This is a genomic window from Segatella copri (genome assembly GCF_019127135.1).
Lineage (GTDB): Bacteria > Bacteroidota > Bacteroidia > Bacteroidales > Bacteroidaceae > Prevotella.
Genome location: NZ_JAHOEA010000007.1, coordinates 1 through 95,514, shown reverse-complemented (window position 1 = coordinate 95,514; position 95,514 = coordinate 1). Strand labels below are relative to the sequence as shown.

Annotated in this window: 72 protein-coding genes and 3 tRNA genes; 33 read left to right on the top strand and 42 right to left on the bottom strand. The window is 45.6% G+C overall.

Going from position 1 to position 95,514, the window contains the following annotated elements; translation table 11 throughout:
• Nucleotides 1-275: 275 nt before the first annotated feature.
• Nucleotides 276-566, top strand: a complete 291-nt coding sequence (locus KSW37_RS03485; protein WP_217313270.1) for a DUF721 domain-containing protein — start codon at nucleotides 276-278, stop codon at nucleotides 564-566.
• Between the two features lie 334 nt (nucleotides 567-900).
• On the opposite strand, the gene KSW37_RS03480 is transcribed toward KSW37_RS03485, so the two are convergent.
• The 17 genes from KSW37_RS03480 to KSW37_RS03400 form a co-directional block, all read right to left on the bottom strand.
• Nucleotides 901-1,446, bottom strand: a complete 546-nt coding sequence (locus KSW37_RS03480) for a 5-formyltetrahydrofolate cyclo-ligase (protein ID WP_217313271.1) — start codon at nucleotides 1,444-1,446, stop codon at nucleotides 901-903.
• A 3-nt stretch (nucleotides 1,447-1,449) separates the two neighbouring features.
• The gene (locus tag KSW37_RS03475) at nucleotides 1,450-3,177 is read right to left on the bottom strand and encodes a S41 family peptidase (RefSeq protein WP_217313272.1); all 1,728 of its coding nucleotides are present in this window, start codon (nucleotides 3,175-3,177) and stop codon (nucleotides 1,450-1,452) included.
• A gap of 45 nt (nucleotides 3,178-3,222) precedes the next feature.
• Complete coding sequence (locus KSW37_RS03470) at nucleotides 3,223-3,675, bottom strand: deoxycytidylate deaminase (RefSeq protein WP_217313273.1); 453 nt, start codon at nucleotides 3,673-3,675, stop codon at nucleotides 3,223-3,225.
• Nucleotides 3,676-3,679: 4 nt separating this feature from the next.
• Entirely contained in the window at nucleotides 3,680-5,767 is a 2,088-nt protein-coding gene (locus tag KSW37_RS03465) for a M3 family metallopeptidase (RefSeq protein ID WP_217313274.1), read from the bottom strand.
• 379 nt (nucleotides 5,768-6,146) lie between these two features.
• Nucleotides 6,147-6,821, bottom strand: a complete 675-nt coding sequence (locus KSW37_RS03460; RefSeq protein ID WP_117727733.1) for a Crp/Fnr family transcriptional regulator — start codon at nucleotides 6,819-6,821, stop codon at nucleotides 6,147-6,149.
• Between the two features lie 6 nt (nucleotides 6,822-6,827).
• Nucleotides 6,828-7,847, bottom strand: coding sequence for an FAD:protein FMN transferase (locus KSW37_RS03455; protein ID WP_217313275.1), 1,020 nt, complete (start codon nucleotides 7,845-7,847; stop codon nucleotides 6,828-6,830).
• A 21-nt stretch (nucleotides 7,848-7,868) separates the two neighbouring features.
• Nucleotides 7,869-8,513, bottom strand: a complete 645-nt coding sequence (locus tag KSW37_RS03450) for a DUF6048 family protein (protein ID WP_118140433.1) — start codon at nucleotides 8,511-8,513, stop codon at nucleotides 7,869-7,871.
• A gap of 1 nt (nucleotide 8,514) precedes the next feature.
• The gene (locus tag KSW37_RS03445) at nucleotides 8,515-8,994 is read right to left on the bottom strand and encodes a DUF6452 family protein (RefSeq protein WP_217313276.1); all 480 of its coding nucleotides are present in this window, start codon (nucleotides 8,992-8,994) and stop codon (nucleotides 8,515-8,517) included.
• Nucleotides 8,982-9,953, bottom strand: a complete 972-nt coding sequence (locus KSW37_RS03440; RefSeq protein WP_217313277.1) for a glycosyltransferase family 2 protein — start codon at nucleotides 9,951-9,953, stop codon at nucleotides 8,982-8,984. The genes KSW37_RS03445 and KSW37_RS03440 overlap by 13 nt, the downstream gene beginning before the upstream one ends.
• Before the next feature lie 35 nt (nucleotides 9,954-9,988).
• Nucleotides 9,989-10,603, bottom strand: a complete 615-nt coding sequence (locus tag KSW37_RS03435; RefSeq protein WP_217313278.1) for a DUF4199 domain-containing protein — start codon at nucleotides 10,601-10,603, stop codon at nucleotides 9,989-9,991.
• A gap of 208 nt (nucleotides 10,604-10,811) precedes the next feature.
• Nucleotides 10,812-10,885, bottom strand: a tRNA-Thr gene (locus KSW37_RS03430).
• 192 nt (nucleotides 10,886-11,077) lie between these two features.
• Entirely contained in the window at nucleotides 11,078-13,651 is a 2,574-nt protein-coding gene (locus KSW37_RS03425) for an endonuclease MutS2 (protein ID WP_217313279.1), read from the bottom strand.
• A 108-nt stretch (nucleotides 13,652-13,759) separates the two neighbouring features.
• Nucleotides 13,760-14,440 (bottom strand): thiamine phosphate synthase, encoded by a 681-nt coding sequence (locus KSW37_RS03420; protein WP_217313280.1) that lies wholly within the window; start codon nucleotides 14,438-14,440, stop codon nucleotides 13,760-13,762.
• 41 nt (nucleotides 14,441-14,481) lie between these two features.
• Complete coding sequence (gene thiD / locus KSW37_RS03415) at nucleotides 14,482-15,303, bottom strand: bifunctional hydroxymethylpyrimidine kinase/phosphomethylpyrimidine kinase (RefSeq protein ID WP_217313281.1); 822 nt, start codon at nucleotides 15,301-15,303, stop codon at nucleotides 14,482-14,484.
• 8 nt (nucleotides 15,304-15,311) lie between these two features.
• The gene (locus tag KSW37_RS03410) at nucleotides 15,312-16,208 is read right to left on the bottom strand and encodes a radical SAM/SPASM domain-containing protein (RefSeq protein ID WP_254368536.1); all 897 of its coding nucleotides are present in this window, start codon (nucleotides 16,206-16,208) and stop codon (nucleotides 15,312-15,314) included.
• A gap of 190 nt (nucleotides 16,209-16,398) precedes the next feature.
• Nucleotides 16,399-16,483 (bottom strand) — tRNA-Ser (locus KSW37_RS03405).
• 333 nt (nucleotides 16,484-16,816) lie between these two features.
• Nucleotides 16,817-17,692 carry an FAD-dependent thymidylate synthase gene (locus KSW37_RS03400; RefSeq protein WP_217313283.1) on the bottom strand — a complete coding sequence of 292 codons (876 nt, stop codon included), beginning with the start codon at nucleotides 17,690-17,692 and terminating at the stop codon, nucleotides 16,817-16,819.
• Nucleotides 17,693-17,803: 111 nt separating this feature from the next.
• On the opposite strand from KSW37_RS03400, the gene tsaA reads away from it, so the two are divergent.
• On the top strand, nucleotides 17,804-18,484 hold the full coding sequence (gene tsaA / locus KSW37_RS03395; protein ID WP_217313284.1) for a tRNA (N6-threonylcarbamoyladenosine(37)-N6)-methyltransferase TrmO: 681 nt from the start codon (nucleotides 17,804-17,806) through the stop codon (nucleotides 18,482-18,484).
• A gap of 25 nt (nucleotides 18,485-18,509) precedes the next feature.
• Here the strand turns inward: tsaA and KSW37_RS03390 are convergent, their stop codons facing one another.
• The 6 genes from KSW37_RS03390 to sppA all read right to left on the bottom strand — a co-directional run bounded on the left by KSW37_RS03390 (nucleotide 18,510) and on the right by sppA (nucleotide 25,089).
• Nucleotides 18,510-19,913, bottom strand: a complete 1,404-nt coding sequence (locus tag KSW37_RS03390; protein WP_217313285.1) for a glycoside hydrolase family 28 protein — start codon at nucleotides 19,911-19,913, stop codon at nucleotides 18,510-18,512.
• A 138-nt stretch (nucleotides 19,914-20,051) separates the two neighbouring features.
• Nucleotides 20,052-20,124 (bottom strand) — tRNA-Phe (locus tag KSW37_RS03385).
• Between the two features lie 110 nt (nucleotides 20,125-20,234).
• Nucleotides 20,235-21,347, bottom strand: a complete 1,113-nt coding sequence (gene thiL, locus KSW37_RS03380; RefSeq protein WP_217313328.1) for a thiamine-phosphate kinase — start codon at nucleotides 21,345-21,347, stop codon at nucleotides 20,235-20,237.
• 23 nt (nucleotides 21,348-21,370) lie between these two features.
• Nucleotides 21,371-22,180 carry a purine-nucleoside phosphorylase gene (locus KSW37_RS03375; RefSeq protein ID WP_217313286.1) on the bottom strand — a complete coding sequence of 270 codons (810 nt, stop codon included), beginning with the start codon at nucleotides 22,178-22,180 and terminating at the stop codon, nucleotides 21,371-21,373.
• Nucleotides 22,065-23,240, bottom strand: a complete 1,176-nt coding sequence (gene lpxK / locus KSW37_RS03370) for a tetraacyldisaccharide 4'-kinase (RefSeq protein WP_217313287.1) — start codon at nucleotides 23,238-23,240, stop codon at nucleotides 22,065-22,067. Before lpxK ends, KSW37_RS03375 begins: the two co-directional genes overlap by 116 nt.
• A gap of 64 nt (nucleotides 23,241-23,304) precedes the next feature.
• Complete coding sequence (gene sppA / locus KSW37_RS03365) at nucleotides 23,305-25,089, bottom strand: signal peptide peptidase SppA (protein WP_217313288.1); 1,785 nt, start codon at nucleotides 25,087-25,089, stop codon at nucleotides 23,305-23,307.
• 251 nt (nucleotides 25,090-25,340) lie between these two features.
• Between sppA and KSW37_RS03360 the strand changes: the two genes are divergently transcribed.
• Complete coding sequence (locus KSW37_RS03360) at nucleotides 25,341-26,165, top strand: alpha/beta hydrolase (protein WP_217313289.1); 825 nt, start codon at nucleotides 25,341-25,343, stop codon at nucleotides 26,163-26,165.
• A gap of 269 nt (nucleotides 26,166-26,434) precedes the next feature.
• Here the strand turns inward: KSW37_RS03360 and KSW37_RS03355 are convergent, their stop codons facing one another.
• The gene (locus tag KSW37_RS03355) at nucleotides 26,435-27,868 is read right to left on the bottom strand and encodes an undecaprenyl-phosphate glucose phosphotransferase (RefSeq protein WP_254368538.1); all 1,434 of its coding nucleotides are present in this window, start codon (nucleotides 27,866-27,868) and stop codon (nucleotides 26,435-26,437) included.
• A gap of 358 nt (nucleotides 27,869-28,226) precedes the next feature.
• Here KSW37_RS03355 and KSW37_RS03350 point away from each other — a divergent pair, with 358 nt between their 5' ends.
• From KSW37_RS03350 to guaA, 7 genes are all read left to right on the top strand, one after another.
• Nucleotides 28,227-29,570, top strand: coding sequence for a sugar phosphate nucleotidyltransferase (locus KSW37_RS03350; RefSeq protein ID WP_217313290.1), 1,344 nt, complete (start codon nucleotides 28,227-28,229; stop codon nucleotides 29,568-29,570).
• Between the two features lie 149 nt (nucleotides 29,571-29,719).
• Nucleotides 29,720-29,992: a co-chaperone GroES gene (locus KSW37_RS03345; protein ID WP_006846288.1), complete on the top strand. Its 273-nt coding sequence runs from the start codon at nucleotides 29,720-29,722 to the stop codon at nucleotides 29,990-29,992.
• Between the two features lie 76 nt (nucleotides 29,993-30,068).
• The gene (gene groL, locus KSW37_RS03340) at nucleotides 30,069-31,697 is read left to right on the top strand and encodes a chaperonin GroEL (RefSeq protein WP_217313291.1); all 1,629 of its coding nucleotides are present in this window, start codon (nucleotides 30,069-30,071) and stop codon (nucleotides 31,695-31,697) included.
• Nucleotides 31,698-32,063: 366 nt separating this feature from the next.
• Nucleotides 32,064-32,279: a transporter gene (locus tag KSW37_RS03335; RefSeq protein WP_217313292.1), complete on the top strand. Its 216-nt coding sequence runs from the start codon at nucleotides 32,064-32,066 to the stop codon at nucleotides 32,277-32,279.
• Complete coding sequence (locus KSW37_RS03330; protein WP_217313293.1) at nucleotides 32,263-33,807, top strand: RapZ C-terminal domain-containing protein; 1,545 nt, start codon at nucleotides 32,263-32,265, stop codon at nucleotides 33,805-33,807. The genes KSW37_RS03335 and KSW37_RS03330 overlap by 17 nt, the downstream gene beginning before the upstream one ends.
• A 76-nt stretch (nucleotides 33,808-33,883) precedes the next feature.
• A complete protein-coding gene (locus tag KSW37_RS03325) occupies nucleotides 33,884-34,630 on the top strand; it encodes a nucleotidyltransferase family protein (RefSeq protein ID WP_217313294.1) in 747 nt (248 codons plus the stop codon).
• A 77-nt stretch (nucleotides 34,631-34,707) separates the two neighbouring features.
• Nucleotides 34,708-36,318, top strand: coding sequence for a glutamine-hydrolyzing GMP synthase (gene guaA / locus KSW37_RS03320; protein ID WP_217313295.1), 1,611 nt, complete (start codon nucleotides 34,708-34,710; stop codon nucleotides 36,316-36,318).
• 73 nt (nucleotides 36,319-36,391) lie between these two features.
• On the opposite strand, the gene mscL is transcribed toward guaA, so the two are convergent.
• Nucleotides 36,392-36,823, bottom strand: coding sequence for a large-conductance mechanosensitive channel protein MscL (mscL, locus tag KSW37_RS03315; RefSeq protein WP_217313296.1), 432 nt, complete (start codon nucleotides 36,821-36,823; stop codon nucleotides 36,392-36,394).
• 379 nt (nucleotides 36,824-37,202) lie between these two features.
• Here mscL and gap point away from each other — a divergent pair, with 379 nt between their 5' ends.
• From gap to KSW37_RS03300, 3 genes are all read left to right on the top strand, one after another.
• Entirely contained in the window at nucleotides 37,203-38,234 is a 1,032-nt protein-coding gene (gene gap, locus KSW37_RS03310; protein WP_006846296.1) for a type I glyceraldehyde-3-phosphate dehydrogenase, read from the top strand.
• A gap of 134 nt (nucleotides 38,235-38,368) precedes the next feature.
• Nucleotides 38,369-39,337 (top strand): tRNA (adenosine(37)-N6)-dimethylallyltransferase MiaA, encoded by a 969-nt coding sequence (gene miaA, locus KSW37_RS03305; RefSeq protein WP_217313297.1) that lies wholly within the window; start codon nucleotides 38,369-38,371, stop codon nucleotides 39,335-39,337.
• A 107-nt stretch (nucleotides 39,338-39,444) separates the two neighbouring features.
• Nucleotides 39,445-40,374, top strand: a complete 930-nt coding sequence (locus tag KSW37_RS03300; protein WP_217313298.1) for a diacylglycerol/lipid kinase family protein — start codon at nucleotides 39,445-39,447, stop codon at nucleotides 40,372-40,374.
• 50 nt (nucleotides 40,375-40,424) lie between these two features.
• On the opposite strand, the gene KSW37_RS03295 is transcribed toward KSW37_RS03300, so the two are convergent.
• Complete coding sequence (locus KSW37_RS03295; RefSeq protein ID WP_217313299.1) at nucleotides 40,425-41,129, bottom strand: Crp/Fnr family transcriptional regulator; 705 nt, start codon at nucleotides 41,127-41,129, stop codon at nucleotides 40,425-40,427.
• 213 nt (nucleotides 41,130-41,342) lie between these two features.
• On the opposite strand from KSW37_RS03295, the gene KSW37_RS03290 reads away from it, so the two are divergent.
• Genes KSW37_RS03290 through KSW37_RS03280 form a run of 3 tightly spaced genes read left to right on the top strand, consistent with a single transcriptional unit; the run spans nucleotide 41,343 to nucleotide 46,041 of the window.
• A complete protein-coding gene (locus tag KSW37_RS03290) occupies nucleotides 41,343-43,286 on the top strand; it encodes a glycogen debranching enzyme N-terminal domain-containing protein (RefSeq protein WP_217313300.1) in 1,944 nt (647 codons plus the stop codon).
• Between the two features lie 18 nt (nucleotides 43,287-43,304).
• On the top strand, nucleotides 43,305-44,573 hold the full coding sequence (locus KSW37_RS03285; RefSeq protein ID WP_217313301.1) for a glycosyltransferase family 4 protein: 1,269 nt from the start codon (nucleotides 43,305-43,307) through the stop codon (nucleotides 44,571-44,573).
• Nucleotides 44,574-44,610: 37 nt separating this feature from the next.
• Nucleotides 44,611-46,041 (top strand): glycoside hydrolase family 57 protein, encoded by a 1,431-nt coding sequence (locus KSW37_RS03280; protein WP_217313302.1) that lies wholly within the window; start codon nucleotides 44,611-44,613, stop codon nucleotides 46,039-46,041.
• A 109-nt stretch (nucleotides 46,042-46,150) separates the two neighbouring features.
• Here KSW37_RS03280 and KSW37_RS03275 read toward each other — a convergent pair whose 3' ends face one another.
• The 9 genes from KSW37_RS03275 to KSW37_RS03235 all read right to left on the bottom strand — a co-directional run bounded on the left by KSW37_RS03275 (nucleotide 46,151) and on the right by KSW37_RS03235 (nucleotide 67,930).
• The gene (locus KSW37_RS03275) at nucleotides 46,151-47,941 is read right to left on the bottom strand and encodes a glycoside hydrolase family 43 protein (protein WP_217313303.1); all 1,791 of its coding nucleotides are present in this window, start codon (nucleotides 47,939-47,941) and stop codon (nucleotides 46,151-46,153) included.
• A gap of 21 nt (nucleotides 47,942-47,962) precedes the next feature.
• Nucleotides 47,963-49,993, bottom strand: a complete 2,031-nt coding sequence (locus tag KSW37_RS03270) for a glycoside hydrolase family 28 protein (protein ID WP_217313304.1) — start codon at nucleotides 49,991-49,993, stop codon at nucleotides 47,963-47,965.
• 233 nt (nucleotides 49,994-50,226) lie between these two features.
• Nucleotides 50,227-51,936, bottom strand: coding sequence for a RagB/SusD family nutrient uptake outer membrane protein (locus KSW37_RS03265; RefSeq protein WP_217313305.1), 1,710 nt, complete (start codon nucleotides 51,934-51,936; stop codon nucleotides 50,227-50,229).
• A 24-nt stretch (nucleotides 51,937-51,960) separates the two neighbouring features.
• Nucleotides 51,961-55,236 carry a SusC/RagA family TonB-linked outer membrane protein gene (locus KSW37_RS03260; protein WP_217313306.1) on the bottom strand — a complete coding sequence of 1,092 codons (3,276 nt, stop codon included), beginning with the start codon at nucleotides 55,234-55,236 and terminating at the stop codon, nucleotides 51,961-51,963.
• A 1,009-nt stretch (nucleotides 55,237-56,245) separates the two neighbouring features.
• On the bottom strand, nucleotides 56,246-57,199 hold the full coding sequence (locus tag KSW37_RS03255; protein ID WP_217313307.1) for an Rpn family recombination-promoting nuclease/putative transposase: 954 nt from the start codon (nucleotides 57,197-57,199) through the stop codon (nucleotides 56,246-56,248).
• A 170-nt stretch (nucleotides 57,200-57,369) separates the two neighbouring features.
• Nucleotides 57,370-59,082: a DUF5123 domain-containing protein gene (locus KSW37_RS03250; protein WP_217313308.1), complete on the bottom strand. Its 1,713-nt coding sequence runs from the start codon at nucleotides 59,080-59,082 to the stop codon at nucleotides 57,370-57,372.
• A gap of 26 nt (nucleotides 59,083-59,108) precedes the next feature.
• A complete protein-coding gene (locus KSW37_RS03245; protein WP_217313309.1) occupies nucleotides 59,109-61,043 on the bottom strand; it encodes a RagB/SusD family nutrient uptake outer membrane protein in 1,935 nt (644 codons plus the stop codon).
• 16 nt (nucleotides 61,044-61,059) lie between these two features.
• Nucleotides 61,060-64,305, bottom strand: coding sequence for a SusC/RagA family TonB-linked outer membrane protein (locus KSW37_RS03240; protein ID WP_217313310.1), 3,246 nt, complete (start codon nucleotides 64,303-64,305; stop codon nucleotides 61,060-61,062).
• A gap of 433 nt (nucleotides 64,306-64,738) precedes the next feature.
• Nucleotides 64,739-67,930 carry a pectinesterase family protein gene (locus KSW37_RS03235; RefSeq protein WP_217313311.1) on the bottom strand — a complete coding sequence of 1,064 codons (3,192 nt, stop codon included), beginning with the start codon at nucleotides 67,928-67,930 and terminating at the stop codon, nucleotides 64,739-64,741.
• A gap of 284 nt (nucleotides 67,931-68,214) precedes the next feature.
• Between KSW37_RS03235 and KSW37_RS03230 the strand changes: the two genes are divergently transcribed.
• Nucleotides 68,215-68,916, top strand: coding sequence for a hypothetical protein (locus KSW37_RS03230; protein ID WP_217313312.1), 702 nt, complete (start codon nucleotides 68,215-68,217; stop codon nucleotides 68,914-68,916).
• Between the two features lie 78 nt (nucleotides 68,917-68,994).
• On the opposite strand, the gene KSW37_RS03225 is transcribed toward KSW37_RS03230, so the two are convergent.
• Together KSW37_RS03225 and KSW37_RS03220 are read right to left on the bottom strand one after the other, a co-directional pair.
• On the bottom strand, nucleotides 68,995-70,812 hold the full coding sequence (locus tag KSW37_RS03225) for a pectate lyase family protein (protein WP_217313313.1): 1,818 nt from the start codon (nucleotides 70,810-70,812) through the stop codon (nucleotides 68,995-68,997).
• Between the two features lie 130 nt (nucleotides 70,813-70,942).
• Nucleotides 70,943-73,567: a glycoside hydrolase family 88 protein gene (locus KSW37_RS03220; protein WP_217313314.1), complete on the bottom strand. Its 2,625-nt coding sequence runs from the start codon at nucleotides 73,565-73,567 to the stop codon at nucleotides 70,943-70,945.
• Nucleotides 73,568-73,846: 279 nt separating this feature from the next.
• On the opposite strand from KSW37_RS03220, the gene KSW37_RS03215 reads away from it, so the two are divergent.
• Entirely contained in the window at nucleotides 73,847-74,443 is a 597-nt protein-coding gene (locus KSW37_RS03215; protein WP_217313315.1) for a sigma-70 family RNA polymerase sigma factor, read from the top strand.
• Here the strand turns inward: KSW37_RS03215 and rpe are convergent.
• Both rpe and KSW37_RS16105 read right to left on the bottom strand, forming a co-directional pair.
• A complete protein-coding gene (rpe, locus tag KSW37_RS03210; RefSeq protein WP_217313316.1) occupies nucleotides 74,440-75,093 on the bottom strand; it encodes a ribulose-phosphate 3-epimerase in 654 nt (217 codons plus the stop codon). The genes KSW37_RS03215 and rpe overlap by 4 nt on opposite strands.
• Nucleotides 75,094-75,106: 13 nt before the next feature.
• The gene (locus KSW37_RS16105) at nucleotides 75,107-75,235 is read right to left on the bottom strand and encodes a hypothetical protein (protein ID WP_022120798.1); all 129 of its coding nucleotides are present in this window, start codon (nucleotides 75,233-75,235) and stop codon (nucleotides 75,107-75,109) included.
• Nucleotides 75,236-75,837: 602 nt separating this feature from the next.
• On the opposite strand from KSW37_RS16105, the gene trpD reads away from it, so the two are divergent.
• The 7 genes from trpD (at nucleotide 75,838) to KSW37_RS03175 (ending at nucleotide 83,013) form a co-directional block, all read left to right on the top strand.
• Nucleotides 75,838-76,842 (top strand): anthranilate phosphoribosyltransferase, encoded by a 1,005-nt coding sequence (gene trpD, locus KSW37_RS03205; RefSeq protein WP_217313317.1) that lies wholly within the window; start codon nucleotides 75,838-75,840, stop codon nucleotides 76,840-76,842.
• Nucleotides 76,843-77,045: 203 nt separating this feature from the next.
• Entirely contained in the window at nucleotides 77,046-77,852 is an 807-nt protein-coding gene (trpC, locus tag KSW37_RS03200; protein ID WP_217743424.1) for an indole-3-glycerol phosphate synthase TrpC, read from the top strand.
• A 298-nt stretch (nucleotides 77,853-78,150) separates the two neighbouring features.
• A complete protein-coding gene (locus KSW37_RS03195; RefSeq protein ID WP_217743423.1) occupies nucleotides 78,151-78,771 on the top strand; it encodes a phosphoribosylanthranilate isomerase in 621 nt (206 codons plus the stop codon).
• Between the two features lie 36 nt (nucleotides 78,772-78,807).
• Complete coding sequence (gene trpA / locus KSW37_RS03190; RefSeq protein ID WP_217743422.1) at nucleotides 78,808-79,584, top strand: tryptophan synthase subunit alpha; 777 nt, start codon at nucleotides 78,808-78,810, stop codon at nucleotides 79,582-79,584.
• An 84-nt stretch (nucleotides 79,585-79,668) separates the two neighbouring features.
• Nucleotides 79,669-80,868 (top strand): tryptophan synthase subunit beta, encoded by a 1,200-nt coding sequence (trpB, locus tag KSW37_RS03185; RefSeq protein ID WP_217313321.1) that lies wholly within the window; start codon nucleotides 79,669-79,671, stop codon nucleotides 80,866-80,868.
• 103 nt (nucleotides 80,869-80,971) lie between these two features.
• A complete protein-coding gene (locus tag KSW37_RS03180) occupies nucleotides 80,972-82,420 on the top strand; it encodes an anthranilate synthase component I family protein (protein ID WP_217313322.1) in 1,449 nt (482 codons plus the stop codon).
• Nucleotides 82,421-82,446: 26 nt separating this feature from the next.
• Complete coding sequence (locus KSW37_RS03175) at nucleotides 82,447-83,013, top strand: anthranilate synthase component II (protein WP_118079021.1); 567 nt, start codon at nucleotides 82,447-82,449, stop codon at nucleotides 83,011-83,013.
• Nucleotides 83,014-83,240: 227 nt separating this feature from the next.
• Here KSW37_RS03175 and KSW37_RS03170 read toward each other — a convergent pair whose 3' ends face one another.
• Nucleotides 83,241-84,221, bottom strand: coding sequence for an ROK family protein (locus tag KSW37_RS03170; RefSeq protein ID WP_217313323.1), 981 nt, complete (start codon nucleotides 84,219-84,221; stop codon nucleotides 83,241-83,243).
• A 290-nt stretch (nucleotides 84,222-84,511) separates the two neighbouring features.
• On the opposite strand from KSW37_RS03170, the gene KSW37_RS03165 reads away from it, so the two are divergent.
• The 6 genes from KSW37_RS03165 to KSW37_RS03140 all read left to right on the top strand — a co-directional run bounded on the left by KSW37_RS03165 (nucleotide 84,512) and on the right by KSW37_RS03140 (nucleotide 91,176).
• Nucleotides 84,512-85,189: a LysE family translocator gene (locus KSW37_RS03165; protein WP_153085045.1), complete on the top strand. Its 678-nt coding sequence runs from the start codon at nucleotides 84,512-84,514 to the stop codon at nucleotides 85,187-85,189.
• A 57-nt stretch (nucleotides 85,190-85,246) separates the two neighbouring features.
• Nucleotides 85,247-85,801 (top strand): DUF4924 family protein, encoded by a 555-nt coding sequence (locus KSW37_RS03160; RefSeq protein ID WP_006846332.1) that lies wholly within the window; start codon nucleotides 85,247-85,249, stop codon nucleotides 85,799-85,801.
• 59 nt (nucleotides 85,802-85,860) lie between these two features.
• The gene (locus KSW37_RS03155) at nucleotides 85,861-87,447 is read left to right on the top strand and encodes a peptide chain release factor 3 (protein ID WP_217313324.1); all 1,587 of its coding nucleotides are present in this window, start codon (nucleotides 85,861-85,863) and stop codon (nucleotides 87,445-87,447) included.
• A 121-nt stretch (nucleotides 87,448-87,568) separates the two neighbouring features.
• Nucleotides 87,569-89,383, top strand: coding sequence for a chloride channel protein (locus KSW37_RS03150; protein WP_254368539.1), 1,815 nt, complete (start codon nucleotides 87,569-87,571; stop codon nucleotides 89,381-89,383).
• Nucleotides 89,384-89,454: 71 nt separating this feature from the next.
• Complete coding sequence (gene fmt / locus KSW37_RS03145) at nucleotides 89,455-90,573, top strand: methionyl-tRNA formyltransferase (protein ID WP_217313331.1); 1,119 nt, start codon at nucleotides 89,455-89,457, stop codon at nucleotides 90,571-90,573.
• Between the two features lie 30 nt (nucleotides 90,574-90,603).
• Nucleotides 90,604-91,176 carry an L-threonylcarbamoyladenylate synthase gene (locus tag KSW37_RS03140; protein ID WP_217313325.1) on the top strand — a complete coding sequence of 191 codons (573 nt, stop codon included), beginning with the start codon at nucleotides 90,604-90,606 and terminating at the stop codon, nucleotides 91,174-91,176.
• Nucleotides 91,177-91,372: 196 nt separating this feature from the next.
• Here KSW37_RS03140 and KSW37_RS03135 read toward each other — a convergent pair whose 3' ends face one another.
• Together KSW37_RS03135 and KSW37_RS03130 are read right to left on the bottom strand one after the other, a co-directional pair.
• Nucleotides 91,373-91,468 (bottom strand): smalltalk protein, encoded by a 96-nt coding sequence (locus KSW37_RS03135; protein WP_254368540.1) that lies wholly within the window; start codon nucleotides 91,466-91,468, stop codon nucleotides 91,373-91,375.
• A 129-nt stretch (nucleotides 91,469-91,597) separates the two neighbouring features.
• Nucleotides 91,598-92,176: a DNA-binding protein gene (locus tag KSW37_RS03130; RefSeq protein WP_217313326.1), complete on the bottom strand. Its 579-nt coding sequence runs from the start codon at nucleotides 92,174-92,176 to the stop codon at nucleotides 91,598-91,600.
• Between the two features lie 721 nt (nucleotides 92,177-92,897).
• Here KSW37_RS03130 and KSW37_RS03125 point away from each other — a divergent pair.
• Nucleotides 92,898-94,553: a hypothetical protein gene (locus KSW37_RS03125; RefSeq protein ID WP_217313327.1), complete on the top strand. Its 1,656-nt coding sequence runs from the start codon at nucleotides 92,898-92,900 to the stop codon at nucleotides 94,551-94,553.
• Between the two features lie 310 nt (nucleotides 94,554-94,863).
• The gene (locus KSW37_RS03120; RefSeq protein ID WP_367397544.1) at nucleotides 94,864-95,430 is read left to right on the top strand and encodes a DUF5675 family protein; all 567 of its coding nucleotides are present in this window, start codon (nucleotides 94,864-94,866) and stop codon (nucleotides 95,428-95,430) included.
• Nucleotides 95,431-95,514 lie beyond the last annotated feature (84 nt).

Genomic DNA, 95,514 nt, shown 5'->3' with positions numbered 1-95,514 from the left:
GTGGTTCAAGTACGGGCTGAAGGCCCAAAAGCTCCTAGCCCAGGGCATCGCCCTGGGTATAATGGCAATCAGCAAGGCGCCCTGTAAGGGCAAAAGCTTTGTATATTGCCAGGTATTTGAAAGCTTTTGCCCTTACAGGGCGACAGGTTTTCGTCCATAAACACCCAGGGCGATGCCCTGGGCTAGGAGCTTCTGCCCTTTCAGGGCGTGTGGGGCTTACTTGCGAAACTTCAGTAAAGTAGTAAACTAAAGGTTTCCCTTAAAATTTAGAGAATATGTTTAGAAGAAAAGTAAAATCTATAGCAGAACTCTTGCCTGAATTTCTGAGAAAGGAAGGGTTGGAGACTCCTTTACAGCAGAAACGCCTGATCATGAGTTGGGATTCTGTAGTAGGGGAAAATATTGCTGCATATTGTGGTGAGAAGTTTATCAAGAACCAGACTCTCTATGTAAAGATAGAAAATGCTGCATTGAGGGCTGATCTCACGATGAGCCGTGCTACTCTTGTAAACCGTTTGAATGAACAGGTTGGTGCACAGGTTATTGCGGATATACGCTTTTATTAATACTCCGTTCTGATATACTATACTGAACTTTCGTATGTGGTTCAAGAACGGGCTGAAGGCCCAAAAGCTCCAGAAGCAGCACGCCCTGAAAGGGCAGAAGCTCCTAGCCCAGGGCATCGCCCTGGGTATAGTAGCAGTCAGCAAGGCGCCCTGTAAGGGCAAAAGCTTTATAAATTGCCTGATATTTGAAAGCTTTTGCCCTTACAGGGCGACAGGTTTGCGCCCGTAATAACCCAGGGCGATGCCCTGGGCTAGGAGCTTCTGCCCTTTCAGGGCGTGTGGGGCAAAACATGCGAAACAGGGCGTGTGGGGCAAAACTTGCGAAACTTCAGTACTATATGATTTCGTCCATGCATATATCTGTAGGGGTAACAGGAAGGAATCCTTCCTCTGTTATCTTCTGGAAGTCGAAACAGATGCCTATTTTATATGCATGTGGAATCTGGGCAAGAAATCTGTCGTAATAGCCTTTTCCTCTTCCTAACCGGTTGCCTTTCATATCGAAACTCATACCTGGGATTACGGCAAGCTCTATCTCAGGATATTTTTCTTCCGGATAAATCTTGCCTTTCGGTTCAAGTATATGATAGGCTCCTTCCTTCAGGTCTTGAACTCCGGTATATTCTCTCAGTTCCATATTCGTATCGTCCAGCACAACGGGCAGTATTACTCGTTTCCCCCTGGAAACAAGTTGTTCTATATAATGATGGGTGTCCACTTCATCAGGAAGCGAATAGTACATCAGTATGGTTTGGGCTTTCTGAAGATGCGGGTTGGAATCTAAACGGGATAATACAGAAAGCGACAGTTCCTCAAGTTGTCTTGAGGAATACTGTCGCTTTCTGTCTTTTATGATTTTTCTTAATTCTTTCTTGTCCATGCCTTAAGCATTTGCTATCATACAATTATTATGGTGTAAGGAAGAATAGTTGTAGGGCGTATTCGCCATAGCTATCTTTTCTTTCTTCGCAGCGCCTTTTTTGGCAGGCTCTGGTTTCTTTGGAAATGCTGCATGGTTCTCAAATACATCCAGCGTCTTTTTGATGACAGGATCATCAAGATTGATGTACTGGGTCCATGCCTGCTCGTCCAACATATTGTAGATGATACGGCTGTCGATGACACGGTCTAATAGTTTGTGTGATTTCTTGATTAAAAGATTTCTACGTTTCAAACCACGTTTATCGGCATAGCTGACAAACTTTTCAACCATGTCCTGACTGTCAAGATAATCGGCAAGTTCCATCATCTCCTTGAAGTTGTTCAACTTCGGACGGTTATCGTCTGTATAAGTGAAGGCAAACTGCAAGATGAGACCACTCATACTAGCCTCCTTGAAATAGGATGTCATGCCGAGCGTATCTTCAGGAACAAAGATGTCTGGAGTGATGCCACCTCCGCCATAGACAATACGGCCGTTACCTGTATGATAAGCTGGTCCTGTATGCTTGATGCTATCCTGTGAGAAGAACTCTCCGTGCTGGTATCTGTCAAGCAAGTCTTGCTCATAATCCTTGTCATCGCCCAGCGTATATGGCTTCTGGATGCATCTTCCTGAAGGAGTATAGTAGCGCGCTATGGTCAGACGGATGAGGCTGTGGTCTGGGAATTCTATCTGTTGCTGAACCAGTCCCTTACCAAACGAGCGTCGTCCGATGATGGTAGCACGGTCGTTGTCTTGCATGGCACCCGCAAAGATTTCTGCAGATGATGCTGAACCTTCATTGATGAGAACTACCATCGGAATCTTCTGGTAGGCACCCTTACCGTCACTCGTATAGTTATGTCTAGGCGATTTGCGTCCCTGTGTGTAAACGATGAGTTTCTTGTCTGGCAAGAATTCGTTTGCCATGTTTACTGCAGCCGTCAGGTAACCACCTGAGTTATCCCGAAGGTCAATACAGAGGTTGGTGAATCCCTGCTGTGAGAGTTTGGCCAGAGCAATCAGCATTTCCGGATAGGTGTTCTCGCCAAAGTTCTTGATACGGATATAGCCAGTTTTGTCGTTAAGCATGTAAGCTGCAGTAACACTCTTTGTTGGTATTTCACCTCGGGTTACGTTAAAGGTCTGAACCTTCTTGCTTCCATATCGGATAACTCCGATTTTCACCTTGGTATCCTTTGGACCCTTCAGGCGATGCATAGCCTCCTGGTTGGTAACAATCTTTCCTACAAAAGGTTTGCCGTCTACGGCTACAATCTTATCTCCTGCCAAAAGTCCGGCTTTCTCGGCAGGTCCATTCTGTATCACATTCTGTATATGTATTGTATCTTGGCGGATGACAAACTCTACGCCTACACCCGAGAACGAGCCTTTCAGATCGTCGGTGGCTTGAGCTGCGTCTTTAGCACTGATATATACGGAATGTGGATCCAGTTCTGCTAAAATCTGTGGAATAGCCTTATCTACCAGCGAGTCGATGTTCACGGGATCTACATATTGGTCATCAATAAGATGGAGCAGGTTGTTCAGACGGTTGCTTCCACTATTGATAACGTTGAGGCGATTTCCAGAGAAATGGTTGGAAAAGAATGTTCCGATGATAATACCTATCACAACACAGAATGCCATGATGAATGGCATAAAGCGGTTGGTCTTATTCTTACTCATGTTCATAACAATTCTCTTTTTACTAACGTTTTATCTATCTTATCTCTAATCTTCTTCAGAAGCTGTTTTTTCATCAGGATTGAGGTATTCTACCTTGATTCCTGCTCGTTGCATCAGTTTGATACCATCGTCCAGACGGTATTTCTCTGCATATACAACACGCTTGATGCCCGACTGTATGATCAGTTTGGCACATTCTATACATGGAGAGGCGGTGACGTAAAGCGTACTTCCCTCACTGTTATTGCTGCTGCGAGCCAGTTTCGTGATAGCATTAGCCTCCGCATGGAGAACGTATGGCTTGGTTACGTTGTTATCCTCACAGACATTTTCAAATCCGCTCGGTGTACCATTGTAGCCATCGCTGATAATCATTTTATCTTTTACAACCAGTGCACCAACCTGTCGGCGTTTGCAATAGCTGTTTTCAGCCCATATACGTGCCATTCGCAAATAGCGAAGGTCGAGCTTGGTTTGTTTGGAAAGTTCGTTTGCCATCCTCTTATTTTTTATGTTGTACCTTGATTTCGTTACGTTCCAGCAGTGCATCGATGGTTGGCTCTTGTCCACGGAACCGTTTGTAGAGAACCATAGGATGCTCTGTTCCACCCTTAGAGAGTACGTTGTCACGGAAACTTTGAGCAGTCTTCTGGTCGAAGATTCCATTTTTCTTGAATACACTGAAAGCATCAGCATCCAATACTTCTGCCCATTTGTAGCTATAGTATCCTGCGGCATAACCTCCTGCCATGATGTGTGAGAACTGTACGGTCATACAGGTTTCCTGCAACTGTGGCAATATCATCGCCTTTTTCCAGGCTTCCTTTTCATAAGGCATGATGTCGGCAGTAAATTCTTTCTTTTGGGTGTAGTATGCCATGTCAAGCAATCCGAAACTTACCTGGCGCAGGCAACCGTAGGCTGCCATGAAGTTGCGACTCTTCATGATGCGCTCTATGAGCTCATCTGGCAATGGTTCACCAGTCTGATAGTGGAAGGCAAATGTACGGAGAAAATCTTTCTCTATTGCATAATTCTCCATAAACTGTGATGGCAATTCTACGAAGTCCCACCAAACGTTGGTTCCCGAAAGACTCTCGAAGCGGGTATTGGCAAACATGCCGTGAAGACTGTGACCAAACTCATGGAGGAAGGTTTCTACTTCTCCTAATGTCAAGAGAGCAGGCTTTTCTTCTGTTGGCTTGGTAAAGTTCATTACTACACTTACGTGAGGACGGATGTTGTTGCCCTTATGGTCTATCCACTGCCCCTGGAACTCTGTCATCCAGGCACCTCCTTGTTTGCCCTTGCGAGGGAAGAAGTCGGCATAGAATACTGCCAGATAGCTGCCGTCTTTATCAAATACTTCGTATGCCTTGACGTCTGGGTGGTATACCGGTATCTCTTTGTTCTCCTTAAAGGTGATGCCATACAGTTTGTTGGCGAGGCCAAACACACCGTCTATCACTTTGTCCAGCTGGAAATAAGGGCGAAGCATTTCTGCATCGAGATTATATTTCTCCATCTGGAGTTTATGAGAATAGAAGCCGAAATCCCATGGCTTCATTTCGAAATCTTTACCCTCCAGCTTCTTGGCAAGGGCTTCCACTTCTTTCACTTCCTTTTCTGCCGTTGGCTTATAAGCCTCTATCAGGTCGTTGAGAAGTTTATATACATGTTCTGTATTGCTTGCCATACGGTGGCGAAGAACATAGTCGGCATAGGTTTCGAAACCGAGCAACTGAGCGAGCTCTCTGCGCAGGTTTACCAATCGTTTGCAGATTTCCAGGTTGTTCTGCTCGTTATCATGGGTGCATATCGTATTGCGTGCCATATACATCTGTTTGCGGAGCTCACGCTGGGTAGAGTAGGTCATAAAAGGAGAATAACTTGGATAATCGAGTGTGAAGATCCAGCCTTCTTTTTCCTGTTCTTTAGCGGCATGTGCAGCGGCAGCTTTTGCTGTTTCTGGAAGTCCGTCAAGTTGTGCTTCGTCAGTGATATGGAGCGTAAATGCCTTGTTTTCTTTTAAGAGATTCTGTGAGAACTGCAGAGTGAGCATACTGGCTTCTTCTGTAAGTTCGCGAAGTTTCTCTTTACCTTCTTCATCTAAAAGTGCACCGCTGCGTACGAATCCGTCATAGCTGGTGTCCAGAAGCATCTTCTCTTCAGGAGTCAGTTCTCTGTTTGGATGATCGTGAACGAACTTGATGCGCTCGAAGAGTTTCTTGTTCAGCGTGATGTCATTTGCGTGCTTGGTGAGAATCGGACTCATCTTCTGCGCAATCTCTTCCATCTCATCGCAGGTTTCAGCACTCATCATGCAAGAGAAAACGTTAGATACCCGGCTTAAGAGGTCGTAATAGTGTTCGCCCTTTTCGGTATCAACTCTTGCAATGGTATTCTCAAAGGTTGGTTCTGCCGGATCGTTTACAATCTTGTCTGTAGCCTCGTCATCACGGCGGATTCCCTCCATGAATGCTGGCTCATAATCTTCGAGACGGATTCGTTCGAATGGTACTGTATCGTGCGGTGTATTGTAAGGCACGAAGAATGGGTTGGTTCTATTTTGTATTGTATTGTCTTGCATGTTGTTACTTTTTTTAGTTGCAAAGTTAGCAAAAAAATGCGTTATTGCCTTGATAATAAACGTTTTTAACTTATATTTATCGGTCGTTATACTTTCTTTACTCAAGTTTCGCAAGTTGGCTCCACACGCCCTGAAAGGGCAGAAGCTCCTAGCCCAGGGCAGCGCCCTGGGTTATTATGGGCGCAGAACTGTCGCCCTGTAAGGGCAAAAGCTTTCAAAAACCAAGAATTTATAAGGCTTTTGCCCTTACAGGGCGCCTTGCTGACTGCTATTATACCCAGGGCGATGCCCTGGGCTAGGAGCTTCTGCCCTTTCAGGGCGTGCTGCTTCTGGAGCTTTTGGACCGCCCGTACTTAAACCACATGCGAAAGTTCAGTCTTTAGCGTTTGATGAGATTTTCCAGTGCAGGGATATAGATTCTGCCTCGTTGCAGCTGGATAAGTCCTTCTGACTGTAATTCGTTGAGGGCCTTGGATACATAGATACGTTTTACATTCATCTCTTCAGCCAAACGGGTCATCTTGATATGAAAGATTTTCTCGCCAGCCGGGCGGACGCTGTGACTCTCGAAGAAACGGATCAGGCGCTCGCTCAGTGTCTTGGCAGGAACTCTGAACAGTCTGCGGTTGTTCTTTTGTGATTGGGTGCAGACCAAGTTCAGAAGATTAATGCGGAATATTTCATATTCATCGGATAACTTCATGATCTCTTGTTTGCTGACTGACATGATGCTGCAGCTGTTCTTTGCCACATAAGTGTGGGTGAAGCGCTGGGTAAGACCGAAAAGTCGTTCCAGCTGGAATGATTCCGGTGCCGAAATGTCTTCTTCTACCTGATAGCCGTAGTCGTCTGCCTGGGTTATCACCTTAATATCTCCACTGATTAAATAATATAGACGTGTACAACTGGTGCCTTCTTCAACTATAGTTTCACCCGCTTCCAGTTTTTGAAAGTCAAAACGGGTTTTACCTGCTACATTTTGGAAGTCATAGCGAGTCATTCCCAAGAATAATGGGAGTGATAATAAACTGTCGTATAGTCTATTGGTTGACATTTAAGTTTATTTATTTAATATCTTGTTTTTGAGAGATGGTGAATACCATATCTTGTTTTGTCCTTTCTCGTCAGCATAGATGAGATATGCACAGAGATCCGGATGCTTTTTCAGAATCTGTTTGGCGCCCTCCATTCCCATCACCATAAACGAGGTGGCATAGGCATCGGCTGTTGCACAGTTCTTGGCTAAAACCGTTGCAGATAAGATGTTATGCTGCACAGGATAGCCTGTCTTTGGGTCTATGGTATGTGCATACTTCTTGCCGTTTTTATAATAGAAGTTTCTGTAGTTACCACTCGTAGCCATGGCGATGTCGGTAATATCAAGTACATCCTGTATCTCCTGGCTTGTATTGGTAGAATCGTCAGTTGGCTTGTTGATACCAATATGCCAAGGCACTTGTTTCTCGCTAACACCGTTTACTACGATTTCTCCACCAATCTCAACCATAAAGTTGCTGATACCTTTCTTTTTCAGGAATCTGGCAACAATGTCGCTGCCATATCCTTTGGCGATAGCAGAACAGTCAAGCATAATCTTTGGATTTTGCTTGATGATGCGTCCCTTTTCCAGGGCTACTTTCTCATAACCTACCAGCGTTTTGATACTGTCTATCTTGGCTTTCGTAGGAGGTACCCCCTGCTTGAATCCAAAGCCCCAGAGGTTTACCATTGGGGCAACCGTGATATCAAAGGCTCCATCTGTTTCTTTTGAGATGCTTTCTGCCATGCGGAATACCTCGGTAAACATTTCGTCTACTTCGGTATCTTTACCTTGGTTTACCTGTGTGATGACAGAGGTCTTATTGAAAGGAGACAAGGATTGGTCTACCTTCTTGAGTTCTGTTTCTATCTCTTGCTGGTAGTTGGTATCACTCTGATAGGTGATGTGATAGATGGTGCCAAAGATAAAGCCGGTATCTTTCTGGTAGGGCGTATTATGCTGCTGACGTATGATAACGATGGTACCAATGATAAGTATCAACAGAAATGGAATTTGCCAGATAAGTTTCTTTTTTTTCATTCTTTACACATTATGATGTCTTTAAATCTCTAGGGTTACATTGAATGTTCCGCCAAGGCGTGAACCTCCCTGCTTACCGTAGCCTGGCACATACCAGGTGTTGCCTAATTCTCCATCGTTCTTGAAGAGGCGGCGTTTGTATCTGAAACTCCAGCCCATACGGACGGGACCCCAGATTTTAGCATCAATACCTATTACGCCTTCCAGCCAATGATAGTTACAGGAAATACCATTTCCGCCATAGGGCGTTTCACCGCCCCATACTGGGTCTGTAACGGGTGGAGCGCTCAGGTCATATTCATAATAGGTGCAGGCATAACGGAAACCACCAAACAGACGGTAGTCGTCGTGTTTGTTCTTCAGAAGATTCCAGTCTACACCTAATCTGAAATAGGGAGCGCTGGTCTTGTAGGTGATTTGGGTTGCCTCATCGCTGGCATCTGCCTTTCCATAACCCAATTCGAAAACAGGATAATACTTGTCTTTCAGATTGATACGGAGAGATGCTTCATACTGGCCATAGTCGCTAACCATCAACTGTACGGGACCTATCAGGTCAACCCCTACAGCCATGCCTCTAAAAAAAGGTATGGTATCTGGCTGCTGCTCTATGATCTTCTTCTTGCTTTGGGCCTGACAGGGGAGAACAGCAAATAAGGATAGCATACTAGTTGCGATTGCCAAAATATATGTAGAAATGTGCTTTGGATGCATCATAATTTACCTCTTTTTGATTGATGACTATTGAGTCAATATAATTGTGAGTAGTCTTTACATCGGTTATCGTATGGAAGAACGATGGACTGCAGTCTACCGACTCAAAATGAGAGCGGTTTTCCTTTGATACAGTCACGGTGTCCTTGAATACTTGCTTCGATAGGGTATGTATCTCGAAAAACAATACGTCTTCATTCTGGCTGTAACTCATAGGCAGACTGAAACTGTCTACTTTTACATCCTTATTAATCAGCACGCTATCTGTTCCTTCTATCTTTTTCGTAGAAATTGTTAGCGTGTCTTTTAGCGTCTTGTTGTCGCCCATCAACTTATATTTGGTATATACTGTATTGTTGAGTGGACAGTCGAGAGATGTACATCCCACCATGGCTAGAACCATGAAAACGACGAAAGGTATTATTTTCCGCATCTTATTTCTTTTTCTATTTGATAATCGTTACGGTTTGGGTTCTGGCGGCTGATAAGGTCGCCCAGGAATCCGGCAAGGAACAACTGACTACCCAAAACCATCGCTACAAGAGCAATGAAGAAGTAAGGTGAATCGGTAATGAGATGTCCGTAGATACCGTTGTGCAGATCGATGGCCTTGTCTATGCCTAAGCCGATGAGCGATAGGAAGGCAATGAAGAATACAACGCTGCCCAGGAATCCGAATACGTGCATTGGCTTTTTGCCAAAATTGCTCAGGAACCAGAGAGTCATCAGGTCAAGATAACCATTTACAAAGCGGTTCCAACCCATGAACTTTGATTTGCCGAACTTTCTTGCCTGATGATGAACAGGTTTTTCGCCAATTCTGGCAAAACCTGCATTCTTGGCTAGATATGGAATATAGCGATGCATCTCACCATATACCTCGATATTCTTAACTACGTCGAGGCGATAAGCCTTCAGACCGCAGTTGAAGTCGTGCAGATTGTGTATGCCGCTTACTTTGCGTGCAGTAGCATTGAAGAGTTTGGTAGGGATGGTCTTGCTCAGAGGGTCTCCTTCTTTACGGTTCTGTTTGTAACCGGACACGAGGTCATATCCCTCTTTCATAATCATCTGGTAGAGTCCCGGAATCTCATCTGGAGAATCCTGAAGATCGGCATCCATGGTGATGACAACATCGCCCTGCGCTTCTTTGAAACCACAGAAGAGTGCTGGGCTCTTTCCATAGTTTCTGCGGAATTTGATACCCTTTACTTGCTCATTCTTCTCGGCAAGTTCTTCAATGACGTTCCATGAACGGTCAGTAGAACCATCGTTCACAAAGATGACTTCATAAGTAAAATCGTTTGAGTCCATTACTCGCTTTATCCAGGCGAAGAGCTCTCGTAACGACTCTTCCTCATTAAAAAGAGGAATTATTACTGAAATATCCATTATCTTGTATTTATCTGTTTGTTTCTTATTTATTGTTATTTTGTATGCTGTTGTTTATTCTTCTTTACCATTACAGCAGCAATAATCGGGCTGAGTACTGCACCTGCTACCAGGTCGGTAATCATAAACATCGAAGCCCAGGCTATCGGTTTCATCATACAGACAGCATCAAGCAGGGCTTTAGATTCCTCTGCAGTTAACTGATACGCTTGTGCTACAATCTGATAGTTGGTTTGCAATTGGTTCAGGAATAGACCTGTATCCATAAAACGGAACCAAAGATATTGTACAAGGGTAAGCAGGATGGTTGCATTGAAGAATGTCTGGATGCAATAGTAGAAAGCGTGACGGAAAGATATATGCCCGTCTCTTGCATAGTCACGGAATGCCTTCAGTCGCTTGGCCACAACAAATGGGGTTGCTATGATGAGAATGTTGGAAATAAATCCCAGCATCTGATATTGCGGGTTTACTGCCAGCATGGTACATGCGAAACTGACAATCCAGACAACTCCGAGGATGGCGCCGTCTTGCCGAGCGAATGCTTTGGTCTGTTTTATCTTGCCAGTGTCAATGATAATCGTTTTAACCTTATGCATTTGTTGGCTTGATTTCTTTTCTTCTTGATTCTCGTTATTTTCTGTATTCATTTTTTTATTGTATTTCTACGGATGTGACATATCAATTTGCAAAAATACAACTTTTTTATTATATAAGGTGTAAAGGGTGATAATATTTATATATAATTAAAGATAGAACCTCGTAAAATTGAGGTTTCAGCTGTAATGTTATGAAATATAATAAGTAAAAGGGTATATAAACAAAAAAAGGAATCTTCTAAAAGAAGATTCCTTTTTGAGCCTCTTGTCGGATTCGAACCAACGACCCCGAGATTACAAATCACGTGCTCTGGCCAACTGAGCTAAAGAGGCGGGTGGACAAGCGATTCATATCGCACCGCTACAACCAAGTACCCTTGCTATGTTCCCATCCTGGGGGATTCCGAGGGAGCTGGTCGTATGAGACTTGTCCGTCTCAATTTTTAAGCGGGTGCAAAGGTACGGTTTTTCTTTGAACCCGCCAAACGTTTTACCAAAAAACTTTGGTTATTTAACGTTTGTTTGCTAAAAATCGACTACTGTAATGCCTGATCCACCAAATTGTACGTGTTCATCTGCATAATGGGTCACATTAGGCACACTACTCAGATATTGGCGAATGAGCTGTCTTAGGATACCATTTCCCTTTCCGTGAAGAATTCTGACTCGTGGCATTCCTACCAGGATAGCGTCATCGATGAAGTATTGTACCGCATTAAGTGCTTCGTCGCCTCGCATGCCGCGAACGTCCAAATCCTGGTGGAAGTTGGATTTATGTGAGTCTATGGTCTTTCTGGTTTCCTTACTGATACCGTATGAAGCCAGATTTTCCTTGCGTTCTTCCGTCTTGTCTGTATTTTCAATAGGGATTGTGGCAAGCTCCAGACGGTTCAGGCGCATCTTGGTTCTCATTCCTCCAAATACGGCAGTTGCTGTATCTCCAGTAATGTTTTCTATCTTTCCGACAGTAGTCAGTCCCTTGATGCGAACCGTATCACCAATCTGAATTTCACGTTTACTATCTGCTTGAGTCTTGTTCTGTGCATTCCTCAGTGCAGCTGCAGCCTTCTCCTGATTCTCTTTCTTTTCAGCTTGGCGCTTGGCATGGCGTTCTTTGCGTTGTTGGATCTGGGCTATCTTGCGGGCAATTTTGTCATCGGCCTCCTTAGAATCAATTTCTTGAACCTCTTGCTTGAAGGCATCAAGTTCCTGACGGATACGGCGGGTTTCTTCTTTTTCAGCCTGGCTTTCTTTGATTTCCCGGATGGCGTTCTCGATTCTCTTGTTACTTTCTTTTAAAAGTTCTGCAGCTTCTTCTTTTGCCTTTTTGAGAATTGCCTTTCTGCTTCGCTCAATATCCTCTATGTCGTTTTCGTACTTGGAGATTGTTTTCTCCATGTCTTTTTCACGCTGATGGATATTCTGTCGTTTGTTTTCCCAATATCGCTTGTCACGAACAATATCCTGCAGATACTTGTCGCTTTGAATGTATTCTGAACCAACGATATCTGATGCTTCCTTGATTACTTCTTCGGGTAATCCTATCTTTCTTGCAATTTCAATCGCAAAGGAAGAACCTGGTCTGCCGATAGCTAATTGGAAGAGGGCTTTCATCTCATGGCGGTCGTAGAGCATGGCGCCGTTAACCACTCCTTCATGGCTGTCGGCAAAATGCTTCAGGTTCTGATAGTGGGTGGTAATCACACCATAAGCTTGCTGCTTGCAGAACTTGTCGAGTACAGCTTCGGCGATAGCACCACCTATGCCTGGCTCTGTACCTGTACCAAACTCATCTATCAGAATGATGGTCTCGCCATTGGCTGCCTTCATCATATTCTTCATGTTCAGAAGATGAGATGAGTAGGTACTCAAGTCATTCTCCAGACTCTGTTCGTCACCGATATCAATCATGATGTTTTGGAAAACACCTGTCTTTGAACGCTCACTTACAGGGATGCTCAAACCGCATTGCAGCATGTACTGTAATAATCCGACGGTTTTCAGACAGACAGATTTGCCGCCTGCATTTGGACCGGAGATGATAAGAATGCGTTTGTCCTGTGTAAGCATGATATCCAACGGAACTACTTTCTCGTTTTTTTTCTGTAGAGATAGCTGCAATAATGGGTGTATCGCACGGGTCCAGTCTATGTGTGGATGGTTTTCTACCTCGGGTTCTATGGCTTTGAAGATTTCTGCCAGTTTTTGCTTGGCTTGTATCAGGTCAATGATGGCAAGAAAGCGGTAACTGTCCAGAATTTCTTTGGAGTATGGGCGTACCTTGTTGGTGAAGTCGGTGAGGATGCGGATAATTTCCTTTCTCTCTTCTCCTTCCAGTTCGCGTACACGGTTGTTTGCCTCTACCACCTCGGTAGGTTCTATGAAGACTGTTTTACCTGTAGCACTCTCATCGTGTACGATACCTTTGATTTTGCGCTTCAGAGTAGGGATGACGGGAATAACCAGTCTGCCGTCACGCAGGGTTGGGGTTACGTCTTTTTCTACGATGCCTTCACTTTGTGCCGAGCGCAATATACTATATAAGGTACGCGAGATGCTACCCTCTGTCTTTGCCAGTTCTCTGCGAATCTGAAGAAGTTCGGGGGTTGCGTTGTCTCTTATCTTTCCGAATTTGTCAAGTATCTGGTCGATGCGCTGAATCAGTTGTGGAAAAGTAACTACATCCTGTGAAAGGCGATGTAGGGCTGGGTAGGGATACTTTTTCTCTCTTTTCCATCCGTCTTCCGGCTCGTCATCGTCATCGCTGTGATTCAGTATCTTTACCATATCGGCTATGGTAGACAGTGAGCGTCTCAAGTCAAACAGTTCATCCTCTTCCAGGTGACTGTTTTCTACACGGATACGGAGGATGCTCTCCCTTACGTCATAGAAATATTGTAGGGGAAAGTCTTCTACTTCCTCCATCAGTCTGCGGAACTCACGTACCTGCATGAGCCATTCGTTAACTTGTTCTGCATCGCTACTGAATGCCATCTTGTCTACCTGTTCTTTGCCGAGTGGAGAGAGGCATCTTTCGCGTAACATCTTGCGGATTTCGTTGAATCCTATCTTGTTCTCAAAATTATCTGGATATATCATGGATGCAAAGGTAGTGTAAATCGAAGACAATACAAAATAAAAAAAGCATTTTTTTTATTTTTATTGTTGAGATTCGACCTGTCTTATTAGAAAGTAGTGTATTTTCCTCTACCAAATGTTTGAACTGTTAAGCGTATTCTTGACATTTCCGGGTGTAAGTTTCTGCTTAATTACGGCAAGATATTCCGTCCATTTTGCATCAGTTCTTCTGTTCCAGATGTCACCTAAGAATGCAGCTCCGCCAAAGTTCCATGCTCTCAATTGTGGAATATATTCAGGGGTGACACCTCCTAATGCGACTACTCGCTCATTGATGATTCCATTGATGCCTGCTTCCTCTAAGTCTTTGTTAGAGAAGAAATGCTTGTAGCCTTTCTTTGAAATACTGTCAAAGATTGGACTGAGGAAAACATATTGGCAGGCGGGTTTGAGAATCGTGCTCTTTTCGTCTTTGCTCTTGGATGATATAGGCTGGAGAACTTGTTCTACTTCCTTAAAACTATGGCAGGATTGTGAGATGCTTCCTTGAAAGCCTTCTGGAATCTCGTGGTTTCTTCTGTTAAGGTGAATACCATGAAGATGAAATTCCTGACAAAGTTCGAAGTGATCGTGTACTACGATCTTATTATGCCATTTCTCGTCGATTTCCTGTATCAGTTGTTTACACTCCTCTATATTTGATTCTGGTTTGCGCAGATGTAGCAGGTCTATACCTGCTTTGAAGAGTTGGTTGATATAGGTTGATTCCTTCTCGATAAAATCGGGAAGAGTGATTACTATCCATTTCATATTCGTTGTGATTTTGTTTGTTTATATAAGGGTGTTGGCTGTTATTTGATAAACAGTGCTTTGGGTTCATAAAAGTGATTCACCGGACCATGACCTTTTCCTATCTGCACATCTTTTCCTGCCAGAATGGCTCCGGAAAGATAGGTCTTTGCCATGGCGATGGCTGTATTCATGTCCATTTCTCTTGCCAGATACGAAGTGATGGCTGAGGATAGGGTACAACCTGTACCATGGGTATTACGGGTGTTTATGCTAATGCCTCGGAAACTGGTAATCGGTTTTCCGTCTTCGAAGAGGTAGTCTATCTTTTCGGTTCCCTGGAAATGACCGCCTTTGATGAGTACATGTTTGCAGCCTAACTTACTGATGGCTAAAGCTGCGTTCTGAATATCTTCCTTATTCTGTATCTTTGTTCCTGCCAGTATCTCTGCTTCCGGGATGTTAGGTGTTAACAGGGTAGCAAGTGGTAATAACTCCTGGATGAAGACGCTGAGTGCGTCCTCCTGCATGAGTCTGCAACCACTGGTGGAAACCATCACTGGGTCTATGATAAGATGCTGGTATTCTCCCTGGTATCTCTTCAGGGTTTCTGCGATTGCTTGGATGGTGGCACGGTCGTTCACCATACCTATTTTGATGGCATCGGGATGGATGTCCTCCATGACGGCTTCTATCTGTCCCTTTACGATTTCGGGGTTGATGTCTTGGATGGCATAAACTCCCAGGGTGTTCTGTACGGTGATGGCTGTAATGGCCGATGCTGCATATACGCCTAGTGCCGACATTGTCTTGATGTCAGCTTGCACACCGGCTCCTCCACAACTGTCAGAGCCGGCTATTGTCATTGCTGTATAATATCTCATAATTCTTATTAACTTCTTGCTTTTCCTCTAAAACTGTTTCTTACCAGGGCTGATTCACAGGTCTCACAGAGAGGTTCTGTGGCTTGATGGTGTTTGAAGCCTTCTATCATGGCTTGGGCGCGGGGTGAAGCCAGAATTTCTTCTAGCGATTGTTTGAGCAGGTTCCCCAGTGCCACATCTCCGTTGTGGTCCAGGCAGCAGGGTACCAATGTGCCGTCAGCCAATATGCCTATCTGTTTGAGTAGGGCTTTACAGAAAACTTCTCTTTTTCCTTCTCTGATACCTGATTCCGGGTTTCCTTTTACCATTTCATTTTCTTTGATATGGTTATCGAAGTTGGGCCATTCGAATTTCCTGTCAAACTCCAGATAGAGATTGTTGGCAAGTCTGTAACCGTCAGGTCGTTCTTTCCAGGGCTTGGGAACAAATTTTTCGATGTGCTCCATCACTTCTTCATTTTCCCGGTCTTTTCCTCCTTGGTTCCAGAGTCTGAGAACTATGCAGGTTCCTTTTTCTGCGGCTTGGGTTGAAAAAGTCATCACCTCGTTCATGTAACTGGTGAGTTCTCCCTTGGCATTACTCTCGTGCGAGTGGAGTGAGAGCTGCATCTTGTGGGGAAGTGTGTCAAGGAGGTCCATGGCTTTATGTAGCAGAGTGCCGTTGGATGTAAGTACGGTTTTGAAACCTTTCTCTCTTGATATGCTGATAAACTCGGGTAGAAGGGGGTGTAGTAGGGGTTCGCCCATAATGTGGAAATATAGGAAACAGACCTTCCCACGTATCTTGTCGGTGAGCAGGTCGAATTCCTCAGCACTCAACTGTCTTTTCTTTCTTGTATGTTTTGGACAGAAGTGGCAGTTGAGATTGCATGTATTGGTGATTTCTATGTAACAGCGATCTATCATTGTCTTGTCTTTTCTTGCATGTAGCTTACTTTCGAGCAAAGTTACATGTTTTCTTTGATATGACCAAATAATATAGCATAATTTTGCATTTGAAGTCTTCTTGTAATGGAGATGGTGAATGAATATGAAGGAAATATTCAGATATGAAAAATAAAAAAAGCCTTCTGAAATTTCTTTCAGAAGGCTCTTGCGGAGAGAGAGGGATTCGAACCCCCGGTACCTCTCGGTACGACGGTTTTCAAGACCGTTGTAATCGACCACTCTACCATCTCTCCATTGTTTTAGTCTGGATGACTATAGCTTGGTTTTCTTAAGCGGTTGCAAAGGTACGACTAATTTCTGGTTCCACCAAATTTTTCGCCAACTTTTTTTCATTTTTCTTCAAAAAAATGCATTTTTAGGCCAAATAAGTGTTTAAAACAGCAAAAAACAGGGAGGTGGGGCTGAAATAGATAACAAAAAAGGGCTACCGCTGTAGCCCCAATCTTGATAACCTTAAATCTAATACTATGAAAAACACACCGCAAAAATACGAAATAAATCTATTCGTTATGTCAAAAGAATAGAAAATCTGTATTTTGAAAGGGCGTTTTAATCTTTTTTAAGCCTTAGAGGTAACCTTTCTGCTTGAACTCTTCCATCAGTGGCAAGGCTAAAATCTTGGCATCTGGATGTGGTGCACCGGTAGTACCTAATGCGCGGAGGTCGAAGAAATGTTTCCAGTCACTCACGAAAGCGGTATGAACCAGTTCTGTGTTGCAGTCCAATGGTAGGATAGCACGTGCTTCCTGTGGTTTGCAACCTGCCTCTATCAGTTTCATATAGGCATATTCGGCAGCCTGATTGGCAAAAATCCAAGTTGTGAGCTTGTCCCATTCTGCTGTTCTTCCTTCTGCGATGTCAGCACACATATCTTCTATGCGGTAGTCGCTGGGATCTTGTGAACCATCGAAACCTTCAGTTTCTACCCATGTAGGCAGATTGATGGTAATTTCGTTATCAAACTTATTCTTCGAATAATTGCAGTAACGGGTACTCTGTTCTGCCATAGAGTTGGCGCGATGTCGGTTATATTCTCTAGTAATGGAAATCTGAGTAGTAAAATGAACGGTAATGCGGAGTTCGTGCTTACCTTCTTCATAGTTGCTGAGGTATTTCAAATCATCCATCGCCTTGTTTTCTGCCAATACACGGAGGTTGGTTGTAATATAGTCTTTGCCGTCTATGGTGTTTAGGCGTGAGAACTTGTTGTGGGTATAGAGTGGTAACTCTCCATGGTTGCATACCAGATACACGGTTCCATGCTCCAACATGGCAAAGTGTTCACTCTGCACCATACGCTCCACGAAAGGCTTGGCTGATTCCTCAGTGGTGTTGTTCTCACTTTTATAACATACTCTCCCTGCTCGTTCTATCTGCTGGTAGATACCGAGCTCGCCTGGTTTCTGTAACCAGATTTCATACGATGGTCTTTGTATTTTCATTTCTTTTTGTTTTTTTATTTTGTCTGCAAAGGTACATTATTTTGCGCATACAGCAAAATAATTCATGGCTTTTTTCGTCCTATATATAATAAGGTGTAATAATTAGTAAATATGGAGATAAAACCAATAGCATATTTTCGTTCTCCCTTCAGTAGCAAGTTTGGCATTCCCAAACAGGCTGGATTGGTAGCAGGATTGGAAGGACAGATTGTTTTTGAACCCGAATTCCGCAACCCTGATGCGTTGCGCGGTATGGAGGGATTTGATTTCCTTTGGCTGATTTGGGAATTTTCTGCCAACAGGCATAAGGCGAATAGTCCGGTTGTCCGTCCTCCTGTATTGGGAGGCAATGAGAAGGTTGGGGTCTTTGCTACCCGAAGTCCTTTCCGCCCCAATAACATAGGTCTTTCATCTGTAAGAATCTCTCATATCGATTGGGAGACTCCTCGTGGTCCTGTCATTTATGTAAAAGGAGCTGATCTCATGGATATGACTCCTATTTTTGATATTAAGCCTTATGTTGTTTATGCCGATTCTCATCCTGATGCCAGGAGCGGTTTCGTCGACAACCGAAAATGGAAAAAACTGGATGTTGAGATTTCGGAAGAAGTGGAAAGGTATTTGCTTCTGCAGGGATTGGCTGCAGAAAAAATAGAGGTTTTGAAAGATGTACTTGCTCAGGATCCGCGTCCGCATTACCAGAAAAAACCTCATAAGGTATATGGAATGCCTTATGAGGGGCTTGATATTCATTTCACAGTTTGTGATCAAACGCTTACTGTTGTCAAGTAGACTTCTTGAATATTGAGCTGCAAACTTACTTTGCGAAACTTTCGAAACGTACGTTTTCTAACTGAATCTTGCAGGTTGCATCAATATTCTTGGCTTCCTTGGTGTAGAAGATATTGGAGTTTTTGATAGTGATATCGTGTACCATACCTTCTGCACCATGTGCTTCTATACCTGTTTCGCAACCTCGTACGTAGATGTCGCTCATGTGGATGTCCTGAAAGTTTGGCAGGAATTCCTGTTTTACAGGAGCGGTCTGTTTCTTGGCACCTACGTGGTTATCAAAATAGGTGGTCTCGAAGGTTATGGCTGCATCCTTGATATCGGTCATATAAATATGGTCGATATAGATGTTTTCAGATGTACCGCCTCTCTTCACGGCACTCTTAAAACGTAAACCGGTATCTGTTCCCTGGAAAGTATTGTTGCGAACTACAATATTCTTCATGCCGCCAGAGAACTCGCTGCCGATAACAAAACCTCCATGTGCATGGTATACGGTGTTGTCTTGAATGTTGATGTTTTCGCAAGGACCTGCTGCCACACCTGCTGCGCCGGCACCACCCTTCATACAGATACCATCATCACCAGCATCTATCACATTGTTTACGATGAGTACATCCTTACAGCTGGAGATATCAATCGCATCACCGTTCTGGGCATTCCATGGACATTTTACGGTGATTCCGTCGATAGTCACATTCTTGCATCGGGTAGGGATGATGTGAAACTTAGGACTGTTCAGAAGTGTAACACCCTGTACGAGTACATTTTCGCAACTGGTGAATCTGATCATGTGTGTTCGGGTTTTCTCCTGTGCATCCATATTCTCTGCCACGTTAGGTTGATGTTTCAGATTGAATGGATACCAGATGTCACCTTTTTCATTGAGAGTTCCGCCCATAGCCTGGAATTCTTTCCATTCTACATCGCTAACCTTGCTCCGCTTTACTGGTCGCCACCATTCGCCGTTTCCGTCAATAGTGCCCTCGCCTGTGATGGAGATGTTCTTTCTCTTGCTGGCATTGATGGCTGGAGTTGCACGGTTTTCTTTCTTTCCCGTAGTCTCGTCTATCTTGAAGTGATCATTCTTGTCTTCAGAAAGAACGATGATGGCGTTCTTCTCCAGATGCAGGTCTATATTGTCCTTCAGTGAGATGAGACCTGTAAGATAGATACCTGCAGGCACATTAAGATGACCGCCACCCATTTTGTTCAGTTTACTGATGGCTTTGGCGAATGCCTGGGTATTCATGGTGAGTCCGTCACCATTACCGCCACATTCCAAGATGCTGACATGATTGGCTGGGATGCTAGGCAATGTAGGTTGCTGCATCTGAACTGGTAAGTTCTGATAATACTTACTGTAATCTTTGGCATTGGCTGTCACAAATGAGAAACAGACCAATAAAGCTATTAAAATCTTCTTCATAAGCTTTTTAAGTTTAGTTTGTTTGTTTATAATTACTATCCTTCATCTATTTTGTAATATCTGTTACCTTGAGGTATGGATATTAAAAAAAAGGCGACCCTAACCGCAGTTAGTAATCGCCTTTTATGAAAGGAGGAGTGGTACCACCAGGAATCGAACCGGGGACACAAGGATTTTCAGTCCTTTGCTCTACCAACTGAGCTATGGCACCATTTTGCTTTTGCGGTTGCAAAGGTACAATAAAAATTTTAATTGAGCAAGAGAAAACGAAATATTTTCTCTTGCTTAATGTTTATTAACTAAATACCGCGTTGTTTGAAATTAATCTTTCAGCGGATTCCAACCTTGTGCTTTCAGTTCAAATTCCTGTCCATCTCTGGTAATGAGGAACTTGCCCAGATTTTCTTTGGTGATGTAGCCAATCTGCCTTACACCCTCCATTGCCTCAATCTTTTCGTGGTCACCGATAGGTACGGTAAAGAGAAGTTCATAATCTTCGCCGCCGTTCATGGCGCAGGTGGTAAGATTCATGTTGAATTCTTCTGCCTGCACGGCTGTCTGGTAGTCGATAGGTATGTTCTTCTCATATACTCTGCATCCACAATGACTCTGTTCGCAGATGTGCATCAGTTCACTGCTCAGACCATCGCTTACATCCATCATGGCTGTAGGACGGATACCAGCCTCTCGCAGTTGAGCAATTACATCACCACGAGCTTCTGGTTGTAGCTGTCTTTCCAAGAGATATTCCTTACCGGCGAAATCTGGCTGGAAGTTACGCATATTCTCTAAGTCTTTGTTCAGGAGAGTCAGTTTCTCGTTGTCTCCGTTTGCCTTAGCTTCTGCCATCTTCTTTCGGATATCTTCTATCTGTCCGTAGTATACAGCCTTTTCGCGTTCCAGCAGCTGCAGGCCCATATAGGCGCCGCCCAGGTCGCCCGATACACAAATAAGATCTGTTTCCTTGGCTCCGTTGCGGTATACGATTTCTTCTTTTGCCGCTTCACCAATACAAGTGATGCTGATAGCAAGACCTGTGAGCGAAGATGTGGTGTCACCGCCCACGATATCTACACCCCATTTGTCGCATGCCATTCGTAAACCTTTATAGAATTCATCTATGTCTTCTACTTTGAATCGCTTGCTCAATGCGATGCTTACTACCATCTGTTGTGGGGTACCGTTCATGGCGAAGATATCACTGATGTTTACCATAGCACTCTTGTAACCCAAGTGAGCCATATCGATATAGGTAAGGTCGAAATGCACGCCCTCCATCAGCATGTCAGTAGTTATGAGCACCTCCTTGTCGGGATAATGCATCACGGCACAATCGTCGCCTACACCATAAACGGTAGACTCGTTTTTCTTTTCATAACCTTTTGTGAGACGGTCAATAAGACCAAACTCACCCAACTTTGAGATATCCAAAATAATTAATAGTTTATAATTTATAATTAAGATCTGCGAATAATTTCTCGCATAATCTCTGTCATCTTAGGCTGTGCAGCATTTGCGGCAACCTGAACCTCCTCATGACTGACCTCTACTGGTACATCGAAACCTCCAAGGTCGGTGATGATACTGATTCCGAAAACCTTGATTCCGCAATGGCGGGCAACAATCACCTCTGGTACGGTACTCATACCTACGGCGTCACCACCCAATACACGATACATGCGATACTCTGCCGGTGTTTCGAAAGTAGGTCCCTGAACGCCAACATATACACCATGCTTTGCATCAATTCCCTTCTCCTTAGCGATATCGTCGGCAAGGTCGCGGAGTTTCTTGTCGTATGCTTCGTGCATGTCAGGGAAACGCGGACCGGTAGGGAAGTTCTTGCCACGCAATGGATGCTCAGGGAAGAAGTTGATGTGATCATCGATAATCATCAGGTCGCCAATCTGGAATTCCGGATTCATACCGCCCGAAGCGTTGCTAACAAAGAGGGTTTCAATGCCCAACTCGTACATCACACGTTCTGGGAAGGTTACAGCCTTCATGTCATATCCCTCATAGTAATGGAATCTTCCTTCCATAGCCATGATGTCTTTACCTCCCAACTTACCGAAAATCAGTTTGCCGGCATGACCTTGAACGGTTGATACAGGGAAATTTGGTATTTCACTATATGGGAATTCGTAACTGTCAGTTATTTCTGAAGCTAATTGTCCGAGACCGGTTCCCAATATGATTGCCGTCTTCGGACTTGTTGTCATCCTTTCTTTTAGCCAGGATGCTGTTTCTTGAATTTTTTCGTACATAGCTAATGATTTTGTCGTTAAAATTATCTTGCTGTTCCTGCATGAAACTTACCTTAATAGGCAGTTCGTATATGCTTTTTTTAACCGTTTCATAGAGACCCTCCGTCTCCTTCAGTCTCACGGCATCCTTCTCTGTCGTGATAATCAGACGGGGTTCAGGCATCTGTTCAAACGTCTCATTGATGCGTGTGATGTCTTTGCTCTTGAAGCGATGGTGATCACCGAAACTCAGCGACTGCATACTCTTGACCATCGGCTTCAGGTCGTGTTCCATCTGCTTAGGCGATGCAATGCCAGTAACCAGCAGTACATGATAGTCCTTCAATTTTTCCTGTGCTATCTGCTGGTCTTCGAATACACCCTTTGGTGTATCATAGTTAATGCAGGTGAAGTAGAGCTTCTGGAAAGGGTAGAGGTCTATGGCCTTGGTGAGTACACGGAATTCCATAGGCTTCAGGTCCTTTGGACATTTGGTGATAATCACAATGTCGGCACGGTTCTTGCCGCTCAGAGGTTCTCTCAGTCTTCCGGCCGGCAACATCTTGTCATAGATAATCAGTCGGTGATAATCTACCAGCAGGATGTTGATGCCTGGCTTTACATAGCGATGCTGGAAGGCATCATCCAGTAATACTACGTCCACATCCTTGGTTGGCTCTTCGTTCTGCAACTTTTCGATTCCTCTTACGCGTTTGGCGTCTACAGCTACATAGATGTCGTCAAACTTGCTGTGCATCTGGAATGGTTCATCGCCAATTTCGGACATTGTCGTATTCTTGTCTGCCAGCACATAGCCACTGGTCTTCCTCTTGTAGCCACGTGACAGCACAGCTATCTTTACCTTGTCATGTAACAAGCGTATCAGATACTCCACATGGGGAGTCTTGCCCGATCCGCCTACTGTAATATTGCCTACAGAGATAATCGGGATTGAGAATGATTGACTCTTTTTCAGTCCTATATCGAAGAGCCAATTGCGAAATCTGACTATGCTGCCATAAATCCAACTTAGTGGTAGCAGCCAGTCGTTGATCTTGATAAGATCGCCTTCTGTTCTCATGTCTGTTTCCTTTCTCTTAATTCGTTATGCCTATATATAAGGTACGCATACCTTATTATAAATATTATTGAATGTTCAATACATAAGGAAGTGCTGCCTGTATAGGCTCTTTTTCCTTCATATTGCGTATCATGATGAATGGTTGGTATAGGTCCCCCAAAGCCAGACGCAACTGTTCGTCGAGGTAGGTTCCCTTATTTCCACCCGCCATATCCATTAACTGTTCCATCCATCCTGCCAATGCCGGATATTCTACAGCTTGATAACTGCTGAGATGAGCCAGCTCTGCAGCCTTGTCGATGGCATCGCTCAGTCCGCCGAATCCGTCAATCAACTTGATGTTCTTGGCGTCAGTTCCTAGCCAAACTCTTCCTTGAGCTATTTTTTCAACCTGTTCTGTGCTCATCTTTCTTCCTTCAGCTACACGTTTGCGGAAGAGGTTGTATCCACGATTCACATAGTTTTGCATGGTGGTAATCTCTTCTGCACTCCATGGGCGTGACATACCTGCCGAGGCATAGGCACTATTGCGGTTGGTTTTTACCTCATCATACTTGAAACCCAACTTTTTTGTCATCAGATCACTGAAGTCTGGAAGAGCTCCAAAGATACCGATGCTGCCGGTCAATGTTGTAGGTTGTGCCATTATATATTGGGCACCCATACTCATGTAATAAGCACCCGAGGCAGCCATACCACCCATAGAAACTACTACCGGCTTCTTTTTATTCAACTCTTTGACCGCTCTCCATATCTGTTCCGAAGCGTAGGCATCGCCACCACCCGAATTGATGCGCAGAACTACAGCCTTCACCTGACTGTTGTCGGCGAGTTCCTGCAAGTCCTTAATCACCTTGGTGCTTACAATCTGCTGCTCAGTGCCATAGATGCTAGGAGTCTCCATTCTCACGATGGAACCCTGGCAGTAGTAGACGGCAATTTCTTCTCCCATCAGGTTCGAGTCGTCTATTGCCATATCAACGTCGTTATAGTCTACCTGGTTGATGGTTTCGTCTGTCTTCAGACCTAACTGTCTCTTTACCACGTCTCTGATTTCGTCATAATAGCAGAATCCGTCTACCATCTTACGTGATTTCAGCAGTTGGGCATCATCAAAGACCATTAATCCGTCGGCATAGCGGTTCAGTGAATCCTTGCTAATGTTTCTGCTCTTGCTCACATCTGCCAGCATCTGTTGCCAGAGTCCGCCTATATACCGTGAAACCTGCTCTCTGTTTGCATCAGACATCTTGTCTTCTGTATACATTTCGGTATAACTCTTGTATTTACCTACCTTCACTACTGTAAAGTGGACGCCAAACTTAGCTGCCACATCTTTGATATATTGTGGTTGTGATGCAATACCATGCCAGTCAACATTGCCTTCAGGGTTTACGTATACCTTGTTGGCAACTGAAGCCAGATAATATCCACCCTGTGAGAGAGCATCACCGTATGCGATAATCCATTTGCCGCTCTTCTTGAAGTCGGCAAGTGCATTTCTGATTTCTTGCAAAGTTGCATAGTCGGATTCTAGGATACCTGTCTCCAAATAGATACCTTTCACCTTTTCCTCATCCTTAGCCTTGCGGATAGAAGAAAGAATCTTGTTCATGCCGAGGTTGTTGAACTGCTCGCCCGTCAGTTCGCCGAGCCAGTTGTCTTCCGAACGGTCTTCAATCTGCCCCTGTAGTTTCAGTACCATCACAGCATTGTCCTTCAATGTCGGTTTGCTGTTACTCGATGCGATCATTCCGATGATACAGATGAATCCCAGGATGGTCATGATAAGTCCGAAAGCAAACAGTCCTACGATCGTGGCTGCCACATTTTTGAAAAAATCCTTCATAATTCTATGTTAATATTATATGTGAGACTGCAAAATAAATGCTGGCTGCAGCAAAGAGATATTGTACTCTGACTGCTAAGTGCAGCAATTTTTCTGCAAATATAGTAAAAAAGAATCAATAATCAAAGCGATTGGAACAAAAACACCAAAAAAAGAAGAAAAAATAACATAGGATTAACGAAAAAAATGCTTATCTTTGCACTATCTTTGCAAAACTGAATAAAGATATAAACAACATAACAAAAAGAAAAATGAAAAAGACAATGATTTCTTTTCTTCTGATGCTGACAGCAATATCAGCATCAGCGCAATCCACAGCTCGCAAGTTCGTATTGAAGAACAGCAGCGATGGACAGAGTGAGCTTACCTGTTATCTTCCTAAGAATCCTTCAGGAAGAGCCGTAGTAGATTGTCCTGGAGGTGGCTATTCCCATCTTGCGATGGATCATGAGGGGCATCAGTGGGCCGAGTATTTCAATAAACAGGGTATCGCCTTCTTTGTTCTGAAATACAGAATGCCTTATGGAAATCGTAATATTCCGTTGAGTGATGCTTATCAGGCGATGCGTACCGTCCGTGACAGTTCTGCCGTATGGAAAATAAACAAGGAAGATGTCGGAATTATGGGATTTTCTGCCGGTGGTCATTTGGCTTCTTCCGTAAGTACCCATGCAGAGGCGGCTGTGCGACCTGATTTCTCTATTCTTTTCTATCCTGTGATTTCCATGGATGAGCGTATCTCTCATAAGGGATCATGCGTGAATTTCTTGGGTGAAGAGCGTAATACCAATAAAAAACTGGTCGAAGAGTGGTCTAATGATAAGGCTGTGCGTCCGGGCGCTACACCTCGTGCCATCATCCTAATGTCGTTTGACGATAAGGTTGTTCCTCCTGTAACCAATGGTGTAGCCTATTATTCTGCCATGAGTAAGGCGGGTAACGAGTGTACCATGCATATCTATCCGACTGCCGGACATGGATGGGGATTCCGAGATGCCGCCCATGGCTTCCCATATCATGACCAGATGTTGAATGACCTTACCTGTTGGCTCAACAGGCTTCCATCTAATAAATAAAGAGTATACCTATATACCTAAGAAGAGGGTGTATCATAAGTTAATGATACACCCTCTTCTTGTTCTTGGAAAAGCTAGGATATGTTCTTGGAAGAGATAGAATATGTTGTTGAGACAGTTAGTATCTCCGGTCGCACAACAGCTGTTGTGCGCTTGCATAACAGCTGATATGCGCATGCACAACAGGTGATGTGCGTGTGGCGGCCAACTGTTGTGCGCCAACTGTTATCCAAACTTATGGCACATCCTCTTTTTCTTTTTATAATCTCTTAATAAGCATTCTTGTCAGGACAGATGATGCTCTTGGCTGTCATGAAGATAATCTTGATATCGAGCCAGAACGACCAGTTCTCAATATACCAGATATCGCGGCGGATACGTTCCTCCATCTGCCAGAGTTCCTTAGTTTCACCACGGTAACCTGTAACCTGAGCCCAACCGGTGATGCCCGGCTTGGAAAAGTGGCGAACCATATATTTGTCAATCAGACTTCCATATACCTCAGTATGGTGCAGCATGTGAGGACGAGGTCCTACGATACTCATATCACCCTTCAGTACATTGATAAACTGAGGAAACTCATCTATATTGGTCTTTCTCATAAAATTGCCGAAAGCAAACTTGCGAGGGTCGTTCTTGGTAGCCTGAGCTTTGTCTGCATCCTTGTTTACATGCATGGAGCGGAACTTCAGACAATAGAATGTATCACCGTTCAGACCTGTTCTTGCCTGTTTGAAGAAAATAGGTCCCGGACTCTGAATCTTGATGATAAGGGCGATGATAGGGATGAATGGCAAGACGCACAGACATGCGAATCCGCTCACCACGATGTCGAAACTGCGTTTGATGAAACGGTTTGAAATACTTGACAGCGGTTCTATATGGTTCGAATATACTGTTCTGCCCATGAAGTTTTGAGCGTCAAGATGTAACTTGTACTCACCGAATACACGTGGCAGGTAGTAGAAGTGTATCACATTCTTGTCACAGAAGTGCATGATGTTGATAATCTCCGGAGATTTGTGTGACAGGCAGCAGAATGCCTCGTCAATGTTGGAAGGCGCACCGTTGATAGTATCATTCATGGTAGAAGAGATGATCTCCTGGAGCTGTTTCATCGTTCCAATTCTCTTCAGACCTTCTGGAGCTTTTGTAATATCTTCATCAGCATAATATCCTTTTACGATATAACCGGCAGAAGGATCCTCTGTCATCGTCTTGTACATCTCGCTCACGGCAGGGTCGTTACCTATAAAGACAACTGTGCGTGAGTTGCGGCCTTTTGAACGGAAGTATTTCAGTATGTTAAGTTCTAAGAGTCTGCTTATGATGAGTGACAGATAGTATGTAATACCGAAGATAATATAGAAGGAGAACATCTTATCATCATGACTGAGAAGTCTCACAAAAATAAAGAAACTCAAAGTCATAGTTCCTGCCAGGCATAAGGTTCGTTTTAATACTTGTAAGAAACCGATTTTTCTAACATGTATGATAGTGGAATAGAAGTATTCGCCTAAGAACAATGCTACATTTGCAACGAAAAAGGTAATCTTCGTTGCAGAGTCGAAATAGTCTGGTGTGAATTCTGGACCATATTCTTTATAGGCCAGCAATACGATGTTTAAGATAATGAAATCGGTACACATAACCAATCTCTTTATCGTTTCGTTTCCTTTGTAGTTCTTGTTTATCATTTGCATATTCTTATAAAATACTCCTAATTATGTTTGATATCTCCTTTTCAGAAGGTATGTTTAAGTTCTTTTTCGGTCGCAAAGTTAATAATAATTGTTGAAAATCGGAAATAAATTGGCAAAAAAATATCTAAATGGACCAACTTGAACCAATTTGAACCAATTTTCTAGTCCTGCCCTCTTTCAAAACGACGATTTTTCGCTCGTGCTTTTCTTTCATGTTCTTGCAAAATTGTCAGTGACTTTGCAGATTTTCATCGATTTGCTTGGTGGTTTCAAAGGAAAAGCGTACTTTTGCAAACGGATTTCACGGATAGGTGTGAATTTTAAATATGATTAATAAACTATTTAGATAACAAAAGGTATGCAATTGATTCTATTATCGGGTGGCTCAGGTAAAAGACTTTGGCCCCTTAGCAATAATGCTAGAAGCAAACAGTTCCTGCCATTGCTCGAGAAGGAGAATGGGGAAATGGAAAGTATGGTACAGCGCGTGGTACGCCAGGCGCAGGAGGCGAATCTGACCAACGATATAACACTGGCTACCAACGCCAGTCAACTGGATATTATCCAAAACCAGTTGGGAGAGCGTGTTTCTGTGGTTACCGAACCAGAGAGACGTGATACCTTCCCTGCCATTGCTTTGGCTGCAAGTTATCTGAAACTGAAGAAGGAATGCGAGGACGACGAGGTTGTGGTTATCATGCCTTGTGATCCTTATACTGAGTTGGAGTATTTCCATACCATCGCCCGTATGGTAGATTGTGTGGAGAAAAATGTAGCAGATCTCGTGCTGATGGGTATCAAACCTACTTATCCTAGTGCAAAGTATGGATATGTGGTGCCTTTCCCTGAAGAAAAGAAGTATCAGATGGTAAAGAGATTTACAGAGAAGCCAGATGTGCCTACTGCAGAGAAACTCCTGGAAGAGGGGGCTTACTGGAATGGTGGTGTCTTCGCCTTCCGCTTAGGCTATATGATGCAGATTGTACGAAAGTATATGCGGAGTGAAAGCTTTGAAGATACTCGTGCAAGATACGGCGAATTCCCAAAGATTTCCTTTGACTACGAGGTGGCGGAAAAGGCAGAATCTGTAGCTGTAGTGCCGTTCAATGGTGAATGGAAGGACCTGGGTACCTGGAATACGCTGACTGATGAGTTACATCATTCTATTATCGGTAATGCGGTGATGGGAAGCCACTGCGAGAATACGCATGTCATCAACGAACTTCAGTTGCCTCTTTATGTGGATGGTCTGAAGGATGCGGTCGTCGCAGCGAGTCCTGACGGCATCTTCGTGTGCTCTAAGAAATATTCTGAGGATATAAAGAAGGCGGTAGAACATCTTACTCCGCGTCCGATGTATGAGGAGAGAAGATGGGGTACTTATCGCGTGATAGACGATTCGAAGTATGCTGACGGCAATCATTCACTCACCAAGAGTATTACCTTGAAGCCAGGCAAGAATATCAGCTACCAGCTTCATCATCATCGTTCGGAGGTGTGGACTTTCGTGGAAGGTGAGGGAATCTTTGTGCTTGATGGTGAGGAGAAACATGTGAAAGCGGGGGATACCGTGGTGATACCTCTGGAGCACTATCATGCCATCAAGGCGATTACACAGTTGACTTTCATCGAAGTTCAGAATGGTAATCCGCTGGTTGAGGAGGATATCGAAAGATTCGATTATCAATGGAAAATGAAATAACCACAAGAAATTGTGATATTGTGTCAGTATAAGAACGTGCCAAAGTGTCAGTGTGGATGCTTTGGCACGTTTTTCGTATACTGGCGGAAAGATGGGTAGCAATATCTGTCGACAAAATAAATGTATAACAATTAAAATATTATAGAATCATGAACATTAAACCATTAGCAGACAGAGTGCTGGTACTTCCTGCACCAGCTGAAGAAAAAGTAGGTGGAATTATTATTCCTGATACAGCAAAAGAGAAACCACAGCGTGGTAAGGTTGTTGCTACAGGCAAGGGTACGAAAGACGAAGAGATGATTCTCAAAGAAGGTGATACAGTACTCTATGGTAAGTACGCTGGTACGGAACTCGAATTCGATGGCACTAAATATATCATGATGCGTCAGAGCGATGTACTCGCTGTAGTGGAAGAGTAATTCTTAAAGGTAAAAAGTAAAAAGGTAAAAAACTTTTTGCTGATATTTATTTAAACATTATTAGAAAGAATATATTATGGCTAAAGATATTAAATATAATATGGATGCCCGCGACCTCTTGAAAAAGGGTGTTGATCAGTTGGCAAATGCAGTAAAGGTAACTCTCGGTCCTAAGGGCCGTAACGTGGTAATCGAAAAGAAGTTTGGTGCTCCTCAGATTACTAAGGATGGTGTTACCGTTGCTAAGGAAGTAGAGTTGGAAAATAAATTCGAGAACACTGGTGCTCAGCTCGTTAAAAGCGTAGCCAGCAAGACTGGTGATGATGCCGGTGATGGTACAACAACTGCTACTATCCTGACTCAGGCTATCGTAACAGAGGGTTTGAAGAATGTAACTGCAGGTGCAAACCCAATGGACTTGAAGCGTGGTATCGACAAGGCTGTGGCTGCAGTCGTTGCCTTCATCAAGGATCATGCTGAGCAGGTAGATGACAACTACGATAAGATTGAGCAGGTGGCTACAGTTTCTGCCAACAACGATGCAGAGATTGGTAAGCTCTTGGCTGACGCTATGCGTAAGGTTTCTAAGGATGGTGTCATCACTATCGAGGAGAGCAAGAGCCGTGATACAAACATCGGCGTAGTAGAGGGTATGCAGTTTGATCGTGGTTACCTGAGCGGTTACTTCATGACAGACGCTGACAAGATGGAGTGTGTAATGGATAACCCATACATCCTTCTTTATGATAAGAAGATTTCTAACTTGAAGGAGTTCTTGCCAATTCTCCAGCCTGCTGCTGAGAGTGGTCGTCCTTTGTTGGTTATCGCAGAGGATGTTGATTCTGAGGCTTTGACTACATTGGTAGTTAACCGTTTGCGTGGCGGTTTGAAGATTTGTGCTGTGAAGGCTCCTGGCTTCGGTGACCGTCGCAAGGCTATGTTGGAGGATATCGCTGTATTGACTGGCGGTGTTGTTATCTCTGAGGAGAAGGGCTTGAAGTTGGAGCAGGCTACTTTGGAAATGTTGGGTTCAGCAGATAAGGTAACTGTTAACAAGGACAATACAACTATCGTTAATGGTCATGGCGAGAAAGCTAATATCCAGGATCGCGTAGCTCAGATCAAGAACGAGATTGAGAATACCAAGTCTTCATACGATAAGGAGAAACTTCAGGAGCGTTTGGCTAAGCTCGCCGGTGGTGTAGCTGTCCTCTATGTAGGTGCCAACTCAGAAGTTGAGATGAAGGAAAAGAAGGATCGTGTTGACGATGCTCTCTGCGCTACCCGTGCAGCTATCGAGGAAGGTATCGTTGCTGGTGGTGGTACTACTTATATCCGTGCTCTCGAGGCATTGAAGGATATGAAGGGTGATAACGCTGATGAGACAACAGGTATCCGCATCGTAGAGCGTGCTATCGAGGAGCCTTTGCGCCAGATTGTAGCCAATGCAGGTGGCGAGGGTTCTGTAGTTGTTAATAAGGTACGCGAGGGCGAGGGTGACTTTGGTTACAATGCCCGCAAGGATGTTTACGAGGATATGCGCAAGGCTGGTATCGTAGACCCTGCCAAGGTAGAGCGTGTAGCTTTGGAAAATGCAGCTTCTATTGCTGGTTTGTTCCTGACAACAGAGTGTGTATTGGTTGACAAGCCTGAGCCTGCACCTGCTGCTCCTGCTGCTGCGCCTGGAATGGGTGGAATGATGTAATCTAGTGAATGGCTTGCGCAAACAAAGCACATTCTAAGGGTGCGGGTTTGCAAAGTGAAAATATCAAATAGGGGTGATTCTCAGCGAATTACCCCTATTTTTTTGTTTTTTTAGTTATAAAGATGCAAAAAATAGCAAAATTATTTGGTTCGAATAATCTTTTTTTGTATCTTTGCATCGTAAATAAAAGAAAGTATCATCTGAAAGGATGACAAAGATATTTTTTTTGATTTGTTTTAGTAGATTAGTTTTTAAGTAGTTTGTTTTTGGAAATCGGTTGTCGTGAGACATCCGATTTTTTTTTGTTTTTATTTTGTTTTCTCGATATAATTGTGTAATTTTGCACCATATTAGAAATTTGATGGCATGAACAATATTGATTGGAAAAAAGCATTGGTCTTTCTGATTGTTATCGGAGGACTGATTTATATTACAAAAGCTGAGTTGAGGATGACGACTACAAACTCGTTCCTGACTACGCTAGGTATCTTATTGCTTCTCTTTATCGGAGATAACTTCGCACAGAAGATTGATGATGATCGGAAACGACGTAAACTGAATAATGATGGAAAAGCTGATTGAACTTTATAAAAAATGGGCGGGTGAAGAACCTGCTGATGTCATAAAGCTGGCAGGGCAGGGGAGTAACCGACAGTATTTCCGTATCATCAGGCAGGATGGTGATACTGTGATTGGCGTGATAGGAACCAGTCGTGACGAGGATCATGCCTTTATCTATCTGGATCGTCATTTCCAGCTCAGGCAGTTGCCTGTTCCACAGGTCCTGGCGGTGAGTGACGATGAACTTTGTTATCTTCAGACGGATCTTGGTGGTACTTCGCTTTTTGATGCAATCAGGGGCGGACGTGATGCTGGCGGACGTTATAATCAGAAAGAGAAGGAACTCCTGAAGAAAACCATTCGTGAACTACCGAATATCCAGATTCGCGGAGCTAGAGGCTTGGACTGGCAAAACTGTTATCCTCAGCCAGAATTCGATGTTGACAGTGTTCTCTTTGATCTCAACTATTTCAAATACTGTTTTCTGAAGCCTACCGATTTGGATTTTCACGAATTGAAACTTGAAGCCAACTTCCGGCTTTTTGCCAAGGATCTGACATCAGAGCCGATGGATTGTTTTCTGTATCGTGATTTCCAGGCGCGCAATGTCATGTTGGATGATAAGGGAAATCCACACTTTATCGATTTTCAGGGTGGCCGAAAGGGACCATTCTATTATGATCTGGCCTCATTCCTTTGGCAGGCATCTGCTAAGTATCCGTTCAAACTGCGCAGAGAATTGGTTTGGGAATACTACCAGTCATTGAAACATTATACCGAGGTACCTACGGTGCGACATTTTGTAAACCGGTTGAGTCTTTTTGTGCTCTTCCGTACCTTGCAAGTGTTGGGTGCCTATGGATTCCGTGGTTATTTCGAGCGCAAGAAGCATTTCATTGACAGCATTCCGCCGGCTATCCAGAATTTACGCGATCTTCTGAAAATGGGAGACAAGGTATTCCCTTATCCTTATATGATGGATATGCTGAGAAGACTTACTGAGCTGCCGCAGTTCAAGGTGATAGAGAGCGTGGCGCTGAGTCGTGCAGATGGCTATAAGACTACCGACAACAATATCTATCGTGCGCATCCGCAGGACGGACCAGCTACCTATTCTAAATATGATGGTAAGGGACCGCTGGTGGTAAGAGTGTTTAGTTTTTCTTATCGAAAGGGAATTCCTGAAGATCCGTCTGGCAATGGCGGAGGTTATGTCTTCGACTGTAGAAGTACCCATAACCCTGGCAGATACGAGCCTTATAAAAAACTGACGGGTCTGGATGAGCCTGTTATCCGATTCCTGGAGGATGATGGTGAGATATTGAAGTTCCTGGAGCATGTCTATGCACTTGCCGACCATCATGTAAACCGCTACATGCAGCGTGGCTTTACCTCTCTGATGTTCTGTTTCGGATGCACCGGCGGTCAGCATCGCAGTGTATATTCCGCCCAGCATCTTGCTGAACATATTCACCAGAAGTTTGGTGTAGAAGTGCATATTTGTCATCGTGAACAGCATATTGAACAGGTTTTACCTGCAAAACAATAGAAAATAGCGTGCAAATTTGGCTATCTCGCAAAAAGTTAGTAAATTTGCACGCACATTTAAAAATAGCTAATTAGCAATGATGCAAGCAATGATATTCGCAGCAGGTTTGGGCACTCGCCTTAAGCCACTTACCGACCGTATTCCGAAGGCTCTGGTAAGTGTCGGGGGAGAACCTTTGCTCAAACGTGTCATCTTTCAGTTGAAGGATGCCGGTTTCACTCGCATTGTAGTGAACGTGCATCATTTCTCCCAACAAATTATCGATTATCTCAGAGTACATGACAACTTCGGTATGGACATCCGTATCAGTGATGAGAGTGAAAAGCTGCTCGAAACGGGTGGAGGTATCCGGAAGGCATGGCCGCTCTTCAACCAGTCAGAGCCTATTCTTATCCACAACGTGGATATTCTGAGTAATGTGGATCTGAAGAAGTTCTACCAGATGGAGAGTCAGGATATGATAGCCGCCCGTCTGATGGTGAGCGAACGCAAAACCAAGCGTTATCTCCTCTTTGATGACAGTATGCGGCTGGTGGGATGGACGAATATAGAAACGGGTGAAGTGAAGAGCCCTTATCCTAACCTCAATCCCAAAGATTATAAGATGTATGCCTTCTCTGGCATTCACATGGTAGCCCCATCACTCTTCCCGCTGATGGAGGATGAGCCGGATAAGTTCCCTATCATGGACTTCTATCTGAAGCATTGTGACAAGGTGCGTATAGAGGGATATGTGAAGAACGATCTCAAACTGATGGATGTGGGAAAGCAGGAGACGCTGAAAGAGGCGGAAGCATTTCTAAAATCGTTAGTTAATAGTTAATAGCGGCTATGCCGTATAGCAAGAGTGCTATAAACTATAAGCTATAAATTGTAAACTGTAAATTAAAATTAGATATTATGCAACAGAAGATTATTATTTTGGATTTCGGTTCACAGACCACACAGCTGATCGGCCGTCGTGTTCGTGAACTCGATACCTTCTGCGAGATTATGCCTTACAACAAGTTTCCAAAGGATGACCCATCTGTCATTGGTGTCATCTTGAGCGGTAGCCCATACTCCGTTCATGATCCGGAAGCTTTCAAGGTAGATTTGAGCCAGTTCATTGGCCGTATTCCAGTGCTCGGCATCTGCTATGGTGCTCAGTTCCTCTCTTTTGCCCAGGGTGGAAAGGTGGAGGCTGCTGACAGCCGTGAGTATGGTCGTGCCAACTTGGAACATTTCGATGTTGAGAATCCTTTGTTCAAGGGCTTTGTTGAGAACTCGCAGGTGTGGATGAGTCATGGTGATACCATCACTGCCATCCCTGAGGATTATAAGTGCATCGCTTCTACTGCTAATGTGAAGTATGCTGCATATGCTTCAACCAAGCAGCCAGTTTGGGCTGTTCAGTTCCATCCAGAGGTATTCCACTCTTTGCAGGGTACACAGTTGCTGAAGAACTTCGTGGTTGATATCTGCGGTAGCAAGCAGGATTGGAGCGCTGACTCTTTTGTTGAGACTACTGTGGCTGAGTTGAAGGCGCAGTTGGGTGATGATAAGGTTATCCTGGGTCTTTCTGGTGGTGTTGACTCTAGTGTGGCTGCTGTTCTCTTGAACAAGGCTATCGGCAAGAACCTTACCTGTATCTTCGTAGATCATGGTATGTTGCGCAAGAATGAGTTCCGTGACGTGATGGAAGATTACAAGTGTTTGGGCTTGAATGTAATCGGTGTAGATGCATCAGAGAAGTTCTTTACCGACTTGGCTGGTGTTACCGATCCTGAGAAGAAGCGTAAGATTATCGGCCGCGACTTTGTTGAGGTGTTTAATGCTGAGGCTAAGAAGCAGACCGGTGCCAAGTGGTTGGCTCAGGGTACTATCTATCCAGACCGTATTGAGAGTTTGAATATTACAGGTAAGGTTATCAAGAGCCATCACAATGTAGGTGGTCTTCCTAAGGAGATGAACCTTCAGTTGTGTGAGCCTTTGAAGTGGTTGTTCAAGGATGAGGTTCGCCGTGTAGGTCGTTCTATGGGTATGCCAGAGCATCTGATTACCCGTCATCCATTCCCTGGTCCTGGTTTGGCAGTTCGAATCTTGGGCGATATCACTCCTGAGAAGGTACGTATCCTTCAGGATGCTGACGATATCTATATCCGTGGTTTGCGCGAGTATAAAGTGAAGTTGAGTGGTGAGGAAGCTCGCCGCGTCTTGGCTGCCGGTGTTCCTGCTGATATGCAGAATGGCGAGATAGAGGTATCTCTTTACGATCAGATTTGGCAGGCTGGTACCGTATTGCTCTCTACTGTCCGTTCAGTAGGCGTGATGGGCGATGAGCGTACCTATGAGCACCCTGTTGCATTGCGTGCCGTAACCAGTACTGATGCGATGACAGCCGACTGGGCACATCTTCCATACGACTTCATGGCAAAGGTAAGTAACGAGATTATCAACAAGGTAAAGGGTGTCAACCGCGTTTGCTATGACATCTCTTCAAAACCACCTTCGACAATCGAGTGGGAATAATCATATAAAAAAGACCACCATTTGAGTTTGATATTCAACTCAGATGGTGGTCTTTTGTTTGTAAAATACATTTTTATGCTTTTTTCTCTTTCAGCAAATCACGGATTTCCATGAGAAGCTTTTCTTCGTTGCTTGGCTCTGGAGCCTTCGGAGTTTCTGCCGGTTTCTCTTCTTCTTTCTTGGCTGTAATCTTGTTGACAACCTTGATGAGCATGAAGATACAGAAAGCAACGATGAGGAAGTTGAAGGTGGTCTGCAGGAAATTGCCATAGTTGATGGTAGCAGCCTTGAATTCCTCGCCCGCCACATTCACGGAAGGAAGGGTTACCTTGAGGTCGGCAAAGTTGACACCACCGATGAGCCATCCGATAGGTGGCATGATGATATCGTCAACAACAGAACTCACGATTTTGCCAAAGGCACCACCTATGATAACACCGACTGCCATGTCGAGAACGTTTCCACGCATGGCAAACTGTTTGAATTCATTTAAAAATTTACTCATAACTCTAAAATTTTAAAAGTTTATATTATAAAAAATCTTCTTCTATATATAATAAGGTGAGAAAAGCAAGCGCCTTCGACTTCTTTTATCTGTTACGCTACCCATCTTTCCGTCTGCAAAGAAACGAATTTTGCAATATGGAGTTGTCAGTATGGCATGTCTAATATTAAAAAACCGTTATTATTGGTGCTCTCTCATTCATTTTTAACTTATTTAATACTCATTCTGGTTGCAAAGTTAGAAATTTTTTTGTAACTTTGCGCTCGTAAAGAAGAAAAAGTGCTTGATAGGGATGAAAAAAGGTGTTATCAGCTCCTTCGGATTCACTTGATAGCTTAAAAGAAATAATTTTTAAACTATTAATTTAAATATTAGAACAATGATTAAGATTGGTATTAACGGATTTGGCCGTATCGGTCGTTTCGTATTCCGTTCTACAGTTGAGGCTGAGAACGCAAAGGAAGTACAGGTAGTAGCTATCAATGATTTGTGCCCAGTTGATTACATGGCTTACATGTTGAAGTATGATACAATGCACGGTCATTTCGACGGTACTATCGAGGCTGACGTTGAGAAGAGCGAGTTGATCGTAAACGGTAACCACATCCGTGTTACTGCTGAGCGTGACCCAGAGAACTTGAAGTGGGATGAGGTTGGTGCTGAGTACGTAGTTGAGTCTACAGGTCTCTTCCTCGCTTACGACAAGGCTGAGAAGCACTTGAAGGCTGGTGCTAAGTATGTAGTACTTTCTGCTCCTTCTAAGGCTGACGCTAACGGTAACCAGGCTGATATGTTCGTTTGCGGTGTTAACACTGACAAGTACAATGGTCAGAAGATCGTTTCTAACGCTTCTTGTACAACAAACTGCTTGGCTCCTATCGCTAAGGTATTGAACGATAACTTCGGTATCGAGACAGGTTTGATGACAACTGTTCACTCTACAACTGCTACACAGAAGACTGTTGATGGTCCATCTATGAAGGACTGGCGTGGTGGCCGTGCAGCTGCTGGCAACATCATCCCTTCTTCTACAGGTGCTGCTAAGGCTGTAGGTAAGGTTATCCCTGAGTTGAACGGTAAGTTGACAGGTATCTCTATGCGTGTTCCTACTTTGGACGTATCTGTTGTTGACTTGACAGTTAACTTGAAGAAGGCTGCTTCTAAGGAGGCTATCTGCGCTGCTATGAAGGCTGCTTCTGAGGGTGAGTTGAAGGGTGTACTCGGTTACACAGAGGATGCTGTTGTTTCTTCTGACTTCTTGGGTTGCGCTTTGACATCTATCTTCGACGCTAACGCAGGTGTTTACTTGACAGACAACTTCGTTAAGGTTGTTTCTTGGTATGACAACGAGATTGGTTACTCACACAAGGTTGTTGAGTTGATCAAGATCATGAAGAAGCACAACGGTTAATTCGTTGCCTCTTAACGATTAAGTATATGGCCGTCCAGCATTTTTTCAATGCTGGACGGCTTTTTTGTTTTTATAAGTGAGATTTTCTTTTCATTTTATTTTGTTTTCTCAATAATTTCATTTAACTTTGCGGCATGAAATATTCGATGATAACCATATTGGGACCTACAGCGAGTGGCAAGACAAGTCTTGCAGCAGCTCTTGCAGCCAGGATCAGCAGCTTGGATGCTGATTTGTCGGGTATCCCTGCCAAGGGTGCTGAAATCATTAGTGCAGACAGCCGGCAAGTGTATCGCGGCATGGATATAGGTACGGGTAAGGATTTGGCTGACTATACCATCCATGGTAAGCAGATACCTTATCACCTGATTGATATCTGTGAGCCCGGTACGAAATATAATCTTTTTGAATATCAGCAGGATTTTTATGATGCTTATCAGGATATTCAGAAAAGAGGGGCATTCCCGATATTATGTGGAGGTACAGGACTCTATATTGAGTCGGTGCTGAAAGGTTATCATCTCTCACCTGTTCCGCAGAATCCTGAACTCCGTGAGTCGTTGGCTCATAAGAGTTTAGATGAACTTACAGAAATGCTGAAAGAACTCAAGGCGAAAACAGGTTCTAATATGCACAATCGTACAGATGTAGATACTGCACAGCGTGCCATCCGGGCGATTGAGATAGAGAGCTATAATCTAGAGCATCCGATGCCGGAACGAGAACTCCCGCCGGTTGATTCGCTGATTATCGGTGTCAGTATTGACCGGGATTCAAGAAGAGAGAAAATCTCCCGAAGATTAAAACAACGATTGGATGATGGAATGGTGGATGAAATCAAGGGATTGTTAGACCTTGGTATTCCTGCCGAAAATCTCATCTATTATGGTTTGGAATATAAGTTTATTACAGAATATGTGATAGGTAAGACATCATACGATGAGATGTATCGCGGTTTGGAAATTGCTATCCATCAGTTTGCTAAACGGCAGATGACGTGGTTCAGAGGTATGGAACGCAGAGGCTTTACCATTCATTGGGTAGATGCTTTGATGCCGATGGAAGAAAAGGTGGAGACTGTCTTGGGGCTGATGAGGAGCTAGACTGCGGCCTGGAAGCTGGCTAGGGCTGGCATCCGATGGAATCGGATGTAACGGTGGCCGGGCGGAAGTGATATTTTATACAACTTTCAAATTACAAAGAAGAGACAATGGTAAACGAGAATAAATGGGGGCTTCTTTATTGCCCTAGAGGAGGCTGGCGAAGTAACAAGCGCTGGGAAAAGATTGAGAAGGTGCTCAAGCAGCAGGGTGTGGATTACGACTTTGTGCAGAGCGAAAATCAGAAGAGTGTAGAGCGACTGATCAGAATGTTTATCAACAATGGCTATAAGACAATTATCATTGTAGGAGGAGATTCTGCTCTTAATGATGCCGTAAATTGCCTGATGCAGATAGATCAGAAAGAAAGAGACGAGGTGGCGCTGGGAGTGATTCCTAATGGACTGATGAACGACTTTGCCCACTTCTGGGGATTCAGCGACAGTGATATCGAGAAAACGGTAGCTTCGCTGAAGAAACGTCGTGTCAGAAAGATTGACCTCGGTTGTATCCGCTATGTGAACAAGAAGGGGGAGAAATGCCGTCGCTATTTTCTCAACTGTATCAATATCGGACTCATTGCTGCAATCATGAACCTGAGAAGAAAAACCCATCATATCTTCGGTTCACGTACCCTGTCGTTTCTCTGTTCCTTTATCCTGATGATTTTCCAGCGTCTCGACTATAAGATGCATGTGAAAATCAATTCGGATGTAATCAGACATAGGGTGATGACGATGTGTATAGGTAACGGAACAGGTTATGGACAGACACCGAATGCTGTGCCATACAATGGATTGCTCGATGTGTCAGTGGTATCTCATCCTAAGATGACCCAACTCTTTGAGGGTATCTATCTCTTTGTGAAAGGCAAGTTCCTGAATCATAAGAGTGTGCACCCTTACCGTACCCGAGAGATTGAAGTACTCGAGGCCCAGTATGCTCTGATAGGTATCGATGGCCGATTGATGAATACACCCGTAGGTCCATTCCAAATAACAGTAATTCAGGAGGTTATCAACTTTCTGATACCGGCATAACTTGTATTTCGGTATAAAGAAAAAACATATAAAGAAAAAATAGCAGAACTTTATCCAAGTTCTGCTATTTTTATGATTTCTTCTTCCTGTAAGATTTTGATTTTTCTTCCTTCAGTCTTAATGAGTTCTTCTGCCGTAAAGGCTGAGAGCGTACGGATGGCATTGCTTGTTGTCATATTACAGAGGTTTGCCAAATCTTCACGACTCAAACGGATGTCAAGAGTTTTTCCGTCTTTTTCTACACCATAAGAGTCTTTCAGGAACATCAGTCCCTCGGCAAGTCGGGCTCGGATATGTTTTTGTGTGAGATTTACGGTACGGTCGTCCGATTTTCCTATCTCCACACTGAGATATTTGATAAAGAAGAAGCCTATGTTAAAACTTTTGGAGAGCAACTTCATGAGAACCGCCAATGGGAACTGGGCAATAACACAGTTTTCTAGCGACATGGCTGCCGTCTTGTATATCTCATCCGCAAAATAGGCTCTGAAGCCAAAGAATTCAATCGGTTTGATGACACGGATAATCTGGCTCTTGCCACCGATACCCTCTTTGTAAATCTTCACTTTTCCCGATATGAGACATAGAGCATGTTCAGGAGTGCCCTCGTTTTTATAGATGATTTCGTTCTTCTTATACTTCTTGATTTCGAGATGTTCTTTCAGTAATTCGAACTGGTCATCAGCGATGCCTCCCCATAGCTTAGCAATCAGCTTTGCTATATTTCCTTTATCGTATTTTCCTCTAGCTGCCATGTGTACAAATCTTTTAAACCGAAAACTATGTGCAAAAGTAATGCTTTTTCTTGAAATAATCAAGTATTTTAGTGTAAAAATATGTTTTATAACATAAAAAGGCATTTTTTTCTAAAAATGGCACACAAAAAACTTTGTTATACCACAAAAAAGTGTTACCTTTGAAAGCAATTAATATAGTCAACAAAAAATATAGAACCTTAATATAGATCTATGAGTTATCTAAAATTCGAAAAGGCCCTTATGACGAATCTTCAAGAATCGTTGCCTAAGGAGTTGTTGAGAACCAATCGGTCGGGTGCATATTCGTGCTCAACGATTGTAGACTGTAATACCCGCAAGTATCACGGATTACTTGTCGTTCCAGTTCCTGAACTGGACGATGACAATCACGTGCTCTTAAGTTCGCTGGATGTTACAGTAATTCAGCATGGCGCTGAGTTTAATCTCGGCTTGCACAAGTACCAGGGCAACAACTACAGTCCGATGGGCCACAAGTACATTCGTGAGTTTGATTGTGATAAAGTGCCAACTACCCTTTATCGCGTAGGTGGTGTTATCCTGAAAAAGGAAGTTGTATTCCAGCATTATGAGAATCGCATTCTGATTCGCTATACGCTGGTAGACGGCCATTCGGCTACAACCCTTCGTTTCCGTCCATTCCTGGCTTTCCGCAGTGTCCGTCAGTTTACTCATGAGAATGCTACTGCATCTCGTGATTATGCTGAGGTTGATCATGGCATAAAGACCTGTATGTATGCAGGTTATCCTGATCTCTACATGCAGTTCTCCAAGAAGAACGAGTTTAAATTCTGTCCAGACTGGTATCGTGGCGTGGAATATCCAAAGGAGCAGGAGAGAGGTTATGCTTCTAACGAAGACCTCTATGTTCCTGGCTATTTTGAAATGGATATCAAGAAAGGCGAAACCATCGTCTTTGCTGCTTCTACCTCAGAAATCAAGGCGGTAAGCCTGAAGAAACTCTTCGACAAAGAAGTGGATGAGCGTTCTCCTCGTGACAATTTCTTCCATTGTCTGGTCAATGCGGCACATCAGTTCCATCGTCGTGAAAAGAACGATGACCGATATATCCTGGCTGGTTACCCTTGGTTTAAGTGTAGAGCCCGCGATACATTTATCGCTCTGCCTGGTCTCACCCTTTCTATCGAGGAGGATGACTACTTCGAACTGGTGATGAAGACTGCGATGAAAGGTTACTACGAGTTTATGGAAGGTAAACCGGTCAGTGTTCATATTGCCGAGATTGAACAGCCTGACGTACCATTGTGGGCTGTCTGGGCTTTGCAGCAGTATGCTAAGGAAACCAGCAAGGAAGAATGCTTCAAGAAGTATGGACAGTTTATCAAGGATGTCATCTCCTTTATCCTGGATAACAAGCATCCGAACCTGAAGCTCGAAGAGAACGGATTGCTTTATACTGATGGTAAGGATAAGGCTGTTACTTGGATGAACTCTACAGCCAATGGCAGACCAGTGGTTCCACGTACAGGCTATATCGTAGAGTTTAATGCGCTGTGGTATAATGCCTTGTGTTTCTGTGCTTCTCTTGCAGCAACAGTAGGTGAAGAAGACAGCCAGCAGCAACTTCTGGCTCAGGCAGAGAAAACCAAGCAGGCGTTCCTCGATACCTTCCTCAATGAATATGGCTATCTCTACGACTATGTAGACGGCAATATGATGGATTGGAGCGTTCGTCCGAACATGATATTTGCAGTGGCTTTCGACTATTCTCCATTGTCGCAAGACCAGAAGAAACAGGTACTTGATATCTGTACACGCGAACTCCTTACTCCTAAGGGATTGCGTTCACTCTCGCCAAAGAGCGGAGGATATAATCCTGTTTATGTAGGTCCACAGACCCAGCGCGACTATGCTTACCATCAGGGTACAGCGTGGCCATGGCTCGGTGGCTTCTATATGGAGGCAAGTCTGAAACTCTATAAGCGTACCCGCTTGAGCTTTATCGAGCGTCAGATGGTAGGTTATGAGGACGAAATGTCTTCACATTGTCTTGGTACCATCAGCGAACTCTTCGATGGAAACCCTCCATTCGCAGGTCGTGGCGCCATCTCTTTCGCCATGAATGTGGCTGAGATTCTGCGTGCGCTTGAGTTACTTGAAAAATATCAATATTAATAATAGGAGGACTGCTATATGAAAGTTTTAATGTTTGGATGGGAGTATCCTCCTCACGTATTTGGTGGTTTGGCAACTGCCAACTTTGGTATCTCCCAAGGACTTCATGCCCAGGGCGATGTTGATATCACATTGTGTCTGCCTCATCCTTTCGGTGATGAGGACCGCAGTGCCTGCAGGATAGTGGCAATGAACAGTGTGCCTATTGCCTGGCGCGATGTAAATCACGACTATGTGCAGCAGCGGGTAGGCAATATCATGAATCCGGATGATTATTTCCGTTACCGTGACCACATCTATGCCGATTTTAATTATATGCATGTAAATGACCTCGGCTGTATGGACTTTGCCGGTGGTTATCCATCTAATCTTCATGACGAGATTAACAACTATAGCATCATTGCCGGAGTTGTAGCCCGTTCAGAGGAATTTGATATTATCCATGCTCACGACTGGCTGACATTCCCTGCTGGTATTCATGCCAAGCGAGTGAGCGGCAAGCCATTGTGCATCCACGTTCATGCTACCGATTTCGACCGTAGCCGTGGAAAGGTGAACCCTACCGTTTACGCTATAGAGAAGGACGGCATGGATAATGCCGACTGCATCATGTGTGTATCCGAGTTGACCCGTCAGACGGTAATTCACCAGTATCATCAGGATCCACGCAAGTGTTTCGCCATGCACAATGCCGTATATCCATTAAAGCAGGAGTGGCAGGATATTCCACGCCCAAATCATAAGGGCAAGGAGAAGGTAGTAACCTTCCTGGGACGTCTTACCATGCAGAAAGGACCTGAATATTTCGTAGAGGCTGCCAACATGGTATTGCATCGTACACGCAATGTGCGTTTCTGTATGGCAGGTTCAGGCGATATGATGGATCAGATGATTTATCTCGCAGCAGAAAGAGGCATTGCCGACCGATTCCACTTCCCTGGCTTTATGCGCGGCAAACAGGTTTATGAGTGCCTGAAAGACAGTGATGTCTACGTGATGCCATCTGTGAGCGAGCCGTTCGGTATCTCACCTTTGGAAGCTATGCAGTGCGGCACACCAACTATTATCTCCAAGCAGAGTGGATGTGGAGAAATCCTTTCCAACTGTATTAAGGTAGACTACTGGGATATCCATGCCCTTGCCGATGCAATCTACAGCATCTGTCACAACGAGAGTCTCTTCGAGTATCTCTCAGAGGAAGGCAAGAAAGAGGTTGACCAGATTACCTGGGAGAAAGTGGGAGCCCGCATCAAAGACCTGTACCTCAAAACCTTAGGGTGGAAGTAGTGGGCAATTAATAATTAAAAATTAATAATTAATAATTATGAAAACAATTTGTTTATATTTCGAGATACATCAGATTACCCATCTGAAACGCTACCGCTTCTTTGATATCGGTACCGACCATTACTATTATGATGACTATGAGAACGACCGTAGCATCAACGAGATCGCTGAGCGCTCTTATATGCCTGCCTTGAATGCCCTTCAGGAGATGATTGAAAAGAACGGCAAGTATTTCAAGGTTGCTTTCTCTCTTTCGGGAGTGGGTATGGAGCAGTTGGAACTTCATGCTCCTCAGGTATTGGAGAAACTGCAGCAGCTCAACAATACGGGTTGTGTAGAGTTCCTGGCTGAGCCTTACTCTCACGGACTTGCTTCTCTGGTTAATGAGGCAAGTTTCAAGGACGAGGTGATGCGCCAGTGCACCAAGATAGAGGAATATTTCGGAAAGAAACCTACCGTATTGCGTAACTCTTCGCTCATCTACAGCGATGATATCGGTAACGATGTTGCCAACATGGGATTCATCGGTATGCTTACCGAGGGTGCTAAGCACGTGCTCGGTTGGAAGTCTCCTCACTATGTTTACCATTGCGCATTGAACCATAAATTGAAACTTCTGTTGCGTGATGTGAACCTGAGCGATGATATCTCTCTGCGTTTCAGTAACAGCGATTGGGATGGTTATCCTCTCTTTGCAGACAACTATATGAACCAGATTGCTGCCTTCCCAGAGGAGGAGCAGGTTATCAATATCTTCATGGAACTTTCTGCTCTTGGTGTTGCCCAGCCTCTGTCAAGCAATATCCTCGAGTTTATGAAGGCTTTGCCTCAGTGTGCAAAAGACCGTGGCATCACCTTCTCTACACCTAGTGAAATCTGCAAGAAGATCAAGTCGGTCGGTGAGGTGAATGTGCCCGATACCTTGAGTTGGGTAGACGAGGAGCGTGATGTAAGTTCGTGGTTGGGTAACCCGATGCAGCGTGAGGCTTTCAATAAGCTTTACAGTGTGGCAGACCGTGTACGTATCGCCAACGATCCACGTATTAATCAGGACTGGGATTACCTGCAGGCAAGCAACAACTTCCGCTTCATGACTACCAAGCCAAGCAATGTGGGTCTTGACAGAGGTATCTATTCAAGTCCTTTCGATGCTTTTACCAACTATATGAACATTCTTGGTGACTTCATCAACCGTGTGAACGATCTCTATCCTGCTGATGTTGATAACGATCAGCTGGAGGGCTTGCTTACCACCATCAAGAATCAGGATGAAGAGATAGAGATGAAGGACAAGGAGATTGTCCGTCTCCAGGCTAAGATAGAAAAGATAGAGAAGGAAGTTGAGAAACTGCGTGGTGAAAAGGCTACTAAGGCTCCTGCAAAGAAGACCGCAGCAAAGCCTGCAGCCAAGAAGGCTCCAGCTAAGAAGACAACAAAGGCTGAGCCTACAGAAGAAAAGAAAGATTAGATTTTAGATTACTCATAAAGATTAATCCCCCTCGCTGCATTGATTTGCAATGAGGGGGATTTTTTTGTTTTCCAAACATTCTCTGAAATAACGCGTTAGCTGGAAAGCGTTATTTTTCGAAATGAATCCAGTCTACGTCGAAGAAGGCTGCATCGTTCTTCTTGGCTGTGCGGGTGTTGAAGAAACCGAGTTTTGCACCTATCCACTTGCCTTCACGCACAGTGAAAGGGGTGCCTATCTTAATAAACTTCTTACCATCCAGACTGTAGCTCCATTCAGCGATAGCCTGTATCTGGTTGGCGATGCCTTCGCTATGAACCTTCACGCGGAGCCATACATCCTGGGTAGCGATGCGGGAAGAAGGAATATCATCTACGGCATACTTCACGGTGTAAGGTTGAGGCTGCTTGCTGGTCTTGATGGCCACTTGCTTTACCACCTTCTCAGCCTGTCCCTTCTCAGCCTTCTCGCAGGTTACATATTGCAATACAACACCCTCTTCCTTGGTATCAACAAACTTGAGTGCCGCATAGTCCATGCCTTGCATAATCATGCCGGCGCTTTCGCCCAATACCTTATCTTTTTCCTTGTAAGCCTCGGTGCGGTTAGGTATGAACTTCACCTTGGCAGTAGCAGTAAAGTTCTCGGTAGGGAGTTTCTGGAGCAGGAGGTTTGGCAAATCATACAGGTTCTTTACATCTTCAGCCTGCTGCACACCATAGAGACGTAACTTGGAGTTCTTGGCATCACAGAAGTACCAGTACTGACTGTAAGGACCGTTCCACTGCCATTGCAGACCTAAATCTACGCTGTTGAAATCATCCGATTCCTTAGGCTGGAAGTTACCGCTTGATGGCAGGTTTGGCTTCTTCCATTGCTGAACAGGGTCACCGCAGCCATCGCCATCCTTGTCGTCACCGATGACGAGCCAGTCGTTTACCCATTTGGCTGGTTGCAGATGAACCACACGACCATAGGCGTGCTTATCCTGGAAGTGGAGGAACCAGTCTTCACCGTTCTGGGTATCTACCCATGCACCCTGGTGAGGGCCGTTTACCTTCTTGTTCTTTCCCTGTGCCATACCCACATACTCCTCGTAAGGACCGTATGGATTCTTGGAACGCAGTTCTACCTGCCAGCCATACTTCACTCCGCCCGCAGGACTCATGATATAATAATATCCGTTGCGCTTGTAGAATTTGGTACCCTCGATGGTAGGTTGGTCTTCATGACCGTCATATACGATGCGTGAAGGACCGATAACCTTGGTGCCGTCTGGTGACATTGGAGCTACGAAGAGCACCGACTTGATACCGGCTCTGGAACCGGCGCATCCATGTGAAAGATAAGCCTTGCCGTCTTCATCCCAGAGAGGGCAGCAGTCGATAAGACCTTTTCCCTTCATCACCCAGGTGATAGGCTCCCAAGGACCGCGTGGATCTTGTGTCTTGGTCATGAAGAGCCCCTGGTCTGGATCACCGCAGTAGATATAGAACCATCCATCATGGTAGCGGATAGATGGTGCCCATACGTAGTTACCATGCTGAACCTTCTTGCGCCAATCCAGTTCGGTGCCCAGGTATTCTGGCAAAACCGGATAATCATCGAGTAGGGCAGCACCGATAATCTCCCAGTTTACCAGGTCGGTGCTGTGCAGAATCTGCAAGCCAGGGAAACACTGGAAGGAAGAGGAAGTCATATAGTAGTCATTGCCCACACGGCATACGTCAGGGTCTGAGTAGTCGGCGTCAATAACCGGGTTGCGGTACATTCCGTTCTTCAGGTTCGGATTCCATGTCTTGGATACCGCTTTCTGGGCATTCACGCTCAGCGCAGAGAGCGGAGAACTCAATGCGATGGTGGCGAGAATGCACAGGAGTGAATGATATTTTATTTTCATTGTTACCGATGTTTAAATGAATTATTTAGCTACGTATTTCTTGTTGTTGTAGATATAGATACCTTTTTTGAGACCTTGCAGGTCTTCTGCCTTTGCATTGAGCTTTACCATGCGACCGCTGAGGTCGTAAATGTTGTTATTGTTTACCTTGGCGGTTAAAACAACATTGTTGATACCTGAACTTGTTACCTTTACACCTTTCAGTGTGATAACCCAAGCGGCTTGTGCATTTTGTGGTGTGAAGGTAAGAACGCCAGTAGCAGGAGTGTCAAGTGTAATATCAAACTTTGTGCTCGTATCCGTTTGGGTTAAACGGCTAGGGAATACGTATTTGTCGCTGGCAAAGGTTGTTCCGTTCAGCTCGCCGAGATAGCAGGTCTTGTTGTCTTCATTGGTATATCCTGCAAATGTAGCCGATGTAATGGTAATATTCTCAGGCAGGTTGATGGTAAACTGTATGCCCTTGCTATACTTGATGGTATTGTTTTTAGCTGTAGCGTAACCTTTGCTGCTCTCTATGCTGCAACCGTTATTGAACGTCCATGGAGATAGATCTGTGCTTGAAGAAGTGCTGGTTGATGCATCCAGAATATAGCTTACTTCTGTTGTCTCACCTGGATTGGGAGTGGGATTTGGATTTGTACCTGCCCCTGTAGCATCACACTGGTCGTCTACTGTAGAATCGTATTGGCGGATCCAGAGTTTGCCAGACTGGCATGTAATCTTAGAGTTGTTCTTGAATACGAGATTATCTACGAAGCGGATATCGATGCCCTTCTTGGCTGAAATCTGCACGTTGTCGAGAGTCACGTTCTTGATGTGGCTCTCAGGGCGGCCAATCAGGAAGATAGCGTTACCATCGCAAACATCTGTTGTCTTCACGTTCTGAAGCAGAATGCCGTTGTAGGTTGGGGTAGTACTATCAAGAGCTCTGGCATTTGCCTTGTCTACGGCAGGATCGCTGTTGTAGTTCTTGTCGTAGTAGCAATCGATAGAGAATGGGTTCTTCACCTTGGTCATGGTGAAGTTGGTGAACTTCCAGTCCTCCTCGCCACCGCCACGCAGCGTACCGCCACTGTTGATACCCGTCTTCATGCGGATACCGGCAGTTGTACCATTCATGGTGATGTTGTCGAACCATACATGCTTGATGTTTTTGGTGAAACTACCGATTGAAGCACCATGTCCTGTACCAAAGTCGCAGTTCCAAACATGGATATACTGTGCATTGTCATCGCAAACTACGTTATCATCACCTGTACTGATGTTGCAGTTATAGATGTTCATGTGGTGACCCCAGATAGAAATACCGTCTGTATTATGAGAAGGCTGTTCTGTCTTGGTTTCAGAAGAAGGGTTATAGATGATTACGTCATGAACAGTACCATTGTTCGCACCATTGCTGTTACTCAAGGTGATATTAACACCAGGACTATTCTGCACCTTGAGATTGCGAATCAGGAATCGGCTGCCTTTCTCGAATCTGATCATCGCTCCCGGATTGAATGTCTCCTTGTTGTCGCGAGCCTTCCACCAGCGTGTTCCCTGTCCGTCGATGATGGAAGTTTCACCTTCACCCTCTATGACAATGTCGCTCTGGTTCTTGTTCTTGCAACCGATAAAGAGCGTTTTGTTGTTAGGTGCCTTACCATATTCAACGAGTTTCAGAGTCGCTCCTGCGCAAAGGTGGAGCACAGTCTTTGACTTGATGCTGAGTACCTCGGTAGTGCTTGTCATCTGGTCGGTACTACCAAACATCCATGTACCGGCAGGAATCACGACCATACCACCGGTAGAAGGCACAGCATCAAGTGCTTTCTGGATAGCCTTGGTGTTGTCTTCTGCCGTAGTTGAAGCACCATAGTCCTTGATGTTGAAGGTGTTGGCTGATGTGATGGTTGGCAACTGTGGCAGAGAAACGGCAGTCCATCCTTCTGGAGTGTTCTGGGCCATCTGCTCGGCTGTGATACCTGCGAAAGTTTGTGCTTTAGTGAACATTGGCAGAGCCATGAGCGCAGCAAGCACGACTGTCTTAATGATTGATTTCTTCATTTCTTCTTAGGTTTATTTATTTTATTCTATAAGATTTTGTGCAAAGTTACGACATTTTTGCTTATCACATGCAGATAGTGAATGAAAAAGTACGAAAACGATTACGTATACCTTGCCGATAGAATAAAAAAGAAAGACCGCATCCACCGGGAATTATCTCCCAAGGATACGGTCTTAAACCTAATGATTAACGTATGTCCTGATAGGTTTTCTTATCAACATAATGACTTTGATTAGTAACCAGGATTCTGGTCGGCTAATGTCAGCTGGTCATTGGCATCAATTGCAGCCTGTGGGATAGGGCGAAGAAGCTTCTTGCCGATATACTGGGCAGCCTTGTCTCCCATCTCATGGTTATACTTGGTGCAACGTGTTACCAGGGTCTGTGTTCTGCGAAGATCCATCCAACGTGCCTCATTACCGAAGTTCTCGCATGCATTCTCATCAAGGATGTCATCGATTGTGACAGTTCCTGTAAGTGCAGGAAGGCCAGCGCGCTGGTGAACCTCGTTGAGTCTTGCCAATGCCTTAGGGTTATCGCCAGCCTTCAGATAAGCCTCAGCTGCTACGAGATACATCTCTGGCAAAGTGATGATATGGATGTCGCGATAGCAGGTGTTCTTTTCTGTCTTAGCAGTCTTGCTGTCGTCAAACTTTTTGCATGGACTGGAACCATATACCAGTTGCTGGTTATCGTAATATTCCATATCTCTGCCGTCCATATTCTGTGCTTCCTTGCTCTGTGAATCCATCGGAATGCGATAGGTGTTTGCTCTGTTTGCAGGATCTATAGCCTTCCATGCTTCAAAGTCGGCATCTGTTTCATACCATGCAGAATAGTATCGCGTTACTGGCTTACCTACCAGACTCTCACCATTCTTGTACCAGGTCCAGTAACCGGTACCTGCAGCATTTCCCTTGTTTATATCTGGCAATTCCTTCATGAAGGTAGCATCGTAACGCTGGTCACCCTTCTTGAAACAATGCAAGGCATAGAGGGTTGGTACATAGCTGGAGGTTGTAGCCTTGATGTTATCCTCGTTTCCACCCAGATAGTTGCAGTAGTAACCGCTCCATTCTGTACCACCTGATGTTGTATTGTTGGCTGTAGCCAAATCATATTCCACATCCCAAAGGAACTCTTCGTTGTCATCGCCCGATCCGTCTGCCTTCCAGAGCTTGGCAAATGGGGTAGTCAGTTTTCTGCCTGCAATCACCTCATCGGCAAGAGCTGCTGCCTTGGAGAAGTAGTCTTGTTTGTTGAGGTCCCATGCTGCAGAAAGGTAGGTTTTGGCTAGGATAGCCTTGGCTGTTTCCTGGCTGATTCTGCCGCCACCCTTGGTAGCTGTAGAAGCTTGGAGCACATTCTTACTGATAACATCTTCGAGCTCGCTGATGATATAGGCGTATACATCTTCAGGAGAAGACTTCGGATATCCTGTGTCTGCTGTGGTGAGGAAGTCCTTCATGATAGGTACACCACCGAAGTTGTTTACCAGAAGATAATACTCGTAGGCTGCCAATACACGGGCTTCGCCTATCAGCTGACTTTTCGTCTTTTCATCAACTTGGGCTGTCTGTGCATAATATGACACAGAGTTGGCTGCACGTATACCTGAATAGAGGTAAGTATAGAGATTCTTGATATCCGAATTTTCTGGAGTCAAGGTCTCGTAAGTGTTCAATGCCTCGTTCATCTTGTTACGGGCATCGGCATACATGTCTGTACCTGCTGAGAAACAGCTAGTGAACAGAGGAGCTGCATAAACGTTTTGCAGATGCTGATAGGCATCATTGACGAGGTTGTTTAATCCCTCTTTTGTCGCAAAACTCTGTTTAGCAGTTACATTCGACTTGTTGCTAGCATCCAGGAAGTCGCTGCAACTTGTCATGGTTCCCATGCAGCAGGCCGCCAATGCTACGCTATATAATATCTTTTTCATAATTGTTTACTTCATTTAATGAGATTAGAACTTAAGATTTACACCAAACTGGTAGGTTACAGATGATGGACCGCCATTCTGCAGATTCTGTGATGCCCACTCTGGGTCGAAGCCCTTGTAGTTGGTGAAGCAGAATGGGTTCAGAACGTTTACATAAACACGGAGATTTCTGATACCTGCCTTGTTTACTACGCTCTTAGGCAATGTGTAACCCAGGGTAATGTTCTTAACCTTGGTGAAAGAGGTCTTCTGATACTGGAAACCTTCTCCCTTGGCTGAACCCTTGTCACCGAAGTAACCACCCATCGAAGTATCGCTGTTGTTTGGATAAGGATACTTTCCGTAGTGGGTCTCTGTGGCGGTTGTAATCTCACCTGTTGCATGATCGATGATTGGTGCTCCCTTTGGTATGTAGTAATCCAGTTGCATGTGGGCATTACCACGGTCGCCATACTTCATATACTTCTCATGGAAGTAGCTGCGTGACCAGAATCCGCTCTTTGTATAGAACATGATAGAGAAGTCGAAGCCCTTGAAGTAAACATTGGTAGTGAAACTACCTGTCCAGCGAGGATCTGTGCAGCCATAAATCTGCTTATCGTTGTCGTCAATCTTACCGTCATCGTTCCAGTCGTTTACTGCCATCTGACCTTCATACCACTTATACTTAGTGCCATACTTCTCGTAGAATTCCTTCAGGGTATAATGCTTGTCACCATTCATGGTGTGCATGGTTACACCCTTGTCGGTGATGACATCGGTATGGGTATAGTCACGGAGTACATTCAGTGGTTCGCCGATAAACCAGTTGTTGGCTACCTCATCAACCTTACCATTACTCAACTCCTTAATCTTGTTCCAGTTGCGGGCGAAGTTTACATTCGCACTCCAGGAGAAGTCTTTCTTGTTGATGATGTTAAAGTTCAAACCGAGTTCAATACCTCTGTTCTGGACAGAACCTACATTGAAGGTTGAAGTCTTCTCACCAGTTTCGATAGGCACTGAACGTGACATAATCTGACCATCAGAAAGACGGTTGTAGAAGTCGGCTGTTACATTGATGCGGTTTTTCAGGAAACTCAGGTCGAGACCTACATCAAATTCCTTTACCTTCTCCCAGATGAGTTCTGTATTTACCAATCCGTTAGGATGATAACCCTGTACCTCTTTGCCATCTATGGTTACATAAGATGGACCTGTAGCAGAAGCGATAGTTACATAGTCACCCACATTGTTGTTACCGGTAACACCATATGACAGACGGAGTTTAGCATTGTCTAACCAGTTGTTGAACTGCTTCATCCAAGCTTCATCAGAGATACGCCATGCAGCAGCTACAGAAGGGAACCAGCCCCATCGGTTGCCGTCTGCGAAGCGTGAACTGCCATCGGTACGGAGTGTAGCTGTAGCCATGTAACGGCCCTTGTAGGAATAGTTGGCACGGAAAGCGAATGACTCCAGTGATGACTCAGTATAAGAAGAGGAAAGCGTCTTGTCGCCACTGGCTGTTCCCAGATTGTGGAATGTAGTATGGTCGCTGGCGATACCCTTGCCTTCTTCATACTGGTATTCTGTATTGCTCTTGTAGAGTGAGAACAGTGCCATGGCACCAATGGTGTGGTCGCCAAATGTGCGGTTGTAGTCAAACTGGTTGTCCCACGTCCAGTCTACACGGGTTGTATTGGCAACGGATCCGAAGTTGGTCTTGTTCTTCTGGTAGTAAGTTGAACCTACGTCGTTACCCTCGTTCAGACCTGTAGCATAGAAGATGCCCTGGCGCTTGTGAGAGTAGTTAGGAGAGAAGGTGGTTGTAAACTTCAATCCCTTGATGATGTTGGCACGCAGGTAGAAGTTACCCATCAGTCGGTACATTTTGGTCTCGTTGGTGTAGTTGCCGTCATTCAAATCGATGAGCGGGTTATATGTAGATGTAAACTGTGCATCTGAACCAAAGGCTGCCTTTGCTCCCGGGTTAGGAATCAGGTTGCCATCTGCATCTGTTGGAGATACGAATGGGTTAAAATAGAATGCATTCACGTATGGAGAATAAGTTCCATCAGTACATATGTCCTGGGTGCGGCTCATTGACATGTTGGTAGAGAAACCTGCCTCGAATATCTTGGAGAGCTTGGCATCCATTGCTCCCTTGAAGTTGAAACGCTCATAGTCGTTGCCTTTGAATACGTTCTCTTCTCCCTGATAACCCATACCTACACGGTAGTTTACCTTTTCTGTAGCACCGGCAGCACTGATGAAGTGGTTTTGCTGGGCGGCAGTGCGGGTAACCATCTTCTTCCAGTCGTAACCGTCGAAACTTGGATCCATCATCAGCTCATAAAGTTTGGAGTCTTTGTAGCTGGTTGCTCCCTTGCGGGCAAGGAAGGCAGAATTCAAATCGGTATTCTTGATGATGTAATGTGGATGTCCTTCAGCATCCACACCCTTGCGGCTTGAGCCATCGTAGTTCTTTCCATCAAGCGTGGTATATCTGGCAAAACGGTAATCCATAAACTCGTTGGCATCCATAAACTCAGGCATGCGCGCCAACTTCTTGATACCATAATATCCGTCATAAGAGATGGTAGCCTTCTGTGCCTTGTCTGCACCCTTGCTGCCCTTGGTGGTAATCATGATGACACCGGCAGAGGCACGGGAACCATAGATGGCGGTAGAAGATGCATCTTTCAATACGTCGATGCGGTCGATATCATCAGGATTCAGGAAGTCCATGTTGTCGCAAACTACACCATCGATAACATACAATGGCTGTGCCTGCTTGTTGATAGAAGCCTGTCCACGAACCTGAATATTGAAGCCTGCACCTGCGCGGCTACCAGACTGGGTGATGTTGACACCAGGAACAGAACCCTGCAGAGACTCTGCAAGATTGGTAGTACCACGAGCGGCTATCTTTTCTGAGTTGACAGATGCGATAGAACCAGTTACGTCGCGTTTACGCATGGTACCATAACCAACGACAACGACCTCGTCAAGGGCTGCATTGTCATCTTCAAGTACGATGTTCCATGTTTTCTGACTTCCAACTTTTACTTTCTTAGGCTTGCAGCCGATGTAGCTGAAAGTCAAGACCGCATTAGGGTCTGCGTTCTGAATGGTAAACTTACCGTCAAGGTCGGTGATGCCACCTGCCTTACCATTCTGGTCAGTAATGGTTACACCAATCATTGGGTCGCCATTAGCATCCTTAACGGTACCTTGGATTGTTTTCTGCGCAAAAGCGAGGAAACAAACCGAACTCAAGGTCAGTGCCATGCTGGCACGTTTCAGTTGTTGATACATAACGATGTTTGTTTTGTAGGTTATTATTATATCTTGTTAAGTTTTGGTCTAATTGAACTTATTTGCGATTAGTTGTAGTCGTGTTTGATTCTCAATAGATCATAAGAAATCTTAGATTTTTGATAATAATCTTTTGATTTCTGCTACAAAAGTAGTGAAAAATCTCAAACAACGAACAAAATAATTGAAAAATCTAACGTAAACTACAATATTGCCTTTAATTGTGTAATTCAGGCTTGCAAGTGAGCCTTACGTAACGTTTAACTGAGGCTTATTTGAAGTTCAAGTGAGGCTTACTTGAACGGTTAAAGAGGCTTATTTGAAGCTCAAATGAGGCTTACTTGATGTGAGCAGGATGTCGCCGGAATTACGTCGCGACGTATCTGTTACTGCGTCGTGACGCACCGATTGCTACGTCGTGACGCCTCAGATGCTACGTCGTGACGTAATTTCGGGAACATCGGCAAGCGGAGCCGCTTACCAGGGGCGTGGTAACAGGTGGCAATAAGGTGACAATAAAAACACCCCTTATTGCCACGCGTTATTCGCTTATAATCAGATGGTTAAGTCTAAGTGTGATATTAGTGGCATTATATTTGAGAAAAAAAACTTCTGCAGAAGTCTTTCACCACAAGAAAACAAGTTAGAAATAGCATAAAGAGGATTGACTAATCAGTTATTTATAAAAAGTCAGAGGCTTCAGCTGGCTTGTAGATTCGACTGCGCTGGCTTAAAGATCCGACTGCGCTGGCTTGAAGATTCGATTGCGCTGGCTTGAAGATATGACTTCGTTGTCTCGAAGATTCGAATTCGTAAGCAGAATGAGACGGATTTGTTAGCAGAATGAAGTGGCTGAATTAGCTGGCAGAAGTGACTGAATGAGTTGACAGAAGTAGCTGAGTTAGCTGCCTGAAGTGGCTGAGTTAGTTGACTGAAGTGGCTGAAATAGCGAAAAAAAGAGGGCATGTCATCCCACTTATGACACACCCTCTCTATTATTCGTATAGTATTATTGTTTCAATTTTTTAATCTCTTCAACAGTTAATCCAGTGGATTGGGAAATGATGTCGATTGGTGTGTTGAAAGCAAGAAGTTTGAGAGCGATGTTTAGGGCTTTTTCTTTTTCCCCTTCTGCTCTTCCTTCTGCTCTTCCTTCTGCTCTTCCTTCTGCTCTTCCTTCCATTAAGCCATCTTGAAATCCCTCGTCACGGCTAGTGTCGAATAGGCTTTTCATATGTCTAACAGCTTCTAGATGTCGGTAATAAGCTTGCTTGTCTTCTTGTGAGAGTGAATCCACACGAAGTCGCTCACGTGCTTCTGGTAATCCTGCAGCAGTGGCTTCGGAGCTGATTGAGCCTGTTTTCAGAAATTCTATCCATTCGTCAAGAGGGGTAGTTGCTATCTTGTCAAAATCATTGACACGTAGTATGTAGTACTCAGGGAACAAGTCGCCAGGGCTCTTTCTAAGTTTTAAATCTTTATCCTTGATGCCAAAGAATTTCTCGTTCTGTCGGATGGAGAGTTTCAGAATGTCGTGTGGTTCGTGTTCGCCGATGAATTCGGTTTTACCATGGTACACATAATCTTTTCCTTGTCCTAGTTCGAAATAGACGATGTTAATGGAATACACCTTGCGAACCGCTTCGTATGGTTTCCCAAGACCAATATACTCTGTTATTGCCTTAGATACACCATAGAGCATGCGATGGAAATAAGTATGCTCACGACTATTTTGTACTTCAATGATGCATAACTGTTCATCCTCGCTTTCTGCCAGAATATCTACTCGGTTATATTTATCGTCTTCGTCTTCTTGGTTACTTTCGCTCTCCAGGAAGCGGTGAATCTTAAATTTCTTTCCAAGTAATGAAGACAGGAAACCCTCGAGCACAACATAGTTAGCCTTGTTGCGCAGCAGGCGTTTCATCGCCCAGTCAAATCTTATATAGTTTTCTCCGTTCATTCTCTTTTCTTTTATTTCTTAATATTACGCTGCAAAGATACGCTTTTCTTTCGTAACTTCCAAGAAATTAACAAAAAAAGTTTTGTGAGTGGTGGGGGAGAGGGAGAGAAACAAAAAAAGTGCAACGCCGATGGGGCATTGCACTTTATTTAAATATAGTTTGATTGAATTTATCTAATCCAACGTGGGTCACCTACCTTTTCCTTCTCCAAGATTGAGTTTTTGAGATAGAATTCGCCATTGGCTGCATTTTTGAACGCTGAGCCAGATGCTACTTCAAGTTTGTTAACTTCAAAAGAGTTTTTGTAGAAACTGAAGTCTGTGGTCTGGTATGTAGCTGTTGCATCAGGTTTTACTACACCATTCTTTTTAGCGTCCAAATCCCAAGCTTGGATACCTCTAGCATTTGGATTGGCTGTCTTTGCAAGGATTGTCTTATTCATCTTAATTTTAATTCCTTGTTTTGCATCTTTTGCATTGATGAAATAGCCATCTGCGCCAACTACATTGTAGAAAGTACATGCATTTATGTCTATGGTTGTAGAAGATTTCGCCTTTGATAAATCGAAGACACTACTCTTTCCAAGACTGATGTTTGAGAATGTAGAGTTAACAAACTTGATGTTGTTAATCTTGTCCATACCCTTGTTCATGCAAATGAATGCATAACCACCTGTACCATGATTATTTGAAATACAATTGTCAATGATAAGCAGGTTTACTGATTGACCAGAAGAAGCCTTGAAGTTAACAAGTGCTCTTTCCATGTTGCTGATATTGCATTCTGTGAATCCCAAAGAATCGATATCGCAAGCTTTATCTTCATTGATGAAATATTGGCAGCCTGAAATGCCTTCATCTGTGTTCTGAAGTCCATCAATATTTACGTGTTCAAAGCTGATGTAACCATGATTTCCTGCTACAGATACAGCCTTCTTTACATTCAGTGTTGCCTTTTCACCAGCTCTACCGAAGAATGAGATAGAAACACCCTCAGGGATGCTGATTGCCTTTTCTGAAGTACCCAAGTCGATAGTCTTACCTGCCGGGATACCTAATGTGATAGATACATTAGAAGCACCTTCCATCTTCTCGAATGCCTTATTAGCCCACTCTTCGATGTCTTCATTTGTGATGACTGTACGGTCTTCGTTCAATCTTACAGTGTAATCTGCAGAAGGTAATCCCTTGGCTGTCTTCACAGTCTTGGAACCACGAACTTTCTCACCATTGAGTAAGCTAAATGTATATGAACGATTTGAGTTCAAACCTGTAATTTTATACTCACCAGCTTCGCGGTCAGCATCTGTCAGAGCGATGTCCTCAGTCTGGATTTCTCCCTCGCTATCCTTATAAGTATAGCGAAGAGTGGTTACGTTAGAACCTGGAATCCATGTCAAGCGGATGTTATCGTCCAAGCGGTCTTTCTCCAAAACATCGTGAAGGATACCTGGAGTACGGAAAGAGTCGCCATCCTTATAATATACCCATTTTGATTCAGCCTTGGTTGAAGACATAGCTTTTACACGCATGTAGTACTTGGTGTATTCTTCCAGGTTGTTAATGTCAACTGGAGCAGATGTGATGCTTTTGTCTTCACCGAAGATTCTTGCGTTCTCACCTCCCATAGGTACGTCATCATAAAGAGAGTCTGTGCTCAACTCTACGATGTAGTATTCTGTGTTCTTGTCATAAGCAGAGAAGTTGATTGCAATCTTGGTTGGTTGGTCGTCATCTGTGTCAACAGACAAAGCAGAACTCTTGACACCAAACAAGCGGTCGTGAGCACTGTCAACTTCCCAGTCGTTCTTATCTGTACAAGAAACCATTGGAGTCATGGCCAAGAAGGCCAATGACATTCCAAATATATTCTTTATTTTCATCTTGTTTCTATTATTAACAGTTCGTACTAATCGTTATAGCCATAAGAATTGTACAAATGACCATTTGATGCAGAGATTGTGGTAGATGCAATAGGCATGAGGTATCTGTTCTTAACAGGTACATTGTCGCCTACAAGACCACTGCTGATAGAAGGCAAGTTAGTGTTTACCTGAGTATCCTTGCCGCTTGTCAAGCTAGACTTGCCAAAGCTATCTGCACTACCAGTAAAGTCTGATTCAGACTCATCTCCGGCGAGACCATACCAAGTTACACTGCTCATGTCAATCTTGGTCTTTGTGTCATCAGTATAGTTGAAGTAAATCTTCTCCTGATATTTCTTGTCAGTCAAGTCCTGGATATAAGTATCCTTGAACTCCTGAATCTTCTGAGCCAAGAGATTCCAGCGAATCAAATCCCATTTGCGGTAACCTTCTCCAGCAAACTCCCAAGCGTTCTCCTGTACGATTGCTTCGAACAGACCTTCCTTGGTTTTAGGAATGTTGTTGATGTAGTGGTTTGCCAAAGCCTTGTCGCTGAAAGCACGGTCGTGTACTTCTGCAAGAGCCTGAAGTGCAGTCATACCTGCGTCACCATCATAACGACCTGTAGGACCAGCCAACTCGTTCATAACCTCAGCGTACCAAAGCAGAATCTGAGAGTAGCGCATCACGACAGGGTTAATACCTGTGGTGTGCTTAGCTGTTGCCTTCAAGTTGTCTGCCAACCACTTGTCGTTCATCTTGCGAGCATCCCACTTACCGCAATAAAGACCAAATGGAGCGTTGCCAAGCATGCTCTCTACAGTCTTCTTACCATCCTGCTTAATCTCGAATGCTGCTACTGTAACGTCACGACGCTGGTCTGCCTTGTCGTAAGAGTAGAGGAGAGGCGCTGTCAACTTCAATTTACCAGTAGAGTTACCATAACCATATTCTGTAGTAACGCCATTCAAGCGTACACCAACTGTATAACCCAACTCACCAGTAACATTGCTACCCATAGGTATCTCGAAGAGGTTTTCCTGATAGGTCTTGTCGAGAGTCAGCTGGTTCAAGAGATACCATTCATTTTCGAATGATGGATTCAATTTGTGTGAACCACTCTTGATGATAGCACTGAGATGCTTGAGTGCAATCTCATACAGTTCCTTACACTTAGCGGCACCTGGACGCTGTGTAGGGTAGGTTGCGTCTGTGTAAGTTGCAGTCTCGTAGCCTTCCTTCGCTTTTTCGCGGATAGCATATCCTGCACGTGTCAAGGCAATCTGTGCCAAGAGACCATGTGCATAACCCTTAGTTGCATGCTCTGTAGTGTATCCTTCTTGACCTGCCCAAGGAAGAAGTTCGATGGCTTCATCAAGATTTACCATTAAGCTGTCAAGGATGCTGTCGCGATCCATTTTATAAAGGTATGCATTGGAAAGGTCTGATTTTGATGACTCTGCCTTGAAAGGTACGTCACCGAAGAAACGTACCAGGTCGAGATAGCACTGTGCACGGAGTGTTAAAGCCTCACCGAGATAGCGTCCCATTGTTGCTTTGTCTGACTTGCTACCATTCTGGTACAGGTCGCTGTTATTTACGCCATCAACAACGTCGTTTGCGTCTTCAATAACACCATAGAGTGCATCCCACACGCCAGAAATCTTAGACCATCCTGGATCGGCATTGTAGTTCATGTTACCACGCTCACTTGTAGCGTTAGTAGCGTCACTTCCAAGACCATCCACCAATTCGATGTCGCTGTTCAGATTCCATACGATGGCGAGGTCCTGAGAGTATGTACGGTCTTGAGTCAAACCGCCATATATCTTGTTTACTCGTAAGCCTGTGTAGTAGGTAGAACCATATACATTAGAGTTCTCCAACTCAGAAGGTGACTTCTGATCAAGGAAGTCTGAGCAAGAAACCAATGTTGCAGCTCCCAAAGCTACCAAGACTTTTGAAAATATCTTGTTCATGTTCTTTGTTACTTTTTTAGAATGTTACATTAATACCACCTACAAATGTACGGCTCTTAGGGTATGCTGCGTAGTCGATACCTGGAGTCATAGGATTCTTTTTGCTGCTTGTGTCAACTTCAGGGTCGTAACCCTTATAGCTTGTCATGCAAAGCAAGTTGTAGCCGGTGAAGTAGATACGTACGTTGCTGATGAAGATGTTCTTCAACCAGGTCTTTGGCAATGTGTAGCCAATAGTTACGTTCTGCAAACGCAGGAATGAAGCGTCTTCTACAGCATAATCAGTCAACTGCATGGCTGTAACGGCAGCTGGATTGTAGATGCTCTTGCCCTGGTTCAACTCGTTCAAGCGAGCCATAACTTCTTCTGTGCCACCATATGTTGTGATGGTTGAAGTAGAAATCTTACCAAGGTTCAAACCATTGTTAGGGTCAATCCATGTGTAACGTTTGTCGAGGGTAAAGTCATCTACAAGGTTGTACTTCTTGTTAGAACCTGAATAGAAGGCGTTAGCCAGCTTGGTTCCGTTTACAATCTTGTTGCCAAGAGAGTAGTTGAAGAACACATTGAAGTCGAAGTTGCCTACGTGACCGTCGAAACCGAAACCACCAGTTGTTGTAGGAACGGTATTTCCAAGGCGCTGCTTGATAGGATTACCATTTTCGTCGCACTGTACCTTAGGACCACCAGGGTAGTAGGTACCGCCAAAGATGTCCTTGCTCTTGTCTTTTACGCCATCAGCCAATTCCCACTTACCCTTAGCATTGAGAACCAAGTCGCCAGTGCCTGTAGCTGGGTCGTATACTGTATAGTAACCATTCATCTTGTAACCCCAGAGCTCACCAAGTCGGCCGCCCTGTTCTACACGGAAGTCTTCATACTTAGAGATGGTAGAACCACTCCAGTTGCTGCTCTGCCATGGATTCTCAAGATTCAACTCGTCAATCTTGTTCTTGTTGTAAGAAACATTGAAGTTGAAGTTCAAACCAAACTTCTTCTTGTCTACGATGACAGCATTGAGTGCTAACTCGACACCTTTGTTAGAAGTTTTACCAAAGTTCTGGAACTGGTAGCTATAACCTGTGTTTGATGGAATCAAAGTCTGCATCAAGAGGTCCTTAGTGGTATTCCAGTAGAAATCCAAAGTACCGCTGATACGTCCGTTAAAGAAACCATAGTCGATACCGAAGTTACGGGTAACAGTTGTTTCCCACTTCAGGTTAGGGTTATAGAGATAAGTTCCATGCTCCAACATTGAACCACGATTCTCATCAAAGAATGGAACCTTTGATGTGTTGCTAGCCATAGAGTATACGGTAGAAATCAAACCGGAATTGATACGGTTGTTACCGGCAGTACCGAAACTCAAGCGAGCTTTCAAGTTAGAGAGCCACTTAGAAGCACCTTTCAGGAATGATTCGTCAGACATACGCCATGCCAAGGCTAAAGATGGGAATACACCCCACTGGTTGCCGCTGCCAAACTTACTAGAGCCATCAGCACGCATAGTGAATGTTGCCAGATACTTATCATTCAATGTATAATTGATACGACCGAAGTATGAGAGGATGTTCTCATCGGCAGCGATAGTTCCTTCGTTTGGAAGGGCAGTACCTGCACCTGTATTTGACAAAACGTCATCAATACCAAAAGATGCTGGGTAAGCAACAGATATGGCATTTCTTGTAGTCTGCTCGCTGCTGCTCCATTCCTGACCCAACAATACGTTGATATGGTCACGGCCTCCGAAAAGCTTGCTGTTATCGTAAGTGATAGTGTTGGCATTGCGCCAGTTCTTCTTGCTTACCTTAGTAAACACAGCTTGTGGCTGACCATTGTAGCCGTACTTTGAATTGGTTGTGGCATTAGAACCCCAAACCTGATCGGTATTGTTGTAATCCCAGCGATACCCAAATTCTGAGCGTAAGGTGATATTCTTGAAAGGCTTCCAGTTCAAACCTACGTTGTAGTTCTGCTGGAAACGCTCCTGATACTTATAAGAATCATAAATACGCTCGATAGGATTGCGTTCTACTGATGTTGAGTTCTCCTCGTCCTCATCGCTGTCTGTAAGAGGATATACTGGCCAGAACTTTACGGTATTGGCAACGATAGAGTTGGCTGCGTTGCTTTCATTTGTGTCAGCACCACCATTCAGACCATCAAGTTTGGTGAATGCCATACGAGCATTGAAGTCGAGTGACAACCACTTGTTCAGGTTGGCGTTGAGTTTTGCGTTAACGTTGTTCTTTGCATAACCAGAACCAAGCATGATACTCTTCTCGTCGTTATGAGAGAAGCCAATGTTATACTTGATATCCTTAGTACCACCGCTAACGCTTACATTATACTGCTTTTGGTTACCAGTACGACCGAATACTTCGTCCTGATAGTCTGTACCTTCTACAGACTTCCAGATATCGAGGTCGCTGTAGTTACCATAGTTTGTTGCACCAACTTCATAAAGAGAGTATGCAAAGTTATAAGGATCAAGAGTCTTGATCAACTTTGTAACCTTCTTGTAGCCGAGAGAAGCATTAAAGTTTACCTGAGTTTTACCCTCAGTTCCGCTCTTGGTTGTTACGATGATAACACCGTTGGCACCACGGGCACCATAGATGGCTGTAGAAGAAGCATCCTTCAATACGTCGATGCTCTGAATTTCGCTAGGAGCGATGTCGCTGATTGAGCTAACTGGGAAACCATCAACGATGTAGAGTGGAGAGTTGTCCTGAGAAAGGGAACCACCACCACGCACGCGAATCTTCACGTCAGCATCTGGTGAACCTTCAGTGGTAGTGATGTTTACACCAGCCATCTTACCGGTCATCGCCTCGCTTACGTTAGAAACTGGAATGTTGGCAATCTGCTTGTCGCTGATAGAAGATACAGAACCTGTGAGGTCTTTCTTTCTAACAGTACCATAACCGATTACTACGACATCGTTGAGGGTGGTGTTGTCATCCTCAAGCTTTACATCGATTGATTCTTTACCTGCAACGCTTACTTCCTTAGCTTTCATACCAATGTATGAAATCTTCAGTTTCTTGCTTTTGCCTTTTAAGTTTACTGTGAAGTTACCGTCAATGTCGGTCACGCCACCATTGCCAGCTACACCTACCTCCATGACAGATGCGCCGATGATTGGCTCGCCCGTATTGTCAGTAACAACGCCTTTTACTGTTTGTGCAGATACACTTGTTACTACGAACATCAGTGCGCCTGCCAAAGCAATTTTCTTTTTTCTAAAATTACCAGACATACACTTTAGGTTTAGATAAAACTTATTCTAAATTACTAATTTTCTAATGTTTTTTCTTAATGTTTTTAAGTAGAATCCCAATCCTCAGCAGTTGTTTGCTGAAGGCTGTTTCTTTCGGAGACCGAAGGCTCCGGTGGGGCAACCTGGATGCGTAGCGTGAGCTAAGTCTTGGTTTTCTTGCTGCAAAATTAGATAAAAAATATGAGAATCGGGGTATGTTGGGGGTAAAAAAAACACGTAAACGTTTACAGGTTTTTGCGTAAATGCTCTGTTTTTTACATTTCGACGGTCTGTTTTTTCTGTTCCCGTTTCTGCTGTTTCAGAAGCTGAGGGAGCAAAAAAAGTGCAATATCCGGCACCCTTCTGTAAGAGGATGGGGATATTGCACTCCGAAAGTTATCTGTCAATCTAATTACTTATGGTCTCTGTTTCTTTACTTTACGATGACCTTGCTTGTCTTCTTGCTGCCATCTGCCAGGGTCTTCACTATGATGTTGATACCCTTCTGAAGATTTGAGAGCTGGGTGCCGTCGGCTGCGAAGATGGCGGTCTTGATGACTGCTGCATCTGTAGCTGAGGCGATGTTGTGGATGCCGGTGCTTACTGAATTGGCTGTTGCACCGAAACCACCCATCTGGTTGGCTGCACGTACGGTGAATGAACCCTTCTCGCCGTTGAGGTTTACTGACTTCTCTGTGGTCAGGGCAAAGAACTTGCCGTCTTTTGCTACGAGATACATCTGGGCATCACCTGTCCATGAAAGCTTGTCGTTGCTCAATGTAGCCGCTGTCGCTGTGGTCTGAGAAGCGAGGTCGGCAGGCTTCCAGTTGGTAAATACCTTGTCGAGGCTGAACTCGGCTGCTTTCTCTGCAGTGATGATGGTGTTGTACTCGCTTACTTCCTTATCCTTGGTAAACTTCACGATGTTCTCGGCTGGAGAAATCACCTTACCGTCTTCATCAAGAGTGTTGTACTCGAAGAAGTTCTTGGCAACTACGTTCATACCACCTGTTGTCCAGCGGGTAGAAGCAATCTTGGCTGCTGCGTTCTTGTCGAGGATGGTGTTGAGGAATGCACAGTTGGCTGTACCGCCCCAAGAGCGACCGAAAGTAAAGCTGTCTGTAGCTGAACCTACAATCTTGCAGCCGTCGAATACGTAACCATACTTGGTGCCGTCTGTATAAGGAGCTGTGATGTATGAACCCTTACCTGGTTCCAATGTCAAGGTACACTTGTTGAAGAATGCATCACCACCGCCGCAGATGAAGTCTACGATTCCGTGGATATCTGAACCTTCGAAGTAGTACTGACCATTATTGTTGTTGCTGTAGTAAGTGTCCTGATAAGAAAGCATCTTCACATTCTTGCAGATGGTCTGTGTACCCTTGTCCTGGAGGCAGACTGCACGACCGGTGCTCTTGTCGAATGGATAAGCATTCTTCAGGGTGAGATCCTGCATGTAGAGACCAGTGCTGGTATTGAACAATGTTGCAGTAACACCGATTCCCTCTACCTCTGGCTTGTTCACGATGATGGTGTTGTCCATGCTCTCGCCGATGATAGAGATGTTGTTACCGCTGATTGGGGTAAGACACTTGTCGCCGAGGTCGTATGTGCCGTCAGGCAAGAAGATGTATGTGCGGGCAGCGTTGGCTGCTGCATTGTTGCCGTTCGCAATTTCGAGGGCTGTGATGAAGCTCTGTGCATCGCCAGCCTTTACCTCCATCCAGTTGCCGTTCTGTGTGTAAGCAGGAGTTGTCATGTTTACGATGCTGAGGCTGTGGATGTAAGTATCTGCATCGAAAGTGAGGGTATATTCTCCGCTCTCGGTAGATTCGTTCTGGAGGATGCCGAGGTTGCCGTCCTTGGTAGCCTTTGCATTAATAGAACTTACTTCATTTCCCTTAGGATCGAGGAGGGTAATCTTGCCCGACTTAGAATACTGGCAGAGATTCATCTTGATGTAACCCTTGCCGCCCATCTTAACCTTGATCTTGTCGGTAGCTTCGAAGCTCCAGCCGTGTGTGGCATCATGCCATTTTCCGTTGCCTTCTACCGAGATTGCCTCGTGGTCGTTGATGTCGAAACCTTCCTTCTGGAAGTCGTAGTCGTAGCGTGCTGTTCCGTTTACGGTCTCAATATCTGTAACGAGTGCATAGAGGTTAGCATCTGCTGTGATGACAGAAGAGGCGGTGAACTTCTTGCTGTCTTTCTTCAATTCGCCAGCCCAGCCACGGAATTTCTTACCTTCGGATACGGTTACCTTCTCTTCCATGCCTTCTGCAAATTTTTCGATGTTTGCATCCTGCTCCACCTTCTGGGTTCCGAGCACTGTTGTGCCGTCTATATTATAATAGGTGAGGGTGAAGTCTGGCTTGAAGGCTACGGTGAGTTCGTAAGTTACCTCATCTCCCTTAGATTCTACAACGATGGTTACCACAGTCTTCTGGTCTGCACCTTCGCCGGTGGTAGTGTATGTTGTGCTCTTGATGGTTCCGTTTGCAGCAACGAGATCTTTCAGCGGATTGGTCTCGCTGATGAGGTTTGCCTTCTTTGAAACGAGGAGGGTAGCGAGCTGCTTGCCTGATGCGTCTTCATTGAAGATGTCAACGGCTGAATACTTGGTGCCGTTGAGGCTGAAAGTACCCAGCATTGGAGTCTTGCTCATATCTACGTTTCCGTAGATGGCGAGGTCGGTAACGTAAGCGTTCTGGTTGAGGGCGAAGTTTTCGAACTTGATCTGGCAGTTGGTGCGGTTTACGTCGAGTGTCAGATCTTCACCGCTTGCGGTTACAATTGATACGTTGTGGATGGTTACCCAGTCAGCATCGCCGTCGCCCTTTACGGATACCTTGATACCACGTTTGCCACCTGTAGCTGCCTGATGGAGCATAATCTTTGTGATGTTAGCCAATGGAGAGGTTACTGCGCTTGGTTCTGCATCCTTGTATTGGTTTGTATACTTAGCAGTAATCATATATCCTGTACGGTCGGAGAACTTTGCCTGATTTCCCTGAGGGTCAACACCCACTCCATTGAATGTAAAGGTAAATGCCTCCTTGCTGTAAAGGGTTTTGAGATTTACCACTACGCCCGTAGCTTTTGTGTTGTCAATTTTTTCCCAGTTTGTGAAGTCGGTAGTGTAGAGTGCCTTTTCCTGGATGGCGCTTACGTGTACCACCTTAACCTGATAGAGGTAGCAGCCGCCTATAGCAACAACTTCTACATATCCCTTAGCCACTTCGGCAGATGTTGCGTTGTATTCTGTTACGTCTTCAGTAGCTGCCTTTCCGCCTACGGTGAGGTTGTGGTAGTTTGGGTAACTTGTTACGGTTACAACATCATTTGCTGATTTTACTGGAATCTGCAGGATGGTTCCTGCGTTAAACTGTGCATCTGATGTTCTGCCCTTCAACTTACCCTGTGTAGCGTTGACGTGCATGGTGATGCCTTCTACGGTAGAAGCGAGGTCGCCCTCCTTACCTTGGAAGTTTGCTGCAGTGTTGATACCTTCAGGAAGATTGTTCTGAAAGTCCCAAACAGCAGTGACATTTTGTGCCTTTGCAATAAAAGCAAAGACAAGCAACAGGCTGAGAAGCCCCAATCTGAGTAGATTCTTTTTCATTTGTTTGCCTTTTAGGTTGTTATACTTATTATTTATACTTTCTATCTTTAAGATTGTAAGTGCAAAAATACACTTATTATTTTTATTTAAGGTGTTTTTGTTTTTGTTTTGTTCTAAAAGTTACGCAAACGTTTTCGTAGTTTTAGTTCATTTTGGTTCACATTTTTCTGAGATTCTCAAAATGATTTGTTATTTTTGCCACCGAAAAGAACTAGCAAATGAATTAAACTGCAATACAGTTATTCGTCAACTAAATTTAATTTATAAACTTAAAATAAACGATTATGAAGAAATTCTTTACTCTTATTGCAGCTGTCGCCATGGCAGCAAGTATGAACGCTCAAGGCACTTATGCAGTGCAGGTGGGTGACAAGGTAAATGCTGGTGATAAGATTACATCAGTAGAAAACATCACTTTGACTTATATGGAAAAAGCTGGTGTTGCTTTCGCTGATGGTAAGTCTACTGATAACTGGGCTGAAGCTGCTTTTACTGCTTATGTATGTGGTAAGAACAATGGTAAGTTGGTGAATAAAGCCGAGCCAACAGGTTGTGTTTATAAGTTAGATCCAGTAAAGGCTGGTTCTGTAACTGTTGGTGTACAGTTGGGTGGAAACAAGGGTTTTCATATTTTGGATGCGAATTTTGATGAGGTGGCTCCTGATTCTTACAATTTGCCTAGTGAAAAGGGTGGTGATTCTCAGAAGTTCACACAGAATGACAAGGGTGAGAACATCATTGATGCTAAGTCTAATGGTATTGTAACCTTCGATGTTGCTGCTGGTGGTACTTACTATGTGCTTGCTGCAGGTACTAAAATGGGTTTCTATGGCTTTAAGTATAAGGTTGGCACATCAACCGGCATTTCTTCTGTAAACGCTGCCGCAGCCAAGAAGAATGGTAAGACCTACAACATGGCTGGTCAGGAGGTTTCTTCTTCTGCAAAGGGCTTGGTAATCAAGAACGGTAAGAAGTATGTAAAGTAACAGATTGTGTAAACAGATAAAACTAAAGGGCATTCCCAAATGGAGGGAATGCCCTTTTTGTTTATAAGAGTTTTTTGTTTATTCCTTTATTACCTTATCCGTTACGGTCTTTCCGTTCTTAAACAACATCTTGCGGACGTTGATTCCTTTTTGAGGAGCAGAAAGGAGGGTGCCGTTGAGGCTGTAATACGTTACTTTGACCAGCTCACTTGGATTGGAACCGGTGATTTGTGAGATGCCTGTAGGATTCTTCCATGCAGGATAGTATTCATCTACTTTGTTCTCGGCATCAGCATTGCCCTGCTTCATGATGTCCTCAACCAGCGAATTGGCGTAAACCTCAAGGTTGGTGTAGTACTCCTTGCTGTCAAGCGAGTAGGTGAGGGCATCTGTGGCGTCGTTTGGATCCAGACCATTGGCTGTCTCCCATGAATCTGGGATTCCGTCCTTATCGGTGTCGAAGTCGGCAGGGCGAGTAGCGGTGCCGAAGTTAGCCTCGGTGTAACCGTTTACATCTGCCACCTTGTCGATGATGCCAGGTGATTGGGTAATGCTTCCCTTATACTTGGCTGTTCCGGTCTTAGCCTCTTCCATGTAGCGCGCATCAATCTCATCGCGGTAGAGTGAGGCGCCGCTGTACGACAATACCTTGTTGAAGGATTCGGCAGCAGAGTGGGTAGTAACCTCTCCTGTAGGAGCCGGTTCGTCCATCTTGATCTTGACACAGGAAACTCCGTTGATGGTCTTATGTTCTACTGCATCACCATAAAGATTCTTCTTGTCGGCTGAATAAATCTCATCATTGTATGTATAAGTACCCTTGTCGTAGCTTACGCCCTTCCAGTCTTTGTTCTTTGTAACAGATCCTTTGGTGGTTTCCGTGGTGTTGCCATTGATAAAGTATCTGCTGGTCATTTCGTAAAACTCAGGATGATTCTTGTCAGAATTACTGCTGGTTGATACGGTTACCAGAGTGATACGTTCCTGGCTGCCACGTTCCTTGCCTGTGCTTACATCTACCTTGAGACCATTCAGAGTAGTTCCTTTAAGTCCCTGGCTAGGTCCAGCCTTGTAGTAATTGTTCACGATGTTAATCTGTCCGCCGCCCGGACCTCCGTAGCAGGTGCCCTGCGCATTATACATTACGCAGTTGCGGAAGTCTACGTTTTCAGCCTGCACTGTGTTCTTCCACTGGTAGGTTGAATAATTCTTGTTGCTGGTGTAGCCTGTCCATCCGTATCTTGCACCATTAAAACGCGGACCGCGGTTCATGAGATGACCTATGAAGTTGTGGTGGAAGCTGGCTAGCTTACCGCCCCAGATGCCTCCGTAACCATGTGCACCCTTAGAGTGACCCGGATTGGTGAGACTTTCGGCAACGGTACACCACTGCATGGTGAAATTGTTGTTGTCGTAGAATGAAGCCACCTCATCGATGCTCCAGCTGAAGGAACAGTGGTCGAAGATGATGCCGGTCTTGTTGCGCTGCCAGGTAGCATCCGCACCGTCATTGATGTTCTTTTCCTCTCCGCGGCGTATGCGGAGGAAACGGATGATGTTGTTGTTGCCCGGTTGAACGGTGTAATATCTGAGGGTGATGCCCGGAGATGGGGCAGTCTGTCCGAGGATGGTGATGTTGTCACCTATCTTGAGATCAGACTTCAGGGCGATGACGCCAGCCACATCGAAGACGATGATTCTCTTCCCCGTTTTGACAGCCTCTCTGAAAGAACCTGTTCCGCTGTCGTTGAGATTGGTTACGTGTACTACTTTTCCGCCTCTTCCGCCGGTTACGTATCTTCCGTGACCTTCTGCGCCCGGAAAGGCTGGAGTTTGTGCCAAAGCAGCAGCACTCATGAGTGCTGCTGCCATTGTTATGAATATTTTCTTTTCCATCGGTGAATTCTGTTTATAGTTAATAGTTTACAGTTAATAGTTTATATGGGCAATCTTGCTATACGGCAAAGCCGCTATAAACTTTAAACTATTAACTATTAACTGTAAACTTTAAACTATTAACTAAGTTTTACTTATTCAGTCCCTGCATTTCCATTTCCAGACTAGCCCAGATGAAAGGACCTACGCCCTTGGCATCATTGTCGCGGATAGGCTCGCTCATGTAATAGTCGAAGCTGCCGTCGCGCTTGTAGTTTGGCTTCTTTACGTATGGGCCAGGGCCAGGGCCGAGTCCGCTGACAGCACAGCAGCGGGTAAGGCTGATGGTCTTGTCTGGGTTTACCTTGATGAAGTTGTTCAGGATACCCTCATAAGCCTTGATACCTGCTTCCTGATATTCCTTGCCGAGGTATCCCTTGCGGTAACCTTTGAGGAGAACATAGGCAAACATGCTTGAAGCGGTGCTCTCGAGGTAGTTGCGAGGATCCTTTACATCCATCACGTCGTACCATACGCCCGTCTTCTTATCCTGGTATTTCACCACGCTCTTCATTGCCTTATTTAATAAGGTGATGATTTCGCCGCGGCGCGCATAATCTTCTGGCATGGCGTCGAGGCATTCGGTCATTGCCATGACGTACCATCCGAGGGCTCTTGCCCAGGTATGCTGGCTTTTTCCGTCTTCCTTGTTTGCCCAGAACTGGCTGTGGGTTTCGTCCCAAGCATGCTTCCAGAGCTGCGTCTTCTCGTCGTAGGTACGCAGGTCGGTCTTCACAATCTGGTCTACCGCATCGTCGAGAATCTTCTTCGCCTTCTTAGGCTTGAGGTTCTGAACGGCGTAGTTGCAGTAGAAAGGCAAACCCATAAAGATGCCGTCGAGCCATACCTGGTTGGCGTAAATAGCCTTGTGCCAGTAAACGCCTTCCTTGGTGCGAGGCTGGTTCTGCAGCTGCTTGAAGAGCGTCTTCAGTGCCAGTTCGCTACTCTTGCTAGGGAAGAGGTTGTGCATGCGGAGGATAAACTTCGCGGTGCGCACATTGTCGAGGTTGAAATCCTCATATTTGTAGCCTGTGATGTTTCCCTTTTCGTCAATCATCTTGGCTGGATATTCTTTCAGGTAGTTGATGATTGCCTCGTTGTTGGCTTCGGCATCAGCTCCCTTGAAGGTGCTCTTTCCGCCTTTGTAGTGGAGGTAGGTGTCGAGCATACCTTCCATCTCAATGCCCATTACGTAGCTCCACTTTGGCTTCTTGCTGAAGTCGAGCAGGTAAGACTGAGGCACGCGCTGCATCTCGCTGTGAGTGAGCCACTCTGAGTAGGTCTGGTAAGGACGGTCTTCCTTGTTGAGAACCAGTGAGCCGTTGATGATGAGGTTGTCGAACTTCACGTTTCTTGTCTTGCCGGTAACCTTGGTAGGCTGCTTGATGACACCGTTGAACTTACAGTTCTTTACATGGATGTCGTATACGTTTTCTACCTTGTTTCCACCGATGATGAGCACACCGTAGTTGCTCTTCTGACAGGTAACATCTTCCATGCTCACGTTGCGCACTGTAGGTTCAAATCCGCGGTAGCAAGCCTCTCTTGGCTCATAGTCGAGGTTGATTTTGAGCACGGCTTCCTTACACTGTCCTACGGTAACCTTGCGCATGTGGATGTTCTGGATGAGTCCGCCGCGGCAGTTGTTGGTCTTGATGCGGAGGATGCGCTCCAGATGAGGAGAGTCCATCTCGCAGTTCTCGGCGTATACATTCTCGCATCCGCCTGAAATCTCAGAACCGATGACTACGCCACCGTGTCCGTCTTCCATGCGGCAGTTGCGGATGATGATATTCTTGGATGGTTTGTTCCAGAGACGACCGTCGTTGTTTCGTCCGCTCTTGATGGCGATGCAGTCATCGCCGGTGTGGAAGATACAGTTCTGGATGAGTACATTCTCGCATGCCTCAGGGTCGCATCCGTCTCCGTTAGGTCCTTCGTTCCAAACAGTTACGCCGTCTACCGTGATGTCCTTGCAGAGCAGAGGGTGCATCACCCAGAAAGGCGAGTTGATCATCTTTACGTCCTTGATGAGGATGCGCTCAGAGCGTACGAAGTTGACGAGCTGAGGGCGGAGGCCCTGTCCCATACCGAACTTGCGCTCATCAAAAGGCACGCCGTCTTCTGCCATTTTCTGCAGTCTGGCGCGGGAGCCCATCTTCTGGTGTTCCTTGGTTACGCCCTCCTTGTATCCGAAGTAAGGGTTGCCGTTCCACTGCCACCATGTATCATTGTTGCCGCCTCCGTCGATGGTACCTTTACCGGTAATGGCGATGTCGGAAACCTTGTAGGCGTAGATGCATGGAGAGTAGTTCCAGCATGCCAGTCCTTCCCATGCGGTGCGAACCAGCGGATAGAGTTTTGGCTCAAAGGCAAACTGCAGTACGGCACCTTCTTCGAGATTCAGTTCTACGAAGCTCTTCATCTCAATGGCTCCTGTGCGCCAGGTACCCTTCGGTATGACTACGGTACCGCCACCTTTCTTAGAGACGAGGGCGATGAGTTTGTTGATTGCCTTCTGGTTCTGTGCAGCCGAAGCGTTCTGCTTGGCTCCATAGGCAGAAATTACATACTTCTTGGTTGCCTGCTTGATGTTAGGCAACTGTATGCTCTGTTCAATGCGCTGATATTCAGCATCGTTCCATCCATTATCCGCCCAAGCGCAGGTAGGGATGAGGAGCAGAGCAACGAGTAGGGTCTTAAAGAATTTCTTCATTGTCTTTGTTCTAGTTTTATGATTTTTAAATGTATTTATTCGTTTGTATGAATCAGTTTATTCGTTTGTTGGGTTTGATGCTTAACACATCGGTGCAAAGTTACGAATTTTATTTGGAAAACAAGTACGGGTAATGTTAAAAATAAATGTTTTTGCCAAAAAGTTTGGTGTTTTCAAAATAAAATGTTACCTTTGCAACGATATTTAATATTATTAACACAATAAATTCCAGAAAGCCTATTGATTTAGACATTTACTTAACATAAATAGATTAAGAAAATGAGAAAACTCAATAATATGACAGACGAAGAGTTGGCCTTGGCTTATGTCGGGGGCGACAACAGAGCTTTTGACCTGTTGCTTTCCCGCAACGAGGAGAAATTGTTCTCTTATATTCTTTTCGTGGTTCACGATGAGGATTTGGCGAATGATATCTTCCAGGAGACATTTGTGAAGGCAATCAGTCGTTTGCATGCTGGCCAGTATTCCTGTTCGGGCAAATTTATCTCGTGGTTAATCCGTATTGCCCATAATGTAATCATTGACGGTTACCGCAGTCATTGTGTATTCCGCATGGTAGAACAGGCTAATGATAATGATCTTTCGTGTTTGCGTGGTGAAGATTTCCAGGCAGATTGTGCCGAGCAGGAGATGATACGCAAGCAGATTCTCTGTGATGTGAAGAAACTGGTAGATTTTTTGCCGGCTCCACAACGCGAAGTGGTTTTCATGCGTTATTATCAGCAGATGTCTTTCAAGGAAATTGCCGAGTGTACCAATGTGAGCATCAATACGAGTCTGGGAAGAATGCGTTATGCGCTCCTTAACCTCCGTAAGATGGCTAAGGAGCACAATATTTACCTGGATCTCGGTTAGTGGAGTTCTTTCAGGGCATGGATGGTAGCATAAGGGTCTGTGCTCTTGAACACATAACTTCCGCTTACCAGCACGTTTACTCCGGCTTTCACCAGTCTAGGGGCTGTTTCTGCCTGCACACCTCCGTCAACCTCGATGAGTGCCTGACTGCCGCTCTCTTTGATGAGCTGGCGCAGACGGCCTACCTTCTTGATGGTGTTTTCGATGAATTTCTGTCCGCCGAAGCCTGGGTTTACGCTCATCAGCAGTACCATGTCCACATCGCAGATGATGTCTTCCAGCACGCATACCGGGGTAGAAGGGTTGAGGGTGACACCTGCCTTCATGCCTGCTGCGTGAATCTGCTGGATGGTGCGGTGCAGATGGGTGCAAGCCTCGTAGTGCACATTCATCATCATGGCGCCGAGCTTGGCTGTCTGCTCAATGTAATTTTCCGGATGCTGAATCATGAAGTGTACGTCGAGGGGCTTGGTGCACACATTGCTCACGGCTTCGAGCACAGGGAATCCGAACGAGATGTTGGGCACGAAGACGCCGTCCATCACGTCGAGGTGGAGCCAGTCGGCCTCACTCTTGTTAATCATTTCTATGTCGCTCTTCAGGTCAATGAAGTTGGCTGAGAGCAACGAAGGGGATATCATTGTTTTCATCTTTCTTCTTCTTTTAGTTAGGATAGCACACCTTTAGCTTACCATTTTGCACCATGGTATGATAGGAGTAGGCTATCTGCTTGATGAAGTAGATGGTCTGAGCCGAAGGTCTCATTTTCTTTGGTGTAAAAACTTGCTTCATAGGCATGAATCTTTTTTTGAATGAATACTACTTTTATCTGTTGCTTTCAAGAACAGGCATTACTTTCTGTGGAGTTTTCCTCTGCCTGTTACCTGTCCTCTAGATAAATAACGGCACGTCTGGCAGATTATTACATTTCGGCGAAATATTTTTTTTCTTTTCTCCCTAAATATAATGAAATATTTTTTTCTTTTCTCCCTATATATAATAAGGTATAGGGGAGAGAAGGGGAAGGAAAAGTGGGCGAAATGGAGATTTAGATGATAAAATAGTGTTAAATCCTAAAATTTCTCGACAAAAAGTTTGTAGTTTAAAAGAAAAACTGTACTTTTGCAGAAGAAATGAAGAACGAAGGAGAATCTTTTCGTTAAAAAGAAAGAAACGCCTCGTTTTAGTAGTAACAAACAATTTAAAGAAAAAGCAATATGAATACATTCGTATCTACATCATGGTGGTGGCGTAACTCAAGATTCCAAAAGTCGTGAGTCGAGACACCGTATGTAGATGTGAACAACATAATATACTAGGGGCCTGCCGTAACTTACGACAGGTCCCTTTTTCTTTTTACAACGAAAAATAAAAATATATAGGAGATATTAACTATGGAAATGAAGGACATTTTGAACAGAATGTTGAACCACGAGGAACTTTCCCGTGAGGAAACCAGAGACATCATTGTAGGAATCACCAAGAGTGAATTTCCTGAGGAACAGATTACAGCCCTGCTCACCGGTTTGCAGATGAGAGGCGTAACGGTAGATGAACTGCTCGGTTTCCGTGACGGAATTCTTGCCACAGGTGTGCCAGCCATCCTGGATTGCGACCGCTACATTGACGTGGTGGGAACAGGTGGTGACCGCAAGAATACCTTCAACATTTCTACCACCTCCTGCTTCGTCATTGCGGGTGCGGGTTACAAGGTGGCAAAGCACGGCAACTATGCGGCTACCTCGGTGAGCGGCGCCAGCAACGTCATCAGAAACCACGGTGTCCAGTTTACCGACGACATGGACAAGCTGAACCGCAGCATCAACGAGGCAGGCATCGTTTATCTTCATGCCCAGCTCTTCGCCAAGGCAATGAAGTTTGTGGGTCCTATCCGCAAGGCTTTGCAGTTTCCTACCGTGTTCAACCTGTTAGGTCCTCTTGTCAATCCTAGTCAGCCTAAGTGCCAGTTGCTGGGTGTAGCCAATCTCGACCAGATGCGCCTCTACAATCAGGTTTACCAGAAGTTGGGCATTGACTACGGCATTGTGAACAGCATCGACGGATATGATGAGATTTCGCTTACCAGTGACTTCAAGGTAACCACCAACAGCTATGAGAAGATTTTCAAGCCTCAGGATCTCGGTTTCGAGATTGCCAAGCCAGAAGAGGTGAGAGGTGGAGCCACAGAGGAAGAGGCTAAGGATATCTTTGATGCGGTGCTTGAAAACCGTGCGCTCCCAGCCCAGAAGAACATCGTTCTCGCCAATGCAGCCTTCGGCATCCAGGTAATGGAGAAGGGTCAGAAGAGCATTGAGGAATGCGTGGAAATTGCTAGAGAGAGCATCGACTCGGGTAAGGCGCTCGCTACCTTTAAGAAGTTCGTAGAGATAAACAGATAAAGGGCAAGGCGAAAGACTGCTGAGGAGAAGGGGACCTGCGATGGAATCGCAGGGAACGGGGACCGGAGGGGGATATGGTTCTTTGCTCCTGGTTCTTTGCTCCTGGTTCTTTACTCCTGGCTTCTGGCTCCCGTTTTTAGGAAGCAAAGGTAATCATAAAGTTCAAAGTTCAAAGTTCAAAGTTTAAAGTTCAAAGTAAAAGAATGGCTGATATATTAGAGGAAATTGTTGCTCATAAAAGAATAGAGATTGAGCAGCGCAAGCGTTTCATCCAGCCGCGGCAGATGATAACCCTCACCGAGCAGAAGATGCAGGAGGATGGGGGACGGGTGCCAGGCGGAAGCATGAAGGAGGCGCTGATGAACTCGGAGACGGGAATCATCGCTGAGTTCAAGCGCAAATCGCCTTCCAAGGGCTGGATCAAGCAGGAAGGCAAGCCGAGCATCATCCCGCTCGCTTACCAGCAGAACGGAGCCTCGGCGCTCAGCATCCTCACCGACATTGATTACTTCGGAGGATATGATGAGTATATTCAGGAGGCGCGCCACGTGGGCGTTACCCTACCTATCTTATATAAGAACTTCGTGGTTGAGGAATACCAGCTGCTGCAGGCGAGATACTGCGGAACTTCTGCCGTGCTGCTCATTGCGGCCTGCCTGACCAAGGAGGAGTGTAAGCAACTCATGAACATGGCTCACCAGCTGGGCATGGAGGTGCTGCTCGAGATGCATAATGAGCACGACTTCGAGTATGCTGAACTGGAACCGGATATGTACGGCATCAACAACCGGAATCTCGGAACCTTCTTTACGGATGTAGAGAACAGCTTCAGATTGGCAGAGAAACTCCCGAAGGATGTGTGCAGGGTGAGCGAGAGTGGTATCTCCAACCCGCAGACGGTTCTCCGGTTGAGAGAAGAAGGCGGCTTCAAAGGTTTCCTGATGGGCGAACAGTTCATGAAACAGGTAGACCCGGGCGTGGCGCTTGCAGAATTTATTTCTAAATTATAGGATTGTTTGCTCCTAACGCCCTGAGAAAGGTAGAAACAGCAACTTTGCAAGTTTTGCTCCTAACGCCCTGAAAGGGCAGAAGCTCCTAGCCCAGGGCATCGCCCTGGGTATAAAGGCAATCAGTAAGGCGCCCTGTAAGGGCAAAAGCTTTATGTTTTGTCTGGAGTTTTAAAGCTTTTGCCCTTACAGGGCGACAGGTTTGCGTCCGTAATTACCCAGGGCGATGCCCTGGGCTAGGGGCTTCTGCCCTTTCAGGGCGTGTGGGACAAAACTTGCGAAACTTAAAACAATAAAGAAAATGTTAGTAAAGGTTTGTGGAATGCGGGAACCTGATAATGTAAAGCAGGTTGCGCAACTCGGCGTAGATATGATGGGATTCATCTTCTATCCTAAGTCTCCACGGTATGCCAGTCAGGTGGTACCTCGCTCTGATGCTGACCGCAATGTATGCAGAGTGGGAGTCTTCGTGAATGATTCCGTTTCTACGATGTTGGACAAGATTCATTCCTTCTCCCTGAATGCGGTGCAGATGCATGGAAACGAGAGCAGGCAACTTTGTGAGCAGCTGCGTGAAGCAAGGGGGGATATGAAGATAATCAAGGCCATCAGTGTTTCCACTGCGGGGGACATTCAGAAATATAAGGAATATGTAGGCGCTGTTGACTACTTCCTTTTCGACACCAAATGCAAGACGGTGGGCGGAAGTGGTCAGCAGTTTGACTGGCAGGTTCTGGATGAATATGATGGCGATGTTCCATTCCTGCTGAGTGGCGGCATCGGTCCGGAAGATGCTTCCCGCATCCTGTCTTTCCACCATCCCCGGTGCGTAGGAATCGACCTCAACTCCAGGTTTGAGACAGAACCGGGACTGAAGGATGTAGAGAAACTCAAGGAATTCCTTTTAAAGGTAAAAAGGTAAAAGGGTAAAAAAAGTAAAAAATAAAAAAGTGAAAAAATGAATAAGATAAATGCATTATTTGCAAACAATAAAGACCGCAAGCTTTTGAGCTTGTATTTCTGCGCCGGATGCCCAACTTTGGAAGGTACCGGTGATGTAATTAAGGCGATGGAGCGCAAGGGAATAGATATGATTGAGGTAGGAATCCCTTTCAGTGATCCGTTGGCAGATGGTCCTGTTATCCAGAGTGCCGGAACCGTGGCTCTGAAGAACGGAATGACGGTGAAGAAACTCTTCGCCCAGTTGAAGGAAATCAAGGATGAAGTGCAGCTTCCACTCGTGCTGATGGGTTATCTGAACCCAATCATGCACTACGGCATTGAGGCTTTCTTCAAGAGCTGCGTAGAGAGCGGAGTGAGCGGCACCATCATCCCAGACCTTCCTTTTGATGATTATCTGAAGGTGGTGAAACCCATTGCCGACAAGTATGACATCCGTGTCATCATGATGATTACGCCAGAAACCAGCGAGGAGCGCATCCGTTTCATCGATGAGCATACAGATGGTTTCATCTACATGGTCAGCTCCGCGAGCATCACGGGTGCCCAGAGCAGTTTCGGCGATGCCAAGCTGGCTTATTTCAACCACATCAACGGCATGAATCTGCGCAATCCTCGCATGATAGGTTTCGGCATCAGCAACAAGCAGACGCTTACCAGTGCGCAGGATAATGCGGCGGGAGCCATCATCGGCAGCAAGTTTGTAACCCTGCTCAATGAAACCGGTGATCCGGATAAGGCTTTAGATAGGCTTTTTGAGTGCCTCGAAAAGTAGTTGACAGTTGATAGTTAACAGCGGCTTCGCCGTATAGCAGGCTTGCCCTATAAACTGTAAATTATAAATTATAAACTAAGTATTATGTATCAAGTTGACGAAAAAGGATTTTTTGGAAAATTTGGAGGAGCTTATGTTCCTGAGATATTATATAAATGTGTAACCGAGTTGCAGCAGGCTTACAAGCCAATCATTGAGAGCGAGGAGTTCAAGAAGGAATACCGCGCGCTGCTCAAAGATTATGTGGGCCGTCCTTCACCTCTTTATTATGCCAAGCGCATGAGCGAGAAGTACGGATGCCAGCTCTATCTGAAGCGCGAGGACCTGAACCATACCGGTGCACACAAAATCAACAACACCATCGGTCAGATTCTCATGGCCAAGAAGATGGGCAAGACCCGCATCATTGCCGAAACCGGAGCCGGACAGCACGGTGTGGCTACCGCTACGGTATGCGCCCTGATGAACATGAAGTGTGAGATTTTCATGGGTGCCACCGATGTAGAGCGCCAGCATACCAACGTAGAGCGCATGAAGATGCTGGGAGCCAAGGTGAACCCTGTGCGCACCGGCAACATGACGCTGAGCGATGCCTGCTCTGAGGCCATACGCGACTGGTGCTGCCACCCGCAGGATACCTTCTACATCGTAGGTTCTACCATGGGTCCGCACCCTTATCCAGACATTGTTGCCAAGATGCAGAGCGTCATCAGCGAAGAACTGAAATGGCAGTTGGAGGAGAAGATAGGCCGCGACTATCCTGATTACCTCATCGCCTGCGTGGGTGGCGGAAGCAACGCTGCCGGAACCATCTACCACTACATTGATGATGACCGCGTGAAGATTTATCTGGCTGAGGCTGCAGGTCACGGAATAGATACCGATTACACCGCTGCCACCATGCACTGCGGCACAGAAGGCATCATCCACGGAGCCCGTACCCTCGTGATGCAGACCGAGGACGGACAGATAGAGGAAGCCTTCACCATCAGTGCCGGTCTCGACTATCCGGGCATCGGCCCTATGCACGCCGACCTTGCCACATCGGGCAGGAGCCATGTGCTCGCCATCAAGGACGATGAGGCCATCTACGCCGGTTACGAGCTCACCCGCATGGAGGGCATCATTCCTGCCATTGAGAGTGCGCACGCCGTGGCAGCCCTGAAGAAGATGAAGTTCAAGAAGGATGATGTGGTGGTGCTCACCGTGTCAGGCCGTGGCGACAAGGATGTAGAAACGTATTTGAGCCATAAGGAAATGGCAGGAGAGTACGGCAGTTTTTAAATAGTTAATAGTTAATAGTTTATAGTTTATAGAGGCTGCGCCGTTGAGCAAGATTGTCAAAGCGGTTCATGCTATAAACTATAAACTGTAAATTATAAATAAAATGGCAAAGTTTAGTTACAAGACAGTTACCCGCAAGATTCTCGCCGACCTCTATACGCCGGTGGGAGTCTACATGCGGCTGAGAGATATTTATCCGCAGTCGGCTCTGATGGAGAGTTCCGACTATCATGGCTCCGAGAATTCGCGCTCCTTCATCGGTGTGCATCCGCTGGCAAGCATCGCCGTGAGTCATGGTGAGGTCATCAAGACCTATCCCGACGGAAGAGTAGAGAAAGAGCAGCTTCCTGCCTTCGGTGCCGGCAAGGGCGAGGAGTGCAAACTCGCCATCTCAAAGAGTATCAACGACTTCATCTCTTCCTTCCATGTTGAGGGCGAGAGCAAGGAGTTCTGCGGACTCTACGGATTCACCACCTTCAATGCGGTGAGATATTTTGAGAATATCCCGGTCAAGGACACCACCATGGAGAAGAATGATGCGCCCGACATCTATTACATCATGTATAAGGACATCATCGTCTTCGACCATTTCAACAACACCATGGAGCTCATTGCGCTCCAGGAGAGTGAAGAGAGTGAAGAACGAAGAGTGAAGAGTGAAGAGCTCGAAGAACTGCTCAAGGCGGTAAACAAGGCCAATGTGAAGCCTTACGATTTCCACCCTGTGGGCGAAACCTTTTCTACCCTCACCGATGAGGAGCACAAGGCCAACATACGCCGCTGCATACAGCACTGCCTGCGCGGAGATGTATTCCAGATTGTGGTGAGCCGCCGCTTCGTACAGAAATATGAGGGCGATGATTTCAAACTCTACCGTGCGCTGCGCAGCATCAACCCTTCGCCTTACCTCTTCTATTTCGACTTCGGCGGATTCCGCATCTTCGGTTCTTCGCCTGAAACCCACAACCGCATCGTGGGCAACAAGGCGTTCATCGACCCGATTGCCGGAACCACCCGACGCACAGGAGATATGGAGCAAGACCGCAAGGCTGCTGAATTCTTGCGCAACGACCCGAAGGAGAATGCTGAGCACGTGATGCTGGTAGACCTGGCACGCAATGATTTGAGCCGCAACTGCCATGGGGTGAAGGTAGATTTCTACAAGGACATGCAGTTCTACAGTCATGTTATCCATCTTGTGAGCCGTGTGAGCGGAGAGCTGGATGAGCATGCCGACCACATCAAGGAGTTTATTGATACCTTCCCTGCCGGCACACTGAGCGGTGCGCCTAAGGTGAGAGCGATGCAGATTATCTCAGAGCTGGAGCCTCACAACCGCGGTGCCTACGGAGGCTGTATCGGTTTTATCGGTCTGAACGGCGACCTGAATCAGGCCATCGTGATACGTACCTTCATCAGCCGAAACGGCGAACTCTGGTTCCAGGCGGGTAGTGGAGTAGTGGCAAAGAGCAATGATGAGTATGAGCTGGAAGAGTGTAACAACAAGCTCGGTGCGCTGACCAAGGCGATTCACATTGCTGAAGAGTTGTAATCACTAATCAATAATCAATAATGAAGATGAAAGTAGTAATCATAGATAATTACGATTCCTTTACCTATAATCTTGCCCATCTGGTAAAGGAGTTGGGAGCTGACGTTACGGTGTTCCGCAACGACCAGTTCCAGTTGCCGGAGCTGGAACGCTTCGACAAGATCATTCTGAGTCCGGGGCCGGGCATTCCGTCGGAGGCGGGACTGCTGATGGATGTTATCCGCAAGTATGCAGGCCGCAAGCCGATGCTGGGCGTATGTCTGGGTCATCAGGCCATAGGCGAGGCGTTTGGAGCCAAGCTTACCAATCTTTCTGAGGTGTATCATGGAGTGGCAACCCCTTGCACCCAGTTTGGCAACGATGTTATTTTCGACGGGTTGGACAAGCGCATAGAGATTGGCAGATACCACTCTTGGGTGGTAGACCGCTCGGGATTCCCTGACTGTCTGGATGTTACGGCAGTAAGTGATGATGGTTGCATCATGGGTCTGAAGCATAAGAACTATGATATTCATGGTATTCAGTTTCATCCGGAAAGCGTGCTGACGCCAGATGGCAAGAAGATGGTGAGAAACTGGTTGGAAAAAGCTTAATGACCTTAATGACCAATGACCTTAATGACCACCATGACCGCATGGTGGTTGTTGAGGTTTTTTGTTTATGATAAGAAAAGCAAAGCCTGACGCTCTCTCGAGTGCCAGGCTTTTCTGATACCCTCGCTACAATCCTCTCACGAGTTTCGCGAGTTTGTATAAACTTAAATCTTACCTTCCCAATGGAGGAAAGGCCTCTAATAACCTTCTTAAATCTTTCAAAATCTTTACATTTCCCAAGCCACAGCACTCGCACCGAGTACGGCAGCAGAACTACCATCAAGGGTAGAAACAAGGAATTTAGCCTTGCCCTTGAAGGTGCGGAGCACGTGCTCATCATAAGCCTTCTGGATAGGTTTCATGATGAGGTCGCCAGCCTTGGTCAGACCACCGAAGAAGACGAAAGCCTCTGGTGAAGAGAAGGCTGCGAAATCAGCACAAGCCTCACCGAGCATCTTGCCGGTAAACTCGTATACACGCAGTGCCAGCTTGTCGCCCTTGCCTGCAGCAACGCTCACATCATAAGATGTAATATCCTCAGGGTTCAACTCGCGGAGCAATGAAGGCTCATCGCTCTTCTCGAGATACTCGCGTGCTGTGCGAGCCACACCTGTGGCAGAGCAGTAAGCTTCGAGACATCCTGTACGGCCGCATCCGCATGTACGGCCTTCTTTGCCACGTACCATGGTAACGTGACCCAATTCGCCTGCGAATCCGTCGCAGCCGTAAACCATCTGTCCGTTGATAACGATACCAGAACCTACGCCAGTACCGAGTGTAACGTCGATGAAGTTTTTCATACCTCTTGCCACACCGTAAGTCATCTCACCGAGCGCTGCGGCGTTGGCATCATTGGTCATACCTACAGGCAGACCTCCGAGTGATTTGCTGAACATGTCAGCCAGTGGCACAACTCCGTCGTGTGCCCAAGGAAGATTTGGAGCGAACTCTATGGTTCCATTATAATAGTTTGCATTTGGCGCACCGATACCCATTGCCTTGATTTTGTCAATGCCGCCTACAGTATCAATGATAGGCTGGAGGGCTTCTACGGCAGCCTTTACGTAATCTTCAACTTTTTGGTAACCGCCAGTCTTGATGGCAGTGGTAGCTTTAATCTCGCCACGTGCATCTACGATGCCGAAAACTGAATTTGTACCACCGAGGTCAAGGCCTATTACGTACGGTTTAAGTGTATTATCTGTCATGTTATCTTAAAAATTAGTTAGAATTATTTTTTACCACGGCAAAGATACAGAAAAACTTTGGAATCTCCTTTATTTCTATGTATAAAAAATTATAAATTCCTGATTTTTTTTCTGCGAGACTGCAAAAGTTCAGTTTATAATATAGGTAGAACATCCGTGTAATGCGTGTAATCCATGCCCGAAAATATAAAAAACGGGAATAAAATGAACTTTTAGGCGAAAAAATTGTGCTTTGTGCCCGAAATTTTGTAACTTTGCCGCCTGTTAGAAATTGTAACGATACTAATAAGATGAATTTAGCATTTCCAATTGAGATAAACATCCTTGACTTCATTTTCAAAGGAATCGTCATCGGTGTTCTTGCCTCAGCCCCTATGGGTCCGGTAGGCATCCTATGTATCCAGCGCACGCTCAACAAGGGCCGCTGGTATGGTTTTGTAACAGGTGTGGGTGCCGCATGCAGCGACATCGTATATGCCTTATTCACAGGCTTGGGCATGAGTTTTGTGATGGATTTTGTGAGCAACTCCGAGAACAAGTTCTATCTTCAGATTTTCGGAAGCCTGATGCTCCTCGTGTTTGGAATCTACTGCTTCAAGAGCGACCCGATGAAGAACATGCACAAGTCGAGCAACAAGCAGGGCACGCTGATGCACAACGGCATAACGGCGTTTCTCGTAACGCTCTCCAATCCGCTCATCGTGTTCCTCTTCATGGCCACCTTCGCTCAGTTTGCCTTCGTGGTGCCTGATATGCCGGTAGAAATGGGCGTGGGTTACCTCAGCATCGTCTTCGGAGCCCTGATGTGGTGGTTCGGCCTCACCTGGCTCATCGATAAAATCAGAAACAAGTTTGATACCAACGGCATCGTCATTATCAATAAGGTAATAGGCAGCGTGGTCATCATCTTCTCCATCATCGCTCTCTTCGGCACGATTTTCAATCTGTATCATCTGCCGGAATTTTAAAGAGTTTATAGTTAATAGTTTATAGGGGCTTTAGCTCGTTTCTTCTTATACAGAAAAATGTTTGTAGCACAAGAATTAAGAAAGAAAAGTATCGCAGAATACTTATTATATATGTGGCAGATTGAGGACATCATCCGAGCTTACGGATGCTCGCTGCCTGTCATCAAGAAAAATTATGTAGACCGGTTCGACTTTACACCCGAGCAGCGCGAGGAAGAACTCGACTGGTTCGGCAACCTGATTCGCATGATGAACGAGGAGGGAAAGCGCGAGGGAGGACACCTTAATATTAATAAGGTGATACTGAAAGACGTCATTGACCTGCACGGCATGCTGCTGCAGAGTACCAAGTTTCCTATCTACAATGCCGAATATTACAAGGTGCTGCCTTTCATCGTAGAGCTGCGCCAGCGGGGCGACAAGGACCTCAACGAGATTGAAACCTGCCTCGACGCCCTCTACGGCGTGATGATGCTGCGCCTGCAGAAGAAGGAAATCACGCCCGAAACCGAAAGGGCCATCAAGGAGATTACCGTCTTCATAGGTCTGCTCAGCGATTATTACATCAAAGACCGCACTGAGGGACTCAAGTTTGATGACGACGACATGTAGTGATCAGTGATTAGTGATTACTTTTTTTAGAATATACATTATTATATATATACAACAGGATGAACGAAATAGAAAGAAGAAGAACATTTGCCATTATCTCTCACCCGGATGCTGGTAAGACAACATTGACCGAGAAGTTTCTGCTCTTCGGTGGACAAATTCAGGTGGCAGGTGCCGTAAAGAATAACAAGATTCGCAAATCTGCGACTTCTGACTGGATGGATATTGAGAAACAGCGTGGTATCTCTGTATCTACATCTGTAATGGAATTTGATTATCTCCCTGCCGGACAGGAGGGAGAACCTTATAAGGTGAATATCCTGGATACTCCAGGTCACCAGGACTTCTGCGAGGATACCTACCGCACACTTACTGCCGTAGATTCAGCCATCATCGTGGTTGACTCTGCCAAGGGTGTGGAGGCACAAACCCGCAAGCTCATGGAGGTGTGCCGCATGAGAAATACGCCGGTAATCATCTTCATCAACAAGATGGACCGCGAGGGACGCGACCCGTTTGATGTGCTCGACGAGTTGGAAGAAGAGCTCAAAATCAAGGTTCGTCCGCTGAGCTGGCCTATCGGTCAGGGCGCCCGTTTCAAGGGTGTTTACAATATCTACGAGCATCAGCTCAACCTCTTTACCCCTAACAAACAGCGTGTTACCGAGAAGGTAGAGGTAGACATCCAGAGCGCTGAGCTGGATGAGCGGGTAGGAGAGCGCGAGGCTGCACAGCTGCGCGAGGAGTTGGAACTGGTAGACGGCGTTTACCCTGAGTTTGAGGAAGAAACCTACCGCTCAGCCGAGGTAGCCCCAGTGTTCTTCGGTTCGGCGCTGAACAATTTCGGTGTTCAGGAACTCCTCGACTGTTTCGTTCGTATTGCTCCATCTCCAAGACCAACCCAGGCAGAGGAGCGACTGGTGGAGCCGGAAGAACCAAAGTTCAGCGGTTTCATCTTTAAGATTACAGCCAATATTGATCCAAACCACCGTTCGTGCATCGCTTTCTGTAAGATATGCTCGGGCAAGTTTGTGAGAAATCAGCCATATTACCACGTGCGCTTGGATAAGAACGTGCGTTTCTCTTCGCCTACCCAGTTCATGGCGCAGCGCAAGAGTACCATTGACGAGGCTTATCCGGGCGACATTGTTGGTTTGCCAGACAACGGCATCTTCAAGATTGGAGATACGTTGACGGAGGGAGAGAAGATGCATTTTCGCGGTTTGCCAAGCTTCTCTCCACTCCTTTTCAAGTACATCGAGAATGATGACCCGATGAAGAGCAAGCAGTTCCAGAAGGGATTGGAGCAGCTCATGAACGAGGGTGTGGCGCAGCTCTTCGTCAACCAGTTCAATGGCCGCCGCATCGTGGGTACCGTGGGTCAGCTGCAGTTCGAGGTTATCCAGTACCGTCTGGAGAACGAGTACAACGCCAAGTGCCGCTGGGAGCCTGTGCATCTCCACAAGGCTTGCTGGATAGAGGCAGATGACGAGCAGGAACTCGAAAGCTTCAAGAAGCGCAAGTATCAGTACATGGCCAAGGATATTGAGGGCCGCGACGTGTTCCTCGCCGATTCGGGCTACGTGCTGAGCATGGCGCAGCAGGATTTTGAGCACATCAAGTTCCATTTTACATCGGAATTCTAATACATTGAACTTGGAACTTTGAACTTTATGATTACACTTACTTGACCCGATAATCACCAAGACAGCATATCATAAAGTTCAAAGTTCAAAGTTCAAAGTTCAAAGTTCAAAATAAACAAAGATGGATGAAGAAATTCTAGATTACTACGGGCAGAAAGAGGGATGGATAAACCGGATGGTGGATTGGCAGAAAAAGCATATTTCCGACCGCCAGATGACCCTTATCCTGGCTTTCGTCATCGGCCTTCTGGCGTCGGTGGCAGGATATTTCCTGCACGGCATCGTGCACGAAATACAGCTGTTGCTCACTTCGGGATTCAACCAGAGCACCTACAACCTGCTCTTCCTGCTCTTCCCGATTGTGGGCATCTACCTCACCATGCTCTTTATCAAATATGTGGTCAGAGATAACATTTCCCACGGTATCACCCGTGTGCTTTACGCCATCTCTACCAAAAATTCCAAGCTCAAGGCCCACAACTGCTGGTCGTCGGTGGTGGCATCAGGCATCACCATCGGTTTCGGTGGTTCTGTGGGAGCCGAGGCACCTATTGTGCTCACGGGCTCGGCCATCGGGTCAAACCTGGGGCAAATTTTCCGCATGGACAAGAAAACCATGATTCTGCTGGTGGGCTGCGGTGCTTCTGCAGCCATTGCCGGCATCTTCAAGGCGCCCATTGCCGGACTCGTATTTACGCTCGAAGTGCTGATGGTAGACCTGAGCATGGCTTCCTTGCTGCCTATCCTTATCAGTTGTGTAACAGCCACTTGCTTTACCTACATCCTGATGGGCTCCAAGAGCCTTTTCGATTTTACGCTTACCAGTCCGTGGGCGCTCGACAGGGTGCCAGCCTGCCTTTTGCTGGGCATTTTCTGCGGTTTGGTGAGCCTTTATTTCATGCGCACCATGTCGGCGTGCGAGGGCTTCTTTGCCAAGCTTTCGCCTTATCCATACGTAAAACTGCTGTTTGGCGGACTGATTCTGAGTTCGCTCATCTTCCTCTTCCCTTCGCTCTACGGCGAGGGCTATTCGGCAGTCAACGTGCTGCTGAAGGGGCAGAATGTGGAAGACTGGGGGCAGGTGATGAGCCGTTCGCTCTTCTACGGGCACAACCAGCTGCTCATCCTCTACATCGCCCTGGTAACCTTTACCAAGGTTTTTGCCACCTCGGCAACCAACGGCAGTGGCGGATGCGGTGGTACCTTTGCCCCTTCGCTCATCATTGGCGGTTTTGCCGGTTTCCTCTTTGCGCGTCTCTGGAATGTGAACCAGGTGGGCGTCTACGTTCCTGAGCAAAACTTTACACTCATGGGCATGGCGGGTCTCATTACGGGCGTGATGCATGCCCCGCTTACGGGCATCTTCCTCATCGCCGAACTCACGGGCGGCTACCAGCTCTTCATGCCGCTGATGATCGTGTGCATCTCTTCGCTGCTCACCATCAGCATCTTCGAGAGCCACAGCATCTACGCCCTGCGTCTGGCAAGAGAGGGCAAGCTGCTCACCCACCATATTGACAAGGCTGCGCTCACGCTGCTGGGCATGCAGGATGTCATTGAGAAAGATTATCATCCGGTGGGTCCTGATCTGCCGATGAGCAAGCTGGTGAGCGAGATAAGCCGCAGCAACAACAACTTCCTGCCGGTTCTCGACAAGGCGGGCGTGCTGCTGGGCGTGGTAGATATTACGAAGATTCGCCACATCATCTTCCGCACCGAACTGTATCAGCATTTCACCGTGCGCCAGCTGATGATGCAGCCTTCTGCCGTTCTTACCGAGCACGACAGCATGGACGAGGTGATGCAGAAATTTGACAAAACCGATGCCGCCCAGCTGCCAGTGGTAGATGTGAGCGGCGTGCTGAAGGGTTACATCAGCCGTACCAGAATCTATTCCATGTACAGGCAGATTGTTGCGGATATGTCGGCGGAGTAGGAGTTTTAAGTGAAGAACGAAGAATGAAGAATTCTTGTGCTTCAAGTAAACATTAAATATTAAATATTGTGATGGAGAAGAAGGATTTGAGAATCATATTCATGGGAACACCGGAGTTTGCGGTGGAATCCCTCAAGCGCCTGGTAGAGGGCGGTTACAACGTGGTGGCTGTGGTTACGCAGCCTGATAAACCGGTGGGCAGACACCAGGATACGCTGCAGCCTTCGCAGGTGAAGCAGTATGCCGTGGAGCACGGGTTGCCGGTGTTGCAGCCTGTAAAGATGAAGGACCCGGAGTTTGTAGAGCAGTTGCGCTCTTATCATGCCGATTTGCAGGTGGTAGTGGCTTTCCGCATGCTGCCTGAGGTGGTTTGGGCGATGCCTCAATATGGTACTTTTAATGTACATGCAGCCCTCCTTCCGCAGTATCGCGGTGCGGCGCCAATCAACTGGGCAGTCATCAACGGCGAGAAGGAGACGGGTGTCACTACCTTCTTCCTCGACCACGACATTGATACCGGCCGCATCATCATGCAGAAGCGTTTCCCTATTCCGGAGACGGCAAATGTGGAGTATGTTTACGACGGGCTGATGCATCTCGGTGCCGAACTGGCGCTGGAAACCATTGATGCGCTCATCGCTGCCGACGGCAACATCGGTTCCATTCCGCAGAGCAAACTGATAGGTGAGGGTGCCGAACTCAAGCCGGCTCCTAAAATCTTCAAGGATACCTGCCGCATCGACTTCCACCAGCCAGCCAAGAAGGTGTATGATTTCATCCGCGGTCTTTCTCCATACCCTGGTGCATGGACCGAAATCAAGAAGAAGGAGACGGTAGTTTTCTTTGACGATCCTACAGAAGGAAAGGTGGAGAATGCTGTGGGTTCTGATGATTATGTTAAATTCCCTGAGCCAACTTCCCATCCGTCTCGCAAGCCGAGCACGGCAAAGATTCAGGTGCTCAAGATGTTTGCCACCCATCTTTCGGGCGAAAAACGTGGCGCTGCGCCTGTAGGTTCGCTGCGCATTGAGGGCAAGCAGCTACAGGTAGCCTGTCTCGACGAATGGCTCAACATTCAGGAACTTCAGCTTAGCGGCAAGAAGCGCATGGAGGCAGCTGCCTTCCTCAACGGCATGAAGGACATTGCCTATTATGAGTGTCAGAGGAAGGATATTGAGGACGATTTTTAGGTATTAGGAATTTAAGTTTTTATAGTAATTATGACTGTAGAAGAAGATATCAAGCGTGCTGTGGAATGCATGCGCAAGGGTGGAGTGATTCTCTACCCAACGGATACCGTATGGGGAATAGGTTGTGATGCAACCAATCCGGAGGCGGTAAAGAAAGTTTATGAAATTAAGAAGCGTGACGACTCTAAGGCGCTTATCTGCCTGACAGATTCTGCCGACCGCATGGCTCGTTATTTCCGCAATGTGCCTCAGGTGGCGTGGGATTTCATTGATGCTGCGATGCCTGTGAAACCTACCACGGTTATCCTGGATGACGCGAGTGGAGTGGCTAGTAATCTGGTGGCAGAGGATGGAAGTTTGGCGATGCGCGTTACGTATGAGCCTTTCTCCAAGCAGCTCTGTTACCGTTTTCAGAAGCCTATTGTGAGCACAAGTGCCAATGTGAGTGGCGAGCCAGCTGCCCAGAATTATCGCGACATTTCTGAGGAAATCCTCAATGCCGTAGATTATGTTTGCTGGAGCCGTCGCCAGGAGCATAAACCTCATCAGCCTTCGAGCATCGTAAAGATTGCCAAGGATGGCGAGGTGAAGGTTATCAGATAAAAAAGCGTGCTACTTTAAGTAGCTTTCGGGCATTCAGCCCATACTAAAACCACTTTGAAACTTTCTATATATAGAAAGAGCCCTGAGAAAAGGCTAAAAGCATCTTTATGTTTTGAGGATGCTTTTGCCTCTTTCAGGGCTTTAATTTTTTGCCGCCTTTTCCTTGCGGCCTTGCGTTTCTTCTTTACCGCCTTTTCTACATGCAGCTCGTAACTCCGAGAGTAGTTGCTACGGCGGTGAGAATGCTGATGATAACCTGTATCAGCGTTTTCCATGTTTCTTTTTTCATCATGATTTTCCTTTCTTTTTAGTGGTTAAATACTTGTGTTTCCGTGTTTTTAAGAGCAGTGTTGGAAATCTTCGTTTCCGTTTTTCAGGAGGATTTCTCAGAAAGAGCGCAGCCCCCCGAAGGGGGCTTTGGCTAGCCCATGTTTCCGTCGCCGTCAGTTCCGCCGCCTTCGGTAGTTCCGCCACCTTCGGTAGTTCCGCTGCCTTGACCGCCGTTTTCACCGGTATTTCCGCTGCCGCCAGTAGGGTTGTTACCATCGCCCTCCTCGTCTACGTTGCCCTTGTCGGCAGAAGTAACCTGCTTGATTACCTTTCCGTTGCGGTCGTAGCAAGTAATGCTGATGGCGGTGTTGGCGAGTTCCTCCTTGATCTCCACACTTGGGGTGAAGATGACGCGGCGTGCGGTGATGAGGGCGGTACTTACGAGGTCAACCTTCTCAACGGCGTTGCCTCGCACACCGAATCGCATGGTTCCGAGACCTGGGATTGCCACACTGTGACCCTCAGTGGCCCATGCCACGATGACGTCGCTCAATGCGTTCCAAGATGCGTTTACCACACCCTTTGGCAGTCCGGAACGGAGAGAAGCTTCCTTGATTACCTTGTCGGCAGTAAGTTTGCCGTAGAGCTCTGGAGTGAGCACGAATGCGTAGCGGGTTTTGTTCTTGTCGAAAGATACGTTACGCTCAATTGCCTTAAGTTTCATTCCCATAATGTTTAATTTTTTTAAGTGGTTATTAATATTGAAAATCTGTAAGCGTGAACCCGAGTTTGCGCGCTTTCTCGAATTTCACGGTGCAAAGGTACGAAAAAATTTTGACATGGGCAAGTAAAATCGTAAATATTTTTCAACTTTAACTTTTCTTTACAAAACGAGAGGTCTTCAGGTAGTCGGCACAAGACGGTTTGACGGTGCTTCTGCTGTATCTCCATACCCACGCTCGCGCGCGCCTGTTATTATTATATCGTGATAGAATATTTTTTCATCGTGACATAAAAATGAAACTACGGCTAGAGGGGTGAGGAAGGAGAGATAAAGAGAAGGCTGAGGGGAGAGAGAAAAAGAGGGTGGTCATTAAGGTCATTAGTCATTAAGGTCATTAAGCACTTTGAGATTGGGGGTATTTTTTTAGGACAATAATAAAAATATAAATATTTATATTTTTATTATTGTCTCTATTTTTACTCCCCGTTGGAGAATCCTTAATGACCTTAATGACCAATGACCTTAATGACCACTTTTGACCATCAAGATGTAAAGATATTTGAGTTTCCCCTTTAGGGGAAGAGTTCTTGCCCATAGATTACTTTTGAAAAAAGAGAAGAAAAAGTTTGGTGGTAACAATTATTTTTTCTATCTTTGCCCCCATCAAGCAAGCTAAAAGAATAAGCTTGCCTCTGGTAAAAACTAATATAGATAAAAAATTATACTTATGACACAGAAAACTACTACTTATCTCGCCACAGCTGTGCGTTATTTTGCTAACCCCAGCCTTCGTGGCAATGCACAGGAGACTCCTGAAATGGAGCAGCGTACTATCAGGGTGTTGTCGGGCTTGCAAGCCCAGTTGCCCCTTGTTGTGCTTCGCCTTGATGAGCAGAACCATTATGATACTCAGGCAGTTGTTGTGCTTGAGCATGGGCGGCAGATAGCTTATCTGGCTGCAGATGATGCCCATCAGTGCGTGGCTGAATACGGTGAAAGGCTTCGGGTCGGGATACCGGTAAGGGTGACGGAGGTGAACGTGGAGAAACACGGGGTGTTCTGGGTAGAGAAGCCTAAGATGAAGGGGGCTTCTTCTTCTGCTGCTGGGGCTGCTTCTGCTGCTGCTTCTTCTTCTGCTGCTGCTTCTCTTTCTCTTCCTGCTGCTCTTGATTGGAGCGGGTGGATGGAGCCTGCTGCTTTGGCCCTCCCTGCTGCTTTTAGGCAGAGGATAGAATCGCTGGAGCTCATCATCGATTTCTGCTTGGGAGAAATAGAGGCAGGTGAGGAAGGCGGGGGACCTGCGATGGAATCGCAGGGAACGGGGGCGCAAAGGGGGAGTGCTGGCTCTGCTTCTCCTTCTGGCTCTTCTTCTCCTTCTAGCTCTGCTTCTCCTTCTGGCTCTTCTTCTTTCTCTTCTTCTGAGGTTATGCTTTGCGAGTATTTGGGGTGCTGGCTGGAGGAGGTTAGCTTTGATGTGAGCAGGGAGGCGCATGAAAGGGTGCTGAGATACAGACAGCTGCTTGAGGCTAGTGGAAGACAAAAACTGATGGAAATGGCTGAAAAGATGGATAGGGCGCTGGTGAAAGGAGGATGCATTGAGGTTACCCGAAAAAGATGCGAAATGTGGCAACAGATGATGGAGGATGAAGGGGTGAAAGAGGACTTTGACCACTTGATGGCTTTTTCTACATCCGTGCCACAGGTGATGCTGGCTGATACTGAAATGAAGGTGAGGCAACTGCCGGGAAGACTGTATGACTTTATTGCTGATGATGCTAAGTTTCTGTCACATCTTCGCTATCTTATGCCGCCGCTTTGTGCTTTGCGTAATATATTGAGCTATAGGTTGTTGAGGAAGTTGCTGTGCAAGAAACTGGGGGTTAGCGATGCGGCTTGCCGGGCTGCTGGGAATACTGATTTTACAGGGTCTTTTTCAGGGTGCTCATCAGGGTCTTTTTCAGTATCTCCTTCGGGTTCTTTTGTATCCCCTTCGGGTTCTTCAGTATCTCCTTCGGGTTCTTCAGTATCTTCTTCGGGTTTTTCAGTATCTTCTTCGGGCTCTTCTGTATCTGTTTCTGAAAACGGGGAGGAGAAGGGGGCTGGTTCTTCTGTTTATCTTTCGCCTGTTCGGGGAAAGAAGATTGATTTCATCCGTGTGGTTAATGTGCTTTATGAATTGGGTCTTTTTACGGATAAGGATGGGGTTCGCTGCACCAAGAAGGAGGCTTTCCGGGCGTTTGGAAGGGCGGTGAATCTGGATTTGTCTAATTACAATAAGGATTTGAGTCGCGCTCTTAACGATACGACGACCCGTGAGCGCCAATTGCAGATCTTTAAGGATATGAGACAGAAAATGGCGGAAATCTATCAGGATAAAAATTAGGCGTTGTAAGCGCATCCCGTATCTGATGGGTGTTGTTTGTTTCGGAATTACAGGGGGATGTTGATGGGGGCTTTGTAGACTCCATGAAAGTTTTTTCTTGTTTTTTTGATTTTTTTTATGAGGTGATTATCAGATAGTTAACTTTGTTTTGAGAAATATAGGCTTCGTAGACTCGTGAGGGCGGTCTACGAAGCCTTTCGTTTTTTTGCCCTACCTTTGCAACCGGAAATCAGAAGAAATGAGGCTGGTTCCTGAAAAGGATTCGGAAGAAATGACGCTGGTTGGAGTAATAACTTTTTAAAATGAATAAATGATGAAAAAGAAAACGAAAATCATGGAGCTGAAGCTGGTTCGCTTCGCTAAAAAGAAAGGGTATACCATCGGGCGCCTTTACTGCCTGGGGGAAAGAGAAGAAGAAGGGACCTGCGATGGAATCGCAGGGAACGGGAGCCAGACGGGGGACTTGGAGGCTGATGAAGGGCTGAAGGGTGACAGAGGGCTGAAGGGTGACGGAGGGCTGCAGCCTTTCTGCGATACGCTGGAACCGCCGCGACGCAACCTGCTGAATGGGGGAAAATGGGATAAGAGACTGAAGGTGAAGGGGATGACGGCGATTCCGGAAGGGAGATACCTGATGAGGTTTACCTATTCGCCTAAATTCGGCAGGAGGCTGTTTCAGCTGATGGATGTGCCTCTCTTCGACGGCATCCGCATCCATTCCGGTAATTCGGTGAAGGATACGCAGGGCTGCATCCTGGTGGGGAATAACACGAAGGTGGGAAGACTGGAGAACTCGAGAGCTGTGCTCTTTAAGCTGGAAATGATGCTGAAGGGGTTTCAGGGACCTGACGACCTGGTGTTTATTACGATTGTGTAACGATTGATTTTTTAACTATTTAATATTTACTAAAGTTTCGCAAGTGAAAATTCACAAGCGTGATTTAACGTAATTTTGGAATAA

Bases quoted from the DNA above. Each gene is read 5' to 3' on its own strand.
- KSW37_RS03440 (WP_217313277.1), bottom strand. From the start codon at position 9,953: ATGGATATTTCAGTAATAATTCCTCTTTTTAATGAGGAAGAGTCGTTA.
- KSW37_RS03375 (WP_217313286.1), bottom strand. From the start codon at position 22,180: ATGTACGAAAAAATTCAAGAAACAGCATCCTGGCTAAAAGAAAGGATG.
- KSW37_RS03250 (WP_217313308.1), bottom strand. From the start codon at position 59,082: ATGAAAATAAAGAATATATTTGGAATGTCATTGGCCTTCTTGGCCATG.
- thiD (WP_217313281.1), bottom strand. From the start codon at position 15,303: ATGAGATATTATACAGCAATGACAATAGCCGGCTCTGACAGTTGTGGA.
- KSW37_RS03165 (WP_153085045.1), top strand. From the start codon at position 84,512: ATGAATTTAGCATTTCCAATTGAGATAAACATCCTTGACTTCATTTTC.
- KSW37_RS03425 (WP_217313279.1), bottom strand. From the start codon at position 13,651: ATGATATATCCAGATAATTTTGAGAACAAGATAGGATTCAACGAAATC.
- KSW37_RS03180 (WP_217313322.1), top strand. From the start codon at position 80,972: ATGGCAAAGTTTAGTTACAAGACAGTTACCCGCAAGATTCTCGCCGAC.
- KSW37_RS03255 (WP_217313307.1), bottom strand. From the start codon at position 57,199: ATGAACGGAGAAAACTATATAAGATTTGACTGGGCGATGAAACGCCTG.
- KSW37_RS03390 (WP_217313285.1), bottom strand. From the start codon at position 19,913: ATGAAGAAGATTTTAATAGCTTTATTGGTCTGTTTCTCATTTGTGACA.
- KSW37_RS03465 (WP_217313274.1), bottom strand. From the start codon at position 5,767: ATGCAAGACAATACAATACAAAATAGAACCAACCCATTCTTCGTGCCT.
- KSW37_RS03260 (WP_217313306.1), bottom strand. From the start codon at position 55,236: ATGTATCAACAACTGAAACGTGCCAGCATGGCACTGACCTTGAGTTCG.
- trpC (WP_217743424.1), top strand. From the start codon at position 77,046: ATGGCTGATATATTAGAGGAAATTGTTGCTCATAAAAGAATAGAGATT.
- guaA (WP_217313295.1), top strand. From the start codon at position 34,708: ATGCAACAGAAGATTATTATTTTGGATTTCGGTTCACAGACCACACAG.
- KSW37_RS03150 (WP_254368539.1), top strand. From the start codon at position 87,569: ATGGATGAAGAAATTCTAGATTACTACGGGCAGAAAGAGGGATGGATA.
- trpA (WP_217743422.1), top strand. From the start codon at position 78,808: ATGAATAAGATAAATGCATTATTTGCAAACAATAAAGACCGCAAGCTT.
- KSW37_RS03220 (WP_217313314.1), bottom strand. From the start codon at position 73,567: ATGAAGAAATTCTTTAAGACCCTACTCGTTGCTCTGCTCCTCATCCCT.
- KSW37_RS03120 (WP_367397544.1), top strand. From the start codon at position 94,864: ATGATGAAAAAGAAAACGAAAATCATGGAGCTGAAGCTGGTTCGCTTC.
- sppA (WP_217313288.1), bottom strand. From the start codon at position 25,089: ATGAAGGATTTTTTCAAAAATGTGGCAGCCACGATCGTAGGACTGTTT.
- KSW37_RS03195 (WP_217743423.1), top strand. From the start codon at position 78,151: ATGTTAGTAAAGGTTTGTGGAATGCGGGAACCTGATAATGTAAAGCAG.
- KSW37_RS03225 (WP_217313313.1), bottom strand. From the start codon at position 70,812: ATGGAAAAGAAAATATTCATAACAATGGCAGCAGCACTCATGAGTGCT.
- KSW37_RS03175 (WP_118079021.1), top strand. From the start codon at position 82,447: ATGAAAGTAGTAATCATAGATAATTACGATTCCTTTACCTATAATCTT.
- rpe (WP_217313316.1), bottom strand. From the start codon at position 75,093: ATGAAAACAATGATATCCCCTTCGTTGCTCTCAGCCAACTTCATTGAC.
- KSW37_RS03130 (WP_217313326.1), bottom strand. From the start codon at position 92,176: ATGGGAATGAAACTTAAGGCAATTGAGCGTAACGTATCTTTCGACAAG.
- KSW37_RS03420 (WP_217313280.1), bottom strand. From the start codon at position 14,440: ATGAAATGGATAGTAATCACTCTTCCCGATTTTATCGAGAAGGAATCA.
- KSW37_RS03270 (WP_217313304.1), bottom strand. From the start codon at position 49,993: ATGAAGAAATCAATCATTAAGACAGTCGTGCTTGCTGCGCTCATGGCT.
- KSW37_RS03410 (WP_254368536.1), bottom strand. From the start codon at position 16,208: ATGATAGATCGCTGTTACATAGAAATCACCAATACATGCAATCTCAAC.
- KSW37_RS03360 (WP_217313289.1), top strand. From the start codon at position 25,341: ATGAAAAAGACAATGATTTCTTTTCTTCTGATGCTGACAGCAATATCA.
- fmt (WP_217313331.1), top strand. From the start codon at position 89,455: ATGGAGAAGAAGGATTTGAGAATCATATTCATGGGAACACCGGAGTTT.
- KSW37_RS03170 (WP_217313323.1), bottom strand. From the start codon at position 84,221: ATGACAGATAATACACTTAAACCGTACGTAATAGGCCTTGACCTCGGT.
- gap (WP_006846296.1), top strand. From the start codon at position 37,203: ATGATTAAGATTGGTATTAACGGATTTGGCCGTATCGGTCGTTTCGTA.
- KSW37_RS03230 (WP_217313312.1), top strand. From the start codon at position 68,215: ATGAAGAAATTCTTTACTCTTATTGCAGCTGTCGCCATGGCAGCAAGT.
- KSW37_RS03135 (WP_254368540.1), bottom strand. From the start codon at position 91,468: ATGATGAAAAAAGAAACATGGAAAACGCTGATACAGGTTATCATCAGC.
- KSW37_RS03275 (WP_217313303.1), bottom strand. From the start codon at position 47,941: ATGAAAATAAAATATCATTCACTCCTGTGCATTCTCGCCACCATCGCA.
- KSW37_RS03335 (WP_217313292.1), top strand. From the start codon at position 32,064: ATGAACAATATTGATTGGAAAAAAGCATTGGTCTTTCTGATTGTTATC.
- KSW37_RS03460 (WP_117727733.1), bottom strand. From the start codon at position 6,821: ATGTCAACCAATAGACTATACGACAGTTTATTATCACTCCCATTATTC.
- tsaA (WP_217313284.1), top strand. From the start codon at position 17,804: ATGGAGATAAAACCAATAGCATATTTTCGTTCTCCCTTCAGTAGCAAG.
- KSW37_RS03245 (WP_217313309.1), bottom strand. From the start codon at position 61,043: ATGAACAAGATATTTTCAAAAGTCTTGGTAGCTTTGGGAGCTGCAACA.
- KSW37_RS03470 (WP_217313273.1), bottom strand. From the start codon at position 3,675: ATGGCAAACGAACTTTCCAAACAAACCAAGCTCGACCTTCGCTATTTG.
- KSW37_RS03400 (WP_217313283.1), bottom strand. From the start codon at position 17,692: ATGAAAATACAAAGACCATCGTATGAAATCTGGTTACAGAAACCAGGC.
- KSW37_RS03155 (WP_217313324.1), top strand. From the start codon at position 85,861: ATGAACGAAATAGAAAGAAGAAGAACATTTGCCATTATCTCTCACCCG.
- KSW37_RS03290 (WP_217313300.1), top strand. From the start codon at position 41,343: ATGAGTTATCTAAAATTCGAAAAGGCCCTTATGACGAATCTTCAAGAA.
- KSW37_RS03280 (WP_217313302.1), top strand. From the start codon at position 44,611: ATGAAAACAATTTGTTTATATTTCGAGATACATCAGATTACCCATCTG.
- KSW37_RS03265 (WP_217313305.1), bottom strand. From the start codon at position 51,936: ATGAAAAAGATATTATATAGCGTAGCATTGGCGGCCTGCTGCATGGGA.
- KSW37_RS03235 (WP_217313311.1), bottom strand. From the start codon at position 67,930: ATGAAAAAGAATCTACTCAGATTGGGGCTTCTCAGCCTGTTGCTTGTC.
- KSW37_RS03435 (WP_217313278.1), bottom strand. From the start codon at position 10,603: ATGAATACAGAAAATAACGAGAATCAAGAAGAAAAGAAATCAAGCCAA.
- KSW37_RS03125 (WP_217313327.1), top strand. From the start codon at position 92,898: ATGACACAGAAAACTACTACTTATCTCGCCACAGCTGTGCGTTATTTT.
- KSW37_RS03450 (WP_118140433.1), bottom strand. From the start codon at position 8,513: ATGCTATCCTTATTTGCTGTTCTCCCCTGTCAGGCCCAAAGCAAGAAG.
- KSW37_RS03325 (WP_217313294.1), top strand. From the start codon at position 33,884: ATGATGCAAGCAATGATATTCGCAGCAGGTTTGGGCACTCGCCTTAAG.
- KSW37_RS03455 (WP_217313275.1), bottom strand. From the start codon at position 7,847: ATGAAAAAAAAGAAACTTATCTGGCAAATTCCATTTCTGTTGATACTT.
- KSW37_RS03215 (WP_217313315.1), top strand. From the start codon at position 73,847: ATGAGAAAACTCAATAATATGACAGACGAAGAGTTGGCCTTGGCTTAT.
- KSW37_RS03285 (WP_217313301.1), top strand. From the start codon at position 43,305: ATGAAAGTTTTAATGTTTGGATGGGAGTATCCTCCTCACGTATTTGGT.
- KSW37_RS03140 (WP_217313325.1), top strand. From the start codon at position 90,604: ATGACTGTAGAAGAAGATATCAAGCGTGCTGTGGAATGCATGCGCAAG.
- KSW37_RS16105 (WP_022120798.1), bottom strand. From the start codon at position 75,235: ATGAAGCAAGTTTTTACACCAAAGAAAATGAGACCTTCGGCTCAGACC.
- groL (WP_217313291.1), top strand. From the start codon at position 30,069: ATGGCTAAAGATATTAAATATAATATGGATGCCCGCGACCTCTTGAAA.
- trpD (WP_217313317.1), top strand. From the start codon at position 75,838: ATGGAAATGAAGGACATTTTGAACAGAATGTTGAACCACGAGGAACTT.
- KSW37_RS03160 (WP_006846332.1), top strand. From the start codon at position 85,247: ATGTTTGTAGCACAAGAATTAAGAAAGAAAAGTATCGCAGAATACTTA.
- KSW37_RS03240 (WP_217313310.1), bottom strand. From the start codon at position 64,305: ATGTCTGGTAATTTTAGAAAAAAGAAAATTGCTTTGGCAGGCGCACTG.
- KSW37_RS03475 (WP_217313272.1), bottom strand. From the start codon at position 3,177: ATGAGTAAGAATAAGACCAACCGCTTTATGCCATTCATCATGGCATTC.
- lpxK (WP_217313287.1), bottom strand. From the start codon at position 23,240: ATGAGAACAGAAGGCGATCTTATCAAGATCAACGACTGGCTGCTACCA.
- KSW37_RS03445 (WP_217313276.1), bottom strand. From the start codon at position 8,994: ATGCGGAAAATAATACCTTTCGTCGTTTTCATGGTTCTAGCCATGGTG.
- KSW37_RS03485 (WP_217313270.1), top strand. From the start codon at position 276: ATGTTTAGAAGAAAAGTAAAATCTATAGCAGAACTCTTGCCTGAATTT.
- miaA (WP_217313297.1), top strand. From the start codon at position 38,369: ATGAAATATTCGATGATAACCATATTGGGACCTACAGCGAGTGGCAAG.
- KSW37_RS03330 (WP_217313293.1), top strand. From the start codon at position 32,263: ATGGAAAAGCTGATTGAACTTTATAAAAAATGGGCGGGTGAAGAACCT.
- KSW37_RS03300 (WP_217313298.1), top strand. From the start codon at position 39,445: ATGGTAAACGAGAATAAATGGGGGCTTCTTTATTGCCCTAGAGGAGGC.
- KSW37_RS03295 (WP_217313299.1), bottom strand. From the start codon at position 41,129: ATGGCAGCTAGAGGAAAATACGATAAAGGAAATATAGCAAAGCTGATT.
- KSW37_RS03480 (WP_217313271.1), bottom strand. From the start codon at position 1,446: ATGGACAAGAAAGAATTAAGAAAAATCATAAAAGACAGAAAGCGACAG.
- KSW37_RS03350 (WP_217313290.1), top strand. From the start codon at position 28,227: ATGCAATTGATTCTATTATCGGGTGGCTCAGGTAAAAGACTTTGGCCC.
- mscL (WP_217313296.1), bottom strand. From the start codon at position 36,823: ATGAGTAAATTTTTAAATGAATTCAAACAGTTTGCCATGCGTGGAAAC.
- KSW37_RS03355 (WP_254368538.1), bottom strand. From the start codon at position 27,868: ATGCAAATGATAAACAAGAACTACAAAGGAAACGAAACGATAAAGAGA.
- KSW37_RS03345 (WP_006846288.1), top strand. From the start codon at position 29,720: ATGAACATTAAACCATTAGCAGACAGAGTGCTGGTACTTCCTGCACCA.
- trpB (WP_217313321.1), top strand. From the start codon at position 79,669: ATGTATCAAGTTGACGAAAAAGGATTTTTTGGAAAATTTGGAGGAGCT.